Annotated in this window: 76 protein-coding genes and 4 tRNA genes (2 of these 80 only partly in view); 41 read left to right on the top strand and 39 right to left on the bottom strand. The window is 59.2% G+C overall.

Going from position 1 to position 115,343, the window contains the following annotated elements:
* The 3 genes from J3U87_RS15990 to J3U87_RS16000 all read left to right on the top strand — a co-directional run.
* Positions 1 to 61: the final stretch of an RrF2 family transcriptional regulator gene (locus J3U87_RS15990; RefSeq protein ID WP_237384058.1), read on the top strand. 392 nt of this gene lie to the left of the window's left edge; 61 of the gene's 453 nt are visible here — the last part of the coding sequence; its start codon lies beyond the left edge, outside the window; its stop codon occupies positions 59 to 61.
* The gene (locus tag J3U87_RS15995) at positions 58 to 1,233 is read left to right on the top strand and encodes a cysteine desulfurase family protein (RefSeq protein ID WP_237384059.1); all 1,176 of its coding nucleotides are present in this window, start codon (positions 58 to 60) and stop codon (positions 1,231 to 1,233) included. The genes J3U87_RS15990 and J3U87_RS15995 overlap by 4 nt, the downstream gene beginning before the upstream one ends.
* Positions 1,234 to 1,296: 63 nt before the next feature.
* A complete protein-coding gene (locus J3U87_RS16000; RefSeq protein WP_237384060.1) occupies positions 1,297 to 1,620 on the top strand; it encodes a HesB/IscA family protein in 324 nt (107 codons plus the stop codon).
* Positions 1,621 to 1,675: 55 nt separating this feature from the next.
* Here J3U87_RS16000 and J3U87_RS16005 read toward each other — a convergent pair whose 3' ends face one another.
* From J3U87_RS16005 to J3U87_RS16050, 10 genes are all read right to left on the bottom strand, one after another.
* The gene (locus J3U87_RS16005; RefSeq protein WP_237384061.1) at positions 1,676 to 3,235 is read right to left on the bottom strand and encodes a cellulose synthase family protein; all 1,560 of its coding nucleotides are present in this window, start codon (positions 3,233 to 3,235) and stop codon (positions 1,676 to 1,678) included.
* Positions 3,236 to 3,651: 416 nt separating this feature from the next.
* The gene (locus J3U87_RS16010; protein WP_237384062.1) at positions 3,652 to 4,278 is read right to left on the bottom strand and encodes an anti-sigma factor family protein; all 627 of its coding nucleotides are present in this window, start codon (positions 4,276 to 4,278) and stop codon (positions 3,652 to 3,654) included.
* Positions 4,268 to 4,882: a sigma-70 family RNA polymerase sigma factor gene (locus J3U87_RS16015; protein ID WP_237384063.1), complete on the bottom strand. Its 615-nt coding sequence runs from the start codon at positions 4,880 to 4,882 to the stop codon at positions 4,268 to 4,270. Before J3U87_RS16015 ends, J3U87_RS16010 begins: the two co-directional genes overlap by 11 nt.
* 329 nt (positions 4,883 to 5,211) lie before the next feature.
* Positions 5,212 to 5,889 carry a hypothetical protein gene (locus J3U87_RS16020; RefSeq protein ID WP_237384064.1) on the bottom strand — a complete coding sequence of 226 codons (678 nt, stop codon included), beginning with the start codon at positions 5,887 to 5,889 and terminating at the stop codon, positions 5,212 to 5,214.
* A 100-nt stretch (positions 5,890 to 5,989) separates the two neighbouring features.
* On the bottom strand, positions 5,990 to 6,745 hold the full coding sequence (locus J3U87_RS16025; protein ID WP_237384065.1) for an outer membrane beta-barrel protein: 756 nt from the start codon (positions 6,743 to 6,745) through the stop codon (positions 5,990 to 5,992).
* 299 nt (positions 6,746 to 7,044) lie between these two features.
* Positions 7,045 to 9,573 (bottom strand): hypothetical protein, encoded by a 2,529-nt coding sequence (locus J3U87_RS16030; protein ID WP_237384066.1) that lies wholly within the window; start codon positions 9,571 to 9,573, stop codon positions 7,045 to 7,047.
* A gap of 164 nt (positions 9,574 to 9,737) precedes the next feature.
* On the bottom strand, positions 9,738 to 10,634 hold the full coding sequence (locus tag J3U87_RS16035) for a phosphoribosylaminoimidazolesuccinocarboxamide synthase (RefSeq protein ID WP_237384067.1): 897 nt from the start codon (positions 10,632 to 10,634) through the stop codon (positions 9,738 to 9,740).
* 35 nt (positions 10,635 to 10,669) lie between these two features.
* Positions 10,670 to 10,745 (bottom strand) — tRNA-Phe (locus tag J3U87_RS16040).
* Positions 10,746 to 11,123: 378 nt separating this feature from the next.
* Positions 11,124 to 12,167 carry a recombinase RecA gene (recA, locus tag J3U87_RS16045; RefSeq protein WP_237384068.1) on the bottom strand — a complete coding sequence of 348 codons (1,044 nt, stop codon included), beginning with the start codon at positions 12,165 to 12,167 and terminating at the stop codon, positions 11,124 to 11,126.
* 452 nt (positions 12,168 to 12,619) lie between these two features.
* On the bottom strand, positions 12,620 to 15,658 hold the full coding sequence (locus J3U87_RS16050; RefSeq protein WP_237384069.1) for a tetratricopeptide repeat protein: 3,039 nt from the start codon (positions 15,656 to 15,658) through the stop codon (positions 12,620 to 12,622).
* 484 nt (positions 15,659 to 16,142) lie between these two features.
* Here J3U87_RS16050 and fusA point away from each other — a divergent pair, with 484 nt between their 5' ends.
* The 5 genes from fusA (at position 16,143) to J3U87_RS16075 (ending at position 20,390) form a co-directional block, all read left to right on the top strand.
* Positions 16,143 to 18,227: an elongation factor G gene (fusA, locus tag J3U87_RS16055; protein WP_237384070.1), complete on the top strand. Its 2,085-nt coding sequence runs from the start codon at positions 16,143 to 16,145 to the stop codon at positions 18,225 to 18,227.
* A gap of 90 nt (positions 18,228 to 18,317) precedes the next feature.
* Positions 18,318 to 18,809 carry a hypothetical protein gene (locus J3U87_RS16060; RefSeq protein ID WP_237384071.1) on the top strand — a complete coding sequence of 164 codons (492 nt, stop codon included), beginning with the start codon at positions 18,318 to 18,320 and terminating at the stop codon, positions 18,807 to 18,809.
* Between the two features lie 1,056 nt (positions 18,810 to 19,865).
* Positions 19,866 to 19,949: transfer RNA gene (locus J3U87_RS16065), tRNA-Tyr, on the top strand.
* 69 nt (positions 19,950 to 20,018) lie between these two features.
* Positions 20,019 to 20,103: transfer RNA gene (locus J3U87_RS16070), tRNA-Ser, on the top strand.
* Between the two features lie 215 nt (positions 20,104 to 20,318).
* Positions 20,319 to 20,390 (top strand) — tRNA-Gln (locus tag J3U87_RS16075).
* A 352-nt stretch (positions 20,391 to 20,742) separates the two neighbouring features.
* Here J3U87_RS16075 and J3U87_RS16080 read toward each other — a convergent pair.
* From J3U87_RS16080 to J3U87_RS16090, 3 genes are all read right to left on the bottom strand, one after another.
* Entirely contained in the window at positions 20,743 to 22,026 is a 1,284-nt protein-coding gene (locus J3U87_RS16080) for a CinA family nicotinamide mononucleotide deamidase-related protein (protein WP_237384072.1), read from the bottom strand.
* Positions 22,027 to 22,221: 195 nt separating this feature from the next.
* Positions 22,222 to 22,761, bottom strand: a complete 540-nt coding sequence (rfbC, locus tag J3U87_RS16085; protein ID WP_237384073.1) for a dTDP-4-dehydrorhamnose 3,5-epimerase — start codon at positions 22,759 to 22,761, stop codon at positions 22,222 to 22,224.
* A gap of 203 nt (positions 22,762 to 22,964) precedes the next feature.
* Positions 22,965 to 24,248, bottom strand: coding sequence for a dicarboxylate/amino acid:cation symporter (locus J3U87_RS16090; protein WP_237384074.1), 1,284 nt, complete (start codon positions 24,246 to 24,248; stop codon positions 22,965 to 22,967).
* A 739-nt stretch (positions 24,249 to 24,987) separates the two neighbouring features.
* Between J3U87_RS16090 and glmS the strand changes: the two genes are divergently transcribed.
* The 7 genes from glmS (at position 24,988) to J3U87_RS16125 (ending at position 34,873) form a co-directional block, all read left to right on the top strand.
* Entirely contained in the window at positions 24,988 to 26,814 is a 1,827-nt protein-coding gene (gene glmS, locus J3U87_RS16095) for a glutamine--fructose-6-phosphate transaminase (isomerizing) (RefSeq protein ID WP_237384075.1), read from the top strand.
* A gap of 571 nt (positions 26,815 to 27,385) precedes the next feature.
* The gene (locus tag J3U87_RS16100; RefSeq protein ID WP_237384076.1) at positions 27,386 to 27,970 is read left to right on the top strand and encodes a cytochrome c3 family protein; all 585 of its coding nucleotides are present in this window, start codon (positions 27,386 to 27,388) and stop codon (positions 27,968 to 27,970) included.
* Between the two features lie 12 nt (positions 27,971 to 27,982).
* A complete protein-coding gene (locus J3U87_RS16105; protein WP_237384077.1) occupies positions 27,983 to 31,042 on the top strand; it encodes a 4Fe-4S dicluster domain-containing protein in 3,060 nt (1,019 codons plus the stop codon).
* 19 nt (positions 31,043 to 31,061) lie between these two features.
* Positions 31,062 to 32,423 carry an NrfD/PsrC family molybdoenzyme membrane anchor subunit gene (gene nrfD, locus J3U87_RS16110; protein ID WP_237384078.1) on the top strand — a complete coding sequence of 454 codons (1,362 nt, stop codon included), beginning with the start codon at positions 31,062 to 31,064 and terminating at the stop codon, positions 32,421 to 32,423.
* Positions 32,423 to 32,932: a DUF3341 domain-containing protein gene (locus J3U87_RS16115; protein WP_237384079.1), complete on the top strand. Its 510-nt coding sequence runs from the start codon at positions 32,423 to 32,425 to the stop codon at positions 32,930 to 32,932. The genes nrfD and J3U87_RS16115 overlap by 1 nt, the downstream gene beginning before the upstream one ends.
* A complete protein-coding gene (locus J3U87_RS16120; RefSeq protein ID WP_237384080.1) occupies positions 32,925 to 33,509 on the top strand; it encodes a c-type cytochrome in 585 nt (194 codons plus the stop codon). The genes J3U87_RS16115 and J3U87_RS16120 overlap by 8 nt, the downstream gene beginning before the upstream one ends.
* Positions 33,510 to 33,523: 14 nt before the next feature.
* Positions 33,524 to 34,873: a hypothetical protein gene (locus J3U87_RS16125; protein ID WP_237384081.1), complete on the top strand. Its 1,350-nt coding sequence runs from the start codon at positions 33,524 to 33,526 to the stop codon at positions 34,871 to 34,873.
* A gap of 67 nt (positions 34,874 to 34,940) precedes the next feature.
* On the opposite strand, the gene J3U87_RS16130 is transcribed toward J3U87_RS16125, so the two are convergent.
* The 3 genes from J3U87_RS16130 to J3U87_RS16140 all read right to left on the bottom strand — a co-directional run bounded on the left by J3U87_RS16130 (position 34,941) and on the right by J3U87_RS16140 (position 38,244).
* The gene (locus J3U87_RS16130; RefSeq protein WP_237384082.1) at positions 34,941 to 36,185 is read right to left on the bottom strand and encodes a DUF3667 domain-containing protein; all 1,245 of its coding nucleotides are present in this window, start codon (positions 36,183 to 36,185) and stop codon (positions 34,941 to 34,943) included.
* Positions 36,186 to 36,442: 257 nt separating this feature from the next.
* Positions 36,443 to 36,907: a type VI secretion system tube protein TssD gene (tssD, locus tag J3U87_RS16135; RefSeq protein WP_237384083.1), complete on the bottom strand. Its 465-nt coding sequence runs from the start codon at positions 36,905 to 36,907 to the stop codon at positions 36,443 to 36,445.
* A 386-nt stretch (positions 36,908 to 37,293) separates the two neighbouring features.
* Complete coding sequence (locus J3U87_RS16140) at positions 37,294 to 38,244, bottom strand: alpha/beta fold hydrolase (RefSeq protein ID WP_237384084.1); 951 nt, start codon at positions 38,242 to 38,244, stop codon at positions 37,294 to 37,296.
* A 329-nt stretch (positions 38,245 to 38,573) separates the two neighbouring features.
* Here J3U87_RS16140 and J3U87_RS16145 point away from each other — a divergent pair, with 329 nt between their 5' ends.
* From J3U87_RS16145 to J3U87_RS16155, 3 genes are all read left to right on the top strand, one after another.
* Positions 38,574 to 40,466, top strand: coding sequence for a hypothetical protein (locus J3U87_RS16145; protein ID WP_237384085.1), 1,893 nt, complete (start codon positions 38,574 to 38,576; stop codon positions 40,464 to 40,466).
* A 319-nt stretch (positions 40,467 to 40,785) separates the two neighbouring features.
* Positions 40,786 to 41,643: an NAD(+)/NADH kinase gene (locus J3U87_RS16150; RefSeq protein WP_237384086.1), complete on the top strand. Its 858-nt coding sequence runs from the start codon at positions 40,786 to 40,788 to the stop codon at positions 41,641 to 41,643.
* 87 nt (positions 41,644 to 41,730) lie between these two features.
* The gene (locus tag J3U87_RS16155; RefSeq protein WP_237384087.1) at positions 41,731 to 42,501 is read left to right on the top strand and encodes a hypothetical protein; all 771 of its coding nucleotides are present in this window, start codon (positions 41,731 to 41,733) and stop codon (positions 42,499 to 42,501) included.
* A 35-nt stretch (positions 42,502 to 42,536) separates the two neighbouring features.
* Here the strand turns inward: J3U87_RS16155 and J3U87_RS16160 are convergent, their stop codons facing one another.
* From J3U87_RS16160 to J3U87_RS16180, 5 genes are all read right to left on the bottom strand, one after another.
* Positions 42,537 to 44,588: a M48 family metallopeptidase gene (locus J3U87_RS16160; RefSeq protein WP_237384088.1), complete on the bottom strand. Its 2,052-nt coding sequence runs from the start codon at positions 44,586 to 44,588 to the stop codon at positions 42,537 to 42,539.
* Positions 44,589 to 45,906: 1,318 nt separating this feature from the next.
* The gene (locus J3U87_RS16165) at positions 45,907 to 46,221 is read right to left on the bottom strand and encodes a DUF6916 family protein (RefSeq protein WP_237384089.1); all 315 of its coding nucleotides are present in this window, start codon (positions 46,219 to 46,221) and stop codon (positions 45,907 to 45,909) included.
* Between the two features lie 244 nt (positions 46,222 to 46,465).
* Complete coding sequence (locus tag J3U87_RS16170) at positions 46,466 to 49,732, bottom strand: ligand-binding sensor domain-containing protein (RefSeq protein ID WP_237384090.1); 3,267 nt, start codon at positions 49,730 to 49,732, stop codon at positions 46,466 to 46,468.
* A 323-nt stretch (positions 49,733 to 50,055) separates the two neighbouring features.
* Complete coding sequence (locus tag J3U87_RS16175; RefSeq protein ID WP_237384091.1) at positions 50,056 to 52,644, bottom strand: hypothetical protein; 2,589 nt, start codon at positions 52,642 to 52,644, stop codon at positions 50,056 to 50,058.
* Positions 52,645 to 53,279: 635 nt separating this feature from the next.
* On the bottom strand, positions 53,280 to 53,969 hold the full coding sequence (locus J3U87_RS16180) for a response regulator (protein WP_237384092.1): 690 nt from the start codon (positions 53,967 to 53,969) through the stop codon (positions 53,280 to 53,282).
* 368 nt (positions 53,970 to 54,337) lie between these two features.
* On the opposite strand from J3U87_RS16180, the gene J3U87_RS16185 reads away from it, so the two are divergent.
* Complete coding sequence (locus J3U87_RS16185; protein WP_237384093.1) at positions 54,338 to 54,922, top strand: chalcone isomerase family protein; 585 nt, start codon at positions 54,338 to 54,340, stop codon at positions 54,920 to 54,922.
* A 249-nt stretch (positions 54,923 to 55,171) separates the two neighbouring features.
* On the opposite strand, the gene J3U87_RS16190 is transcribed toward J3U87_RS16185, so the two are convergent.
* Entirely contained in the window at positions 55,172 to 56,560 is a 1,389-nt protein-coding gene (locus tag J3U87_RS16190; protein WP_237384094.1) for an OmpP1/FadL family transporter, read from the bottom strand.
* A gap of 404 nt (positions 56,561 to 56,964) precedes the next feature.
* Positions 56,965 to 57,618, bottom strand: coding sequence for a TetR/AcrR family transcriptional regulator (locus J3U87_RS16195; RefSeq protein WP_237384095.1), 654 nt, complete (start codon positions 57,616 to 57,618; stop codon positions 56,965 to 56,967).
* 229 nt (positions 57,619 to 57,847) lie between these two features.
* On the opposite strand from J3U87_RS16195, the gene J3U87_RS16200 reads away from it, so the two are divergent.
* Together J3U87_RS16200 and J3U87_RS16205 are read left to right on the top strand one after the other, a co-directional pair.
* Positions 57,848 to 59,125: an amino acid deaminase/aldolase gene (locus J3U87_RS16200; RefSeq protein WP_237384096.1), complete on the top strand. Its 1,278-nt coding sequence runs from the start codon at positions 57,848 to 57,850 to the stop codon at positions 59,123 to 59,125.
* Positions 59,113 to 60,495: a D-arabinono-1,4-lactone oxidase gene (locus J3U87_RS16205; protein ID WP_237384097.1), complete on the top strand. Its 1,383-nt coding sequence runs from the start codon at positions 59,113 to 59,115 to the stop codon at positions 60,493 to 60,495. The genes J3U87_RS16200 and J3U87_RS16205 overlap by 13 nt, the downstream gene beginning before the upstream one ends.
* Before the next feature lie 619 nt (positions 60,496 to 61,114).
* Here the strand turns inward: J3U87_RS16205 and J3U87_RS16210 are convergent.
* The 5 genes from J3U87_RS16210 to J3U87_RS16230 form a co-directional block, all read right to left on the bottom strand.
* Complete coding sequence (locus J3U87_RS16210; RefSeq protein WP_237384098.1) at positions 61,115 to 61,420, bottom strand: antibiotic biosynthesis monooxygenase; 306 nt, start codon at positions 61,418 to 61,420, stop codon at positions 61,115 to 61,117.
* A gap of 79 nt (positions 61,421 to 61,499) precedes the next feature.
* Entirely contained in the window at positions 61,500 to 62,681 is a 1,182-nt protein-coding gene (locus J3U87_RS16215) for a murein hydrolase activator EnvC family protein (protein WP_237384099.1), read from the bottom strand.
* 69 nt (positions 62,682 to 62,750) lie between these two features.
* On the bottom strand, positions 62,751 to 63,656 hold the full coding sequence (locus J3U87_RS16220) for a PfkB family carbohydrate kinase (RefSeq protein ID WP_237384100.1): 906 nt from the start codon (positions 63,654 to 63,656) through the stop codon (positions 62,751 to 62,753).
* A 182-nt stretch (positions 63,657 to 63,838) separates the two neighbouring features.
* The gene (mtnP, locus tag J3U87_RS16225; RefSeq protein WP_237384101.1) at positions 63,839 to 64,717 is read right to left on the bottom strand and encodes an S-methyl-5'-thioadenosine phosphorylase; all 879 of its coding nucleotides are present in this window, start codon (positions 64,715 to 64,717) and stop codon (positions 63,839 to 63,841) included.
* Complete coding sequence (locus J3U87_RS16230) at positions 64,705 to 66,600, bottom strand: M61 family metallopeptidase (protein ID WP_237384506.1); 1,896 nt, start codon at positions 66,598 to 66,600, stop codon at positions 64,705 to 64,707. The genes mtnP and J3U87_RS16230 overlap by 13 nt, the downstream gene beginning before the upstream one ends.
* Positions 66,601 to 67,006: 406 nt before the next feature.
* Here J3U87_RS16230 and J3U87_RS16235 point away from each other — a divergent pair, with 406 nt between their 5' ends.
* The 3 genes from J3U87_RS16235 (at position 67,007) to J3U87_RS16245 (ending at position 70,239) form a co-directional block, all read left to right on the top strand.
* A complete protein-coding gene (locus J3U87_RS16235) occupies positions 67,007 to 67,606 on the top strand; it encodes a GNAT family N-acetyltransferase (RefSeq protein ID WP_237384102.1) in 600 nt (199 codons plus the stop codon).
* 346 nt (positions 67,607 to 67,952) lie between these two features.
* On the top strand, positions 67,953 to 68,897 hold the full coding sequence (locus J3U87_RS16240) for a DUF1338 domain-containing protein (protein ID WP_237384103.1): 945 nt from the start codon (positions 67,953 to 67,955) through the stop codon (positions 68,895 to 68,897).
* 94 nt (positions 68,898 to 68,991) lie between these two features.
* Entirely contained in the window at positions 68,992 to 70,239 is a 1,248-nt protein-coding gene (locus J3U87_RS16245; protein WP_237384104.1) for a type II secretion system F family protein, read from the top strand.
* Positions 70,240 to 71,007: 768 nt separating this feature from the next.
* Here J3U87_RS16245 and J3U87_RS16250 read toward each other — a convergent pair.
* The 5 genes from J3U87_RS16250 to J3U87_RS16270 form a co-directional block, all read right to left on the bottom strand.
* Positions 71,008 to 71,949 carry an adenosine deaminase family protein gene (locus J3U87_RS16250; protein ID WP_237384105.1) on the bottom strand — a complete coding sequence of 314 codons (942 nt, stop codon included), beginning with the start codon at positions 71,947 to 71,949 and terminating at the stop codon, positions 71,008 to 71,010.
* Positions 71,950 to 71,986: 37 nt separating this feature from the next.
* Positions 71,987 to 72,901 (bottom strand): hypothetical protein, encoded by a 915-nt coding sequence (locus J3U87_RS16255; RefSeq protein WP_237384106.1) that lies wholly within the window; start codon positions 72,899 to 72,901, stop codon positions 71,987 to 71,989.
* Positions 72,898 to 74,016, bottom strand: coding sequence for a metallopeptidase TldD-related protein (locus J3U87_RS16260; protein WP_237384107.1), 1,119 nt, complete (start codon positions 74,014 to 74,016; stop codon positions 72,898 to 72,900). Before J3U87_RS16260 ends, J3U87_RS16255 begins: the two co-directional genes overlap by 4 nt.
* Positions 74,017 to 74,913: 897 nt before the next feature.
* On the bottom strand, positions 74,914 to 77,244 hold the full coding sequence (locus tag J3U87_RS16265; protein ID WP_237384108.1) for a PAS domain-containing sensor histidine kinase: 2,331 nt from the start codon (positions 77,242 to 77,244) through the stop codon (positions 74,914 to 74,916).
* 607 nt (positions 77,245 to 77,851) lie between these two features.
* Positions 77,852 to 78,895, bottom strand: a complete 1,044-nt coding sequence (locus J3U87_RS16270; RefSeq protein WP_237384109.1) for a M28 family peptidase — start codon at positions 78,893 to 78,895, stop codon at positions 77,852 to 77,854.
* A 436-nt stretch (positions 78,896 to 79,331) separates the two neighbouring features.
* Here J3U87_RS16270 and J3U87_RS16275 point away from each other — a divergent pair, with 436 nt between their 5' ends.
* Entirely contained in the window at positions 79,332 to 79,955 is a 624-nt protein-coding gene (locus tag J3U87_RS16275) for a methyltransferase domain-containing protein (RefSeq protein ID WP_237384110.1), read from the top strand.
* A 93-nt stretch (positions 79,956 to 80,048) separates the two neighbouring features.
* On the opposite strand, the gene J3U87_RS16280 is transcribed toward J3U87_RS16275, so the two are convergent.
* Both J3U87_RS16280 and tadA read right to left on the bottom strand, forming a co-directional pair.
* A complete protein-coding gene (locus J3U87_RS16280) occupies positions 80,049 to 80,561 on the bottom strand; it encodes a GNAT family N-acetyltransferase (RefSeq protein ID WP_237384111.1) in 513 nt (170 codons plus the stop codon).
* Between the two features lie 30 nt (positions 80,562 to 80,591).
* Complete coding sequence (gene tadA, locus J3U87_RS16285; RefSeq protein WP_237384112.1) at positions 80,592 to 81,077, bottom strand: tRNA adenosine(34) deaminase TadA; 486 nt, start codon at positions 81,075 to 81,077, stop codon at positions 80,592 to 80,594.
* A gap of 339 nt (positions 81,078 to 81,416) precedes the next feature.
* Here tadA and J3U87_RS16290 point away from each other — a divergent pair, with 339 nt between their 5' ends.
* Positions 81,417 to 85,061 (top strand): hydantoinase B/oxoprolinase family protein, encoded by a 3,645-nt coding sequence (locus tag J3U87_RS16290; protein ID WP_420038306.1) that lies wholly within the window; start codon positions 81,417 to 81,419, stop codon positions 85,059 to 85,061.
* Between the two features lie 116 nt (positions 85,062 to 85,177).
* Here the strand turns inward: J3U87_RS16290 and J3U87_RS16295 are convergent, their stop codons facing one another.
* The 3 genes from J3U87_RS16295 to J3U87_RS16305 form a co-directional block, all read right to left on the bottom strand.
* On the bottom strand, positions 85,178 to 85,405 hold the full coding sequence (locus tag J3U87_RS16295) for an MbtH family protein (RefSeq protein ID WP_237384114.1): 228 nt from the start codon (positions 85,403 to 85,405) through the stop codon (positions 85,178 to 85,180).
* A 267-nt stretch (positions 85,406 to 85,672) separates the two neighbouring features.
* On the bottom strand, positions 85,673 to 86,410 hold the full coding sequence (locus J3U87_RS16300) for a DJ-1/PfpI family protein (protein ID WP_237384115.1): 738 nt from the start codon (positions 86,408 to 86,410) through the stop codon (positions 85,673 to 85,675).
* Positions 86,411 to 86,427: 17 nt separating this feature from the next.
* Entirely contained in the window at positions 86,428 to 87,231 is an 804-nt protein-coding gene (locus J3U87_RS16305; protein ID WP_237384116.1) for a rhomboid family intramembrane serine protease, read from the bottom strand.
* Positions 87,232 to 88,471: 1,240 nt separating this feature from the next.
* Here J3U87_RS16305 and J3U87_RS16310 point away from each other — a divergent pair.
* The 13 genes from J3U87_RS16310 to J3U87_RS16370 all read left to right on the top strand — a co-directional run bounded on the left by J3U87_RS16310 (position 88,472) and on the right by J3U87_RS16370 (position 111,201).
* Positions 88,472 to 91,798, top strand: coding sequence for a protein kinase domain-containing protein (locus J3U87_RS16310; protein WP_237384117.1), 3,327 nt, complete (start codon positions 88,472 to 88,474; stop codon positions 91,796 to 91,798).
* Positions 91,799 to 91,821: 23 nt separating this feature from the next.
* A complete protein-coding gene (locus J3U87_RS16315) occupies positions 91,822 to 92,313 on the top strand; it encodes a hypothetical protein (RefSeq protein ID WP_237384118.1) in 492 nt (163 codons plus the stop codon).
* 260 nt (positions 92,314 to 92,573) lie between these two features.
* Positions 92,574 to 94,613: an ABC transporter substrate-binding protein gene (locus tag J3U87_RS16320; protein WP_237384119.1), complete on the top strand. Its 2,040-nt coding sequence runs from the start codon at positions 92,574 to 92,576 to the stop codon at positions 94,611 to 94,613.
* On the top strand, positions 94,610 to 95,494 hold the full coding sequence (locus J3U87_RS16325) for an ABC transporter permease family protein (RefSeq protein WP_237384120.1): 885 nt from the start codon (positions 94,610 to 94,612) through the stop codon (positions 95,492 to 95,494). Before J3U87_RS16320 ends, J3U87_RS16325 begins: the two co-directional genes overlap by 4 nt.
* Positions 95,491 to 96,786, top strand: a complete 1,296-nt coding sequence (locus J3U87_RS16330; protein WP_237384121.1) for a hypothetical protein — start codon at positions 95,491 to 95,493, stop codon at positions 96,784 to 96,786. Before J3U87_RS16325 ends, J3U87_RS16330 begins: the two co-directional genes overlap by 4 nt.
* 8 nt (positions 96,787 to 96,794) lie before the next feature.
* Positions 96,795 to 97,928: a hypothetical protein gene (locus tag J3U87_RS16335; protein WP_237384122.1), complete on the top strand. Its 1,134-nt coding sequence runs from the start codon at positions 96,795 to 96,797 to the stop codon at positions 97,926 to 97,928.
* Between the two features lie 14 nt (positions 97,929 to 97,942).
* Positions 97,943 to 99,970, top strand: a complete 2,028-nt coding sequence (locus tag J3U87_RS16340; RefSeq protein ID WP_237384123.1) for a TolB-like translocation protein — start codon at positions 97,943 to 97,945, stop codon at positions 99,968 to 99,970.
* Between the two features lie 3 nt (positions 99,971 to 99,973).
* Complete coding sequence (locus J3U87_RS16345; protein WP_237384124.1) at positions 99,974 to 101,755, top strand: ABC transporter ATP-binding protein; 1,782 nt, start codon at positions 99,974 to 99,976, stop codon at positions 101,753 to 101,755.
* A 310-nt stretch (positions 101,756 to 102,065) separates the two neighbouring features.
* A complete protein-coding gene (locus J3U87_RS16350; protein ID WP_237384125.1) occupies positions 102,066 to 103,121 on the top strand; it encodes a hypothetical protein in 1,056 nt (351 codons plus the stop codon).
* 36 nt (positions 103,122 to 103,157) lie between these two features.
* The gene (locus J3U87_RS16355; RefSeq protein WP_237384126.1) at positions 103,158 to 103,871 is read left to right on the top strand and encodes a hypothetical protein; all 714 of its coding nucleotides are present in this window, start codon (positions 103,158 to 103,160) and stop codon (positions 103,869 to 103,871) included.
* Positions 103,858 to 104,694, top strand: coding sequence for a hypothetical protein (locus J3U87_RS16360; protein WP_237384127.1), 837 nt, complete (start codon positions 103,858 to 103,860; stop codon positions 104,692 to 104,694). The genes J3U87_RS16355 and J3U87_RS16360 overlap by 14 nt, the downstream gene beginning before the upstream one ends.
* A gap of 5 nt (positions 104,695 to 104,699) precedes the next feature.
* Positions 104,700 to 109,664, top strand: coding sequence for a BACON domain-containing protein (locus J3U87_RS16365; protein ID WP_237384128.1), 4,965 nt, complete (start codon positions 104,700 to 104,702; stop codon positions 109,662 to 109,664).
* Between the two features lie 151 nt (positions 109,665 to 109,815).
* Positions 109,816 to 111,201 (top strand): TolC family protein, encoded by a 1,386-nt coding sequence (locus J3U87_RS16370; protein ID WP_237384129.1) that lies wholly within the window; start codon positions 109,816 to 109,818, stop codon positions 111,199 to 111,201.
* Between the two features lie 474 nt (positions 111,202 to 111,675).
* Here the strand turns inward: J3U87_RS16370 and J3U87_RS16375 are convergent, their stop codons facing one another.
* Positions 111,676 to 112,758: a DUF2333 family protein gene (locus J3U87_RS16375; RefSeq protein WP_237384130.1), complete on the bottom strand. Its 1,083-nt coding sequence runs from the start codon at positions 112,756 to 112,758 to the stop codon at positions 111,676 to 111,678.
* Positions 112,759 to 113,073: 315 nt separating this feature from the next.
* On the opposite strand from J3U87_RS16375, the gene thrS reads away from it, so the two are divergent.
* Complete coding sequence (gene thrS, locus J3U87_RS16380; RefSeq protein WP_237384131.1) at positions 113,074 to 114,903, top strand: threonine--tRNA ligase; 1,830 nt, start codon at positions 113,074 to 113,076, stop codon at positions 114,901 to 114,903.
* A gap of 41 nt (positions 114,904 to 114,944) precedes the next feature.
* Positions 114,945 to 115,343: the 5' end (the start) of an L-threonylcarbamoyladenylate synthase gene (locus J3U87_RS16385; RefSeq protein WP_237384132.1), read on the top strand. It continues 666 nt past the right edge of the window; the window shows 399 of its 1,065 coding nt (coding positions 1-399); it begins with the start codon at positions 114,945 to 114,947; its stop codon lies beyond the right edge, outside the window.

The following is a 115,343-nucleotide window of genomic DNA, read 5'->3' on the forward strand; positions in this document are numbered from 1 at the left end:
GATCAGTGAAAAGAAAAAGCCCCTGCCGCCGTTTTCCGACCAGATAGGCATGGTGGTATGAGCGTCAAGACTCCCGTATATCTCGATTACCAGTCCACGACACCGGTGGATCCCCGCGTCGTCACGCGGATGCTTCCGTTTTTTACCGAGCGGTTCGGCAACGCCGCCAGCGTGGAGCATCGCTTCGGCTGGGAGGCCGAGGAGGCCGTGGCCCAGGCACGCGAACGGCTGGCGACGTCGATCGGCGCCAAGCCCGAGGAGATCGTTTTCACTTCGGGGGCGACGGAGAGCAACAACCTCGCGATTCTCGGTGTCGCTTGGGCCTATCGCCGCAAGGGAGATCACCTGATCACCGTTGCCACCGAACACAAGGCAGTGCTGGATCCCTTCGAAGCCTGGCGCCGCGAAGGTGGCCAGGTAACCGTGCTGCCGGTCGGGCGTGATGGAATGCTGGATCTCCAGCGCCTCGAAGATGCCGTGACGGATCGAACCACGCTCGTATCGGTGATGGCGGCCAACAACGAGATCGGTGTCTTGCAGGACCTGGAAGCGATTGGTCGCATCGCAAAGAATCGCGGTGTGCTGTTTCACTCGGATGCGGCCCAGGCCCTGGGGAAGATAGACCTGGACATGGATGCGATGGGAATCGACCTGCTCTCCTTTTCCGGGCACAAGATCTATGCACCGAAAGGCATCGGTGGGCTCTACGTGCGCCGACGCAATCCTCGGGTTCGTCTCGCCCCGCAGATTTTCGGCGGCGGTCACGAACGTGGCCTGCGGTCGGGGACGCTCAACGTACCGGCGATCGTGGCCCTGGGAGAGGCGGTGTTCCTCGCCCGTACCGAAATGACCGAAGAGGCCGAGCGGCTTCGTACTTGGCGCGACAAACTCTGGACCGGCTTGCAGCGCTTGGGCGGCGTCTTTCTCAACGGCGCTCTGGAGCCGCGGCTACCGGGGAACCTCAATGTGTCTTTCGATGGTGTCGCCGGTGAAAAATTACTTTTGGGCTTACAGGATCTGGCCCTTTCCTCCCGCTCCGCATGTACCACCGCGTCCGATACGCCGAGTCACGTTTTGGCGGCGATCGGCGCGGAAACCGAGGCGGCTCGAGCGGCTCTGCGAATCGGTCTTGGACGCTTCACCACCGAAGCGGAATGTGCCTACGCCGAATCGCGTATTGTCGAAGAAGTGAAGAAATTGCGTGTCCGTGCCGCGTGGCACGCTGCGGTCTGAGCCGGAGGGCCCTGTTTTCCCACATCAAAAATTACCTAAAAACCACACCAAGGAGTTCAACCGATGATCAGCATCACCGAGGCCGCACAGGCCGAATTTGAACGAATCATGAGACAAGAGGGCAAGGGTCGCCGTGGCATTCGCTTGGGCGTCAAGGGCGGCGGCTGTTCCGGTTTTACCTATGTCATGGATTTCGTGAACGAACCCCGTGACAATGATTCGATCATGAACGAAGAACGCATCCCGGTGTTTATCGATCCCAAATCCCTGACCTATCTGGATAACCTGGAAATCGATTTCGCCTCGGATCTGCTGAACCGGGGATTCAAGTTCAACAACCCCAACGCCAGTAAATCCTGCGGTTGCGGCACTTCGTTCGCCGTTTGATTTCGTGCCCGAAGGCCCTAGGGCACTTCGGGCATCCCATCCCGGCGAGGGAGCCTCACCCCTGTTCCTGGTAGGCGATGCCCTGCTCCTGTTCGGCCCTCATCTTTTCCTGGTCCACCGTCCGGTTTCCGGCTTCCTCGCCGTTCCGAACCACCTGGGGTCGGCCGCGGTGCCATTCCTCGAACAAGGTCAGCAAACCCATATAGAGGAATCCGTTCTGGAAGAGTAGGAGAAAGGGGACGCTTCCCCAGACGCCAGCCTGAATGGCCCACACGATGGCGCCGGTATACATGAACCCGATGGCCACTTCGATCAGGCCCCAGCCGCTGCGGGGAAGTTTGTATCCGGTCTTTCCACCCGTCCCCGCCTTGCCGATGCTACCGGTTTTCGGGGTGCGCACGAATTCGCTCTGTTTGCCCATCAGGGCTTCGATCACCGCGCGGGTGTTGTTGAGACCCAAACCGATGCCGATCGACATCAAGGCCGGTATGAAGCGTTTGCGACCCTTCGTATGGCCGAAGACCGCTCTTTGGCTCGCCATGTAGAAAAGAATGAACGAGATGCTGGCCATGAAGAAGATGGGGCCGTCGATCAGCAGGATGCGCCACCACTCCCAATGTCCGCGCAGGACCATGCTGGGAATGACAAAAATCAAGGTGTTGATCATCATGAGCACGTAGGCCAGGTTACCGGTCAAATGAAAGGTCGCCTCCATTTTGACGGCAAGTGGTTGGGAACTGCGCCAGATGGTCGGTAGAATCTTGCGCATGACCTGGACAGAGCCTTTGGCCCAGCGGAACTGCTGGGTCTTGAAGGCCCCTGCGGCAATGGGTAGTTCGGCGGGGCAGGTCACCTCGGGAATGAACAGGAATCGCCAGCCTTTCATTTGGGCGCGATAGCTCAAATCCAAGTCTTCGGTGAGGGTGTCGTGTTCCCAGCCACCGGCATCCTCGATCGCCGTACGACGCCAGATTCCAGCGGTACCGTTGAAGTTGAAAAACAGGCCGGAAACGTTACGGCCGCCATGCTCGATCATGAAGTGCGCATCCAACATGATCGACTGAACCTGGGTCAGGGTGCTGAAGTCGCGGTTGAGATGGTCCCAACGAGTCTGGACCATGCCGATTTTCGGATCGCTGAAATGGTGGATCGTCCGGTGCAGAATGTCTTTGGGCGGAATGAAGTCCGCATCGAAAATGGCGATGAACTCCCCGGTGGCCCGGTTCATGGCGTTTTCCAGGGCGCCGGCTTTGAATCCGACCCGATTTTCGCGGTGGATGTGTTGGATGTCGATGCCGTTTTCGCGGTGCATTCGTACCCGGGCCTCGGCCAGGTAGCGCGTCTCGTCCGTGGAATCGTCGACGACCTGAATTTGAAGCCGATCACGTGGGTAATCGATGGCGACACAGGCGTCGATCATGCGATCCACCACGAATTTCTCGTTGAAAATGGGGAGTTGGATCGTGATGGAGGGAAGCTCCGAGAATCGGGTTTCCGGGCGGTGTCGGCGGTTCCTGTTTTTGTGATAGAGCCGGGTAATGATCAACCGATGTGCGCCGAAGACACACAACACCAAAAGAATACCGAAGTACCCACCAAATACGATGATCGTCATGGTATCCATTCCGTTATCTTCCACCTTTTCCCGTCCCTGATCTTGTGGCAGGGGCACTCGTGCAGACTCATTACTCTACACCAATGCGGTGGCCGGTGCCATTTTGGCGAGCCCTACAAAAAAACAGGCCGGCATCTGCCGGCCTGGATCATTGGAACGGCGACATCCCTTTTCGTGCTGCCGAAGGGATGGAGGAAGGGTGGTCTTTCAAGTTGGTGTCCATCCAGTGATGGCAAGGTGGTACCTGCCAACTGATTCTCCTGGATGGGCACGGTATCGGGTTTCAGGTGTCAGGTCTCAGCATGAACCCTTTAGGTAGTTGGCTGATACCTGACGGCCGAGATCTCACTGCATGGGATCCCAGGCCGGTACAAAGGACCTCTTTCAAAAAAACAGGGTTTCTTGATGGGCGCAGGTTAGAAGCGGCTTAACGAGGCCTGCTGCTGGGTGCGCTTTTTGAGGTTCTTGATGCGAATCAGGTGGTACTTTTCCTGGGTTTCACCGAAGATTTCCACTTCGTTGCCTACGAGGGTGTAGTCTTTGACGAAGTTCTTGCCCACATCATCGACCGCAAATCGATAGAGTTCGCCTTGAGCGGTTTTCAGGCCCAAGCGATGACCGTCCTTGCAAATCGAGCCTTTGGTCAGTCCGGCTTCTTCGGCCAGGGCGCAGTCGTTGCAGACCACGTGACCGGTCAGCGTTTTGGGCACGAACTGATTGGAATCCGTGAACAGGCCCTGGATCAGGAATCCGAGTACGATCGCGGCCGCGATGGTCAGGGCGACATAGGTGAGCCGACGTCTGAAGAACCGGACCTTGCGTTTGCGATCGAAGGTGCGTTGAATGCGATCTTCCAGGCTTTTCGGCATTTCTACGATGTCGGCATGTGCCCGCAGCCGTTTTTTGAGAGCCGCAAAATATTCGAGTTGGGCCTTCGCCTCGGGATTGACCTCGATGTACTGCTCCACCGCGAGCCGATCCGCCGGGTTCAACTCGTTGTCCAGATAGGCCTGCAGCCTCTCTTCCCAATACTCATGATCCATACTGAGTACCTCCAGCGGACTTTTCTATTTCCTGTTTTCCGAAAATGGGTTGCACATTCGTTTTGACGATGCCCTTCTTGCGGGCCAGTTCCTGCAATTGGGCCTGCAGGGTTTTGCGGGCTCGATGCAGCCGGCTCATCACGGTACCGGCGGGAATGCCCAAAACGTCCGCAGCTTCGCGGTAGGCCAGATCTTCCAGATCGACCAACAAAATCACTTCCAGGTAGTGTTGTGGCAACTTCGCCAGGGCATCGCGCAACTCGGCGTCGAGAACGTTGCGGAACAGAAAATCCTCGGGGTTCTTGGGGAGGTCTTGCTGGTTGTTCACCAGAAGGCGATCGACTCCCGAGGTCATGTCCTCGAAACTGATTTGATGGCCTTCGCGCTTCTTTTTTCGGTATTTGTTGATGAAAATGCTCCGCAAAATGACGAGCATCCATGCCAGCGGGCTGGTACCCGACTGGTATTGCTCGAACTTTGAATAGGCGCGAAGGAGTGTGTCCTGGACCAAGTCTTCCGCATCCTTATCGTTTTGGGTCAAACGATAGGCATATCTATACAAGCGATCGGAAAGGGGGAGAATCGCATCATAAAACTCTTGCACCTCAAACCTCCTCAGCAGGTAGGAACGGGTAAGGGCTGCCTAATATTCCCCCAAGGGCGATTACTTTTCAAATGGCAAAGCGCCTTTTTGGCGGTCCGAAAGGCCGGTGAATGGGGGAGAGCGCGAAAGGGGGAACCAAAAAAAAGACACCCGGGCGGGTGCCTAATTACAATGAAACGGAGAGATGAGAAGCTTACTTTTCTAGTATGGGAAAATATGTCTCATGGTTGGAAACGCCTGTGAGTGTTGCATATCCAGTGCCATAAAAATGAGAAGTGAGAAAAGTAGAAAGGTGTTGAATGGATCGAGGCCCGGGCTGGCCGCGTCACCTACCGACGTCGTACGGCGCGCGAGCTGCTCCGGCTTGACGAACTCGAGGATCGGGTCGCCCCGCTGCTTCGCGAGCGCACCGCCCTGGAACTCGAGGAGGCGGTGCTCTTGTTGCCGCCGCGGCGTACGGCCTGACCCCGGTAACGATCGCTGGATCGGCTCACGTAACCCTGTCTGGACACGTGACCGTGGGGAAGGGTGCGGACGACTCGGGTGATCCCGCGATAGGGATAGTAACTGGGGTATCCCAGATACCACAGCCCGGCGACTCCGAAGGGGGCATAGGCGTAGTCCCAGAAGGGGGACCAGGCGTAATGGTGATGGTACGGACTGTAAAAGTTCCACCAGAGCGGCCCGTAACCGTAATGGCCGGTGTAACCATATCGCCGCGGAGGCACGTAACCCGGCTCGACATGGGAAGGGACTCGGCTGTCGAGGACGATCAGGTGATCGATCAGCCAATCGGGCATCTTGTCCCGTTTCATTTGGCGCAGAAGCTTTCGATTCACGTCGAACGAAACGCCCTCTTTGTTGATTTCCTTGATCAGTTTCCTTTTCTCGACGCCTTCCGCCAGCTTTTGTTGGAGGTCGTCATAGGAAAGGTGTGCAAAAGCCTGGCTGCCAAGCGCGAAAACGGCCGTGGCAAGCAGGATGAATCGTGCGCATCTCCGGCGCATATTTCCCTCCTTTGGTTCTGAATCGTCGATGTATTCATGTATCGTCATGATGGGTCGAAACCTCGATGGACGCATTTTGGTTCATGGAGTGTTGGGTTTCTCACAGACGAATGGTGACCCCGACAAAACCGGACTGGGAACCCAAGTCCAATTCGCCGAAGCCGATGAACGACCCTTCCAGGTCATCTTCGCCCCAATCGCGCTGCAGTTGAAAGTTGAGATCGACGTTTTTGTGGAGGTTCAGGCGAAATCCGGCGCCGAGTCTCGTGGAAAAGGCTTCGCCATCCGATTCGAAGCGATCGGCGAAGATGAAGGGGTCGTTGGGATCGGTCTGATCCACGAACTCCCCGTCTTGATGGAATTCCCATACCTTGAATCCAACGCCTGCACTCAGGTAGGGCACGAAGAATTTGGGAGCCCAACCGCGGGTTCCGAAGGTTTCTCCCGCGCCAAAAGGAGTCCAGATGATCTGACCGCCGATCCAGGTGGTATCCAGTGTGGTGGTGTTGAAAATGGGGTGGCCGTTGATGTCGACGAAGTCCAAGTTCTCGGCAGTGGTATCTTCTTCGTAGGCGGTGACGGCACCGCCCAAGCTGATTCGATTGTTCAACTGGTAATAGACTTTGAAGTCAAAGGCGAATCCATCGAGATCGTCGCGATCGAAGGTACTTTCGTTTTCCAGAAAGTCGTAGATGTCGCCGTTGTCGTCGGGATCGTTCGAGCCGAAATTGAATTCCAAATACACGAGATTGGTTCGATCGAAGTAATCGTTTTTCTGCGCCAGGGCGGAGGCGGGGAAAAGCAGAACCAATACGCCAAACAAAAAGGTCGTTGGCACATACTTGAGAGGGCTCATGTAGTTCTCCTTTGTGGGGCTTTTCGATAAATCATCGAAAGAGCCAAAACAGTGCCAAGGAGATTTGGCGTTCGGTTGTCGTGATTTCGGAGCCTTTCGCGCGTCTCCACCAAACGCCGAGAGATCGCCTGTCCCAACGATTTGCGAATATGTGACGAAACCTACGGGCTCTTTTACAGGCGACCTGGGAGCAGCGTCGCCGAGGTCCGGTGCCAGAAGCGGTCGGCCGTGGTTTGTCTACCAAAAGCGACACGTGACCCCTGGGTGCCACATGCCGCCAGCGAAAGAAGGTCGGCTTCCTAGCGGAGATGGACCCCGAAGCGGCGGTGTTGCCACACCCGCTTGTCGCTTTCGGGTATTCGATTGAACAGGAAGATCGCCACTTCGCCGCTGGGACTGATCAACTCCAGTTCGTCCAGAGCGTTGCCCCATTCCGTGAAATCGCGCGAGACGAGCACGAGCGAGCACAGGGAATTGTTGACGTGGATCAATTGATGGGTCGCGATGCCCGAGTTGTCCGCACTCAAAAACAACCCGCTCTTGTCCAGCTTCACCGGACCCACGTAGAACACGCGATCGGGGCGATCCAGGCGATCCAAGACGAAACGGCTGTTGGCGTCTTCCCCGTTGACGAGAGACAGATCCTCGGAGGGCATGCTTCCCGCCAGGGCCGATGCCTCGCTGGAGTCCTCCGCGTTGAGTAGGGCATAGCGGCGGCACTCGCTCTGACGCTTGGGGGCGACGAGGCTTTTCAGCGAAAACAGAATGATCAACTGACTTGGGTTCTCCATTCGGGTTCGAAGGCGCTGGATGAACTCGTCCCGCTTCAAGTGAGCCGAGAGCATGACGTACAGTGGACCGTGATGATTCCAAACCGGACCCAGGCGCCCCTCGAGAAAATCGAGTTGGCGGGTTCCGGACATGTCGAGAAAGTCGCTCTTGCTTCCCAAATTGACACTGAACGCCTGTTCTTTGCCCAGAACCAGAATACCCAGGTTCCGCTCGCCTTCCAGGAATACCAGGACCCGGTCACGTCGGTTGAGGACGCGTTGTATCTCCGCCAGGGGCGGTACCTTGGTTTCCCGGTAGAAAGGCCGGGTCTGCTCCCAGAGCTGGCTCCAGATATCGAGGGTTTGGTTGTAACGGCGCGGTGAAGCCTGGTGGTTGGGGTTCTCGGCCAGATCTTCGGTGAGTTGGATCAGTTGACCGCCAACCTGTGTCAGTTGGTGACCCAAAACCGGATTGTCGCTGAGGGCCTCGCGTTCGAGGGCCAGTTGGCGAAGTGTCACCAAATGGTCCAATTCGTTGAAGAGAAACAAATCGTCGATGACCTGACTCGAGCTGGTCTTGACCAGCTCCCGGTCGATCAGCCAGCCGAACGGTTTTTCCTGGACCTGTTCTCGGCCCATCGACAGCATCGGGAGATTTTCCGGGATCTTCCAGATCTCGACCGCCCGCAGGAAGAACCAATTGGCTCTGTTCCCTTCACCACGGAGCGTGTGGTACCGCGCAAGGCCGATGAGGATCTTGCACTCGAGGTTCGGGAACGGCAATTCGGTAACCGCTTTCCGCGCTTTGCTCAGAAGAACCTCGGCCTCGGTCAGCCTTCCCTTCTCCAGATTGACCAAACCCAGCAGGTAGTCGCGGTAGATTTCCTTGTAGCGGGTGTCGGGGGTCTTGGATCGAACGGTTTCCTCGGCTTGCCATTGGCGGCGACGAATTTGTCGTTCCAGGGACCTGTATGTGATTTTCTCGACCGTCACTTTCGGAGGCTTGGGCGTACGATCGATCTTCGGTTCCGGACTCGCCGTGTCGGTTTCCTCCGGTTTGGGTTTCTCCACCGTGGCGGTGCTGTCTTCTACCGGCGGTTTCGCGGGGCGCTCTGCCGCGGCTTTCCGCAGGGCGTTGGCCGCATTGACCGCGGCGGGGCGCGATTCGAAGGGAAATACCGCTCGTTTGGCGAGCGTCGCGCGATTTCGTGAAACGATTTGGATCGCCCTCTGCTGGTCGCGCGCTGCGTAATAGGTCTTCAGTACGTCCTGGAAATAAAGCCGGGTCTCCACATCCTCGATTTGTTTGCTCTGCGGCATGGCTTCGTTGATGCGCCGGGCGGCCTCGTTCAAATCGCCGCGATTGAGCGCCTGCTTGATCGAGAGTGTGCGGTGGAAAAAAATATCTTCTTCGGACGGAATCGAAGGCAGAGGGGGGAGATTGAAATCACTGCCGGTTTCCAGGTGATGGGCGAATCGCAGAATGAAGGGAATGTCCAGGTTGGCGACAGTCGGGAAAATGGCTTCCGGTGGGAGCTGTCGTGCCAAACGGAACCATCTCGCCAGGGTGGGCGGCAATTTCAGGGGTTCCTCGCCGATGTCGGTATAGCGTGCGAGCCCATAGATCAACTTCCATCGCAGCGGACCACCGAAATCGTCGATCTCTTCGAGATACTGCTGTGCGTGGCTCTTGAACGCGACCCAGTCCTCGAGTTGGGCGGCCAGCAGCACCAACACCAGTTGCGATACGCCGCGCCACTCCAGACCTCGACTGAGCGAGGATTTGTAGAACTCCCGCTTGCCTTCCACGGCATTCATACGCATGGCGATCGCCGCCAAATGAATGGCCAATGTGGCTCGATTCTCGTCGGTGGGCTGCACGCCCAGGAACTGGGACTCGGCTTCGAAATACTTTCCCTGGCGGAACAACTCCAGCCCTGACTCCAAAGAAGCGGCCTCGAGCAGGATTTCGACGGGCTCGACCTGTTCGGACTCGTCCGAAGCCTGTGGCAGGTCCTCCATTGGCATTAATACCAGCAGCAGCATCCATGCAATCATGGGCTCTCCCTAATCGATTCGCGGATCGCATTTCCGAGTCGATGGTTCCCCAAAGCGCTTGGCGCTACCCCAATACCCGACCCGGAATTCAGGTGAATCATACCAATACTGGTCTCTGAATTCAGCAGAAACCGAGGAGAAAGCGAGCGGTCTCAAAAGCCGTCTCAGACGCCTTTCAGAGATGTTCCCGTGATGGTTTCGAAGCAGGTCGAATAGCGCTCCGCCGTGCCTTGAACAATCTGCTCGGGCAACTCGGGGCCTGGCGGTGTCTTGTCCCAATCCAGCGTCTCCAGATAGTCCCGAACGAATTGCTTGTCGTAGCTGGGAGGGTTGCTGCCGGTGCGGTATTCCGGCAGTGGCCAATAACGGCTCGAATCCGGGGTCAACACCTCGTCGCCTAAAACGATCCGACCATCCACCAAGCCGAATTCGAATTTGGTATCCGCGATGACGACACCCTTCTTCAATGCGTGTTCCGCGGCACGCTGGTAAATCTCGATGCTGACTTTTCGGAGCGCTTCGGCGTGTTCGGCGCCGATCATGTCGATCATTTTCGAGAAGGGAATGTTCTCGTCGTGCCCGTCCGTCGCTTTGATCGCGGGCGTGAAAATCGGTTCGGGGAGCTTCTGGGCTTGGGCCAAACCACTGGGTAGGGGAATTCCACATACGGAACCGCTTTCCTGGTATTCGCGCCAGCCGCTGCCAACCAGGTAACCGCGCACGACGCATTCCACCGGAAACATCTCGAGCTTCTTCACGATCATGAAACGGCCGCGAAGGAAAGGTGCCTGCTCTCGCAATTCCGAAGGCAGGTCGTCGAAATCGGCCGAGATCAAGTGGTGCGGTACGATGTCCTGCAAGTGCCCGAACCAAAACTTGGATAGCTGGGTGAGGACTTTGCCCTTGTTGGGAATGCCGGTTGGCATGATCACGTCGAAGGCCGATATGCGGTCGCTGGCTACGAAAAGGAGGTGTTCGCCTAAATCGAAAATTTCCCTGACTTTTCCACTGGCAACCTTTTGAACACCTGGGAGCGCGACCTCGGTTACCGTGTTTGACATAGTAGGGATACCGGCTTTATCGTGAAGATAAGGGGTGGTGGCCTGAGACGGAATCGAACCGCCGACACGAGGATTTTCAATCCTCTGCTCTACCGACTGAGCTATCAGGCCAACGCCGCAAAAGGTATCAAACGGCGAGGTGTCCGGTCAAGCACTAAAAGCAAAAGATTTTGCTTTTTTTGATTCCAGCCTTGGGTTGCCCTTTCAAGATACTGTATTTAATAAAGTTGTATTGCTTCGTTTGATGAGTGGTCCTGTGAGGGAAAAGGGATTGTGAGGCCCGGATGAGCGGTGGCCGAGGTCGATGATTTGTGGGGCATCTATCGCACGCTGTTCAATCGGCGAGTGGAAAACAAAAAAAGCCGGCGCCCTCGAATCGGGGGCCGGCTTTTCTATCGAAGCATGAACGGATAACGTAGCTCCGCTCGCAGCGAGGACCCGGTCGCGTGAGGGGGACACGAGTCTCCTATGACGCTGTGAGCGAGGTGATCAGGCGCCGCTGGGCTGGGGCTGATCTTCCTCCGCTTTGGTCACTTCGGGCAGGAGTTCGGCGCGAATCTTGGCCTCGATTTCGGCGGCCATTTCGGGGTTGTCGCGCAGGAACTGTTTGGCGTTCTCGCGACCCTGCCCCAGGCGATTGCCGCTGTAGGAGTACCAGGCGCCGCTTTTGTCGATGAACCCCGAGTTGACACCCAGATCGAGGACTTCGCCCATCTTGGAAATGCCCTCACCGTAGAGAATCTCGAACTCCGCCTGATGGAACGGAGGAGCGACCTTGTTTTTCACGATCTTCACGCGGGTACGGTTGCCGATGACCTCTTCGCCGTTCTTGATGCTGGCGATGCGGCGAATGTCCATGCGTACCGAGGAATAGAATTTCAGGGCGTTTCCGCCGGTGGTCGTTTCCGGGTTTCCGAACATGACGCCGATCTTCATGCGGATCTGGTTGATGAAAATCAGGCAGGTGTGCGAGCGGGAAACGACCGCGGTGAGCTTGCGCAGGGCTTGGGACATCAGGCGCGCCTGGAGACCCATGTGGCTGTCACCCATTTCGCCTTCGAGTTCGGCCTTGGGCACCAGAGCCGCGACCGAGTCGATGACGATGATGTCGACCGCTCCGCTTCGAACCAGGACTTCGGCGATTTCCAAGGCCTGTTCACCCGAATCGGGTTGACTCACCAACATGTTTTCCACGTCTACGCCCAGTTTTTGGGCATATTCGGGGTCCAGTGCGTGTTCGGCGTCGATGAACGCGGCGGTGCCGCCACGACGTTGTGCTTCGGCCACGATGTGCAGCGTCAACGTGGTTTTACCGGAGCTTTCCGGTCCGTAGATCTCGACAATTCGCCCGTAGGGTACGCCCCCCGCACCCAGAGCTGCGTCAAGTGCAATCGAGCCCGTCGAAATAACCGGGATCTTTTTGATTTCGCGCTCGCCCAGACGCTGAATGGAGCCCTTTCCGAAGGCCTTTTCGATTTGTCCCATGGCGAGCTCGAGCGCTCGCTGTTTTTGAGCGATGTTTTTTTGTGTCATAACGGCTTCCTTTGCTTAGCAACAATTCCAAAACGTTCCAGGTGGGCCCCAGGAGGGAAGAACACGGACGGAGACGGCTGTTGGAGACAGGTGGTATTGTACCTAAAATGAGCGAGCCACAACTGGGATCTTTGCCAAACTTTTGGTTCTCGGGCATTCGACAAACGACGACCGTTCGGTGAAAGGCTCGGCACCGCGAACGAGGCGATCGGGTAAGCCGTTTCAGGTCAAAACCTTGGTGGAACGCTGCGGCTCGTGCGATTCTCAATGGGAAAGCCTCGGCCCTGCGTGGGACCTGATTCCTGGAAAAAACTCGATGTGATGGGGCGCTGTCGACCCCGTCGTGTCCAGGGCTCGTCGCACTCATCCATGAGAAATCGATGAAGTCGCGGCGAACGCGGCATCAAGCCCTATTGCATTGACGATCGGCAACGCCGCCTCGTCGGTGGTCCTCACACGAGTGCTTCGATGCGGGACTCCAGATCGCGGTAATTGGACTCGACTTCCTTGATTTTCATGAAAAGGGCCAGGGCCTTTTCCAGCTCGCCCAGTCCCTGATAGGCAAGGGCGCATTCGTACTCCAATGCGATGCGCTCCTCGTCCGTGAGGCTATTGGCGGTGATGGCGTGCTCGAAGTGTTCGATGGAGTCTTCCGTGCGGCCCAGCTCGATGAGGCAGTTGCCGATGAGCGTCGCGCATTCGAGATAGCGACCGCGATCTTTTTCAGCTCGTCGGAATTCGTTGATCGCCTCTTCCAGCAATCCCATTTCCTTGTAGGCGATGCCCAGATCGTAATGGGTTTCGAAGTCGTCTTCGCTGATCTGTTCGTCGACCCCTTTCTTGAATTCCTCGAACAGCTCCTCCACGCTCTGAATCTCTTCCTGGCCGGTTTTGTCGTTGATTTCGCCGGAATCGTCGAACAGCTCTTCGCTGAGTTCCGCCGCCAGATCGAAAAATCCGGTGTCCTTGTCCAGGAGATTGTGGGTAGGCGCCTCGCTGGTGGTGCTCGTTTTCGAAATGGCGAGACCGTGGCTGCCGTCGCGGCTGGTGTGGGCCGCCACTTCCTGCATGCGTTCCATGATGAGCGGATGGTCGCCGAACCTATTGTGCGCTTCCTTCAGCAGGTTGCTGGCGTCCTCGAAGGCCTCGACCGAAATGAAGAAATCGATCTCTTCCAGTTCGCTGGCCAGGGAACGATCCTGCGATTCGAGAGGGGCATGGGCGTTTTCGACCGCTGGTGCAGGTGCAGGCGCCGGTTCGGGCTCGGGCTCCGGTTCCTCGATCAGTTCGGCCTCGGGGATGATTTCCGAATCGTCCAACAGGGACGCTTCCTCGAGGGCGCTTTCGTCCAACAGTGACGCTTCCTCGAGGGCGCTTTCGTCCAAGAGGTCCGCTTCTTCGAGATCTTCGCTCTGTTCCAGTTGATCGATGTCCGTAATGCCGGTGACCTGATCCTGGAAATGGATGTCGTCTTCGCTGATGCTGCCCGCGGGAGTGAAGGCCGGTTCCTGATCGGCGTCGTCCTGGGGCGGGAAATCGAACGAGCTGATGTTGTCCATGGTGATATCACCGGGCTGTTCGACTTGGGTTGCGTACATTTCCGCGAGATCCTGGGCTTTGGGACCGTCGTCGGCACTGCCTGGCATGTCCAGGGCCCAGCCATCGGCGGCGCCCACCGGCTCGGGTTGGTTCTCCGGCGAGGTGGACAGTTCGCGGAAGTCCACCACGTCGGGCTCTTCCTCGTTCTGAAAATCGAGACCGCGTGACTCCTGGTAGGAGCCGCTGGAAGAAAAGTCCAGCGAGTATTGGGACATGCTTTGATCGCGTTCTTCGCGTTCCTGTGCATCCTGCTGGTACAGCAAAGATTCGATGCGACCCTTGTGGATGCGGGCGATATCCGGGCGTGCCGCTTCGAGTTCCTTCACCTGATCCAGGGCGTCGTGGTACTCCTTGGACTCGATGTAGCCGTTGATCAGGCCGACGGTGCACTGGATGACATTGTCGGTCTCGTTGCGCTCCTGGTAGATCTGCTTGAGCTTGGTGTTCGCCGCAATGTTGAACGGCTCGATTTCCTTGACTTCGTTCAGGTGGGAGAGCGCCTGATCCATGATGCCGTACTTCATGAACACTTCGGCTTCGGTCAGGTGGTTCTGGATGCGGGTTTGGGTGTCGCTGGGCTCCAGGCTCAGGTCGTCGCCCTCCTGCATGAAATCTTCCGCAGGATCGGCCTCCATGGATATCCCGGTTTCGGATGTCAGATGGAAGCTGTTGTCGGCCGACGATATGTCCACCGGCTGGGGGACCTCTTCCGCCTGAGGCAGACCGCCGCTTTCGAGCGATTCCAGTCTTGCGCGCCATTCGAGGTTGTTGGGATCCAACCGCAGCAGGTCGTGGATTTTGCTTTTCGCCGCCTCGGTTTCGCCCTTGTTGGTCAGTGCGGCGATCATCTTTTCGATGGTCAGGATGGCGTTGGCCATCTGGTCGTTCTGTTCGTAGATCTGGACCAGCGTCTCCAGCGAGAGCAGGTGGTTTTCGTCCGCATACAAAATGTTGCGGAAAAGCCGCACGGATTCGTCCACATCGCCTTTTTTCAAGAAGACTTCGCTGATGGGGACCAGGCAACCGTGCGCTTCGTCAAGCTCGCCGGCCTCGATGAACTTGCGGGCGACCTCCTCGAGGAGATGGGTTTCGGTCTCTTCGATGTGAAGTGCACGGAGATAGCAGGCTCGAGCCTCGCGTAATTGGTCGCGATCCATATAGGTCTGGCCCAGAATTTTGATCGCTTCCAGGTTGCGGTCGTTCTTGCGGCAGGTTTCGGTGAGCTGGTGCAGGGCCTCTTCGGCCTTGCCTTCGGCCAGGTGCACCCGCGCCATCAAAATCTGCAGCTCCGGGCTGTCCGGCGCCATTTTCAAACCCTGGGAGACCATCTTTTGGGCTTCGTGGATCAAGTTTTTCTGTAGTAGCTCCTTGCCCATGGAGCAAAAATGCTGTGACGCCTCGTCGCGGCGGCCTTCGCGAACCAGGATTTCCGATATTTTCAGCCGCGAATCCAGATTGTTGGGGTCGATCTCCAACATCTTTTCGTAACAGGTCAGCGCTCGAGAAAACAGGTTCTCCGAATAATAATGTTCCGCCATGCGGCGCAGCTCGCCTTTGGCTTCACTCTGGTGGCCTTGCTGCAGGTAGAGTTCGACGAGGTGGTCGCGCGCATCGAGGTGGCCAGGATCGATGCGCAGTATCTTCTTGTAGACGGCGATGGCCTTGAGGTTGAACCCACTCTTTTTATAGGAATCGGCCACCTTGAAAAAATAGGAGATGGCATTGCTCGAATTGTTCGTCTTACTGTAGAGATCCCCAATCTTGTTGAGCAGGTTCGTATCACCAGGCGAGACTTTGGCTACTTTGAGTAGCTCGTTCAGCGCCTTGTTGTAGTTCTGTTTGGCGATGTGTTTGTCGGCAGTGGCCAACGCTTTCGCTTTGTTAAAAGCCATTTTTACTCTTTCACAGCACTAAAAAGTTGAGATGTCGAACACGCCGTTTTGCACAAAGAGAGTGCCCTCACGATACCATGTCGGCTTTTTTGGGGTCAATTTAAAACACAAAAACGCGAGGCCCACTTGACGGTTGGTACACAAGTGTTTTTCCCAATTCTGGAACCGTTGATTTGCGGGATGGTTCACGGCTTTGAGCCTCGAATCGTCGCTCTCGTGATGACCCTCCTTCAGGCGTGGCGTGGATGCGAATCGAAATCGGTGTGACGATCGACATCTTCCGCAATCGGCTCGCTTGTTGCGGCCGCTCTCATTTTATAGTACACTGCAGCGTTTGTGGAGTCTCCGGGGACCGGCCCCGAGGCCATTTTTTTACCAGTCGGCTGCCCGAGACTGATGATTTTTAACCCACACTACAGCCGACCCCGGAGTCATGCAACTCCATCAACTCAAAATCTTTGGTAAACAAAAGGAAAGAAGCGCCATGAGCGAAATTGCAACCACCAGAAATATCGGCATTTCCGCGCACATTGACAGCGGTAAAACCACTCTGACCGAACGGATCCTCTATTACGCGGGCAAGATCCACAAAATCGAGGAAGTCAGAGGTGGGGGCAGCGGGGCCACCATGGACCACATGGAGTTGGAAAAGGAACGCGGAATCACCATCACCTCCGCCGCGACTACCGTCCATTGGAAGGAAAACAAGATCAACATCATCGATACTCCGGGTCACGTCGACTTCACCGTCGAGGTCGAGCGTTCCCTGCGTGTACTGGATGGTGCCATCCTGGTCTTGTGCTCCGTTGCGGGTGTCCAGTCCCAGTCTATCACCGTCGACCGTCAGATGAAGCGCTATCGCGTACCTCGTTTGGTTTTCATCAACAAGATGGACCGGACCGGTGCTGATCCCTTCAAGGGTGTGCGCGAGTTGAAAGAAAAACTCGGCCTCCATCCGGTATTGATGCAATTGCCGATCGGCGCGGAAGAGAACTTCAACGGTGTCATCGATTTGATCACCATGAAGGCCTACTATAACGACGGCGATCAGGGTCAGACCGTGCGCGAAGAAGAAATCCCCGCCGAGTTGGTCGAGAAGGCCCAAGAGCAGCGCGAAGAGATGCTCGAAGAACTCTCCCACTTCAGCGACGATTTGATGGAGAAGGTGCTCGAGGGCGAGGACGTACCCGAGGATCTGATCCACGACACGGTGACTCATGGCGTGCGTTCCCTTCAAATGGTTCCGGTCTACATGGGCAGCGCCTTCAAGAACAAGGGCGTTCAGAAGCTGCTGGATGCGGTCAACCGCTACCTGCCTTCTCCCGATGAGGCGGAGCCCCAGCGCGCTACCGACCTGGACAGCGACACCGAAGTGGCGCTCGAGCCGGATCCCAGCAAGCCGCTGGTCGCCATGGCCTTCAAGATTACCGACGAACAGTTCGGCCAGGTTACCTACACCCGGATCTACCAAGGCGTTCTGCGTAAGGGTGAAACGATCTACAACACCCGTACCGGCAAGAAGCTCCGCGTCGGCCGTCTGGTTCGCATGCACTCCGACGACAAGGTGAACATCGATGAAGCCGGCGCCGGCGACATCATCGCCATGGTCGGTGTGGACTGTGCTTCCGGTGACACCTTCTGTCAGGAGCCCTTGAACTACGCTTGTGAATCGATCTACGTTCCCGAGCCCGTGATCTCGTTGGCCATCAAGGCTGTCGACAACAACGCCGCGACCAAGATGGGCAAGGCGCTCAACCGCTTCATGAAAGAGGACCCCACCTTCCGCGTCCGTTACGACGAAGAGTCCAACGAAACTCTGATCGCCGGTATGGGCGAGCTTCACCTGGAAGTGTACGTCGAGCGCATCAAGCGTGAGTACAAGGCCGAGGTCGAAGTTGGTGCGCCGCAGGTCAACTACCGCGAAACGATTCGCAAGGAAGCGGCCTACGACTACACCCACAAGAAACAGACGGGTGGTTCCGGTCAGTACGGTTGCGTCGTCGGCAACATCTATCCGATGCCCGCCGATTCGGAAGAGAACTTCGAGTTCAAGAACAACATCAAGGGTGGCAACATCCCCAGCGAATACATTCCCGCCTGTCAAAAAGGCTTCAACGATGTCATGGATGAAGGGCCTTTGGCCGGTTACCCGATGGTCAACATCGGCGTCAATCTGAACGACGGTAAGTACCACGACGTGGACTCCTCGGAAACCGCGTTCCGGTCCGCTTCCCGTCAGGCCATGAAGCAGGCCATCTCCAAGGCGGACCCCGTTCTGCTGGAGCCGATCATGAAGGTCGAAGTGGAAACGCCTCAGGAATTCCAGGGTAACGTGGTGGGCAGCTTGTCTTCCCGTCGCGGCATCATCGCCGGTATCGACACCCAGCCCGATGGCACCTGTATCCTGATGTCTTCCGTTCCCCTTTCCGAAATGTTCGGCTACTCCACCGAGTTGCGCTCCCTGACCCAGGGTAAGGCGTCCTTCACGATGGAGTTCGAAAAATACGAGCCCGCTCCTCCCAATATCGAGAAAAAGGTAATCGAAGAGCGTGCCGATCGCAAAAAATAATCGTTTGTGAGATTCACAAGCTATTAATAATGAAGGGAGCTCGCAAGGGCTCCCTTTTTTGGTTTCTATTTAATAAGGAACAGGGAGGACATGATGAAGGACGCGGCGCGATTGGCGGGCTTTTTTGGGGCGCATGCCATTTGGTCGGTGCATGAAGGTGGCGCTTTGTTTCCCACGCTGGCCTATGCCGATTCGGCGGGAAAGATGGGGACGGAGACTCTGGAAGAGGAAGACGAAGAAAAGGCGGTTCGCCGGGGGCGGACCAAGCTGGCGAACGGTGCCGAGGGCATAGCCCGCGCCGTTCTGGTTTACGACGGCACCATCGATCTCGATGGAGAGAAAACGGATGCGCTGTTTCTGGAGGCCCGCACCTACGGTGAGGATGCGGTCGCGTTCATGATGGCCGTCCCTTATCGCCGTGCCGAAGCGCCTGGCGGTTTTGCGGTCTTTCGCCCCAAGTTTCTCGCCATCGAGGGCATCGAGGAAAAAGACCTCGGCATGCTGAGCCACGCATTTTTCGAAGGTGTGGAAAACCACGACGACGGCTCCGTGGTTTGGCGGGCCTACAGCAAAACCGATTGAATTAACCCGTAGAATATCGGCTAGATCTAGATGCGATCGAGATAATATTTTCTCGATTTCTCAGGTCCAGTTCACTCACGACGATGCGATGTCCGCGTCGTCGTGACTTTTTCTTTTTTCAAGGAAGGCCTGATATTAGCTTGTTTGATAAATGTGTAAACTGTTTATAATAATAAAGTTATGCTGAGTGTAGTTGTTTTTGTCGTGGTAAGGCCAGGCCAGGTTCCGTAGAAGTATGGGACCGAAAGAGCCATTGGGGACACCACTTTGAAAAAGTGGCACGACAATCGCTCTTGGTTCTTTCCGTCGCCGGTATGGTACGGCGGCGTTCGGTGAGGCTTAGCCGACCGATGCTTTTTTTGTTTACGTGTTATCTGTATCATAGACCGAATGAAGAGTTCCGGAGATCGATCGCCATTGGGCGAGGGGATCTCTCATATAAGGGGGAACGACATGAAATCAGCAAACGCGATGTATGGGCACGGAATAAACCTGTTTCTGCAGTCCATCAGTCAGTCTCGTTCCCTCGCATATCATCATCGCTCGAGTCGCCTTTGAGCTTCGAGTCTTGAATAAAACGGCGCGGTGAACAGACGACTGGATCGCAAGGGCCTTCGAAAAAGAAGGTTCCTGTGAAGCATGTGCAAGCCAATTCATCTAGATCGATCATTTGGCATTCCGCCTCGAATGATGTGTGTAGATGGCTTGGTGCGCAAGGTCGATTGTTCTTTGGCGGTCGCCCGCAATTTTGCGGCGAGCGCGTGAATGCCCTCGGTTGAAACTGGCGGACCCGTCAGGGGTGACGACCGGGCTTTGGCATTCATAAGATATTTGCCGACGCTGAATGAGGCTTATCGTCAAGGGACGTCATTGCGCGAGCGAGATGACTTCGTGGTCCATCCGGTTTTCTGTTTGCCGGCATCGGTGTGCTCGATACGCCGCGGACCGTGGGTGCAATCATTCCGATTGCGCCCACGGTCGGAAACGCCGTAGAGCCGGATTTTTGCCCCCTATTCCGCACGAGAGTTCTTTCGAGGGAGCGGGCTCGTGCGTCCCGGGAGTGTGTGCCTAGTGGCGATGGCAATGGGCTGTAAACCCATGACGTGAGAAACACCGTAGGTTCGACTCCTACCACTCCCATTTATTCGCGGACTCGGTGGTGAACGATCTCGATCGTTCGCGAAGCTGGATTCGTCGAAGGTTTCTTCTGGAAGGTTGGCCGAGCGGCAAGGCACTCGGATGCTACCCGAGAGTACGGCATGGTCCGTCGCAGGTTCGACCCCTGCACCTTCCTCTTTCGAAAACCCGACCCGAAAGGAATCGGGACTTTGCCAAAAGGAGGTGATCCGTGATTTGTAAGGTTTTTTTGAGACTCCTGAGGTTTCAAATTCGAGGTTGAGGATCCACTACTGATTCGAGACTTCGATGACTAAAACCGATCCGCGGCTGCGGTGTCTCACCGGAGCCGCGGATTCACACTTTGAGGTGGAGGCGTCATGAAGAGACCTCAGCCAGGTGGTCCAACGGCAGGATACAGGCCTCTGAAGCCTTGTGGTGTAGGTTCGAATCCTACTCTGGCTTTTCAGGATAAGCTGTTATGAATAATGATGTTTTGTGGGTTTCCGATCGGTGTGTCGCGAGGTTCGCTCATCACCGGCGCGAGGTGGCTCGTCAAAAACGTCAATCTGGGGCTTGGGGGATCGAGGCGCCATGGTGTAATATGTGATTTCGCGATTCGCCGAATCGGCGGGTTCCAAATATGGAGGGTACCGACAAGGCGTCAAAGCGGACTCGAAATCCGTGGGCGGTCTAAAGCCGCGAGGTTCGATTCCTCTACCCTCCGCTCTTACAAAAAAGCCTTCGCTGGAAACGGCGAAGGCTTTTTTTGTTTGAAGCAATCCGCGCGGCATATCGTTCGATGCCGAAGTGAGGACTATCGATCCTCGCTGCGGGTCACTTTGGCGTAATCGTAGCTGGGATAGACCGGCTTACCGAGCAGGTGACGGCGCAGCATATCCAGGGCGATCGTGGTCGCACCCAGTCTGATTTTGGCGCGGCCCCAATTTGGTAATGCCATGACACAGGCATGATGGCCCTGAGGATGTGCCAATGCGAAGGCGACGGTGCCGACGGGTTTGCTATCCGTGCCGCCGTCGGGTCCCGCGATACCCGAAATGGCGACCGCGTGACTGGTACCAGCGTGTTTTTGGGCGCCGAGCGCCATTTCGCGCGCGACTTCCAGCGAAACCGCGCCGTGGGATTCGATCAGTGCGTTGGGGACCCCGATCATATCGACTTTCGAGGCGTTGGTGTAGGTCACGTAGCCGCGATGAAAATAGGCCGAGCTGCCTGGGACCTCGACGAGCGAAGCGGCCACCATGCCGCCCGTGCAGGATTCGGCTAAGGCAAGGCTGAGCCCACGATCGATCATGGCCTCCTGGATACAGCCGGCAAGGGATTGGTCGTCCTCGAAAAGCAGGTTGGCGCCAAGCACCCCGCGCATGCCCTCGGCGACCTGGTCCACGCGCGCTCGTGTCTCGTCGCCGAATCCCATGATCTTGATTTCGGTGTAGGGGAAATGGGCCCTGAATCCCAAGCGCGTTCCCTCGGGAAGGGGAATCTCGGCGACGAGATCGTTGATCCGCGATTCGCCAAGACCGAAACAGGTCATTTTCTTGATGAACGCGGACGGCGGAAGATCGGCATGGGCGCGAAGGTGCGGCATGACTTCGTCGCGCATCATTTTGCGCATTTCGTTGGGCGGCCCTGGCGTGAAGTAGAGCCAGGCACGGTGCAGTCGAATGACGAAACCACAGGCCGTTCCACGAGGGTTGTCGAGCATGGTCGCCGAACGCGGCAGCATGGCCTGTTTCAGGTTTCGCGCCGTCAGCTCGCGGCCGGATCGGGTGAACTTGTGCCTCAGCGCTTCGACCCACTCGGAAAACTCCACGAGGGGTTCGCCAAGCGCCCGTGCCGCGGCCTGTGCCGAGAAATCGTCGTCGGTGGGGCCCAGCCCGCCGTTGACGATGATGAGATCCGCTTCCCGTGCCCGTTGATCCATGACCTCGGTCAGTTCTTCGAGCCGATCGCCGATGGTGTAGCATCTGGCTGTTTCCAAGCCCTGATCGCTCAGGATTTGACTGATCCAGGCCGCATTGCTGTCTACGATTTGGCCCGACAGGACTTCCTCTCCGGTAGTCATGATTTCTACGCGCATCGATTCCTCCTCGGCGGCTGAACGCGAATCATCGTTCAAGGAAAAACATTCCCTCATCGAATGGTCGCGGTAGCGTGGACCGTCGCACTTGGAGAAATGCCGAATCCGAAATCTGAATCCGGCTTCTTGTGCCAGGTCCGGCCTAAAGTTTGGCTCTTGGCCCGTTCGCGGGCGAGTGAAAGGGTTCTTTGGCGATCAATCCAAGCGCAAATTCTTGAATTCGGGGTGCTTCAAGTCCTTGTCACTCAAAATGGGTGAATCCGGATTGGGCCAGTTGAGTCCCAACTGTGGATCGGACCAAAGCACGCCGCGCTCGTCTTCCGGCGACCAGAAATCGGAGCACTTGTAGATGACTTCGGCGGTTTCACTGACAACCTGGAACCCGTGCGCAAATCCGACCGGAATGTAGAACTGGTGCTGATTGGCACACGTGAGCGTGGCGCATACGCTCTTGCCGTAGGTCGGCGAGTTGGGGCGAATGTCGACGGCCACATCCCAGATTTCCCCCTGGATCACGCGAACCAGTTTGGCTTGCCAACGATTGACCTGATAGTGCAGGCCGCGCAAGGTGTGTTTCACCGATTTCGAATGATTATCCTGAACGAAATCGCTGATGATTCCCAGCTCCTCGAAAACCCGCTTGTTGTAGGCCTCCATGAAGAAGCCGCGGTGGTCTCTGAAAACCTTGGGTTTGAGCAGAAGAGGACCTTCGATGTCGTATTTCTCGATTTCCATGGGAGCCTCGTATCGCAAGTATTTGGTGGCTGGATCCGGACCGCCCGTCGCTTGCGGGCAGGCCGTCGAGGGGTAAAAGCCAGCGCCATTATAGCCGAAAAAGGTAGGGCCGGTTTCCGCTTCCGAAGATGGCTCCGAGGCCCCTGGGCAAGGGGCTGTAACCAGGGTGGTTGGCAAGGGAGAACCGGCGACCGCCACGGACTTCAATTGGTGACTTCGCCCTCCGAGTGGGCGATGATGACCGTGCCCACCGAATCGCTGAACACGTTCGTGGCGGTTCGGAACATGTCGAGCGGACGATCGACCGCCAACATGGTTCCCACGATGACGCCCACCTGATCTCCGGTCAAACCGACCGCCTCCAGCACGATGAAGATCATGACCAGACCCGCCGAGGGAATACCGGCGGCGCCGATCGAGGCCAGCAGGGCGGTGACCACGACCAGCATTTGTTGGCCGAAGCTGAGATCGACGCCCATTACCTGGGCGATGAAGAGAACCCCAGCGCATTCGTAGAGGGCGGTTCCGTCCATGTTCACCGTCGCGCCCAGTGGCAGGACGAAACTGCTCACCCTGTTGGAAACGCCCGCGTTTTCTTCGACACATTCCATGGTGATTGGCAGAGTCGCGGAACTGGAGCTGGTGGAGAAGGCGGTCAACAAGGCGTTGGTCATGTGGCGGAACTGGTTCAACGGGCTCTTCTTGGTCAGGAGCCACAGGAGCAGCGGTAATACGATGAACATGTGGATGGTCAATCCCGTCGCGATGGTGACCATGTATTTGGCGATCGCGTAGAAAAGGCTGGGATCTTCGATGCGGTATACGGCCCGGAAGACGAGACCGCAGACACCGTAGGGGGCGAGGCTGATGATGGCCCCTGTCATTTTCATCATGATCTGGAAAACCGAATCCACGATATTCAGGATGCGATCGCGGTGGTCTTCCTGCATATGGGTCAAGGTGATACCGAACAGGATGCAAAAGAAGATGATTCCCAACATGTCCATCTCGGCCAGGGCTTGGACCGGGTTTTCCGGGATCATCCGGAACAGGATTTCCAGCGGAGAGCCGGGTTTCTGCAGATCGTCGGGAGAAAAGACGGGCCCCGCCTCGGTGTTCATCGTGACACCTTGGCCAGGCGCGATCAAATTGCTGAGCAACAGGCCGCCGGTGATCGCCAGCAGGCTGGTCAGGGTGTAGAACAGAAAGGTTTTGAGGCCCATGCGACCTAAATTTTTGCCGTCACCAATACTGGCGACACCTACGATGATCGACGATCCGACCAGCGGCACGATGACCATTCTAAGCAGGCTGATAAAGAGCCGCCCGGCACCTTCCAGGATACCGACCACCATGGCCACCGTGCCGGAATCGCGTGCGGTCTCACTGAGGCCGAAGCGAAGCAGCACGCCCACGATGAGGCCGATGACCATCGCAATGAAGATTTGCCAATGGAGTGCGAGTTTGCCTGGGGAAGATTGGCTCATGGATAACTCTCCGTTATAAAAATGAAAATCACAGAATGGCGTGATGGATGGGTGAAGACTTGGGTGGCGAAGTGGTGGCTTCTGGATGGGAAGGCTCGAAATCCGGCGAGCCGTCCCTGATTGTCAACCGTGTAGTTCTTGAATCATTTATGCGGAGGACCGTGGTTTTTTTGAAACGATGCCCGCCGAAGCCAAGGCCTCGTGGGCCATCCCGCGTGGGAACCCATCCACGCGAGTCGCCACCCTTGGAGGCGATGTGGGAAGCACGACTTATGCTTGGCGGAACAGCGAGGAAAAGCAGTGGATGCGGCCGGTTTGACGAGGGTGGTTCGGTGCCGAGGAGGCGGGAAACCGTGGCGGGAACCTGGCCGAGTCCGAAAAGATTGGGTAAAGGACTGAGCATAGCAGATTTGGGTGAGGATACCAACGGTGGGGACGGGCATGATGTTTGCTCAGCTCCGAATGTGTCGCGTCTGGCGACGCACGAAAATATCTTTGAAAAACGTCGTCTTTCACCTATGATCGGGGTGAAAAACAGGGGTGGTAGATGGCCGGGCCCGCTCGCATTTTTGCGTTTTGCTTTTTCTTGAAAGAGGCTCCGGTCGTTATCCGCCACCTTGAATGTGAAGGCGTTTTTCGCAGCGCCCGTGAAGGCTTGCGCCGGTTTTGCTGCGGAGGTTCCCTTCGTTCGAACGGAACACCGGCGCGCCCGCGGAACGGAAAGTGAGGGTTAGGGATTATGTGTGGCATTATTGGATATGTCGGCGGTCGTAAGGCGGCGCCCATATTGTTGAACGGGCTGAAGCGCCTGGAATATCGCGGATACGACTCTGCCGGTTTGGTCACCGTGAACAAGACCGGCGCGCGGCGCTACCGAGTCGTGGGACGCGTGCAGAACTTGGACAAACTGGTCAAAGGATTGGATCTCTCGATGCCCTGCGGCATTGCGCACACTCGCTGGGCCACACACGGAAAGCCGACCGAAGCCAACGCCCACCCCCACACGGACGATACCCAGCAGTTTTACGTGGCGCACAACGGCATTATCGAAAACCACGAAAAGTTACGCACGCAATTGGAAGCGGAAGGGGTTCATTTCCGCACCGAAACCGATACCGAAGTCATCGTGCAGTTGATCGCCAAATTTTTCGAGACCAATTTGGAAACGGCGGTCGAGGATGCCCTCAAGCATTTGGAAGGCACCTTCGGGATCGCGGCCGTCTCCAGCGCCGATCCCATGAAAATCGTTGCCGCCCGCCGCGGCAGCCCCGTCATCATCGGCGTGGGCAAGGACGAGATGTTCGTCGCCAGCGACGTTTCCGCTCTGGTCCAGTACACCGACCAGGTCATCTACATGGAAGACAACGAATTGGCGGTGTTGACCCCCGGCGAATATCAAATGCTTTCCTTCGATCACAAACCGATTCAGCGGGAAACGCTGCAAATCGATTGGAAGGTCGAGGACGAGGGTCTCAAGGGTTTTCCGCATTTCATGCTCAAGGAGATCTACGATCAACCGGAAACCGTGCGCAACGCCTGCCGCGGCCGCATGATCGTGTCCGAGGGCGTATCGGTGCTTGGTGGCCTGCAGTCCAAGATGGAAGAGATCAAAAACCTGCGCAAACTGATCATCGTGTCCTGTGGCACCAGCTACCACGCGGGTCTGATCGGACGCTACATTTTCGAAAACCTGACCGATTTGAACATCGAGGTGGAGTTGGCCTCGGAGTTCCGCTATCGCCGTCTACGCCTGGACGAAACCACCGCGGTTCTGGCCATCAGCCAGTCGGGTGAGACCATCGATACCCTGGCCGCGATTCGCGAGGCGCGCCGCAAGGGAGCCTTGACGATTGGCCTGGTCAACGTGGTCGGCTCGACCATCGCGCGGGAGACCGATTGCGGCGTCTACTGTCACGCCGGGCCCGAAATCGGGGTGGCCTCCACCAAGATCTTCGTGTCCCAATTGGTGATACTCAACCTCATGGCGCTCTTGATCGGGCGCTACCAATCGGTATCGCTCAACGAGGGCGTGGCGGTCATCAAGGCCCTGCAGAACCTGCCCGACCAGATCAGCGACATTCTGGCTCAGGCCAGCCAGCTCGAGGAACTGGCCAAGACCTACCAGAAATACCCCAATTGCCTTTTTATCGGACGCCAGATGCACACGGCGGTGGCGCTGGAAGGCGCCCTCAAGCTGAAGGAAATCTCCTACATCCACGCCGAGGGATATGCCGCGGGGGAAATGAAACACGGACCGATCTCGCTGATCGACGAGAACTTCCCGACTATCGCATTGCTCTCCAACGACGCCAGTTACGACAAGATGATCAACAATATCCAGGAAATTCGCGCCCGCAGCGGGCCGGTTTTCGCGATCACCTACACGGGTGACGCCCAGGCCGAGAAGGTGGCCGACGATATTTTCCGGGTCCCGGAGACCCACGAGCTGCTGCAACCGATCCTCTCCGTGATTCCCTTGCAGTTGTTTGCCTATTACTGCGCTCGTTTCCGCGGTACCGAAATCGACAAGCCGCGCAACCTCGCCAAGAGCGTGACGGTGGAATGAGCCGGTCCCGAATCTAAGGTTCCCGCCACGGCCGGGTCTCGAACACGCGTTTCGGGACCCGGCCGCGGTTGTTTTTGGCGCCGCCTGTTCCGACCAAGGTGGGCTCGGCTCGGACTCGCCACACGAAGCGCCGGAACGTCGGCGGCACGGTTCCCCCTTTCCGAAGCCCATTCGGGGCCCTTCCCGAAAGGTGTGGGAAGGAGGTGTTCGGTTTCGGTTGGTTCGGTCGGCCTTCCCGGAAAACTCGCTTCGGCTTTAGACGCGCTGCGGCGTGAGCACTGGGCCCTGTGGGCCAAAGCAGCCCTTTTTTTGGGCGTTTCCCGCTTCAAAAGCAATTCTTACCTGGAATCTTTGCCTGCTTTTATCTAAAATGTGGCCGTTCGTGAGTTCAGTATGGGGTTTCATTCTCCAGGTTTGGCTTACAAGGTCGCAACCTCGCAAGCAGTATCGAACCGGGATAGGGACAGAACATGCCCGGTATTAACGAAAAGCGATTCGAACACGCCGACCGTTAGACGCGTTCCCCCAAGAGTCGCTTGCCGCATGTCTGGAGAGAACAGAACGGAACTAATTGGAACAGTTGGGTGATATTTCGATGAAAAACACGACAAAGTTTGTGAGTGTCATCGCTTTTTTGGCGACTGTCTGTGCCCTGGTCGGGATCTCCGTGATGGGTCAGGGCAAGGAAGCCAAAGAGGCGGCGGCAACGGTGGAAATACCCATCGGTGCTTACGCTCCCGAGCAACCGATTGACTATAGTCATAAGTTGCATGCAGGGGATTTGGAAATTCCCTGTCAGTTTTGCCACACTTACGCCCGTCGTTCACGGTCGGCCGGGATCCCCGCACTCGAGCAGTGTATGCAATGCCATACGTTGATCGGGCGCGATCGGGATGCAATCAAGGACGTGGTCAAGGCTTACGAAGACAAGCAAGCCATTGAATGGGTCAAGGTTCACGACCTGCCCGATTTTGTTTACTTCGACCACTCCCGTCACATCAAAGCCGGCTTCGAGTGCCAAACCTGCCACGGCCCGGTGGAGCAAATGGAGGTCCTGTACCGCCATGCGCCGCTGACCATGGGATGGTGTGTGAATTGTCACCGCGACAATTTGGATAAAGGCGCCTCGGTAGACTGTTTGACCTGCCACAAGTAAGTGAGGTATTTCATGGCGAATAAGATTAACAGAAGAGACTTCCTCGGGCTGATGGGCCTGGGTGGAGTCGGCGCAGCCACCTTGAGCTGCGATCTTTCGCCCACCGATTACGAGGAAGGCTTTGACGAAAAGTGGAAGCCCTGGGTGGACCCGATAGCCGGTGAGGTTCCCTACGTGCCTCGCTACTACGCCACTACGACCTCCGAATCGAACGGTGTGGGATTATGGATCAAAACCATCAACGGCCGGGCGGTGAAAACCGAAGGGAACCCCGAGCATCCGATCAACCGCGGTAGCCTGAGTGCCCGCCAGCAGTCGGTCATGCAAGGTCTCTACTCTCCCGACCGCATTCGCAAGCCCCTGTACAAGGGCAAGCCGATCACGCGGGCTCGGGCGGCGGAGATCCTGACCGAGCAAATGAACGCCAACAAAGGCAAGAACATCAGCGCACTGACCGGCCCCATCGGCGGATCGCTCGCCGATCTCTGGACCACCTTCGTGTCCCAGATGGGCAGCGGATCCCTGGTCCGCTACGAAGCCTTTCACAGCGGCGAATGGGCCGGGGCTTCCAACAAGGTGTTCGGCCAAAACGCTGTGCCCTACATCAATCTCGCGGGCACCGACATGATCCTCTCTCTGGGGGCGCGCTTCCTGGATGATTGGGGTGATGGCAATGCCCACGAGCGCAACTGGGCCAAAATGAAAGAGCTGGATCACGGGAAGCGCGGCAGACACGTTCAGGTCGAGCCCCGCACCTCCGTCACCGGCGCCGCGGCCGACAGTCTGCTGCTGTGCAAGCCCGGAACCGAAACGGTACTGGCCCTGGCACTCCTGAAAGAGTTGGCCGCCGGTTCTTCGGCACTCACGGCCGAAGAGCAATCGACCGTGGCCGGCCTGGTCGCTTCGGCCAGTTTGGACGACGCCGCCAAGACCTGCGGCATCAAAGTCGCCAAACTCCGGACCTTGATCGACGAGCTCAAGCACGCCAAGTCCCCGGTGGTCCTGCCGGCGGAAACCACGGTGCTCGGTCATCAGTCCCAGGCGCATCACATCGCGGTTCTGTTGATCAACAAGTGTCTCGGCGGCATCGGCAAGCACTTCAACTACAGTGCCGCCAAGCCGGCGAAAGACGTGATCTCCCACCGCGACATCGTCGATCTGGTCACCCAGCTCAACAACGGCGCGGTGGATGTCCTGATCCTTCGCGGTGGGCCCAACCCGGCCTACTCGTTGTCGCCCAAATTGAAGTTCAAGGATGCCGTCGGCAAAGCGGGCTTCAAGATCGCCTTCGCCGACACCATGGACGAAACGGTGGCGCTCGCCGACCTGGTAATTCCCAATCTGCACGATTTGGAAGCCTGGGGCGAGGTCAACCCCTACGCCGGTCTCGACATGCTGCAGCAGCCGGTCATGCGCCCGCGCTGGGACATGATGCAGGCCGAGGATCACTTGATTCAGATCCTCGCCCAGGCGGCCCCCGGCATCGTGGCCCAGGAAAATTACCGCGAATACCTCAAGGCGAGCTGGTTCGGACGATTCGCGTCCGGGTCCGCCGACCAGGAAGCCTTCTGGCGCTACTCCCTGAAAAAGGGCGGTCGCTTCGAAATGGCTGAATCCGGCGAGAACCTGCCCTTGTCCGGCGATCTCGGCGGTGACGTGTTCGCCAACGTTCAGCCCATGGGCAGCAAGGGGACCAAGCTGATCGTGCTGTCCTCCGCACGTCACGGTGACGGCCAGGCCGCACCGCGCGGATGGATGCAGGAACTGCCCGACCCCATGAACGGCGTGACCTGGGATTCCTTCCTGGAAGTCAACCGCACCTACGGGACTTCGGCCGGTTGGCAGATCGGTGACGAGGTGAGCTTCTCGGTCAACGGCGTCGAGGTGACGCTGCCGGTCATGCTTTCCGATACCTGCCCCGACGGCGTGGTCTACTTCGAAACCGGAATGGGCCGCGAAGGCATCGACGAGCGCTACTGCCGCGGCGTCAACGCCTTCTCGATGTTCACCGGTGAAGTCAACGACGGCGGACGCTTCGCGTTCGAACCCGCGAACGTGACCCTGAACAAAACCGGCGGCCGCACCAAGCTCGCCACCCTGCACATTCCGGGTCTCGGCGACCAGCTCAACACCCCGCTCACCGGTACCGACAAAACCGATTCGCGCTTCACGCGCGATCTGTTCCAAACCGTGGGTATCAGCGAATTGAGCGGTCATGGTGACGGTCACCACGGCGGTGGGCACCACGGCCCGCTCAACAAAAAGGTCGCCTTCCCCGAGCACCAAGACAAGAACTTCTACTACGACCGCTCCGAAGATCCGCTGGTCGTGGGTCGTTCCGAAACCTTCTACGACCCCTACAAGTGGGAAATGGCCATCGACCTGGACAAATGTACCGGGTGTGGTTCCTGCGTCACCGCCTGCTACGCGGAAAACAACCTGCCCGTCGTGGGTAAGGATCAGGTAGCCAAGGGTCGCGAAATGGCCTGGTTGCGCATCAACCGGTACCTCTCCTATACCGAGGAGGAGGACCACACCGAGGTGAAGGCCTACTTCCTCCCCATGATGTGTCAGCAGTGCGGCAACGCACCCTGTGAATCCGTTTGCCCCTCGTTGGCGACCTACCACAACAAGGAAGGTCTCAACGCGATGGTCTACAACCGGTGTGTCGGCACGCGTTACTGCGCCAACAACTGTTCCTACAAGGTGCGTCGTTTCAACTGGTTCACCTTCGATTGGGACGAGGATGCCAAGTGGTACACCAACCCCGATGTAACGGTTCGCCACAAAGGGGTGATGGAGAAGTGTACCTTCTGCGTGCACCGCTTCCGCGATGCCCGCAACAAGGCCAAAGACGAGGGTCGCGAAATCCGCGACGGCGAAGTACAAACCGCGTGTCAGCAGGTTTGCGCCACCGGTGCCATTTCCTTCGGCAACTATATGGACGAGTCGAGCGAGGTTCATCACCTGGCCCACGACCAACGCGCCTATCGTGCCCTGGATTCCCACCTCTATACCAAACCGGGTGTTTCCTACCTGAAGCGCACGGTATTCGACAAAGGTCACGCGTGATCGGAGAGGGTGAGTAAAAGTGGACGTTAAACAACATGAAATCAATTTTCGCTATGACGAGATAACCAAGGACATCCTGCGCACCCTGGAAAAGCCCGGCCTGCCGTACTGGATCATGATCGCCCTGATCATGGGTGGCCTGGCCTTCGGGATCGTGGCTTGGATGTACCAAATCAAGGAAGGTATGGGCGTCGCCGGCCTCAACCACCCGGTAGGTTGGGGTGTATACATCACCGACTTCGTATTCTGGGTCGGTATCGGTCACGCGGGTACCTTGATTTCGGCGATCTTGTTCCTGTTCCGCGCCAAGTGGCGCAACGCCATCTTCCGCAGTGCGGAAGCCATGACCATCTTCGCGGTTTTGACCGCGGCATTATTCCCGTTGATTCACGTCGGCCGTGTTTGGGTCGCCTGGTGGTTGATTCCCTATCCCAACCAGCGCGAGTTGTGGGTGAACTTCCGCTCGCCGCTGCTGTGGGACGTATTCGCCATCAACACCTACTTCTCGGTCTCGGCCATCTTTTTCTGCATCGGCCTGATCCCCGACGTGGCGGCCATCCGCGACAAAGCGCGCGGCATGCGCAAAACCATTTACACCTTCATGTCGCTGGGCTTCGACAACTCCAACCACCAATGGCGCCACTACATGGCCGGTTACGGCTTCTTCGCCGCACTGGCCACGCCGCTGGTTCTCTCGGTTCACTCGGTCGTAAGTTGGGACTTCGCGGTATCGATCGTGCCCGGTTGGCACTCGACCCTGTTCGCGCCCTACTTCGTCGCCGGTGCCGTATTCTCCGGGATGGCGATGGTTATGACCATCCTGATCCCGTTCCGGTCGATCTTCAAGTTGGAGAAGTACCTGACCACCTGGCACTTCGACATGATGTCACGCCTGGTCATGCTGACCGGCTCCATCGTGACCTACTCCTACCTCACCGAGTATTTCATCGCCTGGTACAGCGACGACCCGTTCGAGATGTTCATCTTCTACGAGCGCGCCTTCGGTAAGTACCAACTGCCCTTCATGCTGATGTTCGGCTGCAACTGTGTGATTCCGCTGCTGCTGTGGTTCCGGGGAATCCGGACCAACCTCAAGGCGCTGTGGGTGATCACGATTTTCGTCAACATCGGTATGTGGTTCGAGCGCTTCAACATCATCGTCAGCTCCCTCGCGCAGGAATTCGATCCCTACTCCTGGGGCTGGTACGTGCCGAGCTGGGTCGAGATGGGAATCACCTTGGGATCCTTCTGCTGGTTCTTCATGTGGTTCTTCCTCTTCATCAAGTTCTTCCCCTCGCTGGCGCTCACCGAGATGAAAGAAATTGCCGATCCGCCGCATTCCGGCAAAGGCCATTCGGCGCACGGTAAGGAGGCCGCGTAATGAGTATCGAGAGCACACCCGGCGTACTGGGTATCTACTCCCACATGGATACCCTGATCGATGCCATCAAACACTTCAAGTCCCGGGGCCGCGATGACATCAAGGTGCATTCGCCTTGTCCCCACCACGATTTGGACCACGCGCTCGACGAACCCGTGAGCCCGGTTCGGCGGTTCACCCTGTTGGGCGGCCTGACCGGTTGTTCCTTCGGCTACCTGTTCACGTCCTTCGGATCGCTGGAATGGATTCTGCCCACCTCCGGCAAGCCGATCGTGTCACCCGTGGCCTTCACCGTGGTTGCGTTCGAGCTGACGATTCTGTTCGGCGCGCTGTTCACCCTGTTGGGGATCGTTCTCAACGCCAAGCTTTTCACCAAGCGCAAGACGTTGTATGACGATCGGTTCACCGACGACAAGTTCGGCATTTTCATTCCCTGCACCCGCAGTGAGTACGAGGCCATGACCAAGGAACTCACCGACCACGGGGCAGAGGAGGTGAAGCATGCTTAACAGGAAACTGCTGCTGCTTCTGACCGTGGCGCTTTGCTGCACCGCGCTCATCGCCGGGTACAATCGACCCTACGCCTGGTGGCCCTGGATCGACATGAGCGAGCAGCACATCATCAAGCCCTTCGAGGACGATGGTTTGCGAGATCCCGCGGAGGGCAGCGTGTCCGTGGGTCAGTGGGAACCGACGCCCACCAAGATCGAGCTGATGACCGCGCCCGACAAGTACACCGACTTTAAGAATCCGGTCGCCGCCACCGAAGCATCGATCGCCACGGGCAAGGAGCTGTACGAGACCTATTGCTGGACTTGTCACGGCACCGAAATGAGCCCCGATCCCGCCGCCAAGTCTCCGGTCCAACGCGGTGGGAAGTCCTTCTACCGCGAAGGTGCCGAGTTTACCGGCATGCCCGGTGCGGACATCAATTTGATCAAGCTTCGTTCCGATGAAGAAAACTTCGCCACCATGACTCACGGTTCAGCCATCATGAAACGGGTTTCCTACCACCTGAGTCCGGAAGAACGGTGGCATGTAGTGAACTACATTCGGTCCATCGCCAACAAGGTAGATCAACAGTAGAAGAGGTTAGTGCAGTGCATCATCATCATTCCGATTATGTTGACGTCGTCAGCGCAAAGGGACCAGCCAAGCTGAGCTCCACGACGAAGGCCATCTTCATCCTGATGATCCTTGTTGGGTTCGGAGTCTTCGGCGTCCTCGCCTTCGGCATCCAAGGCAAGGAGCGCCTGGGTTGGATCGCGTTCCTTCACAATACATATTTTTTCACTCTGCTCTCCGCCGCGGGTGTGGTGACGGCCGCCATCATGCAAGTCACCCGATCGCATTGGGGACGTACCATCAAACGCTTCGCCGAAGCGACCGGCGCTTTTCTGCCGTTCGCGTTCGTCTGCATCCTGGTTCTCTACCTCGGCGTAGAGCATCTCTATGAATGGGATGCCGACAAGGAAGCGCTTCACCACTATCACAACAAGCACATCTGGCTGGAAAAGAATTTCTGGTTCGTGCGCCAGCTCGTTTGGGTCGGTGCGCTGATCGTCGTTTCGAAAGTCTTCCTCAAGTGGTCGACGCGACCCGATCAGGGTTTGGCCCACGAGAAGAACCCGCAGCTCTGGTCCGGTGTTTCCGGCTGGAAGGGTGCGGCTTCCGAAATCGAATCCTGCCAGGCAAAACAAAGCAAATGGGCCGTGTTCTACTGCATCGCCTTCCCGGTCTGTGTATCCATGCTGGCCTACGACCTGATCATGTCGCTGGACTTCCGCTGGTTCTCGGCGATGTTCGGCGGTTGGAACTTCACCACCGCGATCCTGACGGGTTGGAGTTCGATGGTCATCATCAGCTACCTGATGAGCACCCGCTTCGGTGTCGACCACTACATCTCCAAGCCGGTATACCACGATCTCGGCAAGCTGACCTTCGGGTTCACGGTCGTATGGGGATACCTGTTCTTCGCCCAATGGCTCGTCATTTGGTACGGCAACCTGGGCCATGAAACCGGTTACCTCCTGACCCGCTTCTACGACCCGGTCTGGCGTCCGCTCTCGCTCTGCGTGTTTGCCGGGGTGTTCCTGATTCCGTTCATCATCGGTCTCAGCAAGCAGATCAAGATGTCGCCCAAGACCTTCGGCCCCCTGGCCCTGTTGAGCTTGGGTGCCGTGTGGTTGGAGCGTTTCATTCTGATCGCTCCCGCCTCCATGTACTTCAACCGCAACGAAGGCAAGTACTGGTCCGAGAATCCTTTTGGCCCCAACGGTGAAACTCTCGGTGAGCCCTTGGGCAACGCGGTTTCCATCCTGATGGCGGATGCCGCCGTGGCGCTCGGATTCCTCGGCGTGTTCGGCTTGCTCTACGCGGGCTGGTTGTACAAGCGTCCGATCATGGTCATTTCCGATCCGCGCTTGGACATGGGCGTCAATCGCCACTGATCGATCATCACCCACGTTTCAATAAAAGCCGCTCGGCGACCTCGGTTGCCGGGCGGCTTTTTTGCGTTCAAATGGCGATTAACGCGATCGACAGGGCCGCGATCAATACGATCAACAGGCTCAAGAGATAAACTGCGGCCAGCAAGCCGAATTTGAGGAACGTTTTCCAATAGGCCTGTTGGTAGACGTATTGCAGCGCGAGAAAAAGATAGACGGCACTTGCCGTGAAGCCACCCAGAAAACACAATCCGGTCCACCAGCCGCTGTCGATCAACCAGAAGCTCCATACCATCAACGAATAAAAAGAGAACAGGAAGGCATGGTAGTGGAAGGCAAAAATGACGTGGTCGATGTACAGCGGATCGCGCCGAATGTAGATCAGTTTCAAGTAGAACGCAAACAGCGGCATCAACAGGAACAAAAGCTTGGGCAGGAGGCCCATGATCTTGTTCCCCAGCAAGGTGTCCATGGCGTCGGGGTCGATTTCGGCAAGCCGCTTTTCACGTTCCTCCAGCTTCTGATTGACATAATGGCCGAAGGCCGAGTCTTCCGAGAGCCGATCCCCTTTGATCCTGAAATTGATTTCGCGGTTCGATTCGCCCGCTCGCAGTTCTTTCACACTTTCTGCGGTGTTCTTGTAATTGCTGATGGCCCGATACCAACGCGTCTTTTGTTTCGAATCGAGACCATCGAGGCGACTCTGTTCCACCGCGAACAACGTTTTCGTATGCAATGCCGGAGGGTCTCCTTGCGGCACTCCCGTTCCCGAATTCGAACCTTCGGCGTGCATCGACGTTTCCGAGGCCAACCCAAGCTCCCGTTTGATCTCCATGAATTCCTCGGAGGCGACCTCCATTTCCAGGTCCGCGGCATAATTGCCCAGGGCCACTCGGACATCCAGGGGAACCTGTTCGTTTTCCAGAAGGAGGTACAGCTCGTGGGGAACGGTCGGGGCTTCTTTCACTTCCGGATCGTTGTCCACCGTCAGCGAGAGGAAGAAAACGATGCTGCAGAACAGGTACATGCGCAAAGGCGGAATGTAGGGAACGCGTTTGCCTTCCATGAAGGCCTTGGTCAAAAAGCCGGGCTGGAAAAAGAGGGGCTTGATACTTCGCAACAGCTTGGAATCGAACGTGAAATAGTCGCCCAGGAAATCCATGATCAGCTTGCCTAACGACAGCCGGAAGTCGCCGATATGTTGACCGCAGTGGGTACAGTACAGGACCTCCACTTTTTTCCCGCAATTTTTGCAGTACTCGTCGGGATCGATCGGGTCTGGAAGCACCACCCCGCGTTCATCGACACGCGTCATTCGCCCTCCGGATGGATCGTACAGTTTTCCTTCAACGGGATTCCATAATTCCAGAGTTTACCCAAAAGTTTGGAACGAACAGGTTTTTTTCGCACGTTTGGCGATGCGCCAAATAAAAAAGGCTCCCGTCAAGGGAGCCTGTGGAACATATGATTTCTTTTTTAAACCGGGAGACACATAACGCGTCGCTTTGAGAAGGACCGGCTTGCCTTACATGAATGAACTCTGTGCGATTCGGTGAGGAATCGGTTATTCGATTACTTGTTGTCGTGACGATCCATTACTTCGATGCCGTCTTCGTTGTAGCAGTAGGTAACTTCACCGTAGACCATGGCGATTTCGTCTTCATCCACGTAGTTCTGGGAGTCCGGAGCGTGAACGTGGGACTTGAAGGTGCCCACTTTGACGACCTTCAGCTCCTTGAACTTGATGGTGAAGTATTCGAACTGGTCGCCCTTGATGTCGGGCTTCACCATGTGGACGGTCAGGTCGGCCATTTCCAGGTTGTTGAACAGGTGCTGGTAGAAGCCGGGCGTGTGCTTGCCGGTTTCGGAGCGGAAGACGAAAGGCTGACGGGTACGACGGCCCTTGATGTTGTTGTCCAGTTCGGAAACGGGCAGTGCGGAGCTGACGCTCATTTCGTGAACACGGATTTGGCCTTCGAAGCCAGCGTCGGGGGACTCACCTGCGATGGGGCACTCGATATACGCATAATTGGTCATGGTGGAACTCCTTGTACAATCCCTAAGTATTCGTTCTGACGGGGATTGCCTAAAGCAACCGCAGTGCCAAGTTTGTATATATCAGTGTTTAAACTGGTTAAGTGATTTTGCCCTTTGTGTCGGGGAAACCATGTGTCTTGCGTCCTGAATAACCTGTTCGGGATGGGGAATGCATTCCCGCCAGATGTTCGGTTTTGAGATGCGCCCCGCTTCCGGTAGATTCGTGAACGGAGCGCTCGGCCACAAAAAGTGTGACCAGGATCAAAAGCTCAATGACCCGAATGGTGTGGAACCAGGCAGTCCAACGCGCCGAGAGGGAGAAGACCTCTTTCGGGCCAGGGAGGGTGCCCGATTCGGTTTCGCGATGCCGGTGTTTGGGATCCGGATCAATCCCTCACGGGCGAGACGGCACCGGAGTCGGAACGTTCGATGTTTCGATCCTGAAAACGCTGAAGATGCCCGCGAATGGCCGCTCGTACCGCATCCTGGCGTTGCCATGGGATGAAATGCCCCTGTTCGGGTAAGCGGACCACTTCCAGCGGCGCTCGCGAGAGCACGCGTTCGGCGAAATCCGCGTTGCCGGGTGGGACCAGTTCGTCGGTCAGGCCTTGAATGACGGTGACGGGAACTTCGATCGACGACCAGAGAGGCAGCATGCGGTTCAGCTCGTCCTTCAGGGGCAGAATCTCTCGATTGGTCGTCAGCAGATCGATGGGAATCATCCATGTGAAGATCTTCCATTGCGCTGGAACCTGAAACCACTTGGTTTTTTCCAATTCGGGATCGATCGAGCCCGCGAGGATGATCAGGCCGCCGATTTTGTCGGGAAAATCCATCGCTGCCCGGGCGATGACGGGACCGCCGTAGGAATGCCCGACCAAAATAGCCGGCTTGCCGGAACGGTTCGAGTCCAGGATGGGTGCCAGTGCGGCCGCCTGATGAATCAAAGACGGGGTGGCGCGACCCCGATCCGATTTGCCGTAGCCGGGGCGATCCATCGAGATCAAATGAGTCGTAGGGCTGAGCTCGCGGTCTCCCAAAAACCCGATGAACGCGTCCCAACTGCCCGGCGAACCGTGAACGAAAATGACCGGCTGGCCCTGCGGGTCGCCGACCGAAACCCAATGTACCTTTCCGTTGGCGTATTCGGCCTGGTGATAATGGGGATCCAACCCGGCTCGTTCGAAAAAGGCGTCGATTTCGGCTTGTTTCATGGAAAACCCAGCACAATTCAGCATGATGATCAGCAGGACGAAGGCCGCGGTACCCAGGAGGCCGGTTCCCTTGAGGCTCCACTTCAAGATTTTCCTGAAGATCGAAGGCTGCTGTCGTGGCATGGTTCCTCCTCGAACACGGTGACCGCTTTCTCCTTTAACGTTGTCGGTGTGCGTTTTTCATTCAGAAAAGCCGGTTGTTGGGGGGTCCGCTTCGTCTCGGAGCCCTCTCCATGAGCGATGCCGCGAAGCGGGCCCGCGGCATGACCGGGCTGCAACTATCGGATACCTCGCGGCGGTGGTGGTGATAGAATGAACGATGTAGCCACTAAAACATCCATCGATCATTCTATCTAACCTTATCACGATCAAATTTGGCCCGACCCTGCGGGTTTTGAGGAAGGCACGTATACCTCGCAAGCTCCCTGGTCGACCCCTGTTCGGAAGGTAATTTGAAAACCGAGTCCCCTATCTTTCGCAATCGAGATTTGCTTCAATTCCCTACCCTTCTTCAACATGTCAGCGAACGAGAATCGGATGGCTTTCTCATCGTCATCACCTGCGAAACGGAAGCGTTGGAAGAGGCCGTCGTCCAACACCTGGGAACGGAGCTCGCCGGCGACTTCCTGCTGAGACGCGTCAATTATTCCAGTTCCGGGTATGCGCCGCTTCACAAGGCCCTGCGACACGAGACGCAACAGGGCGATGCGGATGGCGAGTCCGAGCACGGCCATGCCGGTGCCGAGAAACCGCAAGCCTATCTGTTGCGCGGCTTTCCCTACGAGATCTTCGACGAGGCGCCGGACCTGATCGCCGAGGAATTGGCCCTCCTGATGGAGCACCTGGACCACGGTGCCCGCCATGCATTGGACAAACACCAGCGCTGGTTTCTTTTTTGGCCGCCAGGGGTGGAACAGCAAATGTCCGAAGGTGCCACCGAGTTTTACCAACAGGTGTGCTACACCGCTCGTTTTTCCGATCACACCCGTTTCGACACCTGTTTCCGATTCGAGCCGGAGCGTGCCGAGGCGTCGCTACTGCGGGCCGAACGTCAGTTGACGTCGGCCCAGGCCAAACGGCGCAAGGCCGAAGCCCACAATCGGCTGGCCCGCATGATCCGCAAGTACGGTCACCTGAAAGATGCCGAAACCCATCTCGACCAAGCCACCACCTCGGAGTTCGGACCCACCTTCGAACGCAACGTCATCTTGGAGCGCGCGCGGTTGGCCCATTGGCAGGGCCGTTCCGAAGAGGCGAGGTCTTTGTTGGAAAAGGCCGGCGCGGTGCGGGACACGACCGACAGGGCTTCGAGCCGAACGCTGTTGGCGCTGGAATGGGGATGGTTCGCACTGCTCGGTGGATCGCCGGGCAAGGCCAACAAGCATCTCTCGGAGGCGATCGAGGCCGCGGCCGAACTGCACGGCGCGGATTGGGATCGCGGATTTCACCGCCTGCGGGCCGCGATCTTCTCCCGTCAGGGCTTGTGGCGGGAAACCAAGGGCGAGTTGGGACAATTGCTCCTGCCCGATGAGGACAGCCTGTTGTTGCAGGCGCGTGCGCTGATCAAGCTCGGTGAAACGGGAGACGCCCTGGAAGCGCTGGGACACCTGTTCGTCAAGCATCGGCGGCGTTTGAGCCAATCGGTGCGGGGTCGAGCCCTGGGCCTGGCCGCGCTGGTGTTTTCCCGCGTCGGCCACGTGCAGGAGGCGCGCGAGCACGCTTTGCAGGGACTTCGAATCCTGCAAGACAGCGGTATTCGCATCTACATTCCCGAGGCCTACATGTACCTGGGCCTGGTGCATCAGGGCCCCGAGGCACGCGCGCACTTTTCGGAGGCGCACCGCTTGGCTGGGGAACTGGGCGACTCGTTCATCGAGGCCAAATCCCTCGTCCGTTTGGCCGAGCACGCCATCGACAACGACGAGGAAGAAGAGGCGGAACGGTTTGGCGAGCGCGCCTTGGATTTGGCCCAGACCCATGACTATCGCGAGGTCGAGGGCATGGCCCGTTCGGTGCGTTGCTACCTCCAAATCAAGCGCAACCAATGGGCACTGGCCCTGGGGCAGGGTTGCTTCGCCTTGAACCTTCTGGACAAAACCGGGGTGGCTTCACCACAGGCACGGCTTTTTCTGCGCCTCGCCGACGTCCATGCCAAGCTTCAAAACAAGCAACACGCCATCAAGTTCCTGTCCTACGCCCTGGAAACCTACCGCAAGGCGGATCACCTTCCCGGCGAGGCCAAGGCCCTGAACGCCCTGGCTCAGTTCTACCGGGACCAGGGCAATCGGTCTCAAGCGGAGAACTACACCAACCGAGCCTCGATGGTCACCCGTCTTCTGGGTTGATGTCGGGCAGTTATCGAATTTGACGGGTGGAAAGGCCCCGATCGATCCGGCCGGTCGGTGGCAGGGCGATCGAAAAGCGGGGACGAGCTCCTCGCCCGCGGGGCTCTCTTCGACGCTCGCTGCCTCTTTTGGTCTTGATTCGGCCTAAAACCTTGTATGAGAATGGGTAATTACCGCTCATTCAGGCCGTCGACTCGTGTCGAACCCGTGGCCGGTTTCTGATTCATGCTGCCGCCTGAAGGAGCAGCCTGGACAAGTCAAGCTGCTGGCTCGGTCTCGCCGAGCGTTCTGGCTTGCTCTGATCAGGGGGCGTGGTGACATGTTTGGTGGTTTTCCCGTTCGCAAGTGTGCCGTTCTGGCCGATCCGCGAGACCCGACCAAGGCTCGCGAAATACAAAAGGCGATGGACGAGGTCGTGCCTCACCTCGAGGCGCAGGGCATCGAAGTCTATTCGCAGATCGGTATCGCCGTGGAGTACGTCAAGCCGGAGCCGGGGACCGATATGTTTCTGGTCCTGGGTGGCGACGGCACCATGATTCACTTCGCCGGACGCCTCAGCCATCTCGAAATCCCGTTTTTCGGTTTGAACTACGGAAACGTGGGCTTCATGATGAACAGCCCGCGTGGTGATTTGGCCCGGCACGCCCGCAATATCGCCAGGGGTCACTTCATTCAATGGGAGTTCCCGGTGTTGGTGGTGCGCGCCACCGATCTGCGCGGCAACCTCCACGAAGGCGTGGGCCTCAACGATATCTACCTCCAGCGCATGACCCCGCAGTCCTGCAAGGTCAACATCACCCTGGTTCGCTACCCCTTGAAAATCAACCCCGTCCTGTGTGACGGCGTGATCGTGTCCACCCCCTTGGGTTCCACCGCCTACAGTTACAACGTCACCGGAACCATGACCGCCATCAATGCGCCGGTGATTTCGTTGACCCCCGTGGCCGCCGCCCGCTCCTGTCCGGTGAGCAGCATCATTCTCCCCGAGGACACGACCATCCTGTTCGATATCCTGGAGCCGGAGAAGCGACAGGTTCAGGTGGTCAGTGACGGCATGAGCCACGGCGGTCTGGTTCACGCGGAATTGAGTGTTTCCGATGCCCGTATTCGCCTCTGTTTCGAAAAGGAATACAGCGACAACCTGCCGATGAGGTTCATCAACAAGGCCTGCCTCTGACATGAACCGGGACAAAGCGCCCCATGCCGGGCTAGAATGACGCGAGCCTCTTCCGCCAATCAAGCCGAACCGATGAGGAATGATCCGATGACTTCATCTCGCTTTCGTCTCGCCCTTTCTGGCCCATGCATCCTGTTGCTGTGGCTGGTCTCGAGTTCGTTCACCCTCGGGGCCTCGGAGCCCCTGTGCCGAAAAACCCTGCGCGATGCCTGCAAAAACGGTGAGATCACGACACTCAAGGTGTGTGATTTTCTGCTGGAGGACGTGGACGAAACCGAGGAATCGCTCAGCCGGTTTCTGGTGCACGTGGTCAGCCTGTCCCAGGTCGTCCGCGACCAATTGGTTTGTGCCCGTCTGATGGGAACCAAGACCTTCCGGAAAATCGGCATGGCCGGGCTCTTTGTGGAAAACGGCATCGTCCTTCACCGCAGTTTTTGCGAGAACAGCCGCGACCAATTCTGCCTCGATCTGGACTGGTCCCTGGGTGTGAACAAACGACAGGAACGGTTGATTCGCGAAATCGTGAAGCGGGCGGAAACCTTGGACCAACTGGGGGGTGGCACCTCCATCCACGAGCGAATGGTGAAGGAGGAGCACGAGTTCTTTTTCGATCTGACGGGCCGGGTGGTCGACATTCAGTACGACATCGATCCGATTGCCGACGCCACTCGATTGGAAGGCGTGACCGTGGTGATGACGCATGTGACGATCGATGCCGTATACGATCAGGAGGGCCGACAACTGAAGCTCGAACAACTCAAACGGGAACTGCAGACCAAGGTCGACGACGCCTACGATCTGTGGTTGATGCTGGGGTTCGGGGACGACTCGAAAGATTCTTCGGCGAAACGTCACTGAACGATGGCTTCGCCGTTTCTGGATGGGCATGGACCTCAATAGATCAGGTCTTTTTCCACTTCGGTCCAGAGTCTTTCCAAAACCGTAAAGCCCATTTTCTGTTCGATCAGTTCCATTAGCCGACATTGACGGCCCAAGATGCGTCCACGCAATTCGTGGAACTGCTCCAGCAGGGTGGTGGCCGCGTGAAACAGTTCCAGTGCGCTTTGGGTGTCCGGCACGTAGGGCAACAGGTAATCGTGCATATCGCGATCGGATTCTTCGTCGTCGAACAGCAGGTTCTGCCCCTTGAGGGGATCGAGAATGTGTTTCATGTGGCGGTGAAGCCGCGTTTTTTCAAAGGCCATCAGGCGGTCGATGTCGGCATGACCTTCGCCCTCGCGACTGGCTTCCACCAGGCGTGCCAAAAGCGCACGCGACATGCGCAAGTTCTGAAGATGGGGCAGCGCCCGGTTCAACAACGCGTGGGACGTGGCCCAACGCTCCGCCCAGAGCGGCCAACCCGCTTCGTCGCCATATTCCGGTGTCCAATCCTTGTGTTCCAGGTAGGCCTGGCTGATCGAAATCCGTCGGGTCATGACCTTTTCGAACGATTCCAAGATGCGCTCTTCCCGCTCCAGCTCTCGATCGATGTCGGCCACCGCCGGCGAGGCGAACAACGTTCCCTGGTCGTTCGTCGATTCCGGAGAGGTCGAGATGACCTGTTCGCGAAGCCGGTTGATTTTCTCCGAGAACAAGGCCTGATGGCGTTTCGAGGCTTCCAGATAGTCGGGGAGCCCGGTTTCGAATTCGCCGCGACATCGCGCCGCCCGGACGCGTAGCGTCTCGGTGTCCGGGGCCGCTTGTGTTTCGGGTGCTTCCAATACCGGTGCCGGCCCGCGCGACAAGCTGAGTGCACCGCCGAAGAAACGCGACAGCGCCTCGATCGAGGATTTTTCCCACTGACGGGCGCGATTCAGTTCGCCCAAACTGTGAAGCAGGGTGGGGTCGAAGGTGTCTTTGAGGGTGACCTGATAGTACTGTGTGGTGACCTGCCGGCTGCGGAAGAGATAGTCCTTGAGCAGCACGTGCGCCGGTTGGGTGTTGGCCAACAAGGGCTGCCCTTGCTCGCCACTCACGTTGTCGATGCGGGCCGCGGTGCTGGGGTGCGAATCCAACCAGCCGGTTTCGCGTGCCAGATAGGCTGCGTCCAACTGGGCGAGTAGGTCGAGCGACATCCGCGAACGGTGATAGTGGACCAAGCCGGCGAGATCGTCGGCCAAACGCTTTTCGCGCATGAACAAGCCGAGTTCGTTGACCGCCATTTCGTGGGCCACCTGCAGACGGAACATCTCGCGCGTCGTTTCCGAAAAGACGTGCGAGCCGATGAGCCGCGCCTCGTATCGATCCGCATCGAATTCCATCTGGCGCATCAGAAAGCAACAGATCGCCTCGGCCACCATGCTGAACAGCCAAAAGATGAAGCGCACGATGACCAGGATCGCCATCGCCAATCTTATGAAAATGCCGAAGATCCCCAGCTCGGTCGCCGCGTTTTTCGAAAAGCGTTCCAGTTCGTGATCTTCTTCGGTCACGACCCGGTTGAACCACGAATGGACGTCACGGGTGAGCATCACCAGGATTTGGCCACTGCGTTGGGCGAAGTGCCCCAGCTCGTGGGCCAGTACGCCACCGAATTGATTGACCTGGAGGTTGGCGATCAAGGGGATGCCGATCACCAGGCGGAGATCGCCGGTGATCACGCTGAACAGACCGCGTTTGGGGCCCGCGAAGGCATTGACCTCGCTGGTCAGGGAGATGACCGAAGGCATCCGAACACCCAGGGCGGAGGAAATCTCGGCGACGAAGGCGTAGAGGTCCGGCTCCTGATCGGGCGTGACCTCGATTTGGGCCATGTGTTGGGTGTCGCGGGTGAACAGGGGATACACCAGGAACGACACCAGGGTCGCCACCGTGACCGGCGGACCCAAATACAGGAACACCCAAAATATCCCGTTTATCTCCAGCGACAGATTGGCCATGTAACGGTAGTACACCCATAAGACCCAAAAAAGGCTGCCGACCAGGGAGATGTAGAGCAGCGGCAATAAAAAGACGCCTACCGCGGCCAGAGCTTGAGCCAGGTGATAGCGAATTCGCTTGGGAATGGGCTGGATTTTCCGGGCAGAGATCGAACTCTGTTTCCACCTAGCCTCGGATGTCGATACAGCCTGTTTGGAAGCCACCTGGCCAAACCCTTTTCTCAAGTATTCCGGAAATCCAGGTTCGTCAATCGGAAATCGGCAGGATGTGGGTTTTTAATCATGGCCTGGTGAGCCTTCGCTCAAATACCATGAGACACCAAATGAGAAATTCTGCAACTCGCCTCGACCACGGAGGCCACGACCTGGAAAATGACCGCTCGGCACTCGGTCATTCACCCATGGTACCACCGAATGGGTTTGAAAACACGGGTTCCCATGGTGATCCAAGTCTCAAAAAAATGGAGAACGCGCTTGGGAAAAGGCGTTCTCCACGGGAGATGGCTCATAGAACGATTGAAGAACGGAGGCGGCCCGTGCAAGGACCGCCTCCGGACCGAACGGAACGGTGGAGTGACTGCGCGCCCACCTGCCCCCACAGCAGGGGAGCGCGCGTCACTCGCCAGAGCGAGGATAAGCTTGGGATCAAGGAGGAATAGCAATAAGGGTGATATTGTCGGAGGGGTGGTGTGATGCCCACCAAAAGGAGGACCGGGGTGGAACGAGCCCCGGTCCTGGTCTCTTTTAGGAGATTGGACGAGACGTTTCACAGTAGGGAGGCGGCCCAGGTCATCGGGGTTTCGGGAGTTGGGTGAGACAGGGGCCGCGCACAAGAGAAGGCGAGACAAATGACGGGAGAAGTACTCGCATTCTCCGTTTGGATATTGAGATCAAATCTCAATATCGACATTGAATCATGCGGCCTTTTCCCCGTCAACCGAAAAAATGAACTTTTTTCGATTGAGTCGGATAACGGCTTGAACGGCGGGCCCGCGCCGCTTTCCGGACCGTGCCGGAGGATGGTTCGGATTCCGGATCACGGGTCTCCTACTTCCGGCAAAGGGCCCTGTTGAGGGGCTACGGCTCGGATGCGAAAACCGGAGGCTGGACACCGCTGCGGATCGCTGGATCGAGCCGGAGGTTTCGCGCCGCACGCGAGACTTGGAAGAGGGTGAGACCGATTTGTGCCCATCCGGAAACGAAGAAGCCCTGACTGCCCGCTAGGTTTATCTCGCTGTGCGGGTGTCGGGCTTCCAGCAAAAACCATTGTCAATGGGTAACGAGCGGAAAGCGGAAGCCTGAAGCCGCACCGACTGCCTCTGAGGCCGGTTCAAAGGACCTCTTTCGACAGACCGCCGGCTCCGGATGGGCGCCCGTCAGCCCATCAGGACTGTTCTTCGATGAGTCGATTGAATACGGCTTCGTATTGGTAGCCTTTCTCGTCTTTGGCGATGGGAACGAGAAAGATGTGCAGCCGACCCATTTTTTCGTGGTCCATCACGTAACTGCCCTGGATCAGTCCCTTTTCGGCCGGTCCACTGAAATAGGCACTGAAGCACTCCTGCTTGTCACTGTTCAAGTTAGGATTGGTCTTGATGGAATCCAACTCCAGATTCAGGGTTTCGCCGTTATCGAATGGCAGTGTGAACGTATGGCCCACCGCTTCCTCGAAGGCGCTTTTATTAAAAGGGTTCGACATGGCTCACTCCTTGAGTCGCCCACCGTATCGGTGCGGCACGGGACAAAACACCCCTGGCGCAGCTCGTTTGACCGGGTCGAGTGGGGGAATGGGGGAATATATGTAGATGTGCTTGAAGTATAGCCAGTCTCTACTCAGAAAGGGCAGTTTTCTAGAGGGATTTTTTTGTTTTTCGATAAATCTCTCGTGTGTGAAAATATGCGCCGCGGTATCTGGCAGATGGTAGCTCGGGACGATTTCGAGATCAGGCCGATTGGGGAACCGGGGCCGACACGCGAATCAGGGTTCCCTGATTGGGTCTGGATACGATGGAAAGCTGGGCGCCGATCGATGCCGCGCGTTCCGAAATGCCCAGGAGCCCGAAGTGGCCCTCGCGTGAAAGCTGGACGAAGTTTTGTTTTTCGTCGAATCCTTTGCCGTTGTCTTCGATTTCCAGCACCAAATTCTCGGCATCCGCCTCGAACCGAATGAACACGTAATCGGAGCGGGCATGTTGCAGCGCGTTGTTCAGGGCTTCCTGGCAGATGCGGAACAGGGCCAGCTCGGTTTCCTCGGAAAGGCTCGGTTGATCGGCCGTCAACTCGCATTCGATACGGATCTCGGGATGCTTTTCACGACAACGCTCGATATGGGCCTGAAGTGCCGCTTCCAGACCGAAGTGCGTCAGGGTCGGAGGCCGGAGTTGCCCGCAAAGATCGCGCAGGTCTTGCAGAATCTTGAGGATGTAGCCACCAAGGGACTTGAGCCCCTTCATGCTCCTGTCCTGGTCCTGATTGGCGGGAGCCAGACCCCATTCCTCGAGCCGCTTGCTCCACTGACGAATCTGAAGTGCCAGTTGAATGTGGATGGCGTGGAGATCCTGGACCGGGCCGTCGTGGAGCTCCTGGGCGATGCGAAGCCGTTCCACCTCGCGACCCTCGGTCAAGCGCCGCTTGGTTTCCAGTTCTTCGCGGCGAAGTTGCTGCAGGCGTTGCAATCGGCGCCATTGCCATGCCAGCGGCAAACCCGTCACGATGCCAATTCCGAGCAGCATCATCGCGCCGCGAAACCACCAGCGTTGCCAAAAGGGCGGGCGAATGTAGACCTGCAATTCCGTACCCTTGGCGTTCCAGATCCCGTCGCTGTTGGCTGCCCGCACGCGAAAGCGGTAACGACCGCCGGAAAGGTTGGTATAGATGGCGAAATTGCGCGTGCCGGCTTCGACCCATTCGGGATCCACCCCTTCCAATTTATAGGCGTAGCGATTTTGCGAGGGGGCGGTGTAATCCAGTGCGGCGAACTCGAAACTGATGAAGTTGTCGCGAAAGGACAACTCGAGCAGGTCCAGGTCGTCGATCTCCCGCTCCAGGGTCACCGGTCGGTTGAACTTCTTGAATCCGGTCAGGATCACGGGCGGGGGTCGCTCGTTGACCAGGATCTGGTCCGGCCGAAACCGATTGAGCCCGCGGTTCCCGCCGAAGAACATCTCCCCATCGGCGGTGCGCGCGAACACGCCGGCGTTGAATTCGGCCTGAACGCCCTCGAGCGGGCCGTAGACGCGAATGTCGCCGCTGGTGTCGTCCAGTTTCGCCAAGCCTTTGTTGGTCGCGACCCAAAGGAAACCATGCTCGTCGTGGAGCATGCCGTTGACGACGTCGCTGGGAAGGCCCTCGACGGTGGTAATGCGCCGGAAGTCGTCGGAATCCTCGCGCAGCAGATGGAGCCCGGCGCCGGACGTGCCCACCCAGATCCGGTTTCGATGGCCCTCCCATAGACATGTGATCCGGTCGTTGCCCAGGCTCGCAGGCAGGTCGGGATCATGGCGATACACTCTAAAGCGATCCAGTTCGGGATCGTCCAGCCGGCACAAGCCGCCGCCATAGGTGCCGACCCAAATTCGGTCGCGACTGTCGCGCAACAGCGCGGCGATTTGGTGGTGGCTGAGGCTGTCGGCTCGATTCGGATCCGGTGCGAAACGGCGAAACGCCTCGCTGCCGCGGTCGAAGCGGAACAGGCCGCGCCGGTAGGAACCCAGCCAGAGCGCATCGTCGGTCCCCTTCGCCAGTGCCGTCACATTCCAGCGAGCGCTTTGCTCCGGTGCGGCCGGATCCCAGGGAAATTGGCGATAGGCGCCCGTATCGGGGTGGAATCGCACCAGCCCGCGGCCCCAGATACCCAACCAGAGAAGGCGCTCTGCATCTTCGAGCACGGCGATCACGAGTTTGGCTGGTCCCGGGCCGGGTGCTTCTTCCCCGGTGAGGTGGTATCGAAACCGATCGCTGGTCAAATCGAAGGCCACCAGGCCCTGATCCCAGGTCCCCATCCAAAGGGTGTCGTCGCGGCCCACTGCCAGCGAAAGGGCCTGGTAGGCGCCCGGCGTGGTCGGGTGGTCCGGGAGATTCGCGTAGGTGGCGAATTGCCGCAGACCACGGGCGTATTTATTCAGGCCTTGGCCGCCAGTTCCGATCCAAATGATGCCGCCTTCATCTTCGAACAGGCTCCATATCTTGTTGCTGTTCAGGCTTTGGTCGTTGAGTGGGCGGTAGCGGTAGTGCGTCGATCGCCTCTGGGCCGGATCGTAGACCACCAAACCCGAATCGCGCATGCCGATCCAGATTTTGCCTCCTCTATCTTGAAGCAACGCAAAGGGTTGTCCAATCCCCAGGCGAGGTTCCCGTTCGGCATCTTCACCGAAGGCGGTGAGGTGGTTCCCAGCCGCGTCCAATCGACACAGTCCGGCTTGGGTACCGATCCAGAGGTCGCCGGCTTCGTCGAGGAGCAGGCTGAGCACCCGGTCGCTGAGGAGACCGATCGAGCCGTCGCCCTCCCGAAAGGACGTCACGGTTTCGGTGGCGATGTCGAGGCGATACAAACCCTGCTTCTCGGTGCCGATCCACAGGAATCCCCGAGCGTCGGCCACGAGGGCCCGAATCCGTGCGTTGGCGGGGAGTTGCCGCTCGCCCGACCCGGTGACGGGGCGAAAACCCGTCGTTCGATGACCGACCCAAAGCCCGGCGCCCTGGGTTCCCACCCACAGTCGGTCCGGTCGATCCTCCAACAGGCTGCCGATATTCTTGAGGGCCGTCTCGGCGCGGTCGTCCGATGAACCCTGCCCGGGTGCATTCAACGGATGGGTTTCGAAGCGCCGGTGAAGGGCGTCGTAATAATTCAGGCCACCGTGACGGGTGCCGATCCAGAGGCCGCCATCCGAGGCCGCCGCCAAGGTTCGAATGTTGTGGTCGGAGATCGCACCTTCACGGGTCTTGTCGGGCCGAAACACGGTGAAGTGGTAGCCGTCGTAGCGATTCAAACCGTCTTGGGTCCCGAACCAAAGGAGCCCCTTGCGGTCTTGGGCGATCGCCAAGACACGACTCTGGGACAAACCGTGCTCCACGGAAAGGTGGTCGAAATAAATTTTTTCGGGAGAGGCGAACAAGCCCGGTACGGCCATGGGCCAAAGCCAAAGCAACGCGATCGCGAAACGGATCGCCTGGCTGCGGGTTGGATTCGAAATGCGGGGAATGGGGGGCATGTGACGGATATCCTGCGCGAGGTTGGTGGCTTGGCGGTAATGCCTACCGCTGGGGTGGAATCGTACCGGCGGCCGGACGGGTCCATGGCTTTTTCGTCTCGGAAGCCGAATGGGGATCGGTTGTAGGTGCATTAAAACAGGATTGGCTCTGATTTGGAAAAAGGTCGGCGGCCGACTTCCCTTGGGCACGGCAGTTCCCGACACCTCTCCTCGACCGCTTTGCTCGGTGTCGGACCCGACCTCTTGGTCGACCTCGGCGAGACCCGTGTTTGCGACCGACCATCGAGGGCGATCCGAAGATCGCCCCCGCGAGGAAGAACCTATCAATTTTGGCCGGTGTTGATGTGCATCATCTCCAACACGTCCGAATCACCGTCCTCCCAACGCGGTGTGAGGTAGAGCAGGTCTTCCAGCGTGTTTTTGCCGTCCAGATTCAGGTCGATCCCTTCCGGATTCACCAGGATGATCCCAAATCCGTCACCGGTTCGACCCAGATTGTCGATGACGTGGCACCGCACTCGAATCGTCCGTTCCGGCAGAGGGTCGTAGGCCAGCGAAGGAAAGTTACCCAAAACCGTTCCGGTGTCGAGATCGGTCCAGGTCACCTGCGAGATGACGATGCCGTCGGGTACCTGAGCCTCCAGTGTGATTACCTCGAGCCCCTGAACCGAGATCTCCGGCGTGACCGTGACCGGCAGGGTTTCGACCGTCCGGCCGATGGTGATTTCGCCGCCGAAGGGGACGGGGACCAGGGTGCCGAGTTGGATTTGATTCGCTTGCGTCTCGCTGGTCACGCCGGTGGTGGTTTCGTCGTAACCGGTGGGAAAGAGTTCCACGAGGGAAGGGGCTGGGTGGATGTACGTCGTGAGGTCCAGCTCGAGTCGGGTGTCCGTGGCTTCGTCGGCATTTCCCGAGTTTTGGGGGTTGGTGGTGTTGCAGGGAAGATTGGCGAGCCCGTTTCGAAAGTCGTCGGCGTAGCGGCTGAACGAATCGGTGGGTGCGTTGCCCAACGTCATGACGACCCGATCGCGAATGTTGGGAGAGGTGGTCGAGTTGGACATTTGGAGCCACCGAGCGGGAGACTGGCTGATTTTCAACCAAATCGCGTCTTCGCCGGCCATCCAGCGTACGATCGAAATGGCATCCGGTGCCGCGACCATCCTGGCACCCGCCAAGTGGCCGGGTTCGAGACCCAGGCCCAAATGGATCGGGGGATCGGGTTGGGGGCCGGCCGCAACCCGAGTGCGACACAGCCGAGCACCGCCGGTGAGTCGCAGGCGCAGGTAGGTGGGCGTCGTGGGGCTCGCGTCGGGAAAGGGATTGCCGGAAAAGACCAGTGCCATCAAACCCGTTTGTTCGCAGGTTCCCTGGTAGAACACGTCCCGAATGAGCGTGCGCAAATCGATGGTATCCCTGGTGGCGGGAAACAAATCTAGGCCGTGGGCGATTCGAGGAGGGTCATTGGTGAGCACGTCAACCTCGCTGCCCGTTTCGATCCGACCGGGATCTTCCACGGTTTCCACTCCGGTGGTGCCTTCCTGGTAGAACTGGATGTCCAGTTCCACGTTCTCGAGATCGGGATTGCCCGGATCCAGCTCGCTTTGGCTGGCATCCAACTGGATCAACAGATCGGCCGCGTCGGAAAGACTGCCGTCGGTGGACAAATCAAAGGTGTTGAACGGCAGGTTGGCCTCTCCGCGAATGAAGGCATCCCGGGACCCATCGTAACTGGTTTCAGCAGTGATACCGGTGTAGAAGGAGACGCTGTTTGCTTGATCCGGTGGTGTATCGTCTTCGCCTCGGCGAATCCAATCACCGGTGCCATCCACGATCTTCACCCAAAGCGCATCCTCGCCTGCGACCCAGCGGACCACGGAAATCGCGTTGGGCGCCATGTTCAGGAGGGTACCGTCGGGGGCGTCCAATCTCGCGGCCAGGTAGAGCGGTGTCGCGCTTCCCGGGGGCACGAGTGTCCGGCACAGCGTGACGGCTCGGTTCAGTTGGACCCGCACGTACACCGGGTTCTGTGGCGACGCCTCCGGAAAAATGTTCGAAGCGATCCTGAATACCAACATCCCGCCTTCTTCGCAACTGCCTCGATAGTGGATGGACCTGTTAGACCAGCGATACTCGACGTCGTAGTTACCGATGAACACACCACGCCCGATCATGCCGTCCCCCAGGAAGGCGATCGAGAGTGGGACGCCTTCGGAGATGCCGGAATCGTTGGTGGCGGTTTCCACGCCGACCGTCGTGTGGTCGAAGGCGCCTCCATCGAGATTCAGTGCGCTCAAATCCTGGGGGGCAGGCAGTGGTTGCAGGTTCCCCTGGGACAGGTCGACTTTCAGCTCCAGATCCACCGAGCCGAGACTGTTGGCTTGATCCGGATCCGAGCCACGCGATTGGAACGGCAAATTGGCCTTGCCCGAATCGAAGTACGGCGCCACTGCCGATTGGGATTCTTGGCCCGAGAGTCCCAGGGAAAAGGTGACTCGATGATCCATGGTCGGTGGGCCGACGTCGTCGCCCACGCGAAGCCAGGTGGATGACGATGAGGTGACCTTGAGCCAAATGTGGGGTTCACCTGCCTTCCAACGAACCACCGACACTGTGTCGGAGGGCGCAAGCACGGCATCGCCAAATTCCGTGAACAGCGGCAAGAACACGGGTGTTGCGTTTGGGAGGTTTGGGTCCACCAGCGACGCGCACAATGTGGCGCCGTGGTCCAGGGTGAACCTCAAATAGACGGGTTCCTGCGGAGATGCTGCCGCAAAGTCGTTCGCGTTGACGTCAACCCAGACGATACCGGCCTTTTCACAGAATCCATCGTGTTGCACATCTCGGATCAGGGTTCTCAATTCCAGGTAGGCAAATGCCGGCACCATCGCCAGCAAAGGAAAGATGATCGCCAAAGGCCATCGTCCATTCCGGCGGATGGGGGCGATGGGGGGCGCGGCGATGCGATGCAAGCTTGGGCGTTCGCCGGAAACCAAAGCGGCCCTTTTTGGGGAAGGACGATCCCGTGTTTCATGTGTCACTTGATCCTCGATTCAGCTCTATCTAAAAATGGCACAACCCCACCCGTTCGCGATGGTCGCGGACGCGGCCGAATGCGTAGGCAAGGCAAAGGGATGGTTTTTCGCCAGGTCGGGTCCGCTTCGGCGGCTCGATTGGCGAGCGTCCGAGAGACCGGCTTGGCCGTCAGCGATGGGTTACCGATTGGTCATCCACGGCGGGTTCCCCCCGACATGGCGACCCGCAAATCCCCGTGTTGATGTGCGCTCGATATGTATTGGCAAAAAATGGATGAAAATAATGAAATAGCGATGGCGAAAAGCTTGCGCCTCAAAAGGTTTTCGACGCCTGAGTCACTGCCGAAACCGCTTCGACCGAGGTCGCTCGCCGATCCGGACGAAGGGCTTGGCAGAACCACCTCGTTCGGATGGGCCCTAGCTTAAACCACCGCCGGCGTTCGAACAATAGACCCAAAGTCATATTTTTGTGAGACGACGATTCTACCGGACGAATTTTTTGTGCACGAACCCGTTCAACTGGCGGGTCGCTCGCGCTCCACCAAACCCTGCTCCCAGGCCCAGGTCACGGCCTCGGCCCGACTGTGGAGTTCCAACTTACTGTAGATGTTGGTCACGTGATTCTTGACCGTTCCGCCCGAAATGAACAGCTTCGCCGAGATGCTCGGGTTGTCGAAACCCTCGGCGATCAGCATCAGCACCTCGCGCTCGCGCCGACTCAGCTTGGCCAGCGGGCCCTTGTCCCGTTGGGCCGCCAGCTCCGCCTGGCGATCTCGTTTGGCCTTGATGCGCTGGCTCAGCCAGCCCTTGACCCCGCCGGCCACGCCTTCCACCGCCTCGATGATGATCTCGGGCATTTCGTCCTTGGTCAGGTACCCGTAGGCGCCGAGGTTGAGGAGCCCGTCGATGAACTGCATCGAATCGTAGGCGCTCAAGGCCAAGATGCGAACCGGGTGCCGCTTGCCGGCCAGTTGTTTGGCCACCTCGACCCCGTTGAGACCGGGCATTTCCATATCCAACACCAGCACGTCGGGATTCAATGCGAGGGTCAGTGCCAGGGCCTCTTCGCCGTTGCCGGCCTCGCCGATCACGTGAATGTTGTCCGAAGAGGTGAGCAACTCGCGAATACCCGAGCGCACGATGGGGTGATCGTCGGAAAGAAGGACGCGAATGGGCGTGGGATCGGATGTGACGTGAATCGGCAAAACAGTCTCTCCCTATGGCCTTGCTTGGATAATCATAAACGCTTGGCAAGCAGCCTGCCATGATCGTTCGGAAAGTGGGGAACCTCGTAGGGAGATACGCAAGGAGAGATCGGGACGGCCCGCCCGGACTTCATTTTGAATCCTCCTTCAACCATGGCGTGATGCGGCTCTCCGTCTCTGCTATGATGAGGCCTACCTGCCTACCTTGCCGCATTTCATCCACCGAACCTCGGAGATTGGACCTCGTTCCCCGTCGCGGGGCGATTCGGCTCCGGCTCCGCTCCCACCGCATGACTCCCCGTGCCGGCAAGGGTCGGGCTCCAAGGCGCGGCCTGTGACGTCCGCCTCATCGTTCAAGGAGATTTCACGTGAACAGCTTTTCTTTTTTTCGATCCACGGCGCTTGCGCTGACGTTGGCGTTGTTGGCCGGCGGGCCCCTGCTCATGGCCGGCAAAATCGGGGGTGTCACCCTTCCCGACAACATGAAAATCGAGAACCAGGACCTGGTTCTCAACGGCGCGGGCCTGCGCAAGAAACTCTTCATCAAAGTTTACGCCGGTGGGCTTTACGTCAAGGCCAAGTCCAAGGATGCGGCCGCCGTCGTCAAGGCCGACGAACCCATGGTGGTGCGCATGCACTTCATTTACAACGGGGTTTCCGCCAGTAAACTGACCACTGCTTGGAACGACGGCTTCAAGGCCGCCACCGGTGGCAAGACCGAACCGATCCAGAAGCACATCGACGCCTTCAACGCGCTCTTCACCGGCGAGGCCAAGAAGAACGATGTCTACGATGTGATCTACGTGCCCGGCAAAGGTGTGGAGTTGAAGGTCAACGGCAGCTCCAAGGGCACGGTTTCCGCCGGAATCGATTTCAAACAGGCGCTTTTCGGCATCTGGCTCGGCGACAAACCCGCCGACTCCGGCCTCAAGAAAGGCATGATGGGCAAATAGATCCGGAAGGTGGCGGGCCTCGTCCCTGTCTTTGCTTGCAGGCCATCGGTCGCAAGTGGAACCTGGACTTTGGAGCCTCTTTCCATGCCGAACGAAAAACGCGGGCTCCGGCCGATACCGGCCGAGGCTCGCGTTTTCTTTTTGGGTGCCGCCGACTTGCGTCGGGAAAACAACGAGACTGCGGTTTGGCGACCCTCCAACGGAACCGTTTCGATTGCCGAATGGATGTCGATTCTGGATGGGTACCTATCAGCGGCGCAGGTTGAAACCGATGGCGAAGGACGTGATATCCGTCTCCACCGTACCGGTCAGGATCGCCGCATCGGATTCGAAGGTACCTTGGGTGATGTCGACTTCCATGCCCAGCGTGTGTTGCAGGCCGACATCCATGGCCAAGGTATCGCTGAACCGATAGGTCATCCCGACCGAGAAGGCGCGATAGTCCTCGAACGGAAAGTTCAGGTTGAGGGTCTCGTCGGGAATCGGGCTTTCGTCTCTGGCCGCACCCGCGCGCAGCGACATGGCTTCCGAAACGCGGACCTCGGTTCCCAACGCGAACCGCAGCGTGTCGTCCCACAGTTGGGGCTGCACGATATGGGGTCCATCTTGGGGTTCGATCGTCAGCGTTTGGAACCGGCTCCAGCGGGTCCAGGTGACGTCGCCCTGAATCGACCAGTTCCCGTTGACCTGGTGGAAGCCGCTCAATGAGAGCGCCTCGGGCGTGACCAGCTCCAAGAGCCCGTCGACCGTACGATCGCGCAGGTTGGGATCGGCCAACGGCAGCACCAGTTGGGTGTGGGCGGGAAAGCGGAATTCGGCTTCGCCGTCGAGATTGTGTTCGATATCGCTGCGGTAGTTGAATCCCACCCGGGAACCCTCGTTGAATTGGTAGAGGAGACCGAAGGTCACGCCGAAGCCCACGTCGTCCCCTTCCACCAGCACGCTGCCGTCGTCGGTGCTGGTACCGGGCGTATCGAAACCCTGTTGGGCGCAACTGGGGAGGCCGAGCGCGGCCAAGGCTCCGGAGGCCTCCGCCAAGGCGCAAATCCCCGCCGAATTGACGTCGTTGCCCAGCGAACCGTCGAGGTACTGCAGGCTCAAACCGATGCCCATCGAAAACCGTTCGGTCACGGCCACGCCGACCGAGGTGTTGATGTGGACCCCGAACAACTCGGACTCGGTGGCGAAGTAGCGGCCCACGAAATCGCGATCGTAATCGGTGCCCGTGGCGTAGGGCACGTTCAGGGAAAAGCCGAACACCGTGTTTTCGGTGAGCGGCCGTGCGACGTAGAGGTGGGGGATCACGATATTGCTGTCCGGATCGCCGCCGTCATTGCCCTGAACCGGCAGTACCGCAAGCCCGTCGGTGGTGACCGCACCGCCCTCGAAATCGGTTTGCGTATTGATGAGGGAAATGCCGGTCACGTATTCGGTTTGCTTCAGGCGGATCAAACCTGCCGGATTGTAATAGGCGGTGCTCGCGTCACGTGCTTCGGCGGCACCGCCGGAAAAGGAGTCCCCCAAGCGGCGCGCGCTCTGCTCGTCCACCTGGTAGCCGTGGGCCGAGACATAGATGGGGCCCGCCAGGAGCCAAAAAACACAGAGCCATGCCGATACGCGAATACATACTAGTCTCATAGTGCATCCTTCTCTCCCGCCAACGGGAGGCCATAGAGTTCAGGCCAAAGGCTGCCGTCGCCCAACACCGATTGCGCGTCATCGCTCGAGATCGAAGTCCGGTGGCACAGCCAGGGCCGAATCATGAAGTGAATCGAGGACCGGTTTCCGAACCGGGCCCGCGCGATGCTCGGTGCACCCCATGTGCGTGGGCATCACGCATCTCGGGAGTGCGAATCGCACGGCGGATCGGACAGCGGAAGAGCGCACCCACACCTCGCCCCAAAGGCCGGTAGGGGTTCGAACAAAGCGAGAGAGCTCTCCCGGGCGCTTGTCTCGGCGGAATCTTCAGGACTATCCGTTCTTTTCTCGAAACGCGCCTGGCGCGTTGTAGGAATCGACTCGATTGCCGGTACCGGGATCGCTCAGGGTTGGGCTTTCGCCGCTTCCGCGAATTCCGGCCGGCTTTTCATTCGTGACATGATGTAACTTTTGACCATGTGCTTCAGCTCTTCCAGCATGATCTCCGCCTGCTTCGGCTCGGCGGTCATCGCCAGCCGCAGCACGGCGCCGCACGATCGCGTCGTCACCATGGCCACGGCTTTCAGGGTGTCCTCATCGAGATGAGGGAACATGTCGCCGGCGCGGGTGACGATGATCGAGACGTTCTGCTCGAGGTCTTCCAGATCGAGCTGATTCAACTCCGGGTTGGCTTGAATCCCCGACCAAAGCTCCATGTAACCGGGCTCGGAGCGATAGAAGCGGGCGTAGGCGTCGATCATCCGATCGAATCCCGTTTCCAAGTCGAAATTTTCGAGAAACTCCTGGAGATAGGGTCTCAAGTTGACGAAATGCCGCTCGGCCAAGCTTTTGATGATCGCGTTTTTATTGGGGAAGTAGCGGTAGAGGGAGGCCAGTTTGATGCCCGCACGGCGTGCGATCTCGCTGGTGGTCAACCCATCGACCCCCACCTCCTGGACCAGTTGGGCGGCAACGTCGAGAATCGCGGAGACACGACGTTTGCTGCGTTCCTGTACAGGTTCACGGCGGGGGTTGTTCTGCTTTTCAAGCTGTTTCATGCATGTCCTTCCGAAAAATTAGAGAAAGTCTATCCAACAAATCGGAAAAGAGAAGGGATAAGTTGAAGAAGAAACGTGACAAGTGAAAATATAATGACAAAAACATGATTGATTGTCACGTTTTTTTGTGCCACATTATTTGTAAATCCATGGATCTGCATTCGGACCTCATTGATTCCCACGACCCGAAGAAACCAGCGTCACCGGCGAGGCCGCCGCGGAGGTGCCCGTGAAATCCCAAGTTGGATCTACGTTCGAAGCGGTGGGTCGATCCGCTCCTGAAGAGGGTGCCGAGCGCGAAGCCGGCACGCGATCCGGGATTCTGCCCGACTATGCCTATTACCGCGACCTGTTTGCCGGCATGGAAATGCCCTTCGCGTTCGTGGATCTGGATCAGTTGCGGCGCAACGTTCGCGATATTTGCGGTCGTGCGGCCGACAAACGCATTCGCATCGCCTCCAAGTCGGTGCGCTCGGCCGCCGTGATGCGTCACATTTTGGAGGCGGACCCACGAATCCAGGGCCTGATGTGTTTCAGTGCCCACGAGGCCGTGGACCTCAGTCGCCAGGGCTTCGACGACCTCCTGATCGCCTATCCGGCCGTCGATCCCAAGGCGCTGCGTGCGGTAGCCGAGGAAGTGGCCAAAGGCAAAACCCTGTATTTGATGGTCGACTGCGCCGAACACGTGATTCGTGCCGAGCGCGCCGGCGCCGCTTTGGGCATCACCCTGCCCCTGTGCCTCGATTTGGACATGTCCACCGCCTTCCCCGGTTTGCATTTCGGGGTTTACCGGTCGCCGATCGCCGACGTGCGCGCGGCCCTGGCGCTTTGGGCCGAGATTCGCAAACATCGCCACGTGCGGCTGGACGGGCTGATGGGCTACGAAGCCCAAATTGCGGGGGTACAGGATCGGATACCCGGCCAGTTTTTCAAAAACGCCGCCATTCGCCTGCTCAAGAAATGGTCGCTGCCCAAAGTGGTGGCTCGCCGCCAAGAGGTCATCCAGGCACTCCGCGACGAAGGTGCCGAACTGGTGCTGGTCAACGGCGGCGGTACTGGCAGCGTCGCCACCACGGTCACCGAATCGGCAGTCACGGAAGTGACGGTCGGCTCGGGTTTCTACTGTTCTCACCTGTTCGATTACTACCATTCCTTCGATTATCGACCCGCCGCCGGGTTTGCCCTCGAAGTGGTGCGCGAACCGCGCCCGGGCATGATCACCTGTGCCGGCGGCGGCTATATCGGTTCCGGCGCGCCGGGTTGGGAAAAGTTGCCCGTTCCCTGGCTGCCGCACGATTTGCGGCTGGTTCCCAACGAGGGAACCGGTGAAGTTCAAACGCCCTTGATCCTGACCAATCAATCCCTCACCATCGGCGACCCGGTGTTCTTCAGGCACAGTAAGGCAGGCGAGCTTTGCGAACGCTTTACCCACCTGAAGCTCGTATCGAACGGGCGCGTGGTCGAGGAAGTCACCACGTATCGAGGAGACGGAACATGTTACTTTTGAAGCAGAATCAATCCAATGCCCCACTCGAAACCGATACGGGAGCCGCCGTGCCGAACACGCCAACGGGTCCGAGCCCGATCACCAACTGGTCCAACTGGTCCGGGCTGGTCACCTGCCGGCCCCAGAATTACGTGCAACCGCGCAGCGAGGAGGAACTGGCCGAGCTGGTGCGCACCTCCCGTGCCGAGGGGCGCGAGGTGCGGGTGGTCGGATCCGGCCACAGCTTCACGCCTTTGGTGCAGACCGACGATACCCTGGTCAACCTGGATCGCTTGGCGGGCATGATCGGGTGCGAGGCGCGGTCCCTGCAGGCCACCGTTCATTCGGGAACCAAGCTGCATGCCTTGGGCGAGATGTTGTTCGAGCGCGGCCTGGCCCAGGAGAATTTGGGCGACATCAACGTGCAGAGCATCGCGGGTGCCATCAGCACCGGCACCCACGGAACCGGCATTCGTTTTCCCGGAATCGCCCAACAGGTGATCGGTATGAAACTGGTCGACGGCAAAGGGGAGGTCGTTTCCTGTGGGATCCGCGAAAACCCCGAGCTGTTCAATGCCGCCCGGGTATCGCTGGGCGCCCTGGGCATCATCAGCAGCCTGACCCTGCAATGTGTCCCGGCCTACAAACTCCACTATCGATCGGAGCGTGCCACGCTCGAAAACTGCCTCGCCGATCTGGACCGGCACCGCGAAGACAACCGCAACTTCGAATTCTATTGGTTCCCCTACTCCGACCGGGTTCAGCTCAAGTTCATGAACGAAACCGATCGCGAGCCGACCAACGTGGGGATCGGCAAGAAGTTCAACGACGTGGTCTTGGAAAACTACGCGTTCTGGCTGTTGAGCACGGCCTGTCGCTGGTTCCCCTCGCTGTGCAGCTCGGTCAGCAAGCTGTGTGCATCGTTGGTCAGTGCGGACGAGCGTACCGATTGGGGCCATCGAATCTACGCCACGCCCCGCATGGTGCGGTTCCAGGAAATGGAGTACAACATTCCGCGCGAGGCGTTCCCCGAGGTCGTTCGTGAAATTCGGGCCAAAACCGCCGAGCGCCGTTTCAAGGTTCACTTTCCGCTGGAATGCCGCTTCGCCGCACGCGACGACATTTGGCTGAGCCCTTCCCATCAGCGCGATTCGGCCTATGTGGCCGTGCACATGTTCAAGGGCATGCCGTGGCAGGATTATTTCCAGGCCCTGGAGAAAATCTTCCTGGCTTACGACGGGCGGCCCCACTGGGGGAAATGGCACAGCCTGACCCAGCGCGAGTTGGCCGATCGCTACCCGCGTTGGGCGGACTTTCTCGAATTGCGTGCGACGCACGACCCGGACGGCGTGTTCCTCAACAGCCACCTGCGCCGGCTGTTTGGCCTCTGAGTTCAGCAGGGGCGGTAAGCCGCCGGCTGAACGTTTTGAAGCAACCCACGCCTGAAGTGCCCGCAAGTAGTGAGTGCCGTCGCGCCTGTAGGTGAGGGGGCCGCCCAGGCCAGCTTGCTCCACCAATCGAAGCAACTCAATTGAAACAAGAATGTTACAGCAAGAGCGAAGCCTCTCTTGAGGCAGAAGGTCCCCAAAGCAGAGTGACTGGTGGCGACAGTGCCCGCATCTGGAGAGGGACGTTGTGGCTGCAAGTGAAGCGGGCAACGTAGACAGCTTATCCCACCCATCGAAGTGATATCCGCTTCGGCTGATCTTTGGACTCAAGAGCGAAGCTACTGATTCTCCGAATCGGGCAAAGCCGAGGACGCGACCCTCTCGGGCACTACGGCAAGTCGGAACCAAATCGCTTCGATTGGTTGAGCAAGCTGGCCTGGGCGGCCCCCTCACCTACAGGCTTGACGCCGCTTGCGAAGATGCGGGCACTCCGAAGAGTTCGACCCTGGGAGGACCCGCATGTCGAGAGGCTCGTCGTGCCGGGTGGGGTTCAGCAGGGGCGGTAAGCCGCCGGCTGAACGTTCCGAAGCGATCCGGGCGGGAACCCCAGAGCGGTTCGACGTCAGGAAAAGCTTCCCACGCGGAAGTGGCCGCTGAAGGTCACCGATTCCACTACCGCCATCAAGAGCTTGCTGCTGGGCCACTGCTTCCAGGCCTCGTGGGCCGAATGTGCTCGGGCCGCATTCTCCCACCAGACCTCGTCCATCAGCAGGTTTTCGTCGTCGGTGTGTTCGAGCGTCTTGAAAGCCACCAACCCGCCGTGACGCTCCATGTCGGCCAGGCTCTGCGCCCGCGCCGCCGCGAACGCCGCGCGATTGCCCGGTTTCAGGCGGTATACCACCAGCTCCATCACCTGTTGATCGTCCATGCTTCTTCCTCCCGGAAAGACATCGTTGCGCGAGGACCTCGATCAGACCGCCGGTGGAGAGAATCTCGGTGAGGGGGCGTCAGCGACGACGTCGCACCAGCCATTCCTTCGGGTTTTCCGGCTTCGTTTGGTTGCGGATCTCGAAATGCAGCACGGGGCCGTCGAGTGATCCGGTGTCGCCACTTTCCGCGATGACTTGGCCCCGCTCGACGACATCGCCCTTGCTCACCAGCAACCGATCGCAGTGGGCGTAGAAGCTGGTGATCCGATCGCGGTGGTCCAGGATGACCAGGTTCCCGTAGTTCTTGAACCAATCCGCGTAGATGACCTTGCCGCTGTAGATCGCCTTGACCGGGGTCCCCTTGTCCATGCGTAGGGTCACCCCGTTCTGGCGGCGCTTGGTGTTGTAGTCGGGGTCGATGTACACGCCGAAACGGCGCAACGTCGACCCCCGCGCGGGCCAGTCCAGGCGGCCCTTGTAGCGGGAGATGGGCAGGCGCAACTTCATGGGGTCCGTTTCGGACTCGGTCAGACGCCGCACCATCAACTGGAGTTCTTCCTTTTCCAGCTCCAACTCGCTGAGCAAGCGCTTCTTCTGGTTCGACTGGCGCCGGATCTCCTTGAGTCGCGTATTGCGTTTGCGCAACAACCGCTCCAACTCGCGGCGTTCCTCGTCCAGTTGCGTTTTGGTGCTGAGCGCCTGGGTTTGAAAGGTTTCCAGTTGGGTTTCCATGTCGGCCAACCGGCGCTGGGTTTCCAGGTATTCGGTCAGCAGCCGATTGTCTCGTTCCGTCAGGATCTTGGCGTAGTGATATGCCGTGATCAACTCTTCACGACGCGATTCCTTGAGGAACAGTTGGGCGTAACCCAGGTTGCCGCGTTTGTACAACTGGCGCAAACGGAGATGGATGCGCTGTTTTTGTTCGGCAGCCTTCTCTTCGAGGCCGGTGCGGGCCTGGCGCGTATTGGCGATTTGCTGGTCGGTTTGTTCCAGTTCCAGCTCGAAACGCTCGACCTTGCCCGAGAGTACCGCTCGTTCCAGTTCCAGGCGCGTGATTTCCTCGGCCAGGTTGCTGCTGTCGCGCCGCATCGAACCGAGCTGCGATTGCAGGCGGGACAGATTGTCGTCCACCCCGCGAATGCGCGTTTCGATTTCGCCGACGCGATTGGGTTCGACCTTCGGTCGGGGCTGATCCGCCGCCACACCGAAAGAGGTGGCCCAGAATCCGATCAGCAGAAACGACGCGATGCTGCGAACCATTGAGACTCCAAGGAGAGAGAAGACTGCGCCGTGTGCGGAAGTGCCGCACACGGGCATCTGACCGATGGATCAACCGTGGAAGTGGGTGATTTCCACGAATGCGTGGTATCGATCCTCGATGTCTGCTTGGGAAATCGAAGCCAGACGATCGATGGAAAACGACTCCACTGTAAAAGAACCCATGACGCTACCGTATATAACGGCTTTTTTCAGATTTTCGAAAGAGTCATCGGGATTGGCGGCCAAATAACCGATGAATCCGCCGGCGAAGGAGTCTCCGGCACCGGTGGGATCGATCACCTTGCACAGGGGATAGGCCGGTGCGGTGAAGATGCGGTCGCCGCGGATCAACAGGGCGCCGTGCTCGCCCTGCTTGATGCACAGGGTTTTGGGGCCCATGTCGGCGATGGTCCTGGCGGCCTCGATCAGGTGGCGGTGACCGCTGAGCATGGCGGCTTCCGAGTCGTTGATCAACAGGCAGTCCACGTGCTTCAGGGTTTCCAGCAGGTCCGTGCGGGTTTCCTTGATCCACAGATTCATGGTGTCGAGCGCGACCACACGCGGCTGGGTCATCTGGTTGAGCACGTCCAATTGGAGTGTCGGGTGGATGTTGCCCAGGAAGACGATTTCGTTGTCGCGGTAGGAGTCGGGAATCTTGGGCTTGAAGTGCTCGAAGACGTTGAGTTGGGTGTCGTGGGTGATGCGGTCGTTCCAGTTGGCCAGGTATTCACCCTTCCAGAAAAAGCACTTGCCGGGGACCTGCTCGAGACCGGTCAGATCGATTTGGTGGTTGGCGAGGAGCTCGCGGTCGGCCAGGTTGAAGTCGTCGCCGATCACGGCGACCAGATTGACGTTGGCAAAGTGTTGGGCCGCCAGTGCGAAATAGGTGGCGGAACCGCCCAGGGCGCGTTCACGGCGGTCGAAGGGCGTAATGATTTCGTCGTAGGCCACGGAACCTACTGTGAGAATAGTCATGCTGGGGCTACCTTTCCGAAGATTTGTTCAACCCAAATCGAACGATTCTTGGTGGCGTCCTGCACCGACTGTGGGGCTGCAACAGCCTGTGAAAAAGCTCGCCGTACCTTTACAAGTACGACTGTGCTTTCCCCAAACTGTTTCGCGCCAGCATCTTGGCACATGACATCCACCCGAATCGCTCACTTTGGGTTCAAGTACTTGCCGACGATGTGCTGCAATTGTTCCACGCGCTCGGCGGGCACGTGTTCGGCACTGGTGAGGATGGCGAACTGCAGGGCATCGTGGATCGGATTGGCGTGAGCCAAGTCGATGTTTTCCACGGCTGAAGCAATTGTAGCCGCGGCTGCGTCGGCATTTTGTTTGAGGATCTTGAGAACCATGTCCACCGTGACCGCTTCCTCTTCCTCGTGCCAACAATCGTAGTCGGTGACCATCGCGATGGTGGCGTAGGGGATTTCGGCTTCGCGGGCCAGCTTGGCTTCCTGGAGGTTGGTCATGCCGATGATGTCGGCGCCAAAGGAGCGGTACATGTGCGACTCGGCGCGGGTGGAGAACTGCGGGCCCTCCATGCACACGTAGGTGCCGCCCAGGTGACTGGTGACCTTGTTGGCCACGGCCGCCTCGTAGAGCACTTTTTGAAGGTAATCGCAGATGGGGTCGGCCAGGGACACGTGAGCCACGATGCCGTCGCCGAAAAAGGTGTCCACCCGATGGCGGGTGCGGTCGATGAACTGGTCGGGAAACACGAAATGCGTCGGCGCATAGGCTTGCTGCAGCGATCCCACCGCGCTGGCGGAAATCAGGTAACGGGCACCCAGCATCTTGAACGCGTAGATGTTGGCGCGAAAGTTCAACTCGGTGGGCGCGATGTTGTGCTTGCGGTTGTGGCGCGCCAGGAAAGCGACGGTTTTGGAGCCCAGTTCGCCGACGAGGAAGGCGTCGCTGGGTTTGCCGAACGGAGTGTCCAGCTCGATTTCGCGGCGGTTGGTGAGCGCTTCCATTTGATAGAAGCCGCTACCTCCGATGATGCCGATGTCGATGGAGGCTAGGGATGCCATGATGTCTCCTGTTTGCTGTTTTCTTTGGCCGTTGAATCGGGTGGGAAGAGCGCTTGGAAAATGGAGGTCTGGAGATCGGAAGCCTTGTCGCCGTCGAATTTGAGCTTCACGACTTCCTGCTTTTCTTCGAGGGTCACCGGCACCGTCAGGATGTGGTTCCCACGGGATACCAGCACCTGGATTTCGTCGCCGGGATGCGACCATTGCAGAATCTTGTCGTAATTCGAAGCGGTGACGCGGCGGTTGTTGATGGCCAGGATCTCGTCGCCGAAGTCCAAGCCCGCCTGCCAGCCACTGGAGCCGCGCCAGACGTGCCGGACGAAGACGGCATCGTCCTTCGTCTTGGTCTGGATGCCCAGACTGACGGGTTTCGGCGGCTGGTGGGGGGCCTCTTCGGTTTCCTCGACCTTGGCTTCCGCCACCTCGATTCCCGCGTAACCGAGGAACTTTTCCATGGGCAGCGGGTTGGCCTGACGAATGTAGGTGTCCAGGAAATTGACCGCGGACTTGCCGCCCACTTCTTGGAGAATGCGGGCTACCAGATCCCAGTTGATCGGTTTTCGCTGTGCGCCGAAATCCCGATAGAGGCGCGCCATCACGGTGTCCAGGCTGCGCTCGTTCTTGGACTTGTGGCGAATCAGCAGATCGAGGGCCAGGCCGCTGAGGCTGCCGGCCCGGTAATAGTCGGTCTGGGAATTCTTGGTCGTGAAGCTGGGGTGGTAGTAGTGGATCCAGGCATTGAACGAGGCTTCGGCCAGGCTCTGGTAGTGGTTGCCCGGTCTCTGGTTGTAGCCGTTGATGACCTTGGACCACTCCGCCAGACCGCGTTTGGCGTCCCAAAATCCGGCGCGGTTCATGAGAATCGTGTCGTAGTAGGAGGTCCAGCCTTCGTGCAGCCATAACAGCTCGGTGTACTGTTCCCGCTGGTAATCGAATTCGCTGAGGCTCTGGTCGCGAATGGCCTTGACGTTCCAGGCGTGGTAGTACTCGTGGATCATCAGGCTCAGGAACCGGTCCCAACCATCGCGGGTTCGGAAGTGGTCGGCATTGGCGTGGACCAGCGTGCTGTTGGCGTGTTCCAGGCCGCCGCGTGCGCCGTCCAGGCGATAGGCGGTGAGAAAGTAATAGCGGTCGAAGGGGAAGTCGCCGAACAGGTCGCCGACCGTGGTGCCGATCTTTTGCAGGGCCTCTACCATACCGGCTTCGTTTTTGTTCACGTCGCCCGCGATGACCCAGTAATGGGGAATGCCCTTGACGTCGAACTCATGGCGGCGCAGCGGGCCGAACATCATCGGCGAATCGATCAGGACGTCGAGGTTGTCCGCCAGAAACAGGTGCTCGTCGAGCTTGGGAAGGGCGGTGGCGATGGTCCAGTCGGCGGCGGGCTTGACCTTGATGCGATAGCCCCAATGCTTTTTGCCCTCTTCGTAGAGGAAGGCACTGGCGGGGTTGAGGAACCCGTAAAAACTGTCCAGATAGCTGGTGCGAACCGAGAATTCATAGGCGAACAGGCTGTAGCGGACTTTCAGGGCTTCACCGGCGGGGACTTCGACGGCCCAGGTCGCCTTGTCCTGCTTGCGCCAGGACAGGGGTTTGTCCGAGGAGTCGAAAGCCTGGAACTGTTCGATGTTCTTGGCGAAATCGCGAATCTTGTAGGAGCCGGGTATCCAGGTGGGCATCGAAAGGCGGCGAATGGTGGCATCCGTCGGCGGAAACACCATCTCCACTTGATAGAAGTGGGTGGTGGGCTTTTCCATACTCACGGACGCTCGGACCAGCGGAGCCTTGGTATCGAGGTAGAGATGCGCCGGAGTGGTGGGCGTCTGGGTCCACATCGTCAATGGGATCGGCATCGCCGCTTGTGGACGCACCACGAGGAACACTGTCAACAAACAACCTAAGCTCAGCAAGTATGGGCCTCCCGTCCTTCATCACAACCCGACATTCTAACAGGCGAATGGGCGTGAAACCAGCCAATGGTCGATAATCCGAGGTGCGGGGTTCCTACGGGGCCGAAGGAGTCGACGGTTGCGTTCCGTCGATGTGTTCGCCGGTGACTTTTTCCGAGTGGGCGTCGCTTGACGTTCGCGGAAAAGTTGTTCGCGGCGGTGCCCTGCCAGGGGGCGGGAGGTCGCGGCCTGCGATCGCGCAAAAACCGAACGGAATTGAAGGCGACCCGCCCTCGAAAAGATTGCTAACAGACTCACACGAGCGGCTTTGCGTGGTGTACCTGTCATATATATAATGAACGGGTCCGCCGATCCGATTTTCACCGAGGGGGTTCTGACCATGCAGCCCGAAACCCGTAGAGATACCGTCGAACAGATTCGAATCGAAACCGCGCGTTTGTTGTTGCGCCGCTTCGCCCCCCAGGACAAGGACATGATGATCGAGCACGAGCGCGATCCCGTCATGATGCGGTACATCCGCGACATCGCCGCCGACGAGGACATCCTCGAACGGGTCGACGGCTTTCTGGTCCCCTGGCCTGGCGAGGAACGCACATGGGCGGCTCTGGCCGTCATCCCCACCGATGTCGATACCGAGTGCCCCATCGGCATGGTTTGCTTTCGTTGGGAATCCTTTGTCGACGAGCGGGTCGAGATCGGGTACCGTTTCCATCCCGATTTCCAGGGACGCGGTTATGCCTTCGAAGCCGTTCAGGGCGTCGCGAAGTTCCTGTTCGAGCAGTTGGGGGTCTTGCGGATCGTCGCTTATTGCATCGCCGACAATCACGCCTCCTATCGGTTGATGGAGAAGTTGGGCATGCAGCGGGAGGGCTTACTGCGGCGCCATTCGCGCATCGGCGGCGTCTGGTACGACGAGCTGGTCTACGGCATGTTGGATACCGATTGGCGTCAAGTGCCTGCAGGTGCGGGCCTTGAATAGAACCTGAGGCGGCCCCGAGCTCGCGCCGGTTCGGAGTGCCGCGCCACAACTCGAATTTTTTGTAATTCCCCTGTTTCACAATCAGGCGGTCTGTGAGAGAGTGTGCGCGAACCATGCTCGGACCCGAGAGCCGTGGTGGTGGGGGGCCGCCCAGGGGCCCGCCGGGGGTTGACGAGAGGGGACCGAAGGGGATCCATCGCGGGAGAACCCTGGCCGTCGCATCGACGATTCCAGTTGGCTCGGCGGCATGGCTTCGCGATGGTTTTCGCGGCACCGGTGTTTCGTCGACACCCGCATCGCACGGTCGGGTCGGATGGTTTCACTATCTAGTCGCGGGGAGGCCGCCATGCGTCGTAAGGAAATTTTGCTCCAGTTATTGGACAAGCTTCACGACAGTTACGCGAGCAAAGCGCTCGTTGCCCTCAGAGTCAAGCAGGTCATTGAGAGTTTGGGGGGCCACTACGTCAACGACCACATCGCGTTTCGCACCTTTGGATTGCCCGGCTTCGGCATCAACTCGATTGCCGCACCTTTTCAGGCTTTGGGTTATCAGGCCTGTGGCGAATATTATTTCGAGGAAAAGAAGCTCAACGCCATTCACCTCGAGTTTCCCGAGGACAATACCCTTCCCAAGATTTTCATTTCCGAGCTGATGGTCGAGCGCATGTCGCCCAAGGTCCAGAGTTTCATCCGTGCCCACACGCGCAAGGTCGACAGCAGTTTCGGTCGCGGAGTCATCGGCATCGATCAGGTCAATCTGGACCATTTCGACTCGATCCGGCACGCCTTGACAGCCACCTTCCTGCACCTGGACGCGACGCCGTGGCCCTGGGTGACCGTGGAAGACTACAAGATGCTGAAGCAAGAGAGCGAATACGCTTCTTGGGTCGCGGCCTTCGGGAACCGCGTCAACCATTTCACCATTGCCATTCACCAATCCAAGGTGTTTCAGGAAGTGGCCGATATCAACGAGGCCGTGCAGAAGGTGGGCATCAAGTTGAACGACTCGGGTGGCCTGGTCAAGGGCAGCGTCGACGTGAGCCTGGAGCAGAGCTCGACCGTCGCCGACCTGGTCTACTGGCCGTTTGCCGGCGACAAACTGGAAGTGATTCCCTACGCCTACATCGAGTTCGCCCGTCGCTTCCCCAAGGACGCCAGCTTGGCCAAACCTTGGAAACACGAAGATCTGTACCACGGCTTCGAGGCCATGAGTGCCGACAAGATCTTTGAATCCACCTATGAAGAGCAGGTGAAAAAGAACGAGAAATCGGAAGGAAAGACCGAGAAGTAATGGAGACGGCCCCACTTTCGGGTGGGGTCGTCCTCGCTCGGTTCCGCGTCGATCGCGCCATCCGACGCGAAACGCCAAGTGACCCGGAGCCCGCATGACGAACGGCAGCGTATCGAATTCATCTCCCGATCCGGCTCCCAAGAACCAGGTTCGTTGCCCGAACTGCGCACGATTCGGTCCCATCGGCGACGGCTGTTGTGTGTATTGCGGGGTGGTCTACGCCAAATTCCGGCGCCGAACTCGCCCGCCCGAAAAGGATCTCGTCACCGAGGCCGCCGCGTCCGTCCCGGCTCCCGGACCGATCGGCCCCTCGCAGTTGAAACGCCACGCCGCCTTCTTCCACAGCCTGGGTCGGATGCTCGAGAGCGGCCTGCCACTGGTCGGTGCGCTCCAGCAACTGACGACCTTGCCGGCACCACTCGGGCCTTTGGCTCGCGATCTGGTGCCTTCGTTGAACCGCGGCCAGGGCTTGATGCCGTCCCTGTACGCGCTGGCCCCTTCCTGGCCCTGCTACGTGTGGGCCCACCTGGAGGCCGGCGATCGGTCCGGCCATCTGGCGACCATGTGCCTCCGGCTCGGTGAGGAGATCCAAAGGCGCCGTACCCGTTTGCTCCAGCAGGTGTTCAACTTCCGCAACATCATGCTTTTCGTCTACTTCTTTTTGGCTTCGCTGTCCGTGGCGATCTCCGGTGCCGTTCGCGATCTGGATCCGGCCAAGGTCGATCAGGGGGTTGGTGCCGTCATCGACGGCATCGTCACGGGGATGATTCCGCGATTCCTGGGATACGGCACCATGGCGGTCTTGGCGATCGCCGCCTTTTGCTGGTTTCAACTGCGCGGAAAGGACCTGCTGACCGAGCGTTCGCCCGCGTTCGAGCGACTGCGCCTCACCCTCCCCATCTTCTCCGGCGTGTTGATTCGGGAGTCGTTGGCGCGCTACCTGGACCTGCTGGTGACGCTGGTCGACAGCGGCCTGCCCATCACCAAGTGCTTGACCCTCGCCGCCGGCGACATCGAGTTTCCCCGGTGGCGGACCCAGTTTCACGCCGTACGCGAGGTTTTGGAACGGGGCGGTGACCTGATTGACGGTTTCGCGCAGATCGACCATATCCCGCCGGAAGTGTCGGTTCAGCTCCGAACCGCGATGGTGACGGGCGAGTTCGGAGGAACCCTTCAGCACCAGGCGGCCGCGATGCGCGAGGAGGCGGTGAACTTCCGCAACGGGCTGCAGGCGGTCTACCTGGCTTTGGCGTTCCTGGTGGGCATCGTCTTGACGGTGATGGCCCTGGTCGCCGGCATGGGCGCCTGGATCCCGCTCTACGAAAAGGTCCTCGGCATCTGAGGCGGTCTCTTCCTCCAACGAAGCAACGAGCGCTCGGGCTGGGAGTGCCCGCATTACGAAAGTGCCGTCGCGCCTGTAGGTTGGCCCGCTGGGCCGACGCGTCGAAGCAACGATTGCAACGAGAGTGAGTTACGCTAAAGAGCAAAGCCACTGTCTTCCCTCGAGGTGCGCAATCGAAGTCGAAAAATCCACAATCCTCGCATCGTAAGAGGGGCGTCAAGCCTGTAGGTGAGGGGGCCGCCCAGGCCAGCCTGCTCCACCAATCGAAGCGATTGGGTTTCGACTTGCGGCAGTGCTCGAGAGAGTCGCGTTCTCGGCTTTTTCCGATCCAAATATTCGGTAGCTTCGCAAAGATCGGCCGAGGTGAATGTCACTTCGATTTGTGGCCCGGTTCACTTGCGGGCACATCGCCCCTCTCCAAATGCGGGCACTGTCAGCACTGGCCACTCCGTTTTGGGAACCCTCTGCTGTAAGATGGGCTTCGCTCTCGTTGTAACGCTTTTGTTTCGATTGAGTTGCTTCGATTGGTTGAGCAAGCTGCTCAACCTACAGGCGCAGCGACGCTTTTTAAATGAGGGCACTTCAGGCCTGAGTTGCTTCGTTTTGCGGGCCTTCCGCATCAAGATGGGCTTCGTTCTTGTTGTAACGCTCGTACTCCAAGCGGGTCGTTTCGATTGGTCGGGCTGCCAGCCTTACCGGACCTGCTCAACCCACCGGCTTTTCGTCGCTTGCGAAAACCGGTTCTTCACAGCCGTTCGAGAAACGCGATCAGCGGAATTCCAAACCGAAGGCCATGATCTCCAGTAATTTGTCCCACGAAATGCCGATGTCCTCCGCCAATTGATATTCGTTGAACAGATCCGTCTGAAAATAGAAGGGATCATCGGTATTCAGGGTCACCGGAATGCCGTACTCCAGGAATTTGAAGATCGGGTGCCGCTTGAGATTGGTGACCGTGCCCGTGCAGAGATTGCTGCTCAAGGAAACGTCGATCGCGATTTGGCGCCCGGCCAGCTCTCGGCACAATTCGGGATCCCGTGCCGCGGAACAACCGTGGGCGATGCGGCGAATGTCGGTATGCTCGATCAGGGTTCGGATGTTCTCGGGTCCGTCGACCTCGCCCGCGTGGGCCACGACGAACAAGCCCGCCTCCTGGGCGCGCTCGAACAGCGGCAGGAACTGGGCCATGTCCAGGTCGGGCTGGCCGCCGCCCACGGAAAAACCGCGCACGTATTCGGGACGATCGTGCAACACCATCTCTAGGGTGCGACTCATGAACGGCAAGCCCATGTTGAGCACCGTGTCCAAAATGAAGCTGACCCGCAGCTTGGGGAATTGGGCCAGCGCGGCGCCGATGCCCTCGTGAATATCCACCAGCTCGCGGTGGAGCTTCTGGACATAGACTCCGGGCGAATATAAAACCTCCGCGTACTGCACACCCTGCCGTTCGAACTCGGCACACAGGTCTTCGGTCACCATTTGGAAATGGTCGCGGGTCTTGAGCAGGCGGTAGCCACTCATGAACTGCTCGAGAAACTCGACGAAACTGCTGGTTTTGAAACGACGCCGCAACGCCTCCGCGGCCAACCCGTTCCAAGGATGATCGGGTTTGGCGGAAGCCAGCTCGCGTGCGCGCTCCATGCGAAACGATCCTTCCAGGTGCACGTGCAGTTCGGCCTTGCCGATACTCCGAAAAGTCTCAAAGTTCATGGTTTCCCCCGGTAACCGCCTCATTTGGAGGCGATGGTCATCCCCCGATGTCCATCAAATGCCATCGCGCCGACGGCATGTCATAGTCTACCCCATCCACCAGGAGGCGCGCCCGCGGGCCGCCGAACCGGAACGATTTGTAATGACGGTAGAGCGGCTGATCCAATGTCAAAACGCGCATCCGGGCTTGCGAGCCCCAGCCGTCGCGAAGGATCAGCAATTTTCGATCGGGGTCGTGGGCCACGACGCGAAACGAGGTCGCGGCCGTTTCGATTGTCGCACGTTGGGGCACAAAACGCAGATATATCGGTCCGCCAAACGCCATCGCTCCCTTTCGCTCGGGCGAAATCCGGTGGGATGTCGTTTCGATCCAGCGACCTGAAGGCGAATCCAGGCGACGCAGGTGTGGCAGGGCGTCGCCCAAAACGTGCAGCAACCTCAGGGCGGGAACATGGATGGACGCCGTCGGGTTGGCTGCGGCGAAGGATCGCAGGGACTCCGGAGGCGCGGACAATGGCCGCATCCACTCGTCGAGCCAGTACATCAAGGCCCGAGTCGGCGGCTGGCGCATCGCGAAGGAGAAGCTGGAAACGTGGAAACCGAGCGCTTCGCAGGTCAGGGAAATGGAGAAAGTCCAGGTCGTGGTGGTCGTGTGCGATGTGTCCAAGCGCGCAAGGAAGTGGCCCGACTCGCGATGGTGGGTCATTTGAAAGGAAAGCGGGTTGTCGCGGGTGGCCAGCCAGGTCGCCCACAAGCGGCGTTGTCGACCGAACTCGGGCGGTTCGATTCGCTCCGACAGGACGGAGGTTTCGTGCCGCTCTTGCAGCCAAGGGCCGTCGGGCAGGCGATGAGCCGTGATTCGCTCGCAACTCGTCGCCTCGGCGCAGCCCTCGGGGGTCCACGACCATTGGCGACGTTCGATTCGGTTGCGGCAGAGCGCCCGCTCGCTCATGTGGCTTCTCCTCTCAGAAGCAGGGACGGCATACCCAACCCCATCGGCACGGCCTGGTGTTGCTTCATGCACCAATGGACCACGGGATCCACCTGAAAATCGCGGCCTACCCCTACGATGCGGGCCAGCAGGTCCAAGGTCTGCCATTCGATCGAGGTCCAATTCAGGTAAGCCCGCGGCTGGCCGTGCTCCAGATAGAAAACCGGTCCCGTCAATACCTTGACGCGATCACTGCCCGGCAGCCAGTTCCCGCCCTGCAACCAACAGACGTAATAGCCGCGAGGCATGCCTGCCAGCCAGGCATCGGGGTCGCCCGAACCGGGCCGCACCATGAAGTTCGAGGCGCGCACCAGTGGCAGATCGCGGAAGCTGGCGCGCCGCCAAACCCCGCGCCCCCGGCTCAAGTCGCCCACCAGAATGCCGCGATGAACCAGTGTCGTGGCCGAGGCCTGCCATCCGATATCGTCGAAGTCCATGCTCCCGGCCAGTCCCGCCAGATCCGGCCGATCCATGACGGTCAGATCGTGATGGGAGATCAGTTGGCCCTGGCGGCCTTTCAAGGGACTGTGCGCCAGGTATTCGGCCTCCAAGGCATGACCCAGGGCCTCGTGCAACAGGGTGCCGCAGTAGGGCGACAAGACCATCGGCAGGCTTGGGTCCAGGTGGGTCAGGGCCGGCAACAGGCGTGGCCACTCTTCCCAGGGCCCGCGACGGAAGGCCGGTGTGCCCTGTTCGGTGCAGCCGAAGGCGCTGTCCCAACTGCCGCCGAGTCGCAACGCGCCCCAAAAGCTTTGATACTCGCGGAGTGGACCGCGGCGGCCACCGGTCTGGCGGCGACGAACGAGGACCCTCGCGGTGAGTCCGGCATCGGTATCGCGGAATCGTTCCAGAAACGTCTGCAGCTCGGCGATACAGGCGTGCGCGCGTTCCAGCAGTTTCGGATCGACGCGGGCCCCCGCGGCCTTTTGCGATTGTCGCATGCCTTGCGGGGTCGTGCGGGCGTGGTAGACAACCCGACCCGCCCGTGTGGAAATCAGGGATTCGGGCCGGGCGACGGAACCCGTCAAGGTCGCCGAAACCTGGCTTTCAAACATCTGGTGGTCGCGAGGACGCAACGGCAAGACTCCTTGGAAACGAGCAGGCGACATCGGGGCGCGGAGCGCCTGGTACGAGCCGAAGCGACAGGCCTGAAGGGTGCCCGGATCGAGGCGCGATGCCACCCGACATGCTCAATCGCGCCTAAATCATAAAGGGCTCATGCGGTTGCGTCCAGGCGGGATTTACGAAAACGCGCTGGGCGCCCGAATCGCCCCAACGGGGAGTCACGGGGTTCACGATAACTGTCGAACTCCTTGGAGTACCCGAGCCTTTGTAAGTGGTGTCAAGCCTGTAGGTTGGCCCGTCGGGCCGACACGTCGAAGCAACATTTGCATCGAAAGTGGGTTTCGCCGAAGAGCGAAGCCATTATCTTCCCTTGAAGTGCGCAATCGAAGTTGCTAAATCCACAATCCCCGCATCGAAAGAGGGGCGTCAAGGCTGTAGGTGAGGGGGCCGCCCAGGCCAGCTTGCTCCACCAATCGAAGCGATTTGGTTCCGACTTGTTTCAGTGCTCGAGAGAGTCGCGTTCTCGGCTTTGTCCGATTCGGATAATCGGTAGCTTCGCTCCTGGATCCAAAGATCAGCCGAGGAGAATGTCGCTTCGATTGGTGGAACAAGCCGCCTGCGCGGCCCGCTTCACTTGCGGCCACAATGTCCCTCTCCAGGTGCGGGCACAGTCGCTACTGGCCACTCCGTTTTGGAGACCTTCAGCATCAAGAGAGGCTTCGCTCCTGCTGTAACGCTCTTGTTTCGATTGAGTTGCTTCGATTGGTTGAGCAAGCTGGCCTGGGCGGCCCCCTCACCTACAGGCGCGACGGCGCTCACTGTTTGCGGGCACTTCAGGCGTGGATCGCTTCGACAACCTACCGGGCAGCACGACTCTCTCGTTCGGGCGGGAACTGCGAGCGCGTGACTCAGCCGAGCTGACCCACGCGAATCAACACCGTGGTGCCGGCTTCCGGTTTGCTTTGAATGTCGATGTCGCCACCCAGCAAATTCAGGTACTCCCGCACGATGGCCAATCCCAGGCCCAGATGGTCCTTTCCGCCGCGATCCGCCGCACCCTGTGCGAACGGTTCGAAGAAGTGATCCTGCACCGCGGGATCGATGCCTTTGCCCGTATCCCGTACGGCGAGCCAGAGCGCGTCGCGCTCCAGGTAACCCTCCACCTCGATCTTGCCCGATACCGTGAACCGCACCGCGTTGTCCAGCACGTGGCGCAGCGCCATTTCGATCAGGTGCACATCGGTGGAAATCTTGAGGTCCAGGCTCAGGACGTTGTTGACGATGTGGTAGGTCACGCCGTTGGGCAGTCGGGTGGGCCGAATGCGTTCCAGCAATTCGTCCAACATCACGCGGGCCCCGCAGATCTCCTGCAGCGGATGGATTTTACCGGCCTGTAGCTGTAGGAATTCGACGGCCGTTTCGAGCATGGTCAACAGGTTGTTGATCTGTTCTTCGACGATCGCCACGTCTTCCTTCTGCTCGGCGGTCAGGGTGGCTTCCAGGTCTTTGCGCAACAAACTGGTGTAGCCCATGATCACGTGAATCGGAATCTTGATCTTGCGGATCAGGGTTTCGGAGAAGTTGCGGTTGATATCACCTGATTTTTCCAGCTGGGTGCAGGTTTCGCTCACCTGTTCCAGGCGCTCTTCCAAGACCCGATACTCGCGTTCGAAGGCTTCGGGTCCCTCGGCCTGGGCCCGCAGCAACTCTTCCAGCCGCATTTGCGGCGTGCGGTTGGTGAGCAGGGCGAGGAAGCCCGGTTGCTCTTCGGCCTCGAAGTGGTAGGGCACCGTATCCAAGTAGAAGTGGAGGATTTCACCCGACTTCGACTTCAATTCGATTTCCTGGTTGTGGACGTGCTCGCCGCGCAGGAATCGACGGATGTACTTGTTGAACTTCAGGCGCTGCTCGTCGCGTGTGAACAATTCCGTCACGAACGAGACCCGTTTCAGGCTGCGATCCGAATAACCCAGGCAATCCAGCAGGTAGCGGTTCACCAGGGCCACCGATCCGTCCGGTTTGAAACCCAGCACGCCGAGCGGTACCCGGTCCAAAAGCTTTTCCAGGTTCAGGTGGGCGCGCGCCAGGCCGTCCTTCAACTGGGCGAGCTCGCTGCGATCGATGATTTCCACCAGCAACAGGGAACCGTCGCTGTCGCTGTGGACCGAAATCGAGAGGTCGGCCGGGAACATGTCGTCGTTGTGGGTCACGCAGGTGATGCGGTGAACCTGGTAATGGCCGTGTTGCAGCGAGCCGGAGACCTGGTCGAACAGGTCCATCCAATCTTCGGGTCGGAACAGATCGCGGAAGCTGAGATGGATTTTTTGCTTTTTGGTCACCTTGAAACGGCGCGAAAAGGCCTGGTTCCAGTCGTGAATGCGGAAGTTCTTGGGGTTGACCAGCAACACCGGGTGACTGTAGGCCTGAAGCAGCGAATCCGCCCGCCGGCGTAGGCTCTTGACCTGGAGGTGTGCCTCCATCGCTTTTTGTTCCAGGAGTTTCACGAAATCGTTGGCCTTTCGCTCGGCTTCCTTTTCGCGAGTGATGTCCACCAGCACGCCGACGATGAAACGCCGGTCACCGGGCACGTCCACCAGGTAGCAGGACTCGAGTGCGGTTTTGACCGAGCCGTTGCGACAGCGGAACCGGAATTCGTGATGGTCGAAAAAACCGTCGCGGAACAGGTGGTCCAACATGATCGCGCGCTCTTCGCTTTCCAGGTAGAGATCCTGCTCGATGTCCACGTTGAGCAGGTCCTCGATCGAATCGAAGCCGAGCATTTGGACCAGGGCTTCGTTGCACTGCAGGAACTTGCCCTCGATGGAGGAGATGTACATCCCGTCGCGCGCGTTGAAGAAAATGGTTTCGTAGGGTTCGATCAGGCTGTGACTGCGGGTGACCTTGCCGGAGGCTTTTTCGGAAATGGTGACGATGGTGTGGTCGAACCAGGCCAGGATGTTTTGCAGTTCATCGGTTTCACCGGCCTCGATCATCTGGGCCACCAAGGCATTCTTGAATCGCTGTAGCTGGTAAATGACGTCGGCGAGGCTGTCCTCGGTGTTCTCCAGCATCCACAGCAGGTTTTGGTCGATGGGCAGGTTCCCGGCCAGGTAGTCGGTGAGTGATTGATAGATTTTCATCCAAGCCGGAGGGACGCCGATCACGTCACGGCTGGCGAAGGCTTCGATGGTCTGTTCAACCCATTTTTTGAGATTGTGGGGGCTCAAGGCAGTCGACATGAGATCCTTCCTAGGTGCCGCTCGGGAAAGAGCCGGGATGCGGAGAATGGCTCATCCACGAAAGCGGTTGTCGGGAACCGTTTCGTCCTTTTGGGTTTACGAGATACGCGGGCTCTTGAGTCCGTGCCTGAGTGCAAAACACTTGAAAAAAAGAGTGAGAGAGACCCCCTCGCTTACATGGAAGTGAAAACACGAGAGCGTGTGGGTCGAGCATGGGCATGAGAGGAAGCCGCGAATTCGAGATGTTGTAGCTTGGAGCTTTCCTATTGTATGCCGAACGGCGCATTTTTTCAATTGGAAGTCCATCCTGATGACGCATCGTGTCATAGGCTTTGCCGATCTGGTAAATAAGTGTTTTCAAGAAGGTTGGCGTAAAGTGTCGCTCGGGTTTTTTGGGGGCGCGGGAGGTAATTTGGTTCCCGCGGAAACCCGGGTCCAGGACGGTCGGCAAGTCCCTCGACACCTTTCACTCGGCACGCGGCGGCGGGTCGGGCTCACATGCAGGGTAGTGGGGGTTCGAACCCACAGGTTTCGCTTTGTTCGAAGCCCGAAAAAAGAGGGCGCCTGTCGTGGCGGGGTCGATCGGCGATGGGCTCGTGGCCCGATCTCACTTGGTGAATCGCTCGAAGACGAACTGATCGTTGGGCTTCCAGGCGACCCAGGGCTCGCGGTTGGCGACATCCAGGGTGACCGCGGTCATGAGCTGCGCCAGCTCGGCCATGTTTTGGTAGTCCAGGAACTGGGGCTCGTCGTGGGGGCGATGGTAGTGGTCCTCGCCGCCCCAGGTCGTGAACGAATGAGCCGGGATCCCGCGTGCAGTGCGCTTTTCGCGATTGTGCTCCAGCATCACGAGCGAGATGTTGTCCGAGCGAAAGAACAGTTTCTGCTGGGGGAAGGGATTCTCCACCAGGGTCCAGTCGCGCTGCTTGGCCTGTTGCACCACGATGTCGGCGAGATCGCTATACGCCTTGCCCGTCATCCAGAAATTGCGTCGGCCCGTTTTGGTGGCGTGTCCCACCATTTCGAAATTCAGGTTCACCACGGTTTTTTCCAGCGGAAACAGCGGGTTTTTGGCGTAGTGGCGCGAGCCCTTGAGACCCACCTCTTCGGCCGCCCAGGCCACGAAAATCACCGAGCGGGCCGGTCGTTTGTCAGGGGCGCTTTCGGACAGCGCCTTGGCCACGGCCATCACCAGCACCGTGCCGCTGGCGTCGTCGTCCGCTCCGTTGAAAATGGGATCGTCCGTCAACTCGGGATTGACGCCCACGTGATCGTAATGCGCGCTGAGCACGATGAATTCGTCACGACGCTTCGGATCGCTGCCCTCCAGATAGCCGATGACGTTGCGTGCCCGCACTTTCTTGTCCTGGATCTCATAGGAAAAGGGTTGGAAAAAATCGGTCTGGCCCGGTGCGGGTTTCAACCCGAGTTCCTTGAAACGGGCGGCCAGCCATTCGGAAGCTCGCTTTGCGCCCTCCGTGCCTTCCTGACGACCTTGCATCTCGTCGCCGGCGAGGGTGAATGCCCACTGTTTGAGGGTTTCGGCCGAGGACACGGTGGACTCGGTGCCGAAAAGCGGGCAACAAAAGCAAAGCCAGCCGAGGAGCAGTTGGAGGACGAGGCTCGTACGCGAAAGGGTTCCGATGGTCATAGTTCCTTTTCCTTGGGGTCGAATTCTCACGAGAACATAGCAATAAAGCCGTTTACGAGGAAAGCCGTCGAAACGACCACGCATCACGGCCGGGCCGCGCTCCGTACGGGGGTCCATGCACCGCCGATTATGGCTTTTCATTCTCCACGATAAAATCGTGATGACCAAGTCATTATATCCTTAGTGTGCCCAATGCCGGGTCGCTCGCGCAAACCGTTCGGTTTGTTGTGGCTTGTGGAATTCGGTTTCCGCCCTTCCCGGTGTGGTGTTTAATCTAGTACCGGCACGTAGCGAGGTGATTGCGTCGCGTACCTCCGGTCGGGACGACGCCCTGGGTCCGAAATGGGCCACCGCGCGTTCGCCAGTGTCGAGATGGGTGCCTGGCTCGGGGTTCTTCATGGAACGGTCACGAAGGCGCTCAATGGGAGGGACCCTCATGAATGGATCTCGCGAAACGACGAGTGCCGTACCGGACCTGAGTGCTTCGGCCTGGGACAAGCGGTGGCGTGAAAAGAACACTGGCTGGGACCTGGGCGGCGTCACGCCGGCCTTGATCGAATGGGTCAAGGCCCATCCCGTTTCCAAATCGGCGGTCCTGGTTCCCGGATGCGGCAGCGGGTACGACGCCCACTACCTGGCCAAACAGGGGGCCGACACCGTGGCGCTCGATTTCAGCCCCAGCGCGCTCGCCCATGCGCGCAGTCTCCACCCCGACAGTCGCGTGCGATGGCTGGAACAGGACGTGACCCGCCTGGCCTTCGACGCGGCATTCGACCTGGTGTGGGAATACACCTGTTTCGTGGCGCTCCACCCCCACCAACGCGAAGCCTACCTGGCCGGATTGGCGCGTGCCCTGCGCCCCGGCGGTCGCTACCTGGGCATGGTGTTCCAAGCGGTTCCCAATCCCGATCAGGGCCCGCCGTTCCAGGTGGATCCCGACGATTTTCGCGCCCTGCTGGAACGCGTATTCACGGTGGAGCGGATCCTGGTGCCCGCACCCCATTCGATCAAGCCGCGACGCGGATCGGAGATCTGGTTCGAGGTCTGCAGAGCTCCCTGAGCCGGAGTGGTCGTGTTCCATCCCAGTCAGCGGTGACTGCGGATTTTCACCACGAAGTCACTGCCGAGTTGGCTGGAATATCACTCCTCCGGCCTACTTCGGAACCTCCAGCGACCGGGCGGCCAAGCGGGCCAGAGCCTCGCCTTCGATACGGTAGTTCAGCCATTCCTCGCGGTGGGACGCACCGATCCGGTGGTAGAAATCGCGCGCCATCTGGTTCCAGTCGAGCACCTGCCAGTCGACACAGGCCCATTGGCGCTCCTGGGCGATGGCGGCGAGGCGGGACAGCAAGGCGACACCCGCACCAAGCCCGCGCACCTCGGGTTTGACGAACAGGTCTTCCAAATAGAGCCGGGCCCGTCCGCTCCAGGTGGACCAGGAGGGAAAGAACAGTGCCATGCCGACGGTCTTGCCATTCCAGTCGGCCAGCAGGCACTCCCAAAGCGGTTTCGGCCCGAAGCCGTCGCGCAGGATGTCCGCTTCGGTGCAGTCCACCGCATCGGGTTCCTTCTCGTACACGGCGAGTTCGTGGATCAGTTCGAGAATGGTCGGGGCATCGGCCGGCTCGGCCATGCGGAGCTCGAGATTGGTGGAAGATGTGGACATGAAGCCTCCTGACGTGGTGGGGATGGGGATCTAGGTGAGTCCCTCGCGCCGTTTCCATTTGCGTTTGCCGCGTTCGCGTTTCGCGCGGAAAAAGGCGCGCATCTGCTCGGCTGCTTCCTCTTCGAGAACACCGGGCACGATCTCGATTTGATGGTTGAGCTTGGCGCGCGCCGCCTCGTCCATAAAAAGCGAGAATCCCTGTTTGGGGTCGTAGGCACCGAAAACCAACCGTTTGACCCGGGCGTGGACGCAGGCGGTGAAGCACATCAAACAGGGCTCGAGGGTCACGTAGAGCGTGGACTCCAGCAATCGGTAGTTTTGGATGTAACCGCAGGCTTCGCGCAGGGCCAGCACCTCGGCGTGGGCACTGGGATCGTGAAGCTGGATGTTGTTGTTGAAGCCTTCGCCCAAACGCACGCCATCGCGAACGATCAGGGCACCGACCGGCACTTCGTCCTGGGCGGCGGCCGAATCGGCGAGACGCATCGCTTCGCGCATGTAGCTGGCGTGATCCATGGTGTGACCTCGAATAGGTGCCGGCGAGTGGGGCCTCGATGGGAACCGGCATGCGCATTATACCCAAAGCCGCGACGACTGCACGGGTCACCGCCGCGATTGGGAGATGGATTCGGGTCCATCGTGGCGACCGGGACTTCCGAAATTCAGGCACTGGCCAAACGCGGGCGTTCCTGGAGTAAAATAGCCTCGTTGCTGGGCGTGCCCCGTCCGGCGTTGCTGGAACATCGGGTGCAGCGCTCGGCCGAGGCCGGGAAAGATGGAGCGTCCACCACCGACGACTCCTGCGTCGCCTCGTTCCCGCGGTATACGTTTTCCTTCCACGGCGAGGTGTTCGATATGGGTTTCACGCCAGCTTCAGAGTCTTCCTCCGCGACGGACAGCCAAGACCAGTGGCGTTTTTGGATCGATCGTGGCGGGACCTTTACCGATATCGTCGCCATCGATCCCCGGGGGCGCTGCCACACCCACAAACTGCTCTCCGAGAACCCGGAACGCTATCCCGACGCCGCGGTGGAGGGGATTCGCGAGCTCCTGGGCCTGAAACCCGACGAGCCGATTCCCTCCGTACGGGTGCGCCACGTCAAGATGGGAACCACGGTGGCCACCAACGCCCTGCTCGAGCGCAAGGGCGCCGATACGGTGCTGGTCACCACGCGCGGTTTTGGTGAAGTGTTGGAGATCGGGTACCAGAACCGCCCCAAGATTTTCGCGCGCCATATCGAGAAGCCGGACGTGCTGTATCGCGAGGTGATCGAAATCGACGAACGCGTCACGGCCGAGGGCAAAGTACTGCGACCCTTGGACGATTCTTCGGCGCGAGCCGCCCTGAGCGCGGCCTTCGCCAAGGGCTTCCGGTCGGTGGCGATCGTGCTGCTCCACGGTTACCGGCATGTGGATCACGAACGGCGGTTGGCAGAAATCGCGACACAGCTCGGTTTCACCCAGGTTTCCGTCAGCCACCGCGTCAGTTCGTTGATCAAGCTGATCGGCCGTGGCGACACGACCGTGGCCGATGCCTACCTTTCCCCGGTTTTGCGGCATTACGTCGATCGCGTCGCCTCGCGTCTGGGCGAAGTGCCACTGCTGTTCATGCAATCCAACGGCGGCCTGATCGGGGCCGACCGTTTTCAGGGCAAGGACAGCATTCTGTCGGGCCCCGCGGGCGGGATCGTCGGCGCCGTCAAAACTGCCGAGCGCGCCGGCTTCCGCGAGGTGATCACCTTCGACATGGGCGGCACCTCCACCGACGTGGCCCACTATCGAGGAATCCTGGAGCGCGGCTACGACCGCGAAGTGGCCGGAACGCGCATTCGGGCCCCGATGATGGAGGTCCACACGGTAGCCGCCGGCGGTGGATCGATCGTGACCTTCGATGGCCAGCGCTTTCGGGTCGGGCCCGAATCGGCGGGCGCCAACCCCGGTCCGGCCGGCTATGGACGCGGCGGACCCTTGACGGTCACTGACTGTAACCTGGTGCTGGGTCGCCTGGTGCCGGCCTGTTTTCCCAAGGTCTTCGGTCCCGAGGGCAACCTGCCGATCGATCGCGGGGCCGCCCTGCGCGGTTTCGAGGCGCTGGCCGAGCGGGCTTCGCGCGAGACGGGCATCGCCAAGAGTGGGGCGGAGGTCGCCGAGGGCTGCTTGGCGATCGCCGTGGCCAACATGGCCCAGGCCATCAAGAAGATTTCGGTTCAGCGCGGCCACGACGTGACGCGCTACGTGCTGCAGTGTTTCGGAGGCGCCGGCGGTCAGTTGGCCTGTCGCGTCGCCGACGCCCTGGGCATGACGCGGGTGCTGCTGCACCCCTTCGCCGGGGTGTTGTCGGCCTATGGCATGGGTCTGGCCGACATCCGGGCCCTGAAAACCCAAACCGTGGAAAAGAAGCTGGACAGCGACCTGATGCCTTCGTTGCAAGCCTGGACCGGGGCCCTGCGGCGCGAGGTGGAAGCGCTTCTCGAAGATCAGGATTTTCAATCGGTGCGTTACGAAACTCGCCTTTTCATTAAATATGAGGGAACCGATCAACCGCTCGAGGTGAACTTCGCCGAGGTGGCGGAGATGGCCGGATCCTTTACCCGCGATCACGATCGCCGGTTCGGATTCACCATGCCCGGCAAGGCCCTGATCGTGGCTTCGATCGCCGTGGAAGGTATCGGCGAGGCCCATGCCGAGGTCGACGATCTCGACCAATCCACCGAACGGGACCTGATTCCCGAGTTACATGCGCCGCTCTACGTGGCCGGTAGTTTTCGCGACGTGCCGGTCTATCGCTGGGAACACCTGCCCCGCGATGCGCGCATCATGGGTCCGGCGATCATCGTCAACAAGTTGACCACGTTGACCGTGGATGCCGGTTGGTGTGCCGAGCACCGCGGCCACCTGGTACTCAGCCGCGTGGTTCCGCGGGAAAACGCCTGCATCGAGGGCGATGCGGCCGATCCGGTAATGCTGGAGATCTTCAACAACCTGTTCATGTCGATCGCCGAGCAAATGGGCTTCGTGCTGCAGAACACCAGCACCTCGGTCAACATCAAGGAGCGCCTGGACTTTTCCTGTGCCGTGTTCGACCGCGATGGCGGATTGATCGCGAATGCGCCGCACATGCCGGTTCACCTGGGTTCGATGAGTGCCAGTGTGACCGCGCTGATTCGCGACCTGGCCGAACGCGGTGACTCGCTGCGTCCCGGCGACGTCTACGTTTCGAACAATCCCTACAACGGTGGAACCCACCTACCGGATATCACGGTGATCTCTCCGGTCTTCGACGAGGCGGACGACGAGTTGCTGTTCTTCACCGCGTCGCGTGGCCACCACGCCGATATCGGCGGCATCACCCCTGGTTCGATGCCGCCCTTCAGTGCCCGCATCGAGGAAGAGGGCACGCTTCTGGACAACATCTGCCTGGTGCGCGAAGGACAGTTGCGCGAAGAGGCGGTGCTGGAACTCTTCCGCAGCGGCCCCTATCCGTCGCGCAACCCGGAGCAGAACCTGGCCGACCTGCGGGCCCAGGTCGCTGCCAACACCAAAGGACGCAACGAGTTACTACGCATGATCCGGCAATTCTCGGCCCAGGTGGTGTTGGCCTACATGAAACACGTGCAAGCCTATGCCGAAGCTTGTGTGCGCCGCGTGATCGGCGTGCTGCGCGGCGGCAGCTTCCGCTACGCCCTGGATCACGGCGGAGAGGTCGTCGTGCGGGTGGAGACCGATCCCGAAGCGGGTACGGCACGCATCGATTTCAGCGGGACCTCCCCGGCGCAAGACTCCAATTTCAATGCACCGGGCGCCGTTTGTCGTGCCGCCGTCCTGTATGTGTTCCGCAGCTTGATCGACGAGGACATTCCGCTCAACGCGGGCTGTCTCGAGCCGCTCGAGGTGGTCATTCCGGAGGGGAGTTTGCTGTCGCCCGACCATCCGGCCGCGGTGGTGGCCGGCAACGTGGAAACGTCCCAGGTCATCACGGACGCGCTCTACGGGGCCTTGGGGGTCTTGGCGGCCGCGCAGGGAACCATGAACAATTTCACCTTCGGCAACGCGCACCACCAGTACTACGAAACCATTTGCGGTGGCTCGGGCGCGGGACCGGATTTCGACGGTACCGACGCCGTTCAGACGCACATGACCAACTCGCGCATCACGGATCCCGAGGTCTTGGAATTGCGCTTCCCGGTGTTGCTGGAGGCGTTCTCCGTGCGCAAGGGAAGCGGCGGTGCGGGTCGTCATCGCGGCGGCGACGGCGTCGTGCGCCGTTTTCGGTTCCGCGAGGCGATGACGGCGGGGATCCTGGCGAACCGCCGGCGTATCCGTCCCTTCGGGTTGGAAGGCGGGGACGAGGGCGCGGCGGGGGTGAATCGCGTCATTCGTGCCGACGGCGAGGTGGAGATCTTGCCGGCCTCGGGCAAGGTCGAGATGGCGCCGGGCGACCGCTTCGAAATCCAAACCCCGGGCGGGGGCGGTTTTGGCGTCGATCCCGATTCGCGCTGAGGGAGATGCCGGCAATCGCCGAAAAAAAGCAATCGGGCGGCGCTGTTTACCGGCGCCCGCCCGAAGGTGAATCGCCCACTGACGTTTCAGCCGGCGATGGGTCGTACTGTCCCGGCTTAACCTTGCGCCGCCTGGTTTTCCATTTCTTCCATTTTCTTGCGCAGGCTCAGGGGACGCATGTCGGTCCATACTTCTTCGATGTAGTCGAGGCATTCCTGCTTGGGACCCTCTTTGCCACCCTCGTTCCAACCAAGAGGCAGCTCTCGGTCAGCAGGCCAGATGGAATATTGCTCCTCGTGATTCACGACGACCTTGTAGATGGTGTTGTCTTCGATTTCCGACATGTGAAAACCTCCTGTGGTTTGTCTTGTAATAGGATTCGTGGAGAGCGATTTATTTTCTTTGGGCGCTTTTCTTTTGGGCTGGCCGTCGAATTCAACGCGGCACCTTGTTAGCGCGAGTGACTTGAGCGTCAGCAGAAGTCGGCGGTGACCATTCTACCCGCTGCTTTCGGTTTTCGGAAGCATGGAACGAATTCGGGAGTTTTCGCAGGCCGATCCGCCGCACGTTGCCGGGCTTCCTTCGGGTCGCGAAAATCCCTCCGCCGCGTCTCACGGTTTCGGTTTGGCGGGCAGGGTGCCGAACGACTTGTGGGGAATCTTGGTCAGGTCCCAATCGATGACCAGGCCGCGGGCCAGCCCGCGAGCGGCCTTTTCGCCGAACCAGCGATGGGCCAGGTAGAGGGCCGGCTCGAACGATTTGGCGCCACCGACCGAGGTGATGTATTTGTCGTGGTGCACGAACCAAACCTCGCGATGCACGGTGATGTCCGGGTAGGATTCGGCGAACTTGGCCTGGTCGCCCGGATAGGTCGTGGCGTGCATGCCCTTCAGCACGCCGGTGTGGGCCAGAGGGAAGGCTCCGTCACACAACGTCATGACCACCTTGGCCATGGGCACCTGTTTGCGGACCCAGCGCATGTAGGGTCCGTCCTCCAGGTCGCGCGACATCGAGTGCTCGGTGCTGGGAATGATCAGCACGTCGGGCGTCGGGCAGTTCGCGAAGCTGTAGTCCACCTCGATGCGCATGCCCTCGGCGCTGGTGACCGGTTTCCCGTCCGGCGAAACCAGAACGCAGCGGAAGTAATGGGCCGGACTGTGGTAGACGGTGTGTTGCAGAATGTCGTAGGGAGCGGTCAACTCCGTGTTGTAGACGCCGTCCACCACGACGAAGACCGCGGTCATGGTCTTGCCCTTGGTCGACTTCTCGCCGGCGGGTAGCGGCATGGCGGCGCCGAGCCCGAGCAGGCACAAAAGGAGCGCCGTACCGATGGATTTCCTCGTTGTCATGGGATTTTCTCCTCGTTTCAGCCGCTTTCACCCCAGGGCGGCCAAGTGGGACGCTTGTTGTCCTTGCCCCCTTTGAATACGCGGAAACGGCGCCGCCCCAGACCCGTACCGCCGCGCCCCTGGGCCACCAACAAGCCGCACAGGAAGCCGCCGAAATGGGTCATGAAGGCGACCGAATCCACCCCGGGGCTGGGGAAGATGAAGCCGAAGAGCTGGCTGATGAACCACATGGCGAGCAGGGCCTTGAAGGGAATCACGAAGTCGCGGTAATTACGGCTGTGGTATTTGCCGATGGTGACGCGAATGAAGTGGTCGGGAAACAGGACCAGATAGCCGCCCAGAAGTCCGCTGATCGCGCCGCTGGCACCGATGATCGAGGCCGTGGAATGGGTCTCGTACACGATCTGGCACAGGGTACCCACCGCACCACAACTAAAATAAAAGAGCAGGAACCGTTTCCAGCCCATCTGGGCTTCCAGGTTGGGGGCCAGCAGGTACAGGAAGAACATGTTGCTGAGCAGGTGGAACACGCCGCCGTGCAGGAACATGGCCCAAATCAGGGTGATCAGGATCGACGGCCGCGCGTTCAGGAGCTCGGTGCCGCCGTAGCCGGTCATCAACGCCAATTGCGCCGCGCGTTCCTGGACAAGGCTCGAAGAGAACAGCTCCGCGGGGATGACGCCCCCGATGAAGAAGGTAACGCTGGGAGGCAGGGGAAAGCTGAAAAAGGTGACGTAGAAGGCGAGAAAGTTGATGATCAACAGAACCCAACTCGCCCTGACCTTTCCGGGAACGCGATAGCTGTCGCCGATTCGAAACATGTTGCGTGATCCGTATTCGTATTCTTGGTTGCGGCTGGTAAACCGATGTGTCTCCACCCGTTGTCGCATCTTGTCGAAATGCCGCGCTGGGACGTGACGACACTCGCTCGACGCACCCGATGGATTGTCGAGCTGGGTGTGGGGGCCCGTCGCGGTCGCGGCACCGGGGACCGAACCACCATGTCGCGAGCCATCCCAGCGTAGGGAACGCCTTCGCGGAGAAGTTCATTTCGGAGACGCGGACGTGTGGGCATCATAACATTTCGCGTTCGGACAACGGCCAAAATTGGCGAGTCGGATGTGTGAAAGGGCCGGTTGCGGCCCGTTGCGTTGGGCGTTTTCCGCCGGCGACGGCGTTTTGTTTTCTCCTGATATTGGCCTGAGAAAAGCTCCGAAATGTCGCTTGGAATGGGGTTCGGTCGATCCCGCCGCAGACCATTGGGGTAGGGTAAAGGTTTGAAAAGACGACACCTGAATCCGAGGGCCGCCGTGTGGGAAATCCAGCGGTGTGCGATGGTTACGCCGAGCCGGTTGCTTTCGGCGATCGTGCGGGTCATACCGAATTGCGGCAGAACTTGCCTTACCCTTCTTGTTTCTGTTAGGCTTATTTACTCATTTGTCAGCGTCTACGAGTGCCACGCTTGTTTCCAGAAGGCGGTCCCCGTCGACACAACACCGACAAAGTAGAGCGGCCTTTAGGGCTAGATTCATTTAAATCGGGGTAGCATCTGACGGATGGCAGCTTGCCCCGACTCAAGTCTCAAGTGTGTGTTTGATTTATGATGAACGGTCGATGAATGTCATCTTGATGTTTTGATGAATTTGCTAGGAGGGCGAAAAGACTTGCTGGTGCCTTAGAAGTGAGCGTGATTCATTTGTGAAGATCTAGTGAGCTTCGTGATTTCAGGAGAAAACAATTGTCAGGCAAAGATGAGACCCCTTTGATTTCAAGGCTCTCCGAGGGATTTCGTCTTTACAATCTTCGGGAAATTGAATATTGTCCTGTCAATATAGTGTACTAACGGTACTCCGCGCGGTTGCCTGTAAACACAGTAGCTCCATGGCGCTTCCCTAGAGGTTTTCACTTCGTTGCAGGCTCAGTTTTCGCTCGAAACCTCCCCCCCTCCAGAAACGAACCTTATCTCGAATTTGTCTTTCCTCTGCAGTCCGATCCGCAATGCGACGGGTTCATGCACGGGAACACGACTCTATTCACAACCCCTTAAGCATTGGTGAGATCATGATTGGTGAAACCCTCCATAAAAAGTATTTGGTCATGAAGCGACTGGGCGGGGGCGACAAGAACGCCCTATACCAGGCTAAGGATCAACAGTCGAACACCATCGTGACCCTGTCGCAGTTCAGTTATAGTCAAAATGCGGATCAGCCGGGTGACGAACGATTTCGGAAGATTACTTCGGCGTTGCGCGGGTTGAACAACCCCCACATCCACGCGTTCAGCGACTTTTTTGTAGAGGGCGGTTATTTGTATGCCGTGTCCGCCGCCCTGCCTGGCAACCTGTTGACCGAAAATTTGAAGCAGGGACAGATGCCGGTTGCCGACTCGGTCAACATTCTGCGTCAGATCCTCAAGGGTTTGACCTACATCCACGAGAAGAAGGTCCAGCATTTGGACCTCAAGCCGGACAACATCTGTCTGGCTCCCGACGGCAAGGTCTCGATTCTCAACGCCGGCGTCTCGAAACTGCTGGAAGGCGTGTTCAACGAATCCGAGACGATGGTCGTCGGCAGTCCCGAATATCTGGCGCCCGAGCAGATCGAACCGGAACTCTTCCAGGAGCCGGAGCTGGGCGTAACAGATATATATGCAGCGGGTATGGTGTTGTACCACCTGCTGGCGGGCGAGCCGGCCTTCAAGGGCAGTACCCATCTCGAGGTCCTGATGAAGCAGCTCAAGGATGCACCGCCGCTGCTGTACCTCGTGGACGACAGCTTCCGATCTTTCGACACCCTGCTGGGCAAGGCGCTCGCCAAGCAGCCCGAGAAACGATTCCCCAGCAGCAACGAGTTCCTGCAGGCGCTGACCCAGGCCGAAAACGGCTGGAAGAGTGCGGTCAGTTCGGCCAACGACATGTCGGTCGCCGAGAAGACCGAATCCACCATGCGGCTGCCGATGGATTTCGTCAACGAAGTCACCCAGACCAACATCCCCGCTCGGACCCGTCGCGCGGCGGCCCAGAAACCGAGCGACGAATTGCCCGCGCTGCCCGACGTCGAACTGCCGAAGGACGAGACGCGGGTACTTTCCGCGGACGAAATGAACAAGCACCTGCAAGGCGCCGAAATGGAGTCGCCGACGCCGAAGAAGGCGCAGGTGCCGCCGCCGCGTCCCGGTGCTTCCGCCACCGGCAAGCCGGTAGCCACGCCCAGCGCGGATGCCGCACCCGCGACGGCCGCGAAACCCGCTGCCGACCCGAAAGCCGCGAAAGCGGAAGGTGAAGGCGGCGGCAAGGGCCCGCTCGTGGGAATCTTGGCCTTGGTCGCGATCATCGTGGTCGGCGTGCTGGGTTACGTGTTCATGAGTGGTGGCGGATCGGAAGACGCGACGACCCCTCCGGATACCGATCAGACGGCGTCCACCGAGGGTCAGGCCACGCCCAGCAAATTGCCCAACAACCTCTCGATCTTCGCTTCCGTGACCAGCGTCGACGCCAACATTCCCTTCACGGTCCAGATCGACGAGAGCGATCTGCCCACCGACTCCGAGCTGAAACTGGTGGTATCACCGGAATCCGGCTTCGAGAAAATGGGCGAGGATTTCGATCGGTTCACGGTCGTGTTCCGCGAGCCGGGGAGCAAGTCGATCGAAATCGAAGCTTACCAGGGCAACGACCTGATCGCCCGCAGCAACCGGGCACAGGTCGAAATCAACGAGCCGCCCGCGCCGATATCCAGCGTGGACAGGGATGCCGACGAGCCGCCCGCCGCGGATGCGGCCACGGCATCGACGACAGCGGACGAGCCGGCCCCGGTCGAAGACAGGGTGGCCGATACGCCCAAACCGCGGGACGTACCGAAGAAACGCGAGCCCACACCGGCGGTCGCGAAAGCCGAAACGCCGGCGAAGAAGCCGGCCGAGAAACCGCCGACGACGAGTGAACCGGCCGTGGCCAAGTCCAACGCGACGAAGCCGCCGGCCACGAAGCCGTCCGCAACCGAGCAGCCCGCGACGAAACCGACGACGACCCGACCCGCGGAAACGAAACCGGCGGAGCCCAAACCGGCCGTGGCCAAGACCACGCCGACGAAGCCTTCCACTTCCGGACCTTCGGCGACCGAGCCCGAACCGCAGGCGACGGCCAAGCTGAACCAACCCAAGCCGGACCCGGTCAAACCGGAACCGCGAGTGGCACCCAAGCCCGAGGCGACCGTCGCCAAGGCGGAAACGCCGACGCCGCGCCAAACCAAGCCGGCCGTCGCCAAGAAGCCCGAGCCGAAGCCTCAGCCCAAGCCCAAGCCCGAAAAGAAACCGCAGGTCGCCAAGAGCAGTGCCGATCGCGACGAGCCCGAGCTGCCCGCCGCACGCGGGATCGTCGGTTATCAGGTCGTGGTTCGCGACGAGGACGGGAACTTCATTCCCGGTACGCGCGTGACCTTCAACTGGAGCGGCAACTCGAAGAGCGTGCGCTCCAATTCGCGTGGTGTGGCCGAGGTGAAACTGCCGGCCCAGCGCGCGGTCAAGTTCAACGTCCAGGGCACGGCGGGCGAGTTCAGGAACTCCTATCGCGTCAACTTCACCCTGCGCAAGAAGGATCATCCGATCTCGTTCAAGGTGCGCATCAACGGCCAGGAGACGACCGAGGGCAGCATCATCATCAGCCAGGAGGGGACCCGCTTCAAGAAGGTGACCCAGCCCGGCAACACCGAGGACCTGCTGGCCGGTACCTACTTCTTCACCTACCAGAGCAAGACCCTCAGCCACTCCGAGACCTACACGGTCAAGCGGCGCAACGTCTTCGCCTTCGACATCTCCACCGATCCCAACGTCTATTACCGCGATCTGTACTTCAAGAAAAACGATGCGGCGCTCAAGGCCGCGGTCCAGAAGGAAATCGATCCCGTCAAGGGCTACGACTTCTTCATGCCGCGCTATTGGTTGGCCCAGCTCCGCATCGACGAAGAGAACACCGCGCGGGCCGCCGAACTGCTGGGCCAGCTCTACGAGCATGCCGGCAAATGGGAACGGATGGCCATCAAGCCCAATTACATTCTCGACTACCTGCGTTGCCTCTCCACCGGCGAAAGCCCCGATTACCCCATGATCGCGCGGATCTGCCGCAACTCGGAGGTGCTCAAGCAGTTCCAGACGCTGAGCACCGGCCGCAAGGAGTCCAATTGGAAGTTCCTCTTCTTTTACTATCGAATCACCGCTTTCTACGAACTGTCCGAAGAGCGGTCCGGTGCGCAGAAGCGCGCCACAATGCGCCAAGCCAAAAAGACTTACGATTGGCTTGAAGAAATCCCCGCGGAAGTTTTGAACAGCAATCCCGACAAGTATGGTCGGTTGCGGGAAATCAAACAGAAAATGGCAGCAGCCACCAACTAACGCCCCTATCCGGAGATGCCCCCATGTCGAGAAAAGCCTTCTCTCTTGTCCTTTGCCTGCTCAGCATCGGTGTCCTGTTTTCCTGTAAGACGGGGACCAATACTCGCCTGTCCGGCTCCGGCTCCCAGGGAGCCAGTGGCGATTTCAATTTCGTGATTCGGATGTATGGCGACTTTCCTGCCAAGTTCAAAAACAAGAACATTCACATCCTGGTCGAAGGGCGTCGCGTCGAATCGCGCAAGTCCACCGAGCCGCTACGTGAACTTCGTTTTAGCTTGGACAAGAAAACCGTAGATGCGGCAGTGTCTTCCAAAGAAGGTCCGGACGCCAAGAAACTCGATGTTTCCGTACGACTCGAGCCGCTTGACTGGGAAGGAAAGGAAGAGACGCTTGCCGTCGTGTTCGACATTCGTGAAAAACAACCGGAATATGTCGCGAGCTGGGGTACCGGCCGCATGTTTGAAGATGACCCGGTTCAAAGCGAAGATACGCACCAGAAAACCCGGATCAACTGAAACCGAGACTTTGGCCACCCAACAGCGTGGGCCTTTCGAGGCTCACGCGTGGATGCGCGTCGTCCCCTGGGACTCAGCCCCCGCGACCTCCACCTCCCGCATCCGAGACACCGCTCTCGCGATTGCGGCGCCGGCCCGACTTTTCCGGTTCCGATCCTTTCCCCGCGGTTGACGCGTGCCGCTTGCGGTACGCCTGCCACCGTCGCCCCAAGTAAAACCTCACAACCCAATTCCATTTCCCTCATGTGGAGACTCTGATTATGCGTTGGAAGATCCCCCTCTCGGTATTTTTATGTTGTGTCGGCGTTCTCTTTGCGCAGGACGAGAAAACCCGCCTCAACGTGGCTCTGCTCAATCCTGTGACCACTTTGAATCCTTATTACAACGACGGCATCGAGGCCGAGTCGATTATCAATATCCTGTTCGACTCCGTGTACGTCGAAGGCGAGACCGGTACCAAGGCCAGTTTCGCAAAATTGATCGAGGGTACCTCCCCCTCGTCGCTCCAGCGCCCCTTGGAAGTGGAAGACCGTTACGTGCGTTGGATGCCCGAGTATCGCGACTTCGTGAATCCCGAGGACGCGCGTTTCACCTTCTACTACCTGAATTCCAACAAGGCCAGCAACAACACGTACACGGCCAACTACATTCGCGGCTTCAAGACCCTCAGCGAAGAGAAGTTCGAGGTCCTGCTACGCACGCCGCCCGATACCAAAACGCTGAAGCAGCAGTTGGATTTCAAGATTCTGCCGGCTCGGTTCGCCAGGGAACACATCTCCATTTTCAATACCAAGAGCAAGGCCTTCGAAGATTCCAAAAGCTTCCGTCACGCCATGGACATTCTCAAGGGTGACACCGGCAAGTATCTCAAGGTCAAAGACTTGCTGGTCAAGTGGGAAGACGGCGGTTATTTCAACGAGCGGGGCCCGGGCACCTACCGGATCCTGCTGGAAACCACCCGTTTCGATCGGTTCAAGGGCACCATCTTCCGCAATCTCAACCTCGGTGAAGTGGCGTATTCCTTCTACGTCTACAAAAATCTCTTCCCCGAGTTGGGCGGCGACATCAAGGTGCTCGACATCGAACCCCTCAACAACGGCCTGGCCGCTTCCGTCTTTTTGGACTCCAACACCGCGATCGCCGATTCCGGACTGAAAAAGTTCGTCGAGATGCCGTTGCTGTTCCGCCAGACCGATCCGTCCATGAAGAACGTGAACCGGTTCTGGGGTTCGCCGCAGACGTCCTACAAGTTTTCGATTCAGGAACGAGCCAACGATTTCATCGCACTCAAGCGCGAGAAGAGCCGTGTCAAGGGCAAGGATCGCAGCGAGTTCTCGGTCCAGACGGTGCATTTCACCCGTCAGGCCGGTAACGACATCGCCTCCATTCGTTCCGGGTTCCAGTCCGGCGCGATCGACATGATCATGAACATCTCGCCCAGCCTGAGCAAGCACATCACCTCCGAAACGGTGGACAAGCTCTACACCAAGGGCAGCCAGATCGAGATGATCGCGCTGAACTGCACGCCCTACATCGACGACAAGGAAAACCCGCTCGCCGACTACCGTGTCCGCCTGGCGTTGAACTACATCCTCGTCAAAGAGGACCTGCACGTGGGTCACGGCCCCGAGAACAGCAACCTGATGCACAGCCCGCTGACCTCGGCCGACACCCGCGACAAGATGAAGCAGCTCAAGCTCTCCAACCAGAAGGAGAAGGCGGCCGAGCTGTTGACCCAAGCGGGCTTCTCCAAGAAGGGCGACAAATGGGTCGGCAAGAACGGCAAGCCGCTGTTGTTGAAACTGATCTTCGAAAAGGTGCTCGACTCGCGTGACCGCAACCTGTTGGTGGAAGTGGTCAACCAGTTCCGCACCTTCGGCATCCAGGTCACCGATCCCCACTCCAGCAGCTTGGGCCGCATCGATTTCTACCAGGAGCTCAAGCACAACAAGACTTGGCATTTGGCCCTGGTTCGCGTGTTCCAGTCCAGCAACACCGACATCGACATGTACAATCCGGACTCGCCTTCGAAGAACATCTACAACTACGAGCCCTCCGAGACCCACTCGGCCAAGCTGCGCGAACTGTTCAAGACCTATCAGACCTCGCGCGACGAACAGCGCCGCAACATCAAACAGGAAATCGCCACCATGATCACCGAGGAAGCACCGGCCCTGTTCCTGTGGGACTTCCAGGCGATCTACATGGCCAACGCCAATACCCTGCTCATCCAGAACAACAACAGCCCCTCCACTTTCAACGTTCTTCAGCATATCGACGATTTTCGACTTACCAAATGAAGCCCCCGGTTTCTCTTCATGCGCGGACTCTGGTCAGATTGCTCCAGGTCGCCTTGGTCGTTCTGGCCCCTCTTGGCGTGATCTACCAGTTTGCGCGTTGGAAAAACGCCTCCCTTTCGCTTTCCGATCCCACCTTCTTCCAATGGGTGGGCGGTTTGCTGCTCGGTGAACTCTCCGCCGACGCCAGCAGCGACAACCTGGTGCGCGATCTTTCCATCGCCAGCATGAACAGTTTGAAAATTGTCGTGTTCATCTACAGCGGGATCCTGATCCTCAGTTGCGTGCTGGGCATCCTGCTGCACGTGCAACGACACCGCAGCGAGTGGGTGATGCGTCAGGTCACCGCCTTGAGCGCGCTCACCCTGCTGCCTTCCTTCTGCGTGTACTATCTGTTGCTCAAATTCGGCCTGCTCGAGTTCATCACGCTCGGCAGCGGAGGCCACGTCTCCCTGGAAATCGGTCGATGGTGGGCGCCCATCCTGATTTTTGCCTTTTTCAACAGCTATTTTGTCGCCAACTCGGTGGCGGTCAAAGATGCGCTCGACGAGATCTTCTCGCGGCTCTTCATCCGGTTTTACAAGGCCAAAGGCGCTTCTTTCCTCGAGACGTTGCTCATGATCAAAATCAACTGGCTGCTTCCGATTTTGAAAATCTTCCTTTATTTTCTGCCTTTCGTCGTGGCCGAATCGATTATTTTCGAGTTCGTGTTTCGCATTTCCGGACTCGGCAGCATGTTGTGGTACGCTTCCGCCTACGATATCGAACTGGAAGCCGTGCGTGTGTTCACGCCCAAGTTGATGGCCCTGACCCTGATCTTCTCGCTAATCGTTCACTTCACCAACGCACTTTCGACGTTTTTAACGAGGATGATGTCGCGATGAAGAACTTCGTGCGGATCGCTGGCCTCTTCTTGATGTCGCTGGGTCCCCTGGTTTCGGCTCAAGATGACAACCCCTACTTCGCGCTCCAGCAAAGTCTCCAGGCGTCTAACGGCCAGGGATTCTGGTTCGTGTTCTACCAGACCTACCGCAAGGGCGGCAAAACCTGGTCCCAGCGCATGACCGAATCCTTCGAGGCCGAGGAGGTGTCGCTGGCCCTGAGCTTTCTGGGCGATGTGAGTTCCAGCCAGGTTTTGTCGATCTACCGCCACCTCGAATCGTTGAGTTCCGATGCGGACGACCTGTATCTTTCCGGCGAGGAGATCGCCCTCGACCTCTCCGACGAGTTCGAAATCGATCTGGACCCGTTGTTGGTCCAGTGGCTCGACGCCTACGGACCGGAAACCCTCGGCATTTTCATCAAGCTGATCTCCCCCGGCCAGTATTCATATTCCTTCAAGAACGCCACGGTGCTGCGTTACCGGTTGCCGTTCACCTCGCTTTCGCCGATCTGGGTGTTGGGTTCGGTGCCGCCGTCGATCGATTTGGACAAGGCCGGCGTCCAGCCGTTGGCGCCCTACCTGGTGAGATCGTTGATCCCCTACATCGGCTCCTTCCTGTATTATATTTTGCCGGCAATCCTGATCGGGGTGCTGCTGGGCATCATGGAGGGCTACGGCGTGGGATGGTGGAGCCGGGGAAAACCGCGCGGCAAGGTCATGTCTTTCGTGTTCGACGTGCTGAAGGGTTGCATCAACGCGCTGCCGCGTTTCCTGCTGATCATCCTGTTCGTGCTGCTGTTTCGCCAGTTCCGCAAACCGATCGAGTTCTGGATGATCGCGGTCCCCTTGGGCGTGAGCTGTATTCCGTTGGTCATGAGGCGGGTTTCCGAACAGATCCAGGCCTCGATCGCCTCGGATGCGATTCCCTTGAGACGCTGCCAGGGCTTCTCCCACCTGCAGGTTCTCAAGGAGCTATGGCAGTTTCGGCTGTTCGTGATCCCCCTTCAGGAAATGTTTGGGCAATTGATCGCTTTCATTTACGCCGAGACCCTGATTCAATTCATGGTAAAGATGAGCGAAGGCACCATGGCCGGCATCAGCAACCAAAATTCCCTGGGTTACGTGCTGGTGCAGGTCAGTTACGGTATCTCGATGGCGCGCCACCAATCGCTGTCTCCCGCCTTCGAACGCTTCGACTTATGGTATCCGCTATTCATGGTACTCACCTTGTTCACTCTGCTCACCTTGGGTGCATTGGTGCTCAGACAACGCATTGAAAGAGGCATCTTATGAGGAATAAATTGACACGCACACTCTTATGGATATGGTTCTGCACGGGTGCCCTGGCGCCCGTTTCCGCGCAGTCTCTGTTCAACGCCCGTCCCTGCCCGAGCGACGCCGAACGGCTCGTCCTGGATAGTTTTCAATATTACCTGGCCGCCGAGGTCGCCCTGAGTGGCACCTTGGATTGGGTCAAAGAGAATCCCACCAAACTGGACGGCTATTACGGCGCGGCCGTCGGCAAACGGGGCGATGCCCTGGGAACCGCCGCCAAAAAGGCCTTCGACGGTTTGGCCGACAGCCCCAAACTGCGTGGTTTTCTGCTGCATCCCAAATGGCCCGGCGCCGCTTCGGCCGCCGAAAAGAATTGGCATGCGTTTCTGAAGGCCGGCGATCCCGCGACCAAATTGGGCCTGCTCAGAAAGGTCGATTTCACCAAACTGAACGTTTTGAAGAACGGCGACGCGCCGCTCGAGCCCTGGCTGTACGCGGTACTCAAACGCGAGGCCGGCTACATGGTGACCAAGGGCTTCGCCAAGGTGCCGCAAGGATCCCCGGCCCACGCGACCCTGATGGTTCTGGACGCCATGGTTCGCGGCAAACTGGACAAGAGCCTGGCCGGTTCACTCGGGTCCCTTCCGCTGCCCGACGGCTTGAAGTCCAGCTACGGCATTCGCGACGCGGCCATGAAGCTGCTCGCCCTTTCCAAGTTACCCGAAGACGCCTACAGCGCTTTGGTCATCAAAGATGCCGAGGGCCTGCAGTACGCCCTGCTCAAGGGCGAGATGCCCAACGCTCAGCGCCCCCGCGGCGCTTCCAAGGACGCGCTGCTGAAGTGGCGCAAGGAAGTCGCGGTACCCTTTCGCCAGGCCACCGATTTCTGGCTGGGCGTCATGGCCCTGCGGCTGTTCGAAATGGGTGAATACCCCTCGGCCGCACGCCTGATCGCCAAGCAACAGGACTTGGAGCCCGGCAGCAAGCGCTGTTCCCACGAGCCCGGCAATACCGTGGCCCTGCTGCGTTACAGTGCCGACGTGCTGCGTCCGAAAGGACACTTTCAGGAACGCAACTTCCTCCAGGAAAGCGGTTTCAACGCCCATGCGCTCCTTTATCAACTGGAAATCGAACCTACGTCAGGAGGCGTGAAATTCTAATGAGGATGTTGTCTGTGTTTTCCCTATTCATCGGTCTGGGCCTGGCTTCGGTCAGTGTTCAGGCCGCGACGCCCCCGACAATCTATCCCAGTGAACTGGTTCGCTGGTCACCGGATCTCCCCGTATTCGCCTATTCCGGTTTCGTACGCAACCGGAACGCCTCCTGTAAGGTGCGTGCGCTGTACATTCACCCCGACGACGGCAGCAACGAGGTCTTCGGTATCCAGGAACCGTTCGAGGTGATACGCGACCCCGAGGGTGTGCTGGAAGACGAGTACATCTGCCACGACATCATGGCCTTCGGTTGGGGCGAGAACGGCCTGTTCTACTACGTGACCCGCGAGTCCGACGGCAACCGCGCCGATTTCGTGCTCAATCGCTACCAGGACGGCAAGCTGAAGGAACTGAAGCGCTATACGATGTCCGTCTTGCGCTGGCAGAACTTGTACGCGATTCGCGTCATGTTCGGCGGCAGCCACTTGCTCTTCTGCGTCAATCAGGGCGACCAGAACCTGTTGGGATACGTGGATCTGTCCAAGGACGAGTTCGATATCGACACCCTGGAAATGAACCAGAAGTTCCACAACATCCGCAGCATGACCAGCCGTCAGATTCCCGGCAAGACGCGCGTCGTCTTCTCGGCCAAAACCCACCAGGACGCGCGCTACAAACTCTACACGTTCGACATCACGAGCCCCTTCGATTTGAAGCGGGTGGTCTCTCCGTCGCGGGTGACGCGCGGTGCCGAAGCGCTCAACGAGCACTTTCCCAAGCTCGATGTTTCCGGGGAGAACCTGGTCTACTACGGGATCGAGGGCAGCCAGAACTATTCCGCCGTCTACACCTCGCCGTTTCCGACCGGTACGCCGCGACGGGTCGATCAGTTGAAGTCCGGCATCCAGCAGGGTTTGCTGGATACCAACGCCGAAGCGACCTATTGCTGGTCGGCCGACGGGACCACGCTGTTCTACATCGTGCGCAGCGACGAGAAGAACGACCCGGTCATGTACCGTTCGTACAACCTGAAAAGCAACGAGAAGCGCCTGGATTCGAAGAACATTCACCGCCTGGTGGATATCTCGCCGTTGACGGGACGCATGGCGGTCATGGTCTACAAGGTCATCGACGGCCAGGCCCAGGAGCACCCGATCGTCCGTGATCCGGGCATTCCGGCCAAATCGTTTCCGACCTTCACCTTCCATATTCCGGAAGAGGTGAAACCCTTCGACATTTCGTTGGGCGGCCGCGACGCCCGTCACTACATCATGAAGTTGGTCGAGGGCGCCGTGCGCCTGAAGCCCATGACCCAGGAAAAGATCAAGAACGGCCGGGCGCTGGACCTGCAGCTAATGGTGGCCGGTCGCCAGTTCTGGATCCACAACAACGAAAATTCCGAGATCGACCTGCGCGAAGATCTGGCCGGGCTGTTACGAGTCAAGGTCGACATGCGCAAATTCGCCGACCTCGCGTTCGACAACGGCGAGGGCGAATTGGTGATTTATCGCCGCAAGCTGTCACGCCGTGAGGTATTGGACATTCTCGGCAATCCCGATCCCAGTCTTTCCGACTTGGTGGAGACCAACCACGGGTACCTGCTCAAACTGAATCCGGACCTCAAACGCATCGATTTGAAGCCCGAAGCGGAGAACCTCGACTTGCGGGTCTCGTTGGCCGGTCAGATGGCGGCGGCCCCCTCGCCGCTGCCCCTGAAGAGCAACTACCTTCAGTTGGAATTCAAACCACGGGCTCACTTGCTGAAGATCAACGCGATTCCCGAGGATAGCCTGGACCTGGACACCAAAGACCTGATCCCCCACGTGTTCCGCGCCACGCGCGAGGAGTTCGAGGGCCAGGTCAGCCGTTTGCGGGTGTACAACAACGACGCCAGCCTGGAGTTCCCGATTCTCGAGAATCTGGACACGTCGCGCATGATCATTCGCAGCATCATGACTGGATTTCGCGAAGAAAAACGCCGTACCGAAGTTTCCTGGAACCTGGTCAACGGCGTCTATCTCATGAAGATTCAGGTGAAAGGATCCTGATCGATGGCAGCCTTGATCGAGGTCGAGAATTGGGGCGTCACCTTTGGTAGACGCGCCCGTTCCATGACCACCTGCATCCGCGATATCGACTTTTCGCTGGGTGCGGGCGAGGTCCTGGGTATCGTGGGCGCTTCCGGAACGGGGAAGTCGGTGACCATTCAGAGCCTGATCGGCCTGTACGATCACCGCTTGACCCACATTCATCCCGATGCCTCGGTCAAGTTGCTGGGTGTGGACGCCCTGGCGGGCAAGCGAACCTATCACGCCTACCAGAAGCGGTTGCGCCCTTTGCTGCGCGGCCGGGTCGGCATGGTATTTCAGGATCACCGGGCCCTGATGAATCCGCTCAAGACGGTGGGCCAGCATTTTCGCGATGCGGCCCGACTGGCCGGCATTCCCTACACCCGTCGCCGCGTGCAGGAGACCCTGCGCAAGGCCGGCTGCGCCGTGGCCGACGAGGAATCGCTCAGCGCCTGGCTGCGCAAGGTGCCGCGCCAGCTCAGCGGGGGCGAGGCGCAACGGGTCCAAATCGCGATCAGCCTGTTGAGCCCTCATCTGGAATTGCTGATCTGTGACGAGGTCACCTCCAACCTGGACACCCACAACCAATGGCGCATCATCCGGCTGTTGCAGCGGCTGCACCGCGAACAGGGAATCGCGCTGCTGTTCATCAGCCACGACTGGGACCAGATCCAGACGCTGAGCGATCGCATCTTGGTGCTCCGCAAGGAAGGCAACGTGGGCGTGCCCTACACCACGCTCACCAAGGAGCAATCGCTGGACGAAGATCGCCTTCGCCAGGACGAGACCATCAGCCAATTGCTGCCGCTGTACCACGACGTGGAACAGTCCCAGGCCCAGCGTGATCGGGAACCGCTGATCGAGGCCCGCGATCTACGCAAATCGTTTCACGGCCGCGAGGTGCTCCACGGTGTCTCGCTCTCCGTCTACCCCGGCGAACGCTACGCCCTGATCGGCGAATCGGGTAGCGGCAAGTCGACACTGGCCCGCATGATCCTGGGCGTGGAGCGCATGAGCGACACCAGCGGCGATCTTCGCGTCATGGGTCGCAGCCGCCTCGAGTGGGACGGCTACGATTCGAAGATTCAAATGGTCTTCCAGAATTTCAGCGAGGCCGTCAATCCCTACATGACCTCGGGACGCCATCTCGAAGCCCTGCTGAAGGTCAATCCGCACGGCGATCGCGCCGAGGCCGACGATTGGATGCGCGATCTGGGCATCGAGGACTGTCGCGAAAAGACCACCGGGCAGATGAGCGGCGGCGAAAAGCGCCGGCTGGGTCTCGTGGAGACCTTCTCCGTCCATCCCAAACTGATTCTGGCCGACGAGCCCACGGCGGGATTGGACAAGGCCCGTCAAAGCTTTTTCCTCAAGAAGATGGAAGCCTACCGTATCGCCAAGGCCGACGAAGCCGTGACCGAATTCATGATCAGTCACGACCTGCACCTGGTCGGCAGTTATGCCGAACGCATCGGTGTGCTCTACTCGGGTCACCTGGTTCAGGAGGCCGAGGCCGCCTGCCTGCTGGCCGACGATGTCCCCTTTCTCCATCCTTACAGCGAGCTGTTGTTGCGCGCCAAGGATCTGGAGCTCGACGAAAACGAGGACGAGGACGAGGACGACACCCCCGAATCCGCCGCGATGGGCTGCTGTTACTACGCCGCATGCCATCGCAGACACAAAGTGAACTGCGAATACAGGGACCGCGTGCCGCCGCGCACCGAGCATCAGGGCGGCTGGAGCCTGTGTCCCTACCCGGTTTGAGCATGGCTCGTCCGAACCGCAGCTTCGGCCATGCCGGCTGCATTTTGTCACGGCCGGAGATTGCGCGGTTCAACTGGATTCACGCCTGTGTTATGTTGTACGCGTGGTGTACGGCTCATCCCGACCCAGGTGTGTATTGTTCGCCTTTTGGCAGCCGTCGGCCTTGAGTCCTAATGTTATGTTTTTTTATGGTTTTTTTACAGTTATGACAGTTGTACGCAGGGGAATGGAACACTGACGGGACCTCCTTTCGAGGTTGCGACGTATTTGGTCGGCCCCCTGCAGCGGCTGTGTGGATGGAGGAGCTAGAATGAGAAAGGCCGGGATGATGTGGATCTTGCTCTCCTGGTGCCTGAGCCTTTTCGCTCAAGATCCCTCGATTCGAATTATCGAGCAGGACTGCACCTCGGGAAGCGAATTTGTATTGATCCAAGCCCGAATTTACAACAGCGGCGGCAAGCAGATCCGCGCTGACTACCGCTATTCCACGATTTCCGAGCGCGAATTCGCGCCCTTGATTCTCTCGCCCGATCCCGACGACGATTCGCTGTTCTGGGCCTTCATTCCCGAGGCGCCGCAACGCGTCGGCGTCTCCACCGGCCTGGTGGAGTACACGATCGTGGTGGAGAGTGCCTTCGGCGAGGTCTTCAGTGAATCGGCCGTGATCGAGATCGCGCCCACCTGCGCGTTCAACCCCAACTACAACCCCGGTCAGGCCGCCGAGCTCGCCAACCTCAAGAACCTGCTCACCAAAGAAGAGCAGATCCGTCTCCAGGGCTTGCAGCTCCAGCGCGCCAAGCGCAGCCGCAACTACTGGGTCGGGGCCAGCCTTTTGGTCGGTGGTGCGGCCTATGCCCTGGCCGACAGCGGTGACGACGAGACCTTTCTCGACGTCACCGTGAGCGTTCAAACCGAATCGACGGGTGATCTGCAGTTTCAGTTCGGCAATCAGGCCTCTTTGTCGCAAACGGAGAACATCCAAATCGTTCAAGATGTGACCGACCAAACTTTCCGGGCCAATGCCTGTATCCTGCCGGTCCAGATATTCGACGCCCAGACCCCGCGCAGTTCGCGGACCCTCACCGGGCGCATCGGGATCACGACCTCGGACTCGAATTTTTCGGTGGAAGTCGAGAGTATCTCTACCTCGAACCTTGCGCGTGAGTTAACATTGACCCATACGCCGGGCAGTGAAACCTTCACGGTTCAAGTGGATCAGTCGGTGGTTCTGGATCTCATTCAGGACTACGCTCGTGCGGCTGATTCCGGCCAGGAGCCGACTTTTCGGCCTTCGTTCGTTTGTGATGGGGACGTAAGTCCCTTCGTGTTACTTATCAACTTGAGTATCACAAGAAACCAGCAATAATAGTTGCTTGCGTTATTTGTGTATCGGGGAGATAGGATGCCATTGTTATTTTTATGTATGTGGATGATGGAGCCTCAAGCCAAGGTCATTGTTTTGCCACCGGATCCCATGGTGGTCGAAGACACCACTCTGGCCGGAGTCACCTTCAACCAATATCGGCGGTTCGTCGACGATCGCGAATGTTTCATGGGTTACGATCTGATGATCAAGACCATCGACGAGCTCAAGTGTGCCACCATCGAAACGCCGCTCGAGGACGTCAAGTCATGCCTCGAGAAGAACGGCTTTCGCGTGATGCTCGTCAAGGCCGAATATCGGCCCGAGCTGCCTTATTTCTATACCGGCGACGGCAAGACCTTCGGTCGTGCCGACAGCTTTTTCGACTACTGCCTCCAGCTCTATTGCCCGGAAGAGCTGCACATGGCGCCGCCCACGGCGGATGCCGGAGCCAACCCGGCCGAGGCCGAGCCCAAGGTGGTCGAGAGCAACGTCGCATTCGACGCCTACCTGCTCTCGGGCCGCAACGGCTTGGTGGAAGACGCGTTCAAGATCCGCTTGATCTTCAAACGCGACTCGGTCAGTTTGCTCGACGTGGATACCAACGATCCGATCGAGGTCTATCACGACGATGTCGTCGATGTACAGGCCGGCCAGCCGATCGAGTTGGTGACCCGGACGGAGGTGTTCTACCTCCAGCTACTCGAAGAAAAGAAATCCCTGCTGAAGAGGCTCCAAGATGTGGTTCGCTAAGCACTTCCTGACCGGGCTCCTGCTGGCGGGCCTGGGGCTTCACGCCCAATCCTGGTATCTACAGGAAGCCAACAAGATCAACTACGACATCAAGGTCGATTTGGCGGGTGTCGATTTCTCCAAATCGAAACGCGACGAGTTCCGGACCGGCACCTGGCTGCAGAATTCGGCCGTGTCCGACCTCAAGAGCCGGATGCGCGACCAGCTTCGCCGCCGCATTCCCTACGAATTCGACCCCGCGAGGTCCGATCTCAGCTATGTCGTCAAGGTTTCCTGCAACCTGGTGGAAACCAAGACCGGCCTGAAGTTCGACGACCTCACCGTGGGCCTCGATGTGAACTTCGACAATCAACTGTTCCAGACCTTCAAGGCCAAGAAGGAAGTGGAACGAGTGCGCACCCTTCAGGAAGTCAGCCAGGGGAACGGCACCACCCTGGACGATTTCAAGTTTCTCATCGTCAACAACGCCCAGAAATTGATCACCAAGGTCGATCATCTGGAGCTCTCCGCCTCGAAGGACAAAATCACCGTGCCAGGCGTGGCTTTCAGTGAAACCCTGGTGCCGGGAGAAATCGGCACCAGCGAACTCTACCTGGGCAACGACCAGCTATTGATATACCTCAACGGCAAGAAAATACTCGACCACCAGAAAAGCGAGGTGGCCATCGAAGCCTTCAAATCACCGCTTTTGGGATCGGACCCCCTGGTCAAGCTGAAAAGCGGTGCTGCCCCGACCTTCTACTTCAAATTTATAGACCAAGTCGGATTGGATGAGGCTCGCAGGCGCTGCGAGCTGATACGCGGATTCATATCGAATAGGTGATCTCCATGCGCGGGTTCTTATGGTTTATTACAGGGCTGGCCTTGGCCTTGTCGGGCGAAGTATACGCCCAGGTTTGCGACAACGGTGATTGCAGTATCGACGACATCGTCCTGGCGGATACCACGGTTCGGATCGGCCCCAACGAGGGCGACTCGGCGACCTTCGATGTCGTCGTGTCCACCACCGATTGTCTTTTTCTGATTCGGAACCAGGTGCCCTGGATCACCCAGGTCGCCGGGAACTCGGACGAATTCGTGTTTCTATGCACGGCGCCCACCTCGGGAAACCGCATGTCGGTTTCCCTGACCGCGGCCGCCAACCCGAATCTGGTCGAACGCTCCAGCCTGCTGCGCGTCGGCGGCCGCACCCTGACCGTGATCCAGGACCCCAAACCCTGCGCCTACACCGACGACATCGACAGCCCGATCACGATTCCGTTCCAAGGGGCCGAGAACGGCGTCTACCAGGTTACGGTCACCACCGGCTGTGATCACTTCCCCCGCGTGGAAGACGAAAACGGCGATCCCGCGGATTGGGTGACCTTCACCTTCGACGATACCCCGACGACCTCCGGCGACGACCTGATCTACGATCACACCTACACCGTCGCCGAGAACCAGGCGGCCGACAACCGCACGGCGTTCATCCGGGTGTACGACGGGCCCGACGACGATCCCGATCGCCTGCGGGTCCTCGAGGTGGAGCTGATCCAGGATCCCGCCATCTGCGAGTTTTCCCTCAGCGATGGGGCTTTCGAATTCAGCGCCGAAGAAGGCTCGCAAAACCTGACCCTCACCACCGAGACCAACTGTACCTGGGACATCCGCAGCACGGGCGGCGCCGACTGGGTTTCGGTTTCCCCGAGCGCCGATTCCGGCATTCGGTCGATTTCCATTCAGGTGACGGCCAACGACGGGCCTCAGCCGCGCACCGAGACCTTCGAGGTCTTCGATCGCGACAACATGAAGGGTGCCGAGTTCACCGTCACCCAGGAAGGCTGTACCTACGCCATCACGCCCGAGCTGGCCGAGTTCGCCAGTAGCGGCGACACCTCGATCGTGACCGTCATTACCACCAGCGGCTGTCCCTGGACGATCGGCGAAACACCCGATTGGGTCAACTTCGTCAACGTGCCCGGCGATCGCGGCACCCAGGAAGTGACCTACATCGTGGCGCCCAACGACGGGTTCGAATCCCGCACGGCCCTCGTGGAGATCGCCGGCAAGCAGTTCCGCATCGTTCAGGAAGGCTGTAATTACGACGTCACGCCGACCACGCTGCAATTCACGGGTGAAGGCGGCCAAGGCGAAATCGCGGTCACCACCCAGAACGATTGCGGGTGGCTGCCCACCACCGAGGCGGATTGGATTCAGATCATCAACCAGTCTCCGGTGTCCGGCAACGGGACCGCGCGCTTCTCGGTAGCCGGGAACTTCGGTAACCAGCCGCGTTCGGCCACCATCGCGATCGGCGACCAGGAAGTGCGCGTCGATCAGGGTACCAATTCGGTGTTCGTCTTCGAGAGCGCCAGCTACGACGCCTGGGAGCGCAACGGCGGCGTCGACGTGACGCTGCTGCGAACGGGCCTGAACAACGAGTCGGTCAGCGTGGATCTGGTTCTTTCGGAAGGCACCGCGAGCGCTGCCGACGACTACTTGGCCACGACCCAGCGGGTCGATTTTCCAGCCGGTTCGGTTCGCGAAACGGTGACCATTCCGTTTCGCGACGACAGTGAAGGCGAGGATGACGAAACGTTCACGGCCCGCCTGAGCAATCCTTCCGAAAACGCCACGCTCGGCGATTTGATCGAATCCGAGATCACGATTCTCGACATGCAGCCGCCGATCGTGGACCAGGTGTTCTTCACCCACCCCGACTACGGGCGCCGCGAGCCGGGGGCGCGTTTCGCCGTCGGTGATGCGCCGCGCCTGCACGTGGACGCACACGACCAGGACGCCCTGGCCATCACCGGCATCACGGCCTTCGCCGGCGATCGGGAAATCGAGGACGAGGGCTTCGAGGTCGCTTCCAATCAGATCGGCAATTTCCAGGTCGCGATCACGGTCCGCGACGTGGAAGGCAACAGCACCGGTACTTCCGCGAGCTACAGCGTGGCCGCGCGGCCCGCTCCGCCGGAACTTTCGGTGACGAGCTGGCAGACCACCCGCTCCCAGCCTTTCAGCGACACCCTGGAGTCGGGCCTCTATTACGATTTCAACAAGGCCGGGCACGTGACCCGCTTCGGCAACGAAGCCGTGCCGATCATCGCCAACCTGGGCACCTTCGACGTGCGCGTCTTTCGCTACGACGGCACTCCTGGCGACAACCAGACGTTGATCCTTTCCGAACCGGTGACGATTCCGCTCACCGTCGTCGAAGACGAAGTGGACCCGTTCCGCTACAAGTCCCTGCTGCCCTGGTTCTCCCACCGATTGGACGGCGGCACCATCGCCGGCGGCGATTTCGGCTTCACCTCGGTGCTTTCGGTCAACAACACCGGCAACACGGCCGCCCGCGTACGCGTTTCGGTGCGCCGGGGCCAAGCCTCGGGTGAAGACCGCGGCGCCCTGCGTGTCTCCCGCATCTACCAGGTTCCCGCCAATACCCAATTGTTCTTGGATGCCGAGAACGACGGGTTCATCGAGGATTTGGCCAACCCACACCTCAACCGGGGCAGGGTTTGGTCGGCCGACGGCAGCGGCATGGCCGTGTGGATCGAATCCGACAGTTCCTTCGTGACCTCCGGTTTCGCCACCTACGCGGGCAGTCGCGAAGATAAATCCTCCACCGCCTCGCCGGCCCAAACCGACGTGCCGGACCTGACCTCGGCCGCCTCGCGCATCGTGTTCAACACCCTGCCGGTTCCCGGCGAGGACGCCTTCACCGCCGTCGTGATCGCCAACACCACCGGCATCCCGACCCGCGCGCGACTCTCGTTCTACGACGAGCAGGGTCTGGTGCGCGAACGCCAATCGGGCGTCATCGCACCCTATGCGCCGCTGGCGGTTCCCATCGACGGTCAGGACCTCGGCCGCCAGGGGTTCGTGGTCGTCGAAGCCCTCGAGGAAGGGGCCGAGCTGGTTGGCACCTCGTTCCTGTTCAACGAATTGTCCGAACCGGCCATGGCCGGCGCCACGCCCTTTCCCGACGCGGGTGGCCCGACCCGGTTCTACCTGCCCTGGGTCTCCTTCAACCTCAACGGCGGGACCGGCCTCAACGGCGACTTCGCCTTCCGATCCGAAATCACCGTCAACAACCTGAGCGAAGATCCCGTGACCCTGACATTTGCCGGGAAACGCGGCAACGGCCAAACGTTCTCGGCCACGCGCCAATTGGGGGGCCTGCGCCACGGTGCCTTCGACGCCCAGGAACTGTTCGGCCTCGACGACGGCTTCGGCCTGGCCATCACCCTCGATACCAGCGACCCGATGGTCGGCGTGAACTACGTGACCTTCGGCGGGCGTCACAACCTGCCCGACAAATCCGCGGAAAAATCACCGTCGCAATCCAATGCTGCCACCTTCCAGAGCTCGGGCAAACAGCTCGTCTTCAGCCTGGTCAACGACGCGGCTCGGCCGGAAATCGTGCCGGCCGTGGTACTGATGAACGTGGGCCCGGACCCCGTCCAGCCGACCCTTCGCGTGGTCGGCGTCAATGGCGAAATCAAGCGTGAAACCCTGGCCGAGGCCATCCAGCCGGGTGCGCCCTTCGTGGTACTGTTCGCCGAACAACCGGGCGAAGGAAGACCCGGTGAACTGGCGATCATGGCCGCTCCGCGCGCCGAGAACTTTTTCGTCGCGGTGGACGGCGATCAGCCCATGACCGGTTCGACCTTCCTCAATGCGCCCTCCTTCCTGGAGACCGCGATCGCGCTGGCGCCTTCCACCAACAAGGTCAAGCTGGCCCAGGTCAGCAGCCCCGCCATCGTGCAGGGCGACACCTTTTCGATGCGTGTTTCCTGCCCGGCCTGTGACGAAATCCAGTTCGACATCAATGGTTCGGTGTTCCGTCGGCCGATTTCGGCCGAGGGCATCTACGAATTTTCCAGTGACGAATACGGGTTGATCGACCGGGTCAACGACGCGCGGCCGGGTGTGGATGCGGCCGATCGCGGGGTGTACCCGATTCGCATTCAACCGGTGTTGGGACCGGACCTGATCGACGAGGTCACCGAGGTCCCGCTGTTGGTCGACGTGCGCCAGTTTTTCCCCGACGACACCTTCTACCAGGCGATTCTCGGGTCGCCCGTCTCGCGCGCCAACCTGCTTTCCAAGTTCAACGTGCGCATCGAGAACGAGACCCTGGACCTCTCGGGAATCGAGCGCCTGACCAACCTGTTCACGCTGCAAATGATCAACGTGACCAACACCTCCGAGCGCCACGTCAGCCTGGATCTCTCGACCTTCGAGATCCTCCAGACCCTGGAGATTTCCAACACGGAGGGCGTGCTGGATGCGGGCATTCGCCACATCACCCTGCCTCACCAGGAATTGCTGCAGACCGTCACGCTGAAGAATCTCAACGACATGGAATCGATTTCTTTCGCCGACGATCTCATCGCCGATCAATTGACCGAGTTCGCGTCCCTCCTGGTCGAAGACTGTCCCAATTTCGTCCACATGGACCTCAAAGAGGCGCGTCTCAACGCGGTGCCCCTGATTCAGGGCCGCAACTGCCCGCTGTTTCACTGCCTGGAATTGCCACGTGTTCGCACGCGTCAGGTCGATCTCGGAGACGGTCAGGTTCAGACCGAACTCGCTCCGATATTCGCCGACTTGAACAATTCCGGGTTTCTCACGCTCGACAACGAAGGCTGTGGTCTCGACAGTCAGTTCTCGCTTTTTCAGCAGGGCGTGGAAGGCGACTTCATCATCGTGAACACCCTCGAAGGAGATGGCTGCACCCAAGGTGCCGAGCTCCACGCGCGCGATGTGTTCATCCTGGAGGGCGAGGACGGCTGCACGCGCTGATTTGGAACGCAACCACCGCGAGGGACCGCATGGTCGGGCGGCACACGCCCGATAATGGGCGATCTCCGTATCGGAGCGCTTCCCTTTCTCCCCACCGCGATTCCCACGCCGTCGCCGAGTTCATTGCACCCTAAACGCAAAGGTGGAAACGGTGTCTCTTTTGTCCTTGTTGCTTGCCATTACCTTGTACCAACCCGAGGGATCCACGCTCACGCTGGACGACGCCTTGACCCTGGCTTTGCGCGGCAATCGCGACCTGATGCGCGCAGGCATCGACCTGGAGAATGCCCACACGCGGGTCGCCCTCGCCAAGGACGTCTTCAGTCTGCAGGTCAACAGCGGCCTCAGCGCTTCCGGCGAAGACGACAGCGACGAGAGCGGGACCTTCTCCGTGACGACCTCCAAAAAGCTGCGTTGGGGCACGCAGTTGACCTTGGACACGGATATCGAATTGAGTCGCGACCGCGAGCGCCGCTACGATACCGATTACCAATTGACGCTCAGCCAGCCGTTGCTGGCCCGCGGTGGTCGCATCTTCCACGAGAAGGGCCTGCGCGAAGCCCGGATCGGTCTGGACGACAGTCACGACCGGTATCGCGTGCGGGCCCAGCAGACCGTGCAGAGCGTGGTGCGCACCTACTACGAGGTGTTGTTTCAGCAGCGCTCGATCGAGTTCGCCCGCAAGAGTCTGGAACGCCTCACCCAGCTCGAGGAGGCGACCCGAATCAAGCTCAACATCGGTCGGGTTTCGCAGGTGGACCTCTACCGCGTGCGGCTCTCCAAGAACCGAACCGAGCTGGACCTGGCCCGTGGCCAGACCGACCTGGAAGGCCTGCTGCGCGAGTTGAGCGATTTGTTGGGGCAGCCGACCGACACGCGTCACCGTCTGGTGGCGCCCGAAATTCCCACCCCCAAGGTCGTCGACGTGGATGCGGTCTCGCTGCTCGACGACGTGAACGGCCAGATCAGCCACCGCATCCTGGTGCGCGACCAACGCGAGGCGGAGCTCGAGCTGAAGCTGGCCCGCAACGCCATGATGCCCGACCTGACTTTGGAGGCCGCCTGGTTTGCCGACGACATCGAAGACGTCGCGGGTTTCGACGACCTGACCGACCACGGGGCCCGGTTCTCCCTGCGCAATACGTACAGCTTCAACCAGCGTCGCAATCGTGCGAACCTACGATTCGCCGAGAACCGGCTGCGCTCGCTGTCGTTGGACTTGACCGATTTCCGGATGAACTACGAGCGGGCGGTACTGGACCGCTTGAAGAACCTGGAGTTCCTCGAGAAGGACCTGAACCTGAGCGAGCAGAACCTGGCCTTTTCGGAGCAGCAGTTGGACGTGGCCAAAATACGTTTCGAGCGCGGACTGATCGACAGTTTCGACGTCATCGAGGCGGAGGAAAACGTCCTGGTGGCGGCCAACGATTTGGAGCGGGCCCACCGCAACCTGGTGTTGGCGTGGCTGAGCCTGAAGATTTTCGTCAACCGCCTGGACCCGGAGACGGCCACCAGCCGGGAACTTTTGCGTTTGTGAGCTAAGGGGCGGGCTTGTCCATGCCTCACGGTTTGGGACGGGCTTGTCCATGCCTCATGGTTTGTTGGGATAGGCAATGTCCGGGGCCGACCGGGACATGGATGGCCAACATCCGCGTTGGATTATGGTTGTTTGCGATTGACCAAACGCTGGTTTCATCCGTGCTCGCGGTTGACCGAATGCATGGATGTTCACCGTTCGTGGTCACCGTTGGGGGTCAACCGGATGCATGGATGTTCACCGTTGGCGGCCAATCCTGAAGGGATGGCCAACCGGATGTGTGGATCATCAATAAATTAAAACGCGGACCGCAGGTCCGCCACCAGCGGGCGTCCTGAAGGGACGACACAATACAGCGAAGGGTTAAGGAGGCAGCGCCGACGCAACCCTGGATCTCCGGAGTGCCCGAACCCCAGCCCTGAAGGGGCGGGACTACGAAGATCCCCCCGAGTTCCCGTCACACGCGAACGGCGATCACCCGTCGGTGAGCAGGCTGCGCAGGTCGATCAACCCGGCGTTGGCGCGCGATACGTACGATGCCATCACCAACGAATGATTGGCGAAGAAGCCGAAGCCGCTGCCGTTCAGGATCATCGGGCTCCACACGGTCTGCTGCGTGGCTTCCAATTCGCGCACGATCTGCTGGACCAATACCTTGGCGTTCTTGTCTTCCAGCACGTCGGCGAAATCGACCTCGATCGCCCGCAGGAAGTGGATCAGCGCCCAACAACTGCCGCGTGCCTCGAAGAACACGTTGTCCACCTGCAGCCAGGGCGTCTTGTGGACCTGCGATTCCGGGACCTGGGTCGATTGGGTGGCCTGGCGGTCGCCGCCCAGGTCCACATTGACCCGCGAGGGTCCCACCGCCGCGCTCAGCCGTTGTGACAGGCTGCCCAGCCGCTTTTCCACGATCGAAAGGTAGTCGCGCAGGTTGTCCGCCCGGGCGTAGAACTGGGCGTCCTGGTGGTTCTGCTCGGAGAGCTTGCGCAAGAAGTTGCGCATCTCGGCGACCCCCTTGCGGTACTGGCTCTCGGAGGAAGGCAGCATCCAGGATCGGTTGTCGTAGTTGAACAGCGGCTCGGCCTGGGCCAGCTCGGCGTTTTCCAGCGATTGGGAACGCGAACGGGTCAGGTCGTTGCGCAGGGAGCGACTCAAGTCCCGCACCTGTACCAGCACGCCGAATTCCCAACTGGGCATGTCGTCGAGGAACACCGACGGGGGACTGATGTCGTTGGACAGATAGCCGCCCGGCTTCCGCAGGAGGGTGTCCGTCACCTGGATCAAGGTCGACGTGGTGACCGATCCGGTGACCAGGCCCGCTTGCTGGCCGGCCATTTGTGCCGCGTTGGCGCGCACGTCGAACTGTTTCGGCGCGCGGCTCCAGTACCACCCGACCGCAAATCCGGCCACCAGCAACAAGGCCAGGATCAACACCAGTAATTTGGCGCCCGCCGCGCCGCGCGGCAGGATCGAAAAAATCTTTTTGCCGGCCACGCTCAACCCGCTGCCGACGCCCTTTCCCGCTCGTTTCAGTCCGTTGACCACCGCTTGACTCACGCCAGGCTCCTTTATTCGGTTGATTCCTCGAATGTTCGGAAGGGGGTACGGTTCCCATCCAACCATGTTTACCTGATGGGGGCAAGCCGATTCTGCGGCCCCGTGCCCGGCCCCACTCGACTCGAACGGCGTGACTTGACGACCCTTCGGGCCATCTCGGCACAGCCCGGACACCACAAACTTTCGTTCTCCCGCAAGGCTTGCCAAATGTCCGACCTTTCATGCGATAATGGGCGGTTTCAGGCCCGGCGGTTGTCGGTTCCGCCCGGTCGAGATCGCGTTTCTGGCGCGTCATACCCCACACTGGAGATCGTTATGTTGAAGAGAATGGACGAAAACAGCTTTCTATATAAAATGCGACACTCCCTGTCGCACGTTCTGGCCCAAGCCGTTCAAGAGTACCGTCCCGGTACCAAGCTGGGCTTCGGCCCGCCGATCCACAACGGCTTTTACTACGACTTTCTGTTGCCGGAACCGATCACAACCGACGATCTCCCCAAAATCGAAAAGATCATGCGCCGCATCATCAAGTCCAAGCAGGAGTTCACCTTCGAGGAGCTGCCCGCCGCGGACGCCTTGACCCGGATCGCCGAAGAAATGAAGGAACCCCACAAATTGGAATACGCCCAGGAGTTGATCGAGAAGAACGGTCTGGAAACGCTGACCTTCTATCGCAACGGCCCCTTCCTGGACATGTGTGAGGGACCCCATGTGGAAAACACCATCAAGCTGCCCGCCGATGGCTTTGCACTGGACAGTATCGCCAGTGCCTACTGGCGCGGGGACGAGAAGAACGTTCAGTTGACGCGCATTTACGCGTTGGCCTTCACCAATCGCAAAGAGCTGAAAGCCTATAAGTTACAAAAAGAGGAAGCCCTCAAGAACGATCACCGGAAAATCGGTGCCGAATTCGACATCTTTCACATCGACGACGAGGTGGGCAAAGGCCTACCGCTGTGGTTGCCCAACGGCACCGTGCTCCGGGCCGAGTTGGAGAAGCTGGCCCACGAGCTGGAGTTCAAGGACGGCTACAAGGCAGTCGCGACGCCGCACATCACCAAGGACAAGCTCTACTACACTTCCGGCCACCTGCCCTACTACGAGGAGGGCATGTACCCGCCGATGGTGTTGGAAGAGACCCGCATCAACGAAGACGGCGAATCCGAACTCGTCCAGGAAAAGTACTACCTCAAACCCATGAACTGTCCGCACCACCACAAGGTGTTCGGCTCCCGGCCGCGTTCCTACCGCGACCTGCCGTTGCGCCTGTCCGAGTACGGAACGGTGTACCGCTTCGAGCGTTCCGGTGCCCTCCAGGGCCTCACGCGGGTGCGCGGCATGACCATGAACGACGCCCACATCTACTGCACCCGTGAGCAGATCAAAGACGAGTTCATCAAGGTCATGGAGTTGCACCGCAAGCTCTACGACATCTTTGGATTCAAGGACTACTACTTCCGTCTCAGCATGCGCGACAAGGAGAATCCCCGCGGCAAGTACGTCGAGAACGACGAGGCCTGGGACTACTCCGAGCGCCTGATCAAGGAAGCGATGGACGATCTGGGTGTGGATTACGTGCTCGAGACGGGTGAAGCCGCCTTCTACGGACCCAAGGTCGACATCCAGTTCATGACCGTGGCCGATCGCGAGTTCACGGTTTCCACCAACCAATTGGACTTTGCCGTACCCGAGCGTTTCAACCTCAAGTACATCGGGTCGGACAACCAGGAACACACGCCGTTCTGCATTCACCGCGCCCCCTTGGGCACCCACGAACGTTTCATCGGCTTCCTGATCGAGCACTACGGCGGCGCCTTCCCCACCTGGCTGGCGCCGCTGCAGGTCAAGGTCGTGCCCATCAGCGAGAAGTTCGGCGACTACGCGCGCCAGTTGGAGCAGGAGCTGCTGGGCGACATGGTTCGGGTGGAAGTGGACGAATCCAGTGAGACCTTCAACAAGAAGGTGCGCACCAACACGGTCAAGCGGATTCCGATCCTGCTGATCGTCGGTGAGCGCGAAATGTTGGAGAACACGGTGACCGTGCGGCGCTACAAGATCAAACAGCAGCGCAACATGCCATTTTCAGAGTTTCGGACCATGCTGGCCGATGAGATCAAGGAACGCCGGCACGTTCAGGAATGGTGACAGGTCGCGTTCAAGTTGTTTCGGACCACCGGAAATAGGACATGAACATGGAAACCCGCGTCCTGGTCGTGGGCGAGCCGGCCGAGGCCGACCCCGCGATCGAGGAGGCAGCCGAACTACTGCGACGGGGTCTTCCCGTCGCGTTTCCCACCGAAACCGTGTACGGCCTGGGGGCCGACTGCACCCGGGCCGATGCGGTGGCGCGTATCTACGAGGCCAAGAACCGCCCCCATGACAATCCGGTCATCGTGCACGTGGCGGAGGTCGCCCAACTGGACGCGTTCTGTCTCGATCTGGACGAGCGCGTGGCCCTGCTGGCCGAAGCGTTTTGGCCCGGGCCCCTGACATTGGTGCTCAAGGCGCGCCCACCATTGCACCAGACGGTGGGCCGCGGGTTGGACACGGTGGGCATTCGCGTCCCCAATCATCCGGTGGCCGTG

Source organism: Sulfidibacter corallicola (assembly GCF_017498545.1).
In the GTDB taxonomy this organism is placed as follows: Bacteria; Acidobacteriota; Holophagae; order Acanthopleuribacterales; family Acanthopleuribacteraceae; genus Sulfidibacter; species Sulfidibacter corallicola.

Excerpts from the sequence above, each read along its gene's own strand:
- J3U87_RS16245 (WP_237384104.1), top strand. The coding sequence starts at position 68,992 with ATGACGAACGGCAGCGTATCGAATTCATCTCCCGATCCGGCTCCCAAG.
- J3U87_RS16310 (WP_237384117.1), top strand. The coding sequence starts at position 88,472 with ATGATTGGTGAAACCCTCCATAAAAAGTATTTGGTCATGAAGCGACTG.
- J3U87_RS16105 (WP_237384077.1), top strand. The coding sequence starts at position 27,983 with ATGGCGAATAAGATTAACAGAAGAGACTTCCTCGGGCTGATGGGCCTG.
- J3U87_RS16330 (WP_237384121.1), top strand. The coding sequence starts at position 95,491 with ATGAAGAACTTCGTGCGGATCGCTGGCCTCTTCTTGATGTCGCTGGGT.
- glmS (WP_237384075.1), top strand. The coding sequence starts at position 24,988 with ATGTGTGGCATTATTGGATATGTCGGCGGTCGTAAGGCGGCGCCCATA.
- J3U87_RS16350 (WP_237384125.1), top strand. The coding sequence starts at position 102,066 with ATGAGAAAGGCCGGGATGATGTGGATCTTGCTCTCCTGGTGCCTGAGC.
- J3U87_RS16000 (WP_237384060.1), top strand. The coding sequence starts at position 1,297 with ATGATCAGCATCACCGAGGCCGCACAGGCCGAATTTGAACGAATCATG.
- J3U87_RS16060 (WP_237384071.1), top strand. The coding sequence starts at position 18,318 with ATGATGAAGGACGCGGCGCGATTGGCGGGCTTTTTTGGGGCGCATGCC.
- J3U87_RS16025 (WP_237384065.1), bottom strand. The coding sequence starts at position 6,745 with ATGAGCCCTCTCAAGTATGTGCCAACGACCTTTTTGTTTGGCGTATTG.
- J3U87_RS16170 (WP_237384090.1), bottom strand. The coding sequence starts at position 49,732 with ATGCCCCCCATTCCCCGCATTTCGAATCCAACCCGCAGCCAGGCGATC.
- J3U87_RS16240 (WP_237384103.1), top strand. The coding sequence starts at position 67,953 with ATGCGTCGTAAGGAAATTTTGCTCCAGTTATTGGACAAGCTTCACGAC.
- J3U87_RS16280 (WP_237384111.1), bottom strand. The coding sequence starts at position 80,561 with ATGTCCACATCTTCCACCAATCTCGAGCTCCGCATGGCCGAGCCGGCC.
- J3U87_RS16020 (WP_237384064.1), bottom strand. The coding sequence starts at position 5,889 with ATGCGCCGGAGATGCGCACGATTCATCCTGCTTGCCACGGCCGTTTTC.
- J3U87_RS16275 (WP_237384110.1), top strand. The coding sequence starts at position 79,332 with ATGAATGGATCTCGCGAAACGACGAGTGCCGTACCGGACCTGAGTGCT.
- mtnP (WP_237384101.1), bottom strand. The coding sequence starts at position 64,717 with ATGGCATCCCTAGCCTCCATCGACATCGGCATCATCGGAGGTAGCGGC.
- J3U87_RS16035 (WP_237384067.1), bottom strand. The coding sequence starts at position 10,634 with ATGTCAAACACGGTAACCGAGGTCGCGCTCCCAGGTGTTCAAAAGGTT.
- J3U87_RS16325 (WP_237384120.1), top strand. The coding sequence starts at position 94,610 with ATGAAGCCCCCGGTTTCTCTTCATGCGCGGACTCTGGTCAGATTGCTC.
- J3U87_RS16345 (WP_237384124.1), top strand. The coding sequence starts at position 99,974 with ATGGCAGCCTTGATCGAGGTCGAGAATTGGGGCGTCACCTTTGGTAGA.
- J3U87_RS16140 (WP_237384084.1), bottom strand. The coding sequence starts at position 38,244 with ATGCCACGACAGCAGCCTTCGATCTTCAGGAAAATCTTGAAGTGGAGC.
- J3U87_RS16365 (WP_237384128.1), top strand. The coding sequence starts at position 104,700 with ATGCGCGGGTTCTTATGGTTTATTACAGGGCTGGCCTTGGCCTTGTCG.
- J3U87_RS16255 (WP_237384106.1), bottom strand. The coding sequence starts at position 72,901 with ATGAGCGAGCGGGCGCTCTGCCGCAACCGAATCGAACGTCGCCAATGG.
- J3U87_RS16250 (WP_237384105.1), bottom strand. The coding sequence starts at position 71,949 with ATGAACTTTGAGACTTTTCGGAGTATCGGCAAGGCCGAACTGCACGTG.
- J3U87_RS16155 (WP_237384087.1), top strand. The coding sequence starts at position 41,731 with ATGACTTCATCTCGCTTTCGTCTCGCCCTTTCTGGCCCATGCATCCTG.
- J3U87_RS16235 (WP_237384102.1), top strand. The coding sequence starts at position 67,007 with ATGCAGCCCGAAACCCGTAGAGATACCGTCGAACAGATTCGAATCGAA.
- J3U87_RS16150 (WP_237384086.1), top strand. The coding sequence starts at position 40,786 with ATGTTTGGTGGTTTTCCCGTTCGCAAGTGTGCCGTTCTGGCCGATCCG.
- J3U87_RS16220 (WP_237384100.1), bottom strand. The coding sequence starts at position 63,656 with ATGACTATTCTCACAGTAGGTTCCGTGGCCTACGACGAAATCATTACG.
- J3U87_RS16215 (WP_237384099.1), bottom strand. The coding sequence starts at position 62,681 with ATGGTTCGCAGCATCGCGTCGTTTCTGCTGATCGGATTCTGGGCCACC.
- J3U87_RS16305 (WP_237384116.1), bottom strand. The coding sequence starts at position 87,231 with ATGTTTCGAATCGGCGACAGCTATCGCGTTCCCGGAAAGGTCAGGGCG.
- J3U87_RS16355 (WP_237384126.1), top strand. The coding sequence starts at position 103,158 with ATGCCATTGTTATTTTTATGTATGTGGATGATGGAGCCTCAAGCCAAG.
- J3U87_RS16030 (WP_237384066.1), bottom strand. The coding sequence starts at position 9,573 with ATGATTGCATGGATGCTGCTGCTGGTATTAATGCCAATGGAGGACCTG.
- J3U87_RS16270 (WP_237384109.1), bottom strand. The coding sequence starts at position 78,895 with ATGACCATCGGAACCCTTTCGCGTACGAGCCTCGTCCTCCAACTGCTC.
- J3U87_RS16300 (WP_237384115.1), bottom strand. The coding sequence starts at position 86,410 with ATGACAACGAGGAAATCCATCGGTACGGCGCTCCTTTTGTGCCTGCTC.
- fusA (WP_237384070.1), top strand. The coding sequence starts at position 16,143 with ATGAGCGAAATTGCAACCACCAGAAATATCGGCATTTCCGCGCACATT.
- J3U87_RS16190 (WP_237384094.1), bottom strand. The coding sequence starts at position 56,560 with ATGAGACTAGTATGTATTCGCGTATCGGCATGGCTCTGTGTTTTTTGG.
- J3U87_RS16195 (WP_237384095.1), bottom strand. The coding sequence starts at position 57,618 with ATGAAACAGCTTGAAAAGCAGAACAACCCCCGCCGTGAACCTGTACAG.
- tadA (WP_237384112.1), bottom strand. The coding sequence starts at position 81,077 with ATGGATCACGCCAGCTACATGCGCGAAGCGATGCGTCTCGCCGATTCG.
- J3U87_RS16010 (WP_237384062.1), bottom strand. The coding sequence starts at position 4,278 with ATGGATCATGAGTATTGGGAAGAGAGGCTGCAGGCCTATCTGGACAAC.
- J3U87_RS16050 (WP_237384069.1), bottom strand. The coding sequence starts at position 15,658 with ATGGCTTTTAACAAAGCGAAAGCGTTGGCCACTGCCGACAAACACATC.
- tssD (WP_237384083.1), bottom strand. The coding sequence starts at position 36,907 with ATGACCAATTATGCGTATATCGAGTGCCCCATCGCAGGTGAGTCCCCC.
- J3U87_RS16205 (WP_237384097.1), top strand. The coding sequence starts at position 59,113 with ATGTTACTTTTGAAGCAGAATCAATCCAATGCCCCACTCGAAACCGAT.
- rfbC (WP_237384073.1), bottom strand. The coding sequence starts at position 22,761 with ATGGAAATCGAGAAATACGACATCGAAGGTCCTCTTCTGCTCAAACCC.
- J3U87_RS16115 (WP_237384079.1), top strand. The coding sequence starts at position 32,423 with ATGAGTATCGAGAGCACACCCGGCGTACTGGGTATCTACTCCCACATG.
- J3U87_RS16005 (WP_237384061.1), bottom strand. The coding sequence starts at position 3,235 with ATGACGATCATCGTATTTGGTGGGTACTTCGGTATTCTTTTGGTGTTG.
- J3U87_RS16120 (WP_237384080.1), top strand. The coding sequence starts at position 32,925 with ATGCTTAACAGGAAACTGCTGCTGCTTCTGACCGTGGCGCTTTGCTGC.
- J3U87_RS16320 (WP_237384119.1), top strand. The coding sequence starts at position 92,574 with ATGCGTTGGAAGATCCCCCTCTCGGTATTTTTATGTTGTGTCGGCGTT.
- J3U87_RS16265 (WP_237384108.1), bottom strand. The coding sequence starts at position 77,244 with ATGTCGACTGCCTTGAGCCCCCACAATCTCAAAAAATGGGTTGAACAG.
- J3U87_RS16290 (WP_420038306.1), top strand. The coding sequence starts at position 81,417 with ATGGGTTTCACGCCAGCTTCAGAGTCTTCCTCCGCGACGGACAGCCAA.
- J3U87_RS16315 (WP_237384118.1), top strand. The coding sequence starts at position 91,822 with ATGTCGAGAAAAGCCTTCTCTCTTGTCCTTTGCCTGCTCAGCATCGGT.
- J3U87_RS16165 (WP_237384089.1), bottom strand. The coding sequence starts at position 46,221 with ATGTCGAACCCTTTTAATAAAAGCGCCTTCGAGGAAGCGGTGGGCCAT.
- recA (WP_237384068.1), bottom strand. The coding sequence starts at position 12,167 with ATGACACAAAAAAACATCGCTCAAAAACAGCGAGCGCTCGAGCTCGCC.
- J3U87_RS16130 (WP_237384082.1), bottom strand. The coding sequence starts at position 36,185 with ATGACGCGTGTCGATGAACGCGGGGTGGTGCTTCCAGACCCGATCGAT.
- J3U87_RS16080 (WP_237384072.1), bottom strand. The coding sequence starts at position 22,026 with ATGCGCGTAGAAATCATGACTACCGGAGAGGAAGTCCTGTCGGGCCAA.
- J3U87_RS16360 (WP_237384127.1), top strand. The coding sequence starts at position 103,858 with ATGTGGTTCGCTAAGCACTTCCTGACCGGGCTCCTGCTGGCGGGCCTG.
- J3U87_RS16295 (WP_237384114.1), bottom strand. The coding sequence starts at position 85,405 with ATGTCGGAAATCGAAGACAACACCATCTACAAGGTCGTCGTGAATCAC.
- thrS (WP_237384131.1), top strand. The coding sequence starts at position 113,074 with ATGTTGAAGAGAATGGACGAAAACAGCTTTCTATATAAAATGCGACAC.
- J3U87_RS16210 (WP_237384098.1), bottom strand. The coding sequence starts at position 61,420 with ATGGACGATCAACAGGTGATGGAGCTGGTGGTATACCGCCTGAAACCG.
- J3U87_RS16090 (WP_237384074.1), bottom strand. The coding sequence starts at position 24,248 with ATGAGCCAATCTTCCCCAGGCAAACTCGCACTCCATTGGCAAATCTTC.
- J3U87_RS15995 (WP_237384059.1), top strand. The coding sequence starts at position 58 with ATGAGCGTCAAGACTCCCGTATATCTCGATTACCAGTCCACGACACCG.